Consider the following 115,343-nt stretch of genomic DNA (forward strand, 5'->3'; position numbering starts at 1 on the left):
GCTAAAAATTCACGAGCCAAAGCTTGTGCACCTTCTAGTGTATGGCTGGCAGCCCAGCCACATTGTGTTTCATTGCTTGCAGGTACTTCAGTAGCTTCAAGAACATCTTTCATTGTTGCTTCAAGAACATCTAAAATGTCTTCGTAGCTTTCATGATTCAATACAGTCAAGTAAAAGCCTGTTTGGCATCCCATTGGAGACCAGTCTACGATGTAATCTGCGTGATTGCGGATTAGTTCGGCAGTCAAGTGCTCAAGTGAATGTAGACTTGGCATGTCCATGTGTTCTTTATTTGGTTGTTTAAAGCGGACGTCGTATTTAATGATGACATCGCCATGCGCACCCGTTTTTCGATCAGCTACACGTACATAAGGTGCTTTGACTTTTGTATGGTCAAGATTAAAACTTTCGACATTCATTCTCATTTGTAAGACTCCTATCTGTTTGTTCATTCGTTTTGATGCTTTTCACTAAAGAATTATTTAGTGAAATTTACAAAAACGTCTTTCTACTTGATTCTAACACTTATCGTTTCCAAGGTGTAGCAATCTGAAATATTTTTTAGATTTTTCTGCTAAGTCGTTTATTGGGACTTCTAGTTCTTGATTCTGTCAAATGCCTGAGCTAAATCGTTTATGAGATCCTGACCATACTCAATTCCTACAGAAAGACGGATCAAGCCGTCCTTTATGCCAGCCTCTTCTCGTTTTTCTTTTGGAATAGACGCATGAGTCATGACAGAAGGAATTTCCACTAAACTTTCTACGCCACCTAAACTTTCTGCTAAAGTAAATAGTTGGAGTGATTCAACAAATGGAATAGCAGTTTCTTCATTTTTTAAAGTAAAAGAAATCATTCCGCTAAAGCCGCTCATCTGCTGCTTAGCAACTCCATGGAGTTCATGATGGGGTAATCCTGGATAGTAGACCTTTTCTACTGCTGGATGAGAAAATAGAAAATCAGCTACCACAAAAGCATTTTTTTGATGTTCCTCCATACGAACACTTAGTGTCTTGATTCCGCGCTGAAGTAACCAACTATCTTGGGGACCAAGTACGGCTCCGATAGCATTTTGGTAAAATCCGATCTGATCGGCTAGATCTTTATGGTTAGAAGTCACTAAACCAGCTACTACATCGCTGTGTCCGCCTAGATATTTGGTACCGCTATGGACAACGATATCAGAACCGAGATCTAAAGGTCTTTGAAAATAAGGAGTAGCAAATGTATTGTCAGCAATAACTATCAATCCATGTTGATGAGCCAGAGTGGCACTTTTTTCTAAATCAGTAATCTTTAGAAGCGGATTGCTAGGTGTTTCAAGATAAAGTGCTTTTGTATTGGGTTTGATGGATTGTTCTATTTTATCAAGATTACTCGTATCTATGATCGTGTACTCGAGACCATTTTTAGTAAGAACTTTGTCAAATAGACGGAATGTTCCTCCATAGACATCATCTCCTAATAAGATATGATCGCCAGCTTGAAAAAGAGAAAAAACGGCATGAATCCCAGAAAGACCAGAAGAAAAAGCGAATCCTCGAACACCGCCTTCCAAATCAGCAATCAGTTCTTCCAATGCAAAACGAGTAGGATTACCAGATCTCGAATATTCATATTGCTTAGGCTGGCCGACGCCATCTTGCCGATAAGTGGATGTTTGATAAATAGGTACACTGACAGCTCCTGTTGTGGGATCTTCACTGATGCCTCCGTGGATCAATTTTGTTTGAATGTGCATGTTTCTTTCCTCCTATAAGTAAATGTTTTTTGATAAATAGCGGTCTGCTGCGTCTGGAAAAATCGTAACGACACGATGACCAGGTGGTAAACGACGAATTTCTCTTAATGCTGCTGCAAAAGCCGCACCACTCGAACTTCCAACTAATAGTCCTTGTTCTCGTGCTAACTGCCTAGTATAGTTAAACCCTTCTACATCAGAGATTGTCTCGATCTGATTGATTGAAAGGGGAGAAAGAAACGGCGGAATGAATTCTACACCGATACCCTCAATTTCGTGAGGGGCTGGATCACCACCATTTAACACAGAGCCCTCTGGTTCTACACCGATTATTCGAATGTCGGGATATTTTTCTTTCAAAAAGGTAGAAGTTCCAGCAAAGGTTCCACCACTCCCAATTCCTGCTACAAAACTATGGATATTTTCTTTGATTTCATGAAAGATTTCTGGCCCTAACGTATGATAGTAAGCAGCAGGATTATCTTTATTTTCAAATTGAAGAGGCAGATAGCTGTTTGATATCTCCTCTGCAAGTTTTTTACTTTTGCTGATGGCACCGATGATTCCTTGCTCACTAGGAGAATGGATGATCTTTGCTCCCAATGCTTTCATCAATTGTTGTTTTTCTAAGCTAAACTTCTCTGGAACAACAAAAACCGTTCTTAATTTGTATGTGAGTGCGGCCAGAGCGATCCCAATTCCTGTATTTCCGGCAGTTGGTTCGATGATCGTCGTTTTTTCATTGATTTTTCCTTGGGCAAATCCTTCTTTGATCAAATAACTGCCCAATCTATCTTTGATACTTCCTCCAGGATTTAAATATTCTAGTTTTGCATAAATAGCAGAACCTTTAGGCATAGAATAGTGCTGATTGTCAAAGCGATAAAGCGGTGTGGAACCAATAGCTTCTGTAATTGTCGAGATAATCATATGGGCCTCCTAAAAAAAGATAATAAAAAAAGGAGCTGACTATTAAATCAGCTCCTTGAAAGACATAGAGAAAAATTGAGTAGATAAAAAGATAAGTTACCTGGTACTCATTCTATGAAGGGCAATTAATAGACATGACAAATAGTATGCTGCTTTTATGCACCATACAACAGCAACGATTCAATTGTTTTTGGTTGCTGACTGTCATGTGTATCCCTCCAAGTAAAATTTTTATTAACGATAGCATGAAAAAAAATAAAAGTCAAAGGATTGAAAGAAAAAAATATTTCGATAGCATCGTTTACCCGTGTTTATTTTTCTGACAAATAGGCATGAGACCTTAAAAGATAGAGAATACTCTAGTTTTCTGGCCGGTTGTCTGATACAATAAAGTTGATTATGATAAAGAAAAGAAGGAGCAAAAATAATGATCTCAGCAAGTGATTTAAGAGCCGGTATGACTTTCGTACAAGACGGCAAACTGATTAAAGTTCTGGATGCAAGCCACCATAAACCTGGTAAAGGAAATACAGTTATGCGTATGAAACTGAAAGATGTCCGTTCAGGTGCAACATACGACACAACGTTCAGACCAGAAGAAAAATTTGAAAAAGCACACATCGACACAAAACCTGTACAATATTTGTACACGATGGATGATACAGCTTTCTTCATGGATTTGGAAACATATGAGCAATATGAAATTCCTGTAGAAACAGTAGAAGAAGAAATGAAATATATCCTAGAAAACATGGAAGTAAAAATCCAATTCTTCGGTAGCGAAGTCATCGGCGTTCAATTACCAACAACTGTCGTATTACGTGTTGTGGAAACACAACCTTCCATCAAAGGTGCAACAGTCACTGGTTCAGGTAAACCAGCGACAATGGAAACTGGCTTAGTAGTCAATGTTCCTGACTTCATCGAAACAGATGAATTGTTGGAAATCAATACAGCAGAAGGTTCTTATGTAAAACGTGCGTCAAAATAATTCGCTAACGGATTGATAAGAATTTGAAAACAGAGCTTGACCTCTTGAAAGGCAGATCATCGGATCTGCCTTTCAAGAGGTTTTTTGTGGAATCAGCAAATTGAAAAATAAAAAAGTATTTGATTTTATTTATATTTTGAAAGATGAATGGCAAAAGCTAGAGAGAGAAGAAACTGCACTTATTTATGAAGAAATTGAAATGATTCATAAAATTGAAAATATCCGAACTATTCCGAACTATATTGAAGCGAAAATATTTTTTCATCACTAAATAGTGTTGAATTTATGTTTTTGTGTATAAATAGCTTCTAATAGTTCGGGTATTTTGTTTTTATAACCATTTTTATTCTTATTTTTAAAAAAATATTTCGAAATATACTAGACAATTCAGAAAATTTTGTTTAATATTATTCCAATAAAATTCAAATCTTTATCAAATGAAATTCCAATAAAAACGGAAAAAAAGTGAAAAGAGGAATGAAAAAATGACAGAATTGATAATTGGCGGAGTCACAGCAAGCACATTGGCAGAAAAGTATAAGACACCTCTGTATGTGTATGATGAAGAAAAGATGAGACAAACGATGCTGTCATTCAAGCGAGGCTTTGTATCGAAACGTTTTGATACAAAAGTACTTTACGCCTCTAAAGCATTCCAAACGATTGAGATGCTGCATTTAGTTCGTGAATATGGATTCGGGCTAGATGTTGTCAGTGGTGGGGAAATCTATACCGCTTTGCAAGCTGATTTCCCTAGAGATACTATCTACTTCCATGGTAACAACAAGACGCCAGAGGAACTGATCTATGCACTTGAAAATGATTTGTTGCATATTGTTGCCGATAATTTGATGGAAGTTGAATTATTAGCAGAATTAAGCCAACGCTATTTAAAAAAAATCTGTATCATGCTTCGGTTGAATGTCGGAGTAGAAGCACATACTCATGAATATATCGTCACTGCGCATATTGATTCAAAATTCGGCATGAGCTATGAAAGTAAAGAGTGCCAACAAGCCCTTCAGTTGATAAAAGAAAGAAGCTATCTAGAGTTAGAAGGATTTCATGCTCATATCGGGTCACAAATTTTTGATGTTACTGCTTGGTTAGCTGAAATCGACAAATTGACGAATTACTTAACCGATTTTGACCAACCTCTTTCCTTGAATCTTGGCGGAGGGTTTGGGATTCGTTATACACAAAATGATCAGCCAATCCCAGTCGAAGAGGCACTAAAAAAACTGATTGAATATACGGAAGAAGCTTTGGAAAAACGAAAACTGACCATTCGTCAATTACTGATTGAACCGGGTAGAAGTATTGTTGGAGAAGCTGGTACAACACTATACACGATTGGTTTCATCAAAAAGACACCACATAAAAAATATTACTTTGTAGATGGCGGGATGACAGATAATATCCGTCCAGCTCTGTATCAGGCAGAATACGATTGTGATTTAGCAGCAAAACTGTCGGAAGAAAAAACAGAGAAAGTGACGATTGCAGGAAAAATGTGTGAATCAGGCGATGTGGTAATTAAAGAAGCTTATTTGCCGAAAGCAGAATCGGGTGATCTTTTAGCTGTTTATTCCACGGGAGCTTATGGATACTCGATGAGCAGCAACTACAATCGAGCGACACGACCAGCAGTTGTTTTTGTCAATAATGGCCAATCAAGACTGATTGTTCGCAGACAAGCATTTTCTGATCTACTAAGGGGGGAAGTTTCCTATGATCCTTCATAAATATAATGGCTGCGGAAATGATTTTATCTTATTAGATTACGCAGAAGACACAGATTATAGTCAATTAGCCGCTTCTTTATGCACAAAAGAAAAATATGATACAGACGGATTGATCGCCGTAAAAATCGATCCGTTGGAAATGATCTATTACAACAAAGATGGCAGCCGCGCGCCGATGTGCGGAAATGGCATTCGCTGTTTTGCTCGATACGTAAATGATCAGAACATGATGAATGAACAGGAATTCAACGTAGAGACATTAGCAGGCACAAGAAAAATTACGGTGTTGGATCCCTCACCTTTTTATTGCAGCGTAGATATGGGAGTGCCAGATGATTCTCCGGAAAAAATCAAAGCTAATCAAACTTATCCAATAAAAAACCAGGAAATAGAGATCAATGGTGAAAAAGTAACGATCACTAGTTTATTTTTAGGAACGATTCATACCGTTGTTTTTGTTGAAAATGCGCGTGAGGAAGTCTGGAGAAAAAGAGGTGAACTGATCTGTCATCATCCTTTGTTCAAAGAAAAAACCAATGTCAACTTTGTAGAAGTAGTCAATGAACAAGAATTGATCGTCCGTACCTATGAAAGAGGAGTAGGTTGGACACTTGCTTGCGGTACAGGTTGCTGTGCCTCTTATGTGGTTGCTAAGGAAACTGGGAAAATTTCAGCAGATCAGGTAGTTGTTCACTTGGAACAAGGAGACTTGATGATCTCTGGTGAGGATGCGATACAAATGGCTGGCCCAGCAGTTCATGAATGGACAAGAATATTGGAGGAATGAAGATGATAAAAGGTTCGATCGTGGCGCTGATCACGCCGATGAATGAAGAGGGATCAGTAGATTATGCTGGTTTGGAAAAATTGATCCAATTCCATTTAGATGAACAAACAGACGGATTATTAGTTTTAGGTACAACAGGAGAATCTTCTACGCTCACACAATCTGAGGAGGAGCAGATCCTTCAACTGACAGTAAAGAAAGTGGCTGGCCGTGTGCCGGTGATTGCAGGAGCTGGAACGAATAATACGAAAGAAACGATTGAAAAAGCGAAGCATTTTGCTTCTTTGGGGGCAGACGCACTTTTGGTCATCACCCCTTACTACAACAAAACAAGTGATGCAGGACTAGCTGCTCATTTTACAGCAATTGCAGAAGCCTCACCGATTCCGCTTATTTTGTATAATGTTCCTTCTAGAACAGGCATGTCGATTCCAATCCATGTATTAGTAAATTTAGCAGAACATCCTAATATCATTGGTTTGAAAGAAGCCTCAGGAGATATGGCTTATGTGATGGATGCCGCTCGGTTGATTGGAGAAGAATTCTTCCTTTACAGTGGAAATGATGATTTGATCCTACCAGTAATGAGTGTAGGAGGAAGCGGTGTAATAAGTGTATGGGCGAATATCCAACCTAAAATAGTCCATGAATTAGTAAAAGATACGCAGGACGGAAGATGGCAGCAAGCAAAAGAAAAGCAATTAAATGCACTTGAACTGATCCATGCCTTGTTCAGTGAGACCAATCCTATTCCTGTCAAAGCAGCCATGTCATTATTAGACTTACCTTCCGGACCTCTACGCCTGCCTTTAGTTTCTCTTTCAAAAGAGAAAAAGAAACAATTAGCTCAGCTTTTGTTAAAAGAAAGGACGGTTGAAAAATGAAAATCGGACTGATTGGCAGTGGACAGATGGGAAATAGAGTCGAAGAAGTTGCACAAGAAAGAGGAGATACGGTCCTTCTTTTACGGACGGCACCTAAAGAAGCAACTACGCTTGCTTTTACGGAACTGCCAGAACTGCTTATTGATTTTTCTCATCCAGATAATTTAGAGAAAATCCTTTCGTATAGCTTGTCTTATCAACTTCCGTTAGTCATTGGCACGACAGGTTATACACAATCACAGTTCCAAGAAATAAAAGAACATGCCAAACATGTACCTGTGATGTATAGTGCTAATTTTTCGTTCGGCATCATGGTGATGAATCAACTAATCAAGCAAGCAGCTGCAATGTTGCAAGGCTGGCAGATCGAACTGATTGAAAAACATCATAGTCGTAAAAAAGATGCACCATCTGGTACTGCAAATATGCTGCTTCAAACAATCCAAGAAGTGCAAAAGCTGCAGCCCGTATACAACTGGCAAGGGAAAAAAAGAGAAGAAAACCAAATTGGTGTACACAGTATTCGTGCAGGTTCTTTACCTGGTGAACATGATGTATTGTTTGCTGCTACTGATGAAATATTTACGATCAAACATGAATCTTTTTCTAATCGAATCTTTGCTGCAGGCGCAGTAGAAGCAGCGGACTGGTTGAAAGATCAGTCACCAGGTTATTACAAATTAGAAGATTTATTAATGGACAAAGGGGTGTAAAAAACGTGGAAGCTCAAGAAATCATCCGCTACATTCAAACGGCATCTAAAAAGACGCCTGTGAAAGTCTATCTGAATGTAACCGAGCCAATCGAATTTAAAGAAAGTAAAGTTTTTGGTGAAGGAAGCAGCTTCGTTGTTTTTGGTGACTATGAGACGATTGCTCCGGTTTTAGAAGCTGAATCAGAAAAAATCATTGAAATCGAAATCGAAACTGCTGCAAGATACAGCGCAGTTCCTTTGCTAGATATTAAAAAAATTAATGCTCGTATCGAACCAGGTGCTATTATCAGAGATCAAGTGTCAATCGGCAACAATGCCGTGATCATGATGGGAGCGATTATCAATATTGGTGCAGTAATCGGTGAAAACACGATGATTGATATGGGTGCTGTCTTAGGTGGACGAGCGACAGTGGGCAAAAACTGCCATATTGGTGCAGGAGCTGTCTTAGCAGGTGTGATCGAACCAGCATCGGCCAAACCGGTTATCGTAGAAGACGGCGTACTGGTAGGTGCGAATGCAGTGATTGTTGAAGGTGTCCATATTGGAAAAGATGCAGTCGTGGCAGCAGGAGCAGTGGTTTTAGAAGATGTGGCAGCAGGAACTGTTGTCGGTGGAATACCTGCACGTGTATTAAAAATAAGTGATGATCAGACAAAAGAAAATACAGCATTGATTGCTGCGTTACGCGAATTATAGAGGAGATGGAGAAAAATGCGCGAAATAGATACCTGTATTGTGGGGGCAACCGGATTAGTCGGCCAAACGATGCTCAAAGTGTTAGAAGAATATGATTTTCCAGTAGGACGATTGAAATTATTAGCTTCAAAACGTTCAGCCGGTAAAGTTTGTGTATTCAAGAAAAAGAAACACACTGTACAGGAATTGACAGAAACTTCATTTGAAGGATATGATTTAGCGCTATTTTCTGCAGGTGCTTCTGTATCCAAAGAGTTTGCGCCAATCGCACGAAGTCAGGGACTATTTGTCATAGATAATTCCTCAGCATGGCGGGAAGATTCGGATATTCCATTAATCGTTCCAGAGGTCAATCTGGAAGACTATACATTGAATCGGCTGATTGCAAATCCAAATTGTTCAACCATTCAAGCGGTACTTCCGCTTAAAGCTTTACAAGAAGCCTTTGGTATCCAGCGAGTCAATTATTCGACCTATCAAGCAGTTTCTGGTTCCGGGCAAAAAGGCATTGAAGATCTTCATCGTACGCAAAATGACGAGGAACCAGTTTTGTATCCTTATAATATTAGCCAAACGGTGATTCCGGAAATCGATCAGCCTTTGGAAAATGGGTATACAAAAGAAGAACAGAAAATGATAAATGAGACCCGTAAGATTCTGCATCAGCCTGCTTTGCCAGTATCAGCAACCTGCGTACGTGTGCCAATCGAAAATGGACATGGAGTCTCTGTGGCAGTTCAACTGCAAAAAGAGTTTACGACGGAAGAAATTAGAGAGTGTCTCAGCCAGTTTCCAGGGATTCAATTAGAAGATGATCTAGCAGCACATAAATATCCGACGAGCATTCTTGCTAGAGGAACAGATATGGTTTATGTTGGGAGGATCAGAAAAGACACTTCTTTAGAGAACGGATTGTTGTTCTATACGACTGCCGATAACATACGCAAAGGAGCCGCTGCGAATGCCGTACAGATTGCTGCAGCTTTAATGCAGAAAATAGCGGAGGTGGCAAGATGAGTAATACGCTGAAAGTAGCGAAATTCGGCGGAACATCGATGTCTCATGAAGAGCAATTCAAAAAAGTCCGTACAATTGTTCTTTCAGATCCCAATCGCCAAGTGATCGTTGTTTCTGCTTTAGGCAAACGTACGTCAGATGATGACAAAGTAACAGACTTACTTTATTTGATTTATGCTTACCTTCAGCATCATGTTGATTGGACACCCCTTTGGAAAAGGATTTGTGATCGTTTCATTCAAGTAAGAGATGTTCTTGCCCTGCAGTTACCTATTGAAGATGAACTAGCACGCATACAGAAACAACTGGAAGACGAAAAGATAACTGAAGATTATTTAGTAAGTAGAGGTGAATATCTGACTGCTCAACTGATGGCTGAGTATCTTGGTTACCAGTTTATTGACGCAAAAGACCTGATTTTCTTTGACTATGATGGGAAAATCGATCAGGAAAAAACAGCACAGGAAATCACAAAAGCATTTAAAAGATATTCGAAAATGGTTGTTCCAGGGTTTTACGGGGCGAACCCTGCAGGAAAAGAAAAATTATTGGGCCGTGGGGGAAGCGACATTACCGGCGCGATACTGGCGAAGATGTTGCAAGCGGAAAGTTATGAGAATTGGACGGATGTTTCAGGAATCATGATGGCTGATCCGCGAATCATCGATCATCCTAAAATCATCGAGGAAATCTCTTTTAGAGAACTGAGAGAGATGGCTTATATGGGGGCTAACGTTCTTCATGAAGCAGCTGTTTTCCCAGTTCAAGAGGCTGATATCCCCATCCAAATAAAAAATACCAATGATCCTTTCGCTCAAGGGACAAAAATATCGAATCACGAAATAGAAAAGGAAAATGGACTGACAGGAATAGCTGGACGCAAGGATTTTCTTTCCATCACTTTATTTAAACGACATATGTCCGATGAAATCGGGTTTATCTGGAAAGCAATGAGCATTTTTGCTAAACATGAGATATCAATCGAACATATTCCTTCAGGGATCGACAATATCGGAGTGATCGTCTCAGCAGAAGCGATTGCCGATAAATTATTTCTCATCACGAAAGAATTAAAAGAAACACTTGGCGTGGAAGAAATCGTCGTGATTGAAGACTTAGCTTTGATCTCTGTCGTTGGCGGACCACATAAAGAATTGATCGGTTTATCTGGAAAAGTGTTATCGATATTGAACAAATTAGAAATTCGCACATCGATCTTATCACAAGGAGCACAGGAGTTGAATCTGATCATCGGTGTACCGAATAACCAATATGAAACAGTAGTGAAGGGTATCTATGAAGGGATGGTGAATACGGATGCTGAAAGAATATCGAATGGCACTCCATCAAATTCCTGAAATCGGATTTCATGAATTCAAGACAAAAAAATATTTATATGAACAAGTAAAAAACAGCGGGGCCGTTATCCATGAAATCGGCGAAACAGGACTACTCCTTTATTTTGATAATCAGCAAGAAGAAACGATTGCTTTTCGAACAGATATCGATGCACTGCCAGTCAAAGAAGAAACGAATCTCTCTTTTGCTTCTAAGCATGAAGGGTATATGCATGCATGTGGTCATGACGGACATATGGCGATGCTTTTAGGGTTGACTGACTTTATAACTAAACACATTGAGGATCTTATTTATAATGTAGTACTGATCTATCAGCCATCAGAAGAAATTTCCGGTGGCGCACAAAGCGTTATTCAGTCAGGATTGTTGGATAAATATGAAGTACAAGCAATATTTGGCTTTCATCTATGGCCTGGACTAGCTAAGGGAGAAGTTTTCTCTCGACCAGGACCTTTGATGGCACAAAGCAGTGAAACAGACATTATCATTAAAGGCCAGTCTGCACATATTGCTTCTAGTGAAAAAGGAATCGATAGTCTGGAGGCAGCTGTACGATTTTTGAAGAATGTTTATGATTTTGACCGGCAATTACCGGCAGAGTGGAATCATCTAATGAAATTTGGCCAAATCCAAGGTGGAACGATCCGAAATGTTTTAGCTGGAGAAGTTATTGTATCTGGAAGTATCCGTTCTTACAGTTCAGATATGCAAAATTATTTGAAGAGGGGATTAGACCATTTAGCAGAACAGTTTCACTCTACAGCTACTATTTCTTTTCACTATAATGACGGCTATCCAGCTGTAATCAACCATAGAGGCTTATATGCAGCACTGTTAGATTCAAACAAACTACATGAATTAGATGCTCCAGTTCTTCAAGCCGAAGATTTTGGCATATATACGCAACAATATCCATGTGTATTTTTCTTTTTAGGTGTCGGTGATACCCCTGCTTTACATGATCCGACGTTCGATTTTGATATGGATGTTTTAGAAAATGGTGTAGAATGGTACAAAACGATTCTTTTTACAGAAAATCTTCTTGTAAAAATCGATAGCAGATCAAAAGAGGAGCGAGTATATAATGATGAATTTATCCAATCGATTTAGTCCCAGGCTTTCTAGAATAGAAGTATCAAAAATACGACAATTCGATCAGCAAATATCGTCGATACCAGATGTGATCAAACTCACCCTGGGAGAACCGGATTTTCCAACTCCTAAACATGTCAAACAAGCCGGAATAGCAGCGATTGAAGAAGACTTTTCTCACTATACCGGAATGAGAGGATTAGAGGAACTGCGGGAAGCGGCTTGTATGTTTCAGCAACAGCGTTATGGATTAACTTATGATCCGCAAACGGAAGTTTTGACGACAGTTGGTGCAACGGAAGCGATTGCCTCTGCGTTGTTATCTGTTTTGGAAGAAGGAGACAAGGTTCTTATTCCAGCGCCTGCTTATTCAGGATATCAGCCATTAGTGGAACTAGCTGGTGCTGAATTGATCCCGATAGATACTTCTGATACAGGGTTTGTCTGTCAGCCGGAACAATTTGAACGAGCATTTGAACAATATGGATCAGCTGTCAAAGCAGTCATTTTAAACTATCCTAACAATCCTACTGGGACGACATTGTCTGCAAAACAATTGAAAGCAATCGCTGAGGTTTTAAAAAAATATCCGGTATTTGTTATAAGTGATGAAGTATATGCTGAATTGACTTATAGTGGAACGCATATGTCCATAGCTACTTATCTTCCAGAACAAACAATCGTGATAAGCGGGTTATCCAAGTCACATGCGATGACTGGTTGGCGAGTGGGCTTTATTTTTGCTCAAAAAGCCCTTATTGACGAACTAATTAAAGTCCATCAATATCTGGTGACTGCCGCTACAACGATGTCGCAAAAAGCTGCAGCTGAAGCGCTAATAAATGGGGTGAAAGATAGCGAGAATATGAAAGAGCAATATCAAACACGAAGAGACTATCTGGTCCAGCAATTGGCGCCTTTAGGATTTGAAGTGACCCAGCCAAACGGTGCATTTTACTTGTTTTGCAAACTCCCAGCTGCCATTCAAACTGACTCTTGGCAGTTTTGTGTAGAATTAGCGGAACAGGCAAAAGTTGCGTGTATCCCAGGAATTGCATTTGGCCCAGAAGGAGAAGGTTATATCCGGATTTCTTATGCTAGCAGCATGGAAAAATTACATGAGGCCTGCAAACGAATCAAAGACTTTTTAACAGAACAGTGATTCATAGATTTTATCAAAAAAACAATCGTTAATTTTGCGGTATATTCTGCAAAATTAACGATTGTTTTTTAAATTTAGTTCAAATGAACGCGTTTCTTTTGATTCATAACTAATGTAATGTTAAGTTTAAATTGTTTAGAATGATTTTAAAAGAATATTCAAGGAGGTTTCATCAATGGAAAAAATCAAAGTTGTCATTGTAGGTGCATCTCATGGAGGGCATCAATCAATCTTGGAACTATTGACACGATACGGTGAAAATGTAGATATCACGCTATTTGAAGCAGGAGACTATATTTCCTTCATGTCATGTGGTATGGAGCTGTATTTAGAAGACAAGGTAACAGATGTAAATGATGTACGTAATTTCAGACCAGAAAACTTTCCGCAATCCAATGTTCATATTTTAAATAATCACGAAGTAAAAACGATCGATGCCGATAAAAAAACAGTAACGGTTACTAGCGTATCAGATAACGAAACAAAAGAATATCCTTATGACAAATTGATTTTGAGTTCTGGTGTCAAACCAAACAATCTGCCAGTACCAGGAGCAGATCTAGAAAATGTCTACTTGATGCGTGGATACAATTGGGCAACCAAAATCAAAGAAAAATTAAATGATCCGGCTATTAAAAAAATCGCTGTCGTAGGTGCGGGTTACATTGGGATCGAAGCAGCAGAAGCAAGCCGAAAAGCTGGGAAAGAAGTCGTATTGCTTGATGTGATCGATAGACCTTTAGGCACTTATTTAGATGCTGAGATGACAGATATTTTAGAACAACACCTAAATGAAAACGGTATTGAAGTTTTGACAAATGCAAAAATCGAAGCTTTTACTGGTAACGGAAAAGTTGAGGCAATCAAAACAAGTGAAAAAGAAATCCCAGCAGATCTAGTCATTCAAGCTGCCGGTGTGAAGGCAAATACAGAATGGTTAAAAGGGATCGTCGACTTAGATGAACGTGGCTGGATCCAAACAAATGAATACTTGCAAACGAATCTTCCAGATGTGTATGCAGTAGGAGATGCTACACTTGCTTATTCTATCCCAGCACGCAAAAAAATGCCGATCGCTTTAGCGACTGTTGCACGTAGAGAAGCACGTTATGTAGTAAAACATCTTTTTGAAGAAGTACCAAACAAACCGTTCGGCGGAGTCGTAGGTTCCTCTGCATTAAGTGTCTTTGACTATCATTTTGCAGCAAGCGGATTGAATAGCTTTACAGCAGCAAAAGCAGGAGTAGATGTACGAGTGTCTTATTATGAAGATACGTTACGACCAAAATATGTACCAGAAGAACAAGGAAATCCAAAAGTGTCCATCCAATTATTCTCGGATCCAATGACCCATCAATTGCTAGGAGGAGCAGTATTATCTACCTATGATGTTACAGGTCAAGGAAATGTATTGGCACTAGCGATCCAAAACAAACTGACTTTAGAAGAACTAGCAGAAGCTGACTTCTTCTTCCAGCCAGGCTTTGACCGACAATGGAGCATGTTGAATCTAGCCGCTCAACAAGCGTTAGGAGAAGAACCATTTGTAGAATAAGAAAACGAAATATTTGAAAAGAGGTTGTGAAAAAGCTGCCTTGCATCAAGTAATAAGAACAGCCAAGTAAAAACAGCTTCTTATGTTTTTAACTTGGCTGGACTTATTACCGCAGATGCAAGCTTTTGAACACCGTTTATTTTCAAAAAAGGGACTGTGACACGATTTGTGTACCGACCCCCAAAAGTTAGACCAAAAAATCTAACTTTTGGAGGTCGGTATTTTTTATGGTTAAATATACTTTTGAACTTAAATTAAAGATCGTTCATGATTATTTGGATGGCAAAGGCGATTGGACCGTAAAAATCCAGATCAAGAGATTGAAGCGGAAATGCTTAAAATTCGGGAGAAGCACAAGGATTATGGCTGTTTACGGATGACCAATGAACTAAGAAACCGCGGTTTCTCTATCAATAAAAAGAAAGTTCAGCGCTTGATCAAGAAGCTAGGAATAAAAGTAACGGCATACACGCGTAAATCACGTCGCTACAATTCTTATCGAGGAAAAGTTGGAGCAGTAGCCAAAAATCGGATCCATCGTCGTTTCTACACCAGTATCTGCCATCAGAAAATCACGACGGATACAACTGAATTTAAATACCATGAAGTGGATGCCAAAGGCATTATCCGTCAAAAGAAATTGTATCTAGATCCTTTTATGGATATGTTCAATAGTGAGATTTTATCCTATCGTATCTCTGAAAAGCCCAATGCATTAGCGGTAATGGAAGGTTTGGAGGAAGCTATCCAGACCACTAACGATTGTCCCTATCGTCGTACGTTTCACTCAGATCAAGGTTGGGCGTATCAAATGAAAGCTTATAGAAACAAATTGAAGGAGTACAAAATCTTTCAAAGCATGTCTCGGAAAGGGAACTGCTTAGATAATTCACTTATGGAGAATTTTTTTGGCTTATTAAAACAAGAGATTTTTCACGGGAAAGTTTATAACTGTTTCGAGGAATTAAAATCAGCCATCGATAGCTATATCTATTACTACAATAATGAACGGATAAAACAGAAATTAAACTGGCAAAGTCTCGTCCAATTTCGTAAAACAACCGTAACGGTTGTGTAAAAATATCATTTTAGAGCATAAAAAAAAGGAGTGGATTTCTCCACTCCAAAAAAGTCTAACTTTTGGGGGTCACTACAGTGTCACAGTCCTTTTTTTAGTAAAAGGATACATTTCTTCCTTGTATATTCCATGCGTGTTCGTGAGAAAGCATATATAATTTAATTAACAGATAGTTAGGGGGAGAAAAAATGATTTTTTCAATTACAATGAAACTGGTGTTCGGGTTGATCGGTTTATTATTAGTGGTACGTTTGCTTGGGAAGAAATCCATGTCAGAAATCACACCGTTTGATTTAGTCTATACGCTTGTTTTAGGTGGGATCTTAGAAGAATCAACCTATGATGACAATGTCCATGTAGGGCATGTCCTATTTGCCATTGCGCTTTGGGCAGTAATGATTTATGGTATCGAACGTATCGTCCAAAAAAATGAAAAGGTCAATCGTTGGGTCAAAGGCGAGCCATCTGTTCTAATCAAAGACGGCGTCATCAACATGACAGAGTTGACAAATAACCATATCGAGATGGAGCAGTTGCGAGCAATCTTAAGACAGCAAGAATGCTTTTTTCTTGAAAATGCCAAACATGTTATCCTAGAGAATGCCGGTCAAATGAGTGTATTGAAAAAATCAGATGAAGACAAAGCTTTATCGATCCTGCTTGTAGATGAAGGGCAAATTCAGCATAAAGTGCTTCAGTCCAATCAATTGACTGAAGCATGGCTTATGGAGAACTTGAAGAAAGAAGGCTATGCAGATGTAAAACAGCTGATTTATGTTGAATGGTCAGAAGAAAAAGGGCTCTACATACTAAATAAAGAAGACGTCATGCATGAATCTTACCGAATAGATGGATAGATAGACAGAGGTTGTGAAATCAGCGCCTTGGCTTGTTACTCAAAACTAAGCGACTTTTTCACAACCTCTGATATCTAATATACGTTGTTCCAGAAGTTGCTTCTTCGAAAAATAAGCCAAAATTCCACAAAAATTTAAGAAGCAATTTTCGAAAAATCCTTTCTTATTTTTTGAAGTTGATCACTTCTGTCACAACCTCTCATGTCACAAACCATTTTTTTGTTTCCTTTAACTCAATATACCGTACGTCTTCCCACAATATCGGCTGATGGTCAATCATAAAGTAATCTTCATAGGCTTCACCAATGAAGTGCCCTTCGACCTCATCCAAGAGTCTTCCAAATTCATCTTTTAAATTGAGCTGAATGATTACTGCTTTACGAGATAAAAAGGCTTCTGTCAGTATACTATCGATTTCTTGCAATGTCATTTGTTGTTTAGGAAGAGGCTGTTTGCGTGCTTCTTCTTCATTTTTTTTGATACCGTTGACTAGTTCTTCCATCGCAAAAGCAGTCCCCCATTTTAATCCAAATGGCCGATCTCGATACTCGTTATAGTCAATGAATTTTTTTGCTGTCCGTCTCATCTTTTCCACCTTCTAATCCACTCATACCACCTGCATGCCCGCCAACGAGAGAACTACGTGCGATGGCGCGTCCTCCTTGCAAGAGACTATGCGCATGGATGATTGATTGAAAGCCGTATTTTTTTCTAATCGTATCGACAACAAAATCAACTTTCGCTTCATTTATCTGCTTTTCAGGATCTTCAAAAAGGTTAAGCTGTAAACCTGTCGCGTATACGAGGTCGGAACAGTTCACGCCTACACGCCGAATATCCTGGTAGTGGTAATGCTGGTGGAAAATGGTCAATAAAGCATCTGCTAGATCTCTGCTAGCATTTGTCGCTTCGATTTTCATTTGCTGGTGAAACCCGGTCTTGCCATTTGGATCAAGATAGCCTAAAGAGTATCCTACCCATAAGCTGACTACTTGTGTTTTTGCTGCAGATCGTCTCAAGCGAGTGCCGACTTGGTCGGCCATTTCTTTGATAACGATCTCGATTTCTTCTCGTCTTGTATAATCTCTATCTAGGATTTGACTATTTCCGATACTTTTTGATTTTGGTGTATATTCTTGTCCCAAAAAACTTCGATCGATGCCCCAAGCATGGGCATAAAGCTGAGTACCGATGACCCCTAGCTTGCTTTTCAAGTGATAATAATCCGCGTGAGCTAAATCATAAACAGAATGTATACCCATTTGTTTCAGACGTTTTGCTGTTCGTTTGCCGATTCCCCAAAAGTCAGTGATATCTGAGATTTTCCATAACTTTTCTGGTACATCTTCATAACGCCATTCAGCAAACATTTGCTTTCCGTCTTTTGAGCCATTGTCTAAGGCTAGTTTAGCAAGTAGCGGGTTATCGCCAATTCCTATAGTCGTGTAGATTCCGGTCTGCTCAAACACATCTTTATGGATCAGTTTAGCCATGTCGTACGCATTTGTTTTACCAAAGAGTGCCATGCTATTTGTTACATCAAGGAAGCTTTCATCGACGGAATAGACATGATGGTTCGCTTCGTCTGCATATTTTTTATAGATAGAATTGATTTCTCTGTTCTTTTCCATATAATAGGCCATCCTTGGGGCAACAATATATAAATCACTTGGATAGGGGAAGGGAAGATCTCTGGCACGGCTGATATTGGTGATGCCGTAAGCTTTTTTTGCTGCAGGACTGGAAGCCAAGATTAATCCGCTACCCCGTGTTTCTGTCGAATCGGACGGATAGGACATGACTACTAATTTAGTTGTAAGGGGATCAAGATCCTTTTCAACGCACTCTACGGAGGATAGCGATAGGTAATCCTTTGATGCAATCTCCAGATTTTCCCCCGCTCCACACCGTACGTGCGACTTTCACCGCATACGGCGTTCCATCAAAGTTTACTAACAGTATCATACAGTTATAGATTCAGCGACAATTCACGATTCTTAGCTTTTTTGCGAAACTGGTTGATTATCTCAAGTTGAGCACTTGTAACTCTCATGTTTTGTATGAGAAGTGATGCTCTTGTTTTATCCTCTTCATGAATAAGTGAGTGAATGTTCCGGTGGACAATGACCAGATTTTGATAATTGTCTTTCCCACCTAGATTTTTAGGGACAATACGGTGGCAGTATATGTCTGCTAGCTCTAAGACTTCTTTCGTTACTCGGCAACGGCCGACTTGGGAAGAGTACTTGGATACACGATTGTCTCTAAACTCAATGCTTTCATTAGGATTAGACATGTTCATGAGTTGGTTGATAATATCGATTGGGAAAGTAAGATACCTGTGTATCAGCACACGACCTTCGGGCGTGTATTTACAGGTTCCTATCTTGGGCAGGGAGGTGTGGCTATGTTTTATGAATCCAAAAGGAAGCATAGGAACACCATTAAGCCACCTCAACTGCTTTGACCGAGCGTAATTTTTTTTAATAAAATCACTCGGTGGAGGACCCTTTCTCTTAATATCTAGTCGATTTTTGATGATAATCATTAGGCGTTGATTTATTCTTGGGCAGTCCACACTGATGTGGGTTGCCTTTTTATAATATTGATGGATACCTACTACCATTGAGTTATAAATACTTAACTGTTTTTGAAGTTCAACTTGGGTAGGTGAATGTTGAATCACCTTAATTTGTTTTGCTAACTTATTAGATGCTGCACTCATGGCTTTGGCGCACATGTGCGTTTCAATCACAAAGCTTTTTCTTTTGCGTACCAGTTTCATTGTGAATCCGAGAAAATCAGATTTCTGTTTCTTTAGATTCACTACCTTTGATTTTTCAGCACTTATATCAAGTTTCAGTCGGTCTTTTAACCATAATTTAGTGGCTAGAAAGATTTTGTCTGCGTCACTTCGTTTTCTACAGAAGATTTTGAAGTCATCTGCGTATCTAACAATATAAATCTCTTTTAGTTTCGAAGCACGCAGTGCTCGATATTTGTTGCTCTTAATCCATTGCTTTCTTGTTTGATGATAACAATCGTAGTTTTTCCTAGTCGGGTGTGTTTCCCATTGAGAAGATATCCACCAGTCCAGTTCATTCAAAACAACATTGGCAAGAAGTGGAGAGAGAACACCGCCTTGCGGGGTTCCTTTCTTTGGATGTTCAATGCGTCCATCCCTATGAATAATAGGTGCTTTAAGCATTGCTCGGATAACACCTAGAAGCCATTTATCACGTACCCCTAATGTCCAAAACTGTTTAATAAGTTTTGAATGGTTTACGTTATCAAAGAATCCTTCTATGTCTATGTCTACTACAAAAGTTAGTTTTGAAAGTTGCGCCATTCGTACTGCTTGAGCGAATGCATGATGTGCCGACCGGTTAGGTCGGAAACCATAGTTCTTATCATGAAACTTTGCTTCCATGATCGGTTCTAAAACTTGTAGTAGACACTGTTGTATGATTCTATCCCATATTGTTGGTATACCTAGTGGTCTAGTTTTCCCATTTGGCTTAGGAATATCTACTCGTTTAACTGGTTGCGGTTTATATTCTGAAAATTTTGTTTGAACAGTTTTTATAAACTCGATATTCGGTATTGCTTTTAAATCATCAATATTCTTTTTGTCGACGCCTGGGGAAGTACTACCAGAATTTCCTTTAACATTCCGAAATGCCAATAGAATGTTATTAGGAGAAGTGACAATTTCCATAAGGTTACTGAAAATTTTGTTCTCGCTACTCTCTTTGTAAAGAGAATCAAAGCTATCAATAAGACCATAATATTCCATATGGCGAATTGAATGTGATGCTGATACGTTTTCCATAGCACCGCCTCCTTTCGGACGTCGGCGTTTATTTTGTCATACTCGATTCTATGGATTGTATCATAACTGTTAGTAAAGCAAATTGACTTGTGGCTATCCCTCCACAGCTTATTATCACTGCTTCATAGGTACTGTGCCACTACTCTCACTAGTGTAAATGAGCTTATTATTCTTCGTCTCAACCGTTTCAAAGGAAGTTAGTCCTCCACGACACTAGCTTTCAACGTTCCAATGATTTTATCCCTGCATTTACTTTTAGGCGCTCACTCTGAACCTGTAACTTTCCAATGCCTACTACATTGCACGGTTGTTCATATCTACGATTCTTACTTAACCGCAAGCTACACCCTTTGTCACAGTAATATTTGTGCGGGTAAGATACATTTCTGTACCCCAAGCTTATAGATTCGTACATTCGCGAGTTCGTCAGTGCAGCTGCACATTCTCACCATGAGTAATTTCTGGACTCCCGGCCTATAGGTTACACCATTCACCGCTGAACAGCTTTCGATTGCATAATGCAACTGCGGTAACTCTCAGCCGACTTTACCGAGCTTTTGACAATTCCTATTCTAACTTAAGGTATTGCCAATCGGAGTATCAGAGGGAGCGCTTCAGGTCGTTACACCGTCATTTCACTCCTCAAATCATTAGTTCTACACAAGAAAATCTTGTGTGCCTAACCTTTTCAGTTAGGAACGTTTCGCACCGTAAAAAGATTTGCAGTCAATACATAAAATATCTCTTGAAGGTTCTTTTTCATAAACAAATACCGGATTTTGATTCGCCCACATAACAATCACCTCTTCAACACAATTAGAACACACGTTCTCTTTCCGTGTCAATAAAAAACAGCAATTTTCAAATACGAGCAAAAGGCTCACATTTGGAAATTGCTGAGAGGTTATTTTTATCTATTTGTTTTTAGCTGAGATCGTTGATTTTTTTATCAAACATGAACAGCTTCTGGATCGATCTTTGTTGTCCCATTTCCAATGTGTGCAACATAAAATTCCGGAGCATAGCCGACAACTTTCATGTATTCATCATAGACATTGTTTTTGAAGGCAGGTATATTTTCTTCTTTGACAAGAGCAATCGCACAGCCACCAAATCCAGCTCCTGTCATTCGTGCACCTAAGACACCTTCTTGTTTTTGAGCAGCATCTACTAGTGTATCTAATTCGATCCCAGTTACTTCATAATCATAGCGAAGAGAGTGGTGAGAATCATTTAACAGTTGACCAAATGCTTCTAAGTTCCCAGCTTCTAATTCAGCTTTTGCCTTCAAAGTCCGCTGATTTTCAGAAACGGCATGGCGAGCTCTGCGTATCAATGTATCATCGCCGATTTGGTCAATAGTTGATTCAAATTCTTCTTCATCTAAGTCTCCTAAAGAAGAGATAGGCAAAGTTTTTTGCAAACGTGCCAAGGCTTCTTCGCATTCGCTACGGCGTTCATTGTATTTTGAATCTGCCAATTCCCGCCGCTTATTCGTATTCATGATGACGATTGCATAACCATCTAGTTTCACTGGAACCATTTCGTATTTCAGCGTATTTGTATCTAATAAGATTGCATGATCTAGCTCACCGAAGCCGATGGCAAACTGATCCATGATACCTGAATTGACACCGATGAATTCATTTTCTACTTTTTTACCTGTTTGGACTAGTTCCAAGCGATCTGTTTTTAAATCAAACAGATCTTCTAATACAACACCTACTAATAATTCTAATGAAGCGCTACTGGAAAGTCCTGCACCATTAGGGATTGTTCCTTCCACTAATAACTCAAACCCATGATCGATTGAGTGTCCAGCTTCTTTTAATTTAAGGACCATTCCTTTTACGTAATTTGCCCAGTTTGCTTTTTTATCATATTCTAGCTCATCTAAAGTAAAACTAATGACACCGATATCGTCAAAGTTTGTGGAATAAACTAATATTTTATTATCGTCTCGAGGTGCTGCTACACCTTGCGTTCCATAAGTGATGGAAGCGGGGAAGACATGGCCTCCATTGTAATCTGTGTGTTCACCAATCAAATTGATGCGTCCTGGTGAGAAGTATTGTGTAGTTTTTTTAGGTCCGAATGTTTCGGCAAATTTTGTGTTTAAGCTTCTTTTGATTTCCATGATGAGTTATTCCTTTCTTGTTTTGATTTTGAATTCTGTCACTGTTTCAAATACTGATCCGGCTTTTAAATGAATCGAACCAAATGCTGAGAAGCGCTCTGCACCTGGAGCTGTTTGAGTCTCAAATGTGATGCCACCGTGATGTGCCAGTTTTCGGTTGCGCATTTCTGGTGTTTCTGTGCCGAAATTTGCAGTGAAAATAACCACACTAGAAGCATCTGTAGCAATATCTACTTGGATTCTTTTATCGGGGCTAGTCAAGCGAGCGGCTTCTTTACCCAAGCCGGTTTCTTTTAAGAAAAATGGATGATCGATTCCGTCAACAAGATTTTTTTGATCCAAATCACTAGCAAAAACGGACGCTAATTTTTTAGGTATTTGAAAATCGAAAGCACTTCCTGCAGCATTTTCTTTTACCCCTATAGGAATACTATCTGTTCGCAAAGGAGCATAAGCTTCGCTATTGAGCCAAAGCTCATGTTGATCGATTGACTGAGAAGCATCTCCCGTCAAGTTGAAGTAAACATGATTTGTCGGATTGAATAAAGTATCTTGGTCACTGGTGCCGCGAGAGGTCACTCGCCAGATATTATCTTTTGTCAAAGTATAGCGGATTTCCACATCCATTGTACCTGGAAAACCATGTTCTCCGTCGGGACTTGTAGTAGTAAAAATGACAGAAGCTTCATTTTCGCCATTCAAAATGACATAAGACCATTTTTTTAATTCAAATCCAGGAGCACCACCATGCAGATTATGTCCAGTTTTTGGATCTGTGGCTAATTGGTAAGTTTTTCCATTGAGAGAAAAGCGGCCATTTTCGATTCTCCCTGCGGTGCGACCGATAGAAGCACCGATATACGGATCTTTTTCGATATATTCTTCAGCGGTGTCAAATCCCAAAACTAATTCTCGATCATTTGATTTTAAACTGACGATTCTAGCACCTAAATCAGAGATAGAAAGTGCTAGCTTGTTTTTGTTCTCCAAGGTTATCAAGTGATAACCTTGGCCAAAATCTTTTTCTGTAATCTTCATTTTCAAGATCCTTTCTTAATGGGAAGGAACTACTGCATCGTGAAGTTCATCTTCCATTGTATCAGCTGGAGCCAATTTGTTTTCCAATTTCTCAACGATTTGTGCATGTTTTTTCTCTGTCAATGTAATCTTCCAAGCAAAAATAATAGCGGAGAAAATCATCAAAGCAGCAGGAGCATAGAATGCATAAGCTTTGAAAGTCGTTACGCCATGAGCAGTGATATCAGCAGCAGTAGCATTACCAGTCATCCCAGAAGCGATAGCGACAAACCCTACGATCCCGTTAGACAAAGCACCAGCGATTTTATCTAGTAAAGGGCGAATTGATAGAGTAACAGCTTCGTTACGGATACCATTTTTCCATTGACCATATTCAACAGAGTCTGTGATCGTCATCAAAGCGGATAAGAAAATCAATTGTTGAGGGAAGTAGAACAATACTAGCCCGATGATAACGATTGGCAAACTTGAACCTGCGATCGTAAAGAAAAAGTAAGAAGAAATCATCATTGCGATCCCTCCAAGGTAAACGTAGCGACGAGAGATGACGCGTGTAAGCATTGGGAATAGTGGAACAGCTACTAAACCAAGTAAGGCAGCAACTAGACCAACGATCCAAAATTCAGTTGGTTGGCCAAGTACATATTTGAAGAAGTAGAATAATACGGCAGTTGTTGCTACATTGGCAATCGCATAAGCGATATAAGCAAGGGCAAGCCACATCAACTGATCATTTTGAGCAACTGCTTTGAACACATCTTTGATCCCAGCTTTTTCATTTTGCTGACGGATCGCAGTATCGACTTCTTTTGTGCCCAAGGCAGTGATAATCGCAGTACCGCCTGAAATAACAGCAGCAATCACACCGAACCAGAACCAGCCTGAAGCGCCTTCAATATGTTTATGAGTAACAAGATAGGTAAAGAAAGTAACGATAGGGACAACGACTAGAGTAGTACCATTTGCACCTAGAGAAGAGCCGAAACGAGCAAACGTAGCAAATTTTTCACGTTCCTTTGTTTCCGTACTCAAAGCTGGAATCATTGACCAAAAAGCGATATCCTTAAATGAATAAAAACTATCCAATAAGATGAAAACGATTGCAAATAATATGATAAATAAAGTCGTATTATGAGTAGCTAAGCCAAAGAAATTGGTAAAGATTGCTACCAAGAGTACGGAACTAACAACGCCGCCGATAACTAACCATGGTTTGAATTTACCGTATTTTGTACGAGTATTATCGATGATGCCACCAATCAAAGGATCAAAAATAATTTCAACTAAGCGGATACCTACAACTAAGCTTGTAACTGTAGCAATCATTTTTGCATTCGTTGCCTTATCTGTTCCTGCGAACATCTGGCTTGTCACGAATACCATAAAATAAGTGCTTAATGTAACATAGAATGTGTCGTGTCCAAAAGCGCCTAAAGCGTAGGACACACGTTGGATCATTTTGCTTTTCATAATCTGTATTCCTCTCCTGTTCAATATATAATACTAAGTAAACCGGTTACAACGAATAACAAAGATCTTTTAATGACTTAAACTTAACAAGAAATCGCTTCCTTTTTAATATATTTCTGTGACTTTTATTTAACTTTTTGTTGCATTATACTAAAGGAGTAAGGAGGGATAGACGTGGAGCAATCGATTTTTTTAAAAAAGGAACATCAACAAGTAGAAAAAGAATTGTATTTTGATTTTTGTGGTTTCTCTAAAACGATGCCGTTTCATTCTTTTGGTCCTGCTATTCGCAATGATTACATCCTGCATGTCGTGATGGAAGGCAAAGGATCTTATCATGTGAAAAATCAACAATTCCAATTGAAAAAAGGTGATCTGTTCTTGATTCGTCCAGGAGACTCGACGTTTTACTTATCAGATGGAGAAGATCCGTGGATGTATTGCTGGCTTTCATTTGGTGGGAGTGCTGCAGAAGAAATCATTCGGCAGTCGCTTTTCAGAGAAGACCAATACACGATGGTCTCTTCTGACATACAAAAATATATCGACATTATTTTAGAATGCATGAAAGATACGGAAGAAACCTTGGAAAATGAATTACAGTTAACAGCATTAACCTACCGTTTTTTATCAGTCCTTTTAAAAGATGGCGGAAAGGTCAGCGGAGGTGTACAAAAGGTTCATTCCTCTTTAGCTGTTGAAACAGTCAAATACATCGAGGCACATTATGCTGAAAAATTGTCTGTTGAGGAAATCGCCCAGCATTTAGCGGTCAATCGGAGCCATTTGTCGCGAGTATTCAAAAATCATATGGGCACCAGTATCAAGGAATATTTGATCGGGGTACGGATCAATCGAGGGGCGTTTCTTCTTTCTCTGACGGATGAATCCGTGGAAAGTATTGCCTATCAAGTAGGGTTCAATAGTCTAGTCGTATTTAGCCGAATGTTCAAAAAGAGTACCGGAGAAACGGCTACGAACTATCGTAAACGTATGAAAAACGAAAATTTTAAGAATATTGCTTTGGATACCTTGAAAAAACAGTTGGAAAAACAAACCGCAGTTTCTTGGACAACCTGATTAGTCTGGTTAAAATGACAAGCATCGGCAAAAGAAACTTGTGGCGGTTATGCTACACTGTAAAGCGAAGACTAAAAAGGAGGAAAAGGGATGCGTACACTTATCATCATTAGCCATCCAACGATCGAAGAATCTTTAAATCAGCAATTTTTCAAAGAAGCTTCTGCTGGTTTACCAGCTACTTGGCATCATTTGGAATCAAGTTATCCAGACGGAAAAATAGATATAGAGACTGAACTACAGCTCTTGGCCCAGCATGATCGGATCATTTTCCAGTTTCCGTTTTACTGGTATAGTTCTCCTGCTCATTTAAAAATTTGGCAAGATAATGTCTTGGAACGAGCAGCACATGTATTAAAAGGGAAAGAACTAGGAATCGTATTGACAACAGGTGTGGCGGAAAAAGAATACCAAGCTGGAGGAAAAGAAGAATATACGATTTCCGAATTTTTGAGGCCGTATCAGCGAATCGCAAATAAATTCCATATGACCTATCTTCCGCCATTCGTTTTAGCACAATTTATGTATTTATCCCAGGAAAAACGTTGGGAGAAGCTAATTGCTTATCAGCAGTATCTCTCATTGGAAGGCAAACCATCGCTGACTCAGCGGATTGACTGGTTTATTCAAAGAGTACAGGAAAATCAGAAAATGCAGGAAGAAGAATCTGAAAAACAAGCATATATCGTAGAAGCACTGACTGAGGCAAAAGAGCAGATCGAAGACTTGACCTTTACACTGCAAGAAATGAAAGGAACTTCATTATGACAAATGATTGGCTGATCCAACAATTAGATGAATTAAGCGAAAAATCAGAATATCAAGACCGTGCGCTCTTATATGAAATAAAGAAACTGATGGCTGAGATAGACGAACGAACAATGCAGCTGCAAGGAGAAATCGACGGACAATCTTGGAATCATCTCAACTGGTGAAATTTTCTTATAAATAACAAAGATAAAAATGTGCACAGCGACAATTATTTGCTACAATAAGAATATGAAGCGTTTGATAACGCTATTATACATAAAAATTGGTGGTGAAAAAAATGTATGATGAAAATGAGTGGGGAGAAAATGTTCGGATGACCCGAAGAAGACAGCAAAAACAGGCAGCTCGTAAGCGGATGATCATGATTGGGGCAGCAGTTGCCGTGTTTTTGATCATAGCAGGAGGAGTTGCGGGTCTATATTTTCATGGAAAAAATTCGTCAGAAGCGAAAAGTACGACCATAACGGAAACAACGACAAAGAAAACAGAGACGAAACAAACAAGTGAGTCATCAACTAAAACAAAAGAGACACAAACTTCTGAAGAAAAAACAGCAAATGGTTTGCCAGAGCAACTTCAAGCAATCGTAAATGATTATTCGAAAAAGATCGAAGAAAAGACGCCTGCATTGATTGAAGAATACCAGACAGAAATTCAGGGAAATCAAGAGGGAATAGCTGGTTTATCAGCAGTTGCTAACCAAAAAGCACGTGAGCTTCAAGCAATCTCCGACGAAGGGATCAGAAAATTACGTGCAGCGTATCAGGCAGCAGAAAATAAAGACGGTGTAGACTTAGATACTTTGATCAATCAATTATCGGCTAATTATACGAATCATGTCGCTAAGATTTCCGATATTTATTTGCAGACTAGCGCCTCTCTTCAAGCAGAGTCAACAAGCACACAAGACACAACATCTTCTGATTCTGAGACAGCAGAGTCGGTAGAAGCTTCTGAAATGCAAGCTCGAACAACACAAGACACAACAGATTCCTCTGAAACTAATACCAACAGCGCGACTTCACAGGCTGCGACAACCGTAGTTTTGGAAGGAGAAGGTCCAAATCAAATAGCCGAACGAACTGGCGTACCAGTAGAAACGATCTTGTCGCTGAATGGGATGAGCATGGAGAATTATTTCCTGACTCCCGGTGAGACGCTAAAATTGAATTGATAAAAGCAATAAAAAAGAACGAAGCTTCCACTAAGGTGAAGCTTCGTTCTTTTTTTATTTTCCGGTTCTTTTTTCGCGTACAAAGTAATGGATCGTCATGTAAAGCAAGAAAACGAGTCCAATAATCAATGAGATTCTCGTTTCAGGATTGATAAACATGAAAATCAATACGATAGCTAAAAAAGCAAGTGTCACATAATTCGTATAAGGAGATAGTGGCATTTTAAAAGGATGATCATGCATTTTATCTGCGTGCTTCTTTTTGAAGCGAATCTCGCTGATCAAAATCACTACCCAAGGAACCATACCAGGCAAAATACTTGAGCTGTATACGAAAACGAAAATATTTTCTGACTGGTTGATGAACATTGGTAGAAGATAATTTAAGATCAGACCAATTAAGATTCCACCTGAGATTGCTACGACAGGATAAAAAGGCGCACCGTGACGAGATAGTTTCAGAAATTTTTTAGACATCTTTCCATTTATGGCAAGTGTATAGACCATACGACTTGCGCTGAAAATCCCTGAATTGCAACCTGATAATGCCGCTGTAATCACGACAAAATTAATCAGTCCTGCAGCAAATGTAATGCCGACTTTAGAAAAAGTTTGTACAAAAGGTGAACCAATCTCACTCAATTGATTCCACGGATAGATACTCACAATGATAAAAATAGCACCAATATAAAAAATCAAGATTCGACCGATAGTGGACTGGACAGCTTCAATGATCGTCTTTTTAGGATTCTCTGCTTCACCAGCAGTCATTCCGATCAGTTCGATTCCTTGATAGGAAGCAACAACGATCGATAATGCAAAGAAAAATCCTTTGACGCCTCCAGTGAAGAATCCACCATTTTTCCAAAGATTTGAAATCCCTACTGCCTGACCATGATTACCAAATCCAAATAAGATTACCCCAAGACCTGCAATGATCATCAAAATGATCGTTATGACTTTGATGATCGAAAACCAAAATTCTAATTCGCCAAACGCCTTGACAGAAATAAGATTTGCCAGCATAAGAAACAAGACGACAATGATTCCGGGAATAATTGCCGGCAAATCAGGCCACCAATAATTCATATAAGATCCTACAGCAATCACTTCACTTATTCCTACGACAATATATTGAAAAATATTACTCCAAGCGGTCAAGTAGCCAGCCACAGGATGGATGTACTCGCTCGCGTAATTTGCAAAAGAACCAGTCGAAGGATCAACGTAAAGCATTTCGCCTAAAGCACGCATAATCAAATACAAAAAGAATCCTGCAATCGCATAGGCTCCCATCACTGAGGGCCCTGTCCAACGTATGGTTGAGGAGGCACCCATAAACAGACCGACACCGATCGTTCCACCTAGTGCGATCATTTGGATATGACGGGCACTAAGACTTCGAGTTAACTTTTCTTCTTCCATACAAAAACTCCTTTCGTTGTTGAGTCAACAAGAAAAAATAATCAAACGTTTCAACACATGTTTTTCATTATTAGGTTAGCCTTATTGAACTCTTGATGTGATTCTACAGAAAATTTTCATAAAATGCGAGGAAAATTCGAAAAAAACTTTTTCATCATTCTACTTGAAAATGCTTTCCATTTTAGTTAAACTATATTTAAATAAAAAGTTAGGTAAACCTAAAAAGGAGTGTAAGATTTGGAACGTACGGCCATTGTAATTCAAGACCTTTCAGCCGCTTATCAAGGGAAAACTGTTTTGAAAACTATCAACTTGACGATAAATCCACAAAAAATTACCGGTATTATCGGACCAAACGGTGCAGGAAAATCAACATTTATGAAATCTTTGCTAGAGTTGATACCAGCTACTACTGGTAAAGTCACCTTTTCTGGACAGCCGGTAAACTCAGTCCGTAAAAAAATAGCCTACGTGGAACAGCGAAGTGAATTGGATCTTTCCTTTCCAATTGATGTATTAGGCGTTGTACTTTTAGGAACATATCCATCTTTACGAATTGGACAAAGACCTGGGAAAAAAGAAAAAGAACGTGCAAGACAAGCTTTGAAAAAAGTAGGGATGGAAGAATATGCCAAAAGACAGATCAGCGAACTATCGGGTGGACAGCTTCAGAGAGTTTTTATTGCAAGAGCTCTAGCCCAAGGAGCAGAATGGATCTTTTTAGATGAACCATTCGTAGGGATTGATGCGTTAAGTGAACGAAAGATCTTTGACATCTTGCAGGAATTGAAGAATTCAGGAAAAACGATTTTGATCGTCCATCATGATCTTCATAAAGTAGAAGAATATTTCGATGAGGTTATTCTTTTAAATAAACAGCTGATCGCTTCCGGTCCAGTACAAGAAGTCTTTACATCGAAGAACCTTCAATTGGCCTATGGTGAGATCATCAGACATTTAGTAAAAGGAGGAGAGAAAAAATGATCCAATCCTTTATTGATGGATTAATGAATTATCAATTCCTGCAATACGCTTTGGTCACTTCCATGCTTGTAGGACTTGCTTCTGGAGTCATCGGTTCTTTTATTATTTTACGAGGGATGTCTTTGATGGGAGACGCTATCTCTCACGCAGTTCTTCCAGGTGTAGCCATTTCTTATATGTTTGGTTTTAGTTACATCTTTGGAGCCACTGCTTTTGGGATGCTAACAGCAGCAGTGATTGGTTTCGTGACTCAGCGGAGCCGATTGAAAAATGATACAGCGATTGGAATTGTCTTTAGCTCCTTTTTTGCATTAGGGATTATCTTGATTTCATATGCCCAGAGTGCGACAGATTTGTATCATATTTTATTTGGGAATGTCTTAGCTGTTAGGGAAAGCGATTTGTTGCTGACAGCACTCGTTAGTGGAATCGTCTTGATATTTGTCTTTTTCTTTTATAAAGAATTGAAGATCACATCATTCGATCCGACAATGGCAAAAGCTTATGGGCTGAACACATCGCTGATCCATTATCTTTTGATGTTCTTTTTGACATTAGTGGCTGTAGTCAGTTTACAGACAGTAGGAACAATCTTGGTGATTGCCATGTTGATCACACCAGCCGCCACGGCTTACTTGCTAACGAACCATTTACTGAAAATGATCATTACAGCTGCAGGAATCGGTATGCTAAGTGCAGTTGTCGGTGTGTTTTTCAGTTATAGTTACAATTGGCCATCAGGAGCTACGATCGTGTTAGCATGTACCGCATTTTTTATCCTTGCTTTTTTATTTTCTCCAACAAAAGGAATTTTATTTCAGAAAGGAAGCAGATAGATGAAAACAAAAAAATCACTCTTTTTAATCTTGGCAGTTAGTTTCTTGGTATTAGCCGGTTGCGGAAAGCAGGCTTCTGACCAAGCGGATGAAGGAAGTAAAGAAAAGTTGTCAGTCGTGGCTACCAATTCGATCTTGGCGGACATGGCAAAAGAGGTCGGAACAGATCAAATAGATATCCACAGTATCGTACCAGTCGGAACAGATCCGCATGAATATGAAGTACTACCAGAAGACATCAAAAAGGCAAGCGATGCAGATGTTATTTTATACAACGGTTTGAATCTTGAAACAGGTAACAGCTGGTTCGATAACTTGATGGAAACGGCTAAAAAAGAAGAAGGAAAAGATTATTTTGCAGTTAGCAAAAATGTAGAACCTCTTTATTTAACTAGCGGTGAAGAACATACAAAAGCAGATCCCCATGCTTGGCTAGACCTATCTAACGGAATAAAATATGTGGAGGAAATCGCACGTATATTCTCTGAAAAAGATGCAGAAAATGCGACACTCTATAAAAAAAATGCAGAAGCATATGTGGAAAAACTAAAAGAATTAGATACACAAGCGAAGGAAAGTTTTGCTTCTATCGAAGAGAACAAAAAATTATTAGTAACAAGTGAAGGGGCATTCAAGTATTTTTCACGAGCATATGATTTGCCAGCAGCTTATATATGGGAGATCAATACAGAAAGTCAAGGTACGCCTGATCAAATGAAAGCGATCATTGATCAGATAAGAGCAAAAGAAGTACCGGTTTTATTCGTGGAAACCAGTGTAGACTCAAGAAGCATGGAACGGGTAGCAAAAGAAACGGGTTTGAAAATCTATGATAAACTGTTCACTGATTCCATAGCAAAAGAAGGAGAACAAGGAGATTCTTACTATCAGATGATGAAATGGAATATTGAAACGATCCATGAAGGTTTGTCACAAACAAAAGAAAGCTGAAAAGTGCAAGGTCTAGCTTGAGGAGCAGACCTTGCATTTTTTATAAGAGATATGAAAAAAAATTATGCTGTTTTTCGTCGTACAGATACCTTTTTTGAAGAAATTCCGTTATAGTTAGAGTAAGGAAGGAAGGTGTGGCTATGAATTTTACACGTAAAGATAAATATACGATTAAAGAAGAAGTCTTTCGATTGATCAGCCAGCAGGAAAATACCGACAAGGATCAAGACCTTCAATTTCTTGAAGCAGAATTAGCTAAATTATTCATAGCAAATCAAAATGAGACAACAGAACCAGATGAAGAGCTGTACATAGGCAAATGGTTGTTTGATGAATTTCAGCCTTTAGATGAAAATACCGGTATCGGTTATTTTGTGTTCCTTTCTCCAGTCGGCTTCACACCTGGCGTATTAGTTAAACAAAACGACGAAATAACCGTCAAAGCATGGCCTGCATTATTTTCAGTCATCAAAGCAGAAGGAGTAATCAAAAAGATCCAGTCGGCCTATTATAAAAGTCAATTTATTGCCAACAGCAAATTAATGAATATGTTTTATAATCGTCTAGTAGAAATTGCTAGGCCTGGGAAAATCCCGCAAACATTCACGTACACACAGCAAAAAAATCTCTATGAAGAAGTATTGTATTCCCGCGATCTGTCTGAGTTTTCGCCATGGGAAGAGGTAAGGCTCCATGAACTGTTAAGTACAAAACCAGTTTCATTGAATTTTTTTAATGCATTAGATAACAAAAGAAAATTAATTTCAACAAATTATTGGGAAGTATTTGCTGCAAGAAAAAAATGGATGGAAGAAAAGAAGATTGCCGATCAGCAGATCCAGTTTGTCCAGCTGAAAAAAGAAAAACTATATTATGGGTTATACAGCCGTTAACAGCAAGCGAGGAAGACCATGACATTAAAAGAAGAAATCATACAAGAAAGCAAACGATTAGGAATTGACAAAATCGGGTTCACCACGGCGGAACCTTTTGATTCATTAAAAGAATCGTTGGAAGAACAAAAAGCAGCTGGCCATACTTCTGGCTTTGAACATCCAAATATCGATGAGCGTCTTTATCCAGAAATGACATTTGATCAGCCGAAATCGATCATTTCCATTGCACTTGCGTATCCTACTAGGATCCATGAAGAAGTGCCTAGGGATGAAAAACGCGGGCAGTTTGCTCGTGCTTCTTGGGGGATCGATTACCATGATATACTCAGAGACCGTTTGAACCGATTGATCGAATTCATCCAAACAAGAGCAGAAAAATGGCAAAAAGAAGAGGAATGGCGTCTAGCTCCGCAAGTAGATACTGGAGAACTGATCGATGTCGCTGTAGCACAGCGAGCTGGTTTAGGATTTATTGGACGAAACGGATTGTTGATCACTGAAGAGTTCGGTTCATTTGTCTATCTTGGTGAGATCGTTACTAATATTGTATTTGAGCCTGATAAACCAGGAGAATTTGGTTGCGGTGACTGTATGCGCTGCGTGACTGCTTGTCCGACAAAAGCATTGCTTGGTGACGGAAGAATGAATGCCCAGCGATGTTTGTCTTATCAAACTCAGACAAAAGGGATGATGCCGGAAGAATATCGTAAAAAAATGCGAAATGTCATTTATGGATGTGATATCTGCCAGTTAGTCTGCCCTTACAATCAAGGAAAAGATTTTCATTTTCATGAAGAGATGGAACCAAAAGTAGACGAAATATATCCAAAATTAAAGCCAATGCTTTCGATGTCTAATAAAGACTTCAAACAGCAATTTGGGCATTTAGCTGGTTCATGGCGTGGGAAGAAACCTTTGCAGAGAAACGCATTGATTGCTTTAGCTAATCTAGGTGATCGAACGGCATTGCCTGAGATTTCAGAATGTTTAACAGATGTCCGCCCTGTCATCAGAGGAACAGCAGCTTGGGCTATTGGACGTCTAGGAACAAAAGAACCGGAAAAATGGCTTGATGTATTAGATGAAATATTAGCTAAAGAAACAGAAGAAGTCGTTATAAACGAATTGGAACATGCCCAGAAATTATTGCGGAGAAAGTTAAAATAAAAAAATAGTTAACATTATTCAAAGTTTTTGTCCAGTAATTGTTGTAACAATTACTGGTTTTTTTGTATTTTTTACATTTTTTTAAGAGAATTTGATAAAAATCAAAAATTTTTTTGCTTTTTTTTATGGATTATTGCAGTGAATGTTACAGAATCTGCGTTTTTCATTCAAAAATAAAAAAACATAGAAAAACGATTACTTTGCTTATACAACAAGGCTTTTATGGTTTTGTATCAAAAAAATATTTGTTTAAATGTTACAAATATTAAATAATTCGTTATTTTGTCATTAAATGTCATGTTTCTTTTACCTATGAAATATTTCTAAATGATAAAGTTAATAGCGTCGAAAGAATAAAAAACGGAGAAAAAAAGGAGTTTAATATGAATTCATTTAAGAAAATTGTTTTAGGTACAACTTTTGCTGCTGGTGCTACTGCAATGTTTGTAGGAACTACAAATGCTCACGCTGATGAAGTTTATACAGTAAAATCAGGTGATTCATTATCTAAGATCTCACAAAAATTTGCAGGAGACAACTCAATGATCGATGCAATTGCTGAAAAAAATTCGATCGCAAACATCAACCGCATTTATGTTGGTGAACAATTAACAATCCCAACTTCAAATGATTCTTCAGCAACAACAGAAAACAAAACAACAGAAAATACAGCATCTACAACTGAAACAGCAACGCAAGAACATACATACGTTGCACCTGTTGAAACAGTTGAAGTAGCTCCTGCTGCCCCAGCTGCTGCAACAGCGCCAACTTCAAGCTCTGCAAAAGAATGGATCGCACAAAAAGAATCAGGCGGTTCATACACAGCTACTAACGGACGTTACATCGGCCGTTATCAATTAGATGCTTCATACTTAAACGGCGACTATTCAGCTGCCAATCAAGAACGTGTAGCAGAACAATATGTAACATCTCGTTATGGTTCATGGGATGCTGCTAAAACATTCTGGTTAGCAAACGGCTGGTACTAAGCCGATAAAAGGAAAATGATGAAACCGAGAAACTTGTTTATTCAAGTTCTCGGTTTTTTTGTGTGAAAAATAACTCGTTTGCTTCCCACAGCGCAGCAGTACAAATAAAAACTCGAATAATGTATAATAAAGAAAACGTTTTTTTGTTTAGGGAATGAGGAGGAGCCATGAGTACAAAAGAGAGTCTCGAATTAAACGAAATCACAAGTGGAAATCCACTGTTATCCAGTATTCGATCGATTGTAGAAACGACATTTTACGGTAATAATGTTCATGAAGTTTTTGATAGGAAGACAGCTTATCAACTAGCAAAAGGGAGTCCAGGAACGATCATCACAGATTTAACAATCTCACATGCTGAAGAACTAGATTTACCAGCTGATGTTAGGACACTAGTATTCAATGATGGAAGCATTGTGGGAAGAACAGCAAGTGCTCGGCGGATCTTTGAGGACTTAGACAAGGAACAAAGCAAATACGAGAAAATTTTAAGAGAAGCTGTGTATCAAAGTCGCAAGCGCCAGTTTTACCATACAAAAGTAATCGTTGGCCTATCTGAAGAATTTTCTGTGCAAAGTCATTTGCTGATTCCAGAAGGATTTGAGAACAATTTGTATTCTTATTTGCTGAATTTTCAGCCAGCGAATTCGAAGATCTTAGAGACTTATCAAAAGTCTGTTTCCTTTGATGAGGGAGATCTTTATATCTTTTGTGATCCCGAATGGACACATGAAACATTTCCAAATGGACTCATTTTGTTTGATGCTCTCCATAATACAGCGGCTGTGCTAGGATTACGTTACTTTGGAGAATTAAAAAAAGCGACTTTGACGCTTGCTTGGGCATTGGGAAATCGCAATGGCTTTATTGCCTGCCACGGTGGGATGAAACAATATGCTAGTAATGACCAGACCTATACGATGGCTGTATTTGGGTTGTCCGGTTCTGGAAAATCAACGATTACCTTAGCAAAACATACGGAAGGTCACTCTGTTTCGATCTTGCATGACGATGCTTTCGTTATTTCTCGAAAAAATGGTTTTGCTACTGCCTTGGAACCTTCTTACTTTGATAAAACACAAGACTATCCGTCTGATGATCCGGCCATTTCTTCTTTCCTTACTTGTCAGAATGTGGGCGTGACATGTACAAGTAAAGGAGAAAAAGTCCTAGTAACAGGAGATATACGAAACGGAAATGGGCGGACAGTCAAATCACGTTATGCGACACCCGACCGAGTCGATCATCTTAGCGAAAAGATCGATGCTGTTTTTTGGATCATGAAAGATGATTCGCTTCCGCCAATTATCAAGATCAATGACCCAGTTTTAGCAGCGTCTTTTGGTGCAACATTAGCAACAAAACGATCAGACGCGGAAAATATCACTACAAAAAGACAGCTAGATGAGCTAGTCATTGAACCATTTGCTAATCCTTTCCGTGTCTATCCTCTTAGGGAAGACTATCAAGCTTTTCGAGAGTTGTTTTTGAAACAGCAAACAGCCTGCTATGTCCTGAATACTGGATATTTCGATGATAAAAAAATCAAACCTGAAACGACATTGTCAATCGTTGAAAGAATCGTGCAACAAACGGCAGAATTCAAGTCGTTTGGTCCATTTGAAGACATCCACTATTTACCTATACCAGATTTTCCTGTTTCTTTTGAGGATACGTCCTATAAAAATCTGGTGAAACAACGACTTGATATTCGTTTACGATTCATTGAAGCTCAGATAGGAAAAGATCTCTTGCCAGATGAAGCAAAAGAAAGTTTGGAGAATTTGATTCAGAAATTGAACTAAAATAACAGCTTTTTCAAGAAGTAATCCATGCGCAATATCGCTCGGGATCCTTACTTGAAAAAGCTGTTTTTCTATGATGGATTTTTCGTAATATAGGTGGAGATGTCCTTTTGATAATCTTCCGTAGGCCAATGACCAGTATTTAAGAAGTTGGCTAATAGATAGCCGATATAAGGACCTGTGGTCAAGCCAGAAGAGCCTAGACCGCTAGCAGCCAGTAAGCTTGGATCATCTGGCAGTACGCCGAAAAATGGGGAAAAATCTGACGTATAAGCACGGGTACCTACACGGAACTCGTATGGCCAGTTTTTTATCTGATCTGGATCAGTCAAGAACTGTTCTGTACTCTTAGTCAATCCCTTATAAGCTTCGCTAGTAGGAGCCAAATCCCAGCCTTGATCGTTTTCATGGGTAGCACCTAAAAGGATCTTTCCATCCATGAAAGGAATGAAATCAGCTTCTCCGTCAAGCATAGCAACAGGCCAGTCTTGACTCATCTTATAAGATGTCTGAAATGCTAAGAGCTGCCCTTTTTGCGGACGTATATCTGCAGCATAGCCTAATTCTTGTAATAAAGGCTTAAGTGCCGGGCCAGGTGTCAAAATTACACGATCAGCTGTGTATTCTCCAAACGGTCCCTTGATGAGCCAAGAATCGCTCTTCTTATGCAAAGTGACTTTTGCCTGGATCTGCTCCATTTGTTTTTGTGCTAAACGCTGACCAAGATGTTCTAAATATGCTTTTCCATCCAGACGACCACCACCACTGATACGCAGTGAAACTGCTGGTTTCAATAACGGAAGTGCTTGAGATGTCTGTTCAGGTGAAAGCCATTCGATGTTTCCAATTTCTGGCGCTTCTTCTTTTCGTTTCTCGGCAAGAACAGCCAATTCAGCTAAATCTTTTTCAGGTCGAAGCAAAAGTGTCCCTGATTGTGCGTAAATCGTTTGATCAAGTTGGAAATCTTTTATAAGTTTAGGGAAAAAAGCAGCGCCGTCTTTAGCCAGACGATACCATTGTTTGTTTCTGCGTTTCGACAACCAAGGGGAGATAATCCCAGCGCTAGCTTTAGTTGCCTGTCCTGTCCCTTCATCAAATAAAGCAACATTGAATTTTGATGTATCTAAGTAACTGGCTAGGGTCATACCAATGATCCCGCCACCGATAATGGCAATTTTTTCCATAAAAAAGCCTCCTTTTACAAACAACCATTTTCACACAAAAAAACGGCAGATGCAACACCTGCCGTATATGGAATCTACGCTTTTTTAGCAAAGAACAGATAATAGGCGAATCGAGCAAAGCTTACGAGAAGCAACAGCAACAAGACGCCTAATGCTGCTTTTGATCCTAATGTAGTAGACACTTCATAGTTATGGGAAGTATGATGCTGGACGTAATTGATAATGACCGCTACTAATGAAGTAGCCACAGCGCCAGAAAACTGCTGCAAGGTATTGAACATTGCGTTCCCGTCTCCTTGTAGTTCTTCATTCAGTGCATTCATTCCGGTGGTCATCATATTGCTGTAAGATAATCCGATACCGATCATATAAAACACATGACAAGCAATCAATACACCCACTGAAGCGTGTCCTATGAGTAGGAATAATGCTAGCCAACCAATCAAAGAAAGAATCAGCCCAGCAAAAATTGGCTTCTTCGGACCATATTGATCCAGCATTTTCCCGGAAAAAGGAGAAAGCAAAGCACCAACCGCTGCGCCGGGAAGCATCGCTAATCCAGCGACAAAAGGACTACTTCCTTGAACGATCTGAAGGAAATTCGGCAAGACAAAAGATACACCAAGTAATAAAAACTGATAAACTAAGAAGCCAATCAAAAACAAGCGGAATGTTTTATTTGAAAGAATAGACAGTCGGATCAGTGGATGCTCCACTTTTTTACTTCGATAGTAAAAAAGGAACCAGCCAATACCGCCGATGATTAAAGCAATCCAGCTGGAAACTGTTCCCAACGTACTCAAAAATGTTAGACTTCCACTAAACAAAAGACAAATTCCTAAAACGCTTATCCAATCCAAATAACCACTTTTTTGTACTGCCATCTCGGGAATAGCAAACCAGCCGATAATCAAAGAAAGAATCAAAACGGGCACAAGAAACAGGAAGATATGATTCCATGTAAAATGTGAAGTCATAATGCCTCCATAAGTGGGGCCAATTGCTGGAGCAATGGCCGTTGTCAAAGTACCGACACCCATCATCGCGCCTCGTCGATTGAGGGGGGCAAATGTCAAGATAATATGGAACATCAACGGAAGAGCGATACCTGTCGCTGCACCTTGGAGCAATCGACCAAACAATAGGACCATGAAGGTAGGAGAGAAGAAATCGATCATTATACCTGCCAAGAAAAGCAGATTTGAAGCTAAAAAGAGTTTTTTGAGACTAAAATTGCGATTCAAATAAGTAGACAGCGGAACAATGATCGAAATCATCAAAAGATAAATCGTTGTTACCCATTGGACTTGTGCAGTCGTTAAATCAAACTGTCTGATAAGAGTTGGGAAAGTTACATTCATGGCCGTCTCGATCAATACGCCCGCAAAAGACATCATCCCTGTTGCAATTACTGCAGGTACTAAAAGCAGCTGTTTTTGTTTTGTCATTTACATCACCTCTAAAAAATTTCGTAAAAAAAGAGAGTGATTTCTATTATAAAAATAGAAACCGCCTCTCTCTCGACACGCCGAAACGTGTTATCTGTACGATTTATTTACTTCACTTATTCTAGCACAAACTGAAAAATAGTGTCAACACGATTAGCCAAGTCACTCAAAAAGAGGTATGATAATAAATAACTAAATGGAATTTCGCGGAGGAAGAAAAATGGAAAAAATTGAATGGCGTAAAGACAAGAGCTATAGTATGAAAAAAAGCCCGCAAATACTAGAGGTTCCTAAAAAATCATTCTTTAGCATCAGAGGGATCGGCGACCCGAATCAGGAAGACTTTAAACGAAGAGTAGCCTGTCTATATGCAGTCAGCTATGCAATACGCATGTCGCCTAAAAAAAATTGGCTGATTCCTGATTATCAGATGTATACTGTCTATCCACTGGAAGGACAATGGGGACTGCAAGAAAAGTATTTGCATGAACCAGTGATGAAAAAAGAACATTTTTCTTATCAATTGATGATCCGACAGCCTGACTTTGTTACAGAAGCGATAGCACAAGAAGCCATTCAGCGTTCTAGCAAACTTCCGGAAGACTTGAAAGAACAAGTAGTATTCAAAAAGATGGAAGAAGGTCTTTGTGCCCAAATCTTACACGTCGGGCCCTATGCCGAAGAACCAGCAACGTTTGAGAAATTAGAAGCATTCATCGCAAAAGAAGGCTATGAAAGAGCTTCTAAAGAACACAAAGAGATTTACATCAGCGATCCAAGAAAATCAGCACCTGAAAAAATGAAGACGATTTTGCGTGTTAAAATAGAAAAAGGTTAGCAACCTGAATGAAAACAAAAAATAAAAGTAAAAAATACCAAAATATGAAGAAATATTACTTATCTTTTGCTATAATCAACATTGAGAGGTGTCTAATATGAAAAAGAAACAGCGACAAGCACTGATCCGCCAGATCATTACAGAACAACCTATTGGGACACAGGAAGAGCTGCTTGCGCGGCTGCATGAAGCAGGCGCCGATGTGACTCAAGCAACGATTTCTCGAGACATTCGAGAAATGAAGTTAGTAAAAAGTCAAAATGAAAACAAAATAGTACGCTATACATTATTTAACCAGCCATCTGTTTCTTTAAATGAAGAACGTTTGCGTACAGCAATTAGACGCGAGGTTTTGCGTATCCAGTCTGTTCAGTTCATGGTTATCGTATTGACTGAACGAAATGGTGCCGATGTGGTAACGAATTGGCTAGATGAAGTGGCTTACCCTGAAGTTGTCGGAACGATGGCCGGTGTAGATACATTCATTATTATTTGCCGCTCAGAAGAAGAAGCACAGCGATTTGCAGAAAAGCTGGAAAAAATGAGGGAATAAATGAGGAGGACTTTTATATGAAAGATATGAAAGCGCTGCAAAATGGATCGGATATTCGAGGAATCGCATTACCAGTTGAAGGATATGAAGTAAACTTGACGACAGACATGGTAAAAAAGATCGGCTGGGGACTAGCAAACTGGATAAAGAAAAAGAAGAAATCAACCGATCCAAATAAAAAATGGACGATTGGGATTGGTCATGACAGTAGGATAAGCGGACCAGCACTGAAAGAGGCGTTGATCCAAAGTCTGAAAGAACAAGGGATACATGTCATCGATTTCGAATTAGCTACTACGCCTGCTATGTTTATGTCCACTCAATTTGAACAGTTCTCGTGCGATGCTGCGGTTATGCTGACTGCTAGCCATCTTCCCTATTATTATAATGGAATAAAATTCTTTACCTCAGAAGGAGGAGCAGAAAAAGAAGATATTGCTTTTATCCTATCACAGCAGCAAAAAATAAAAAGCGAACAAACTGGAAGCGTAGAAAAAGCAGACCTTTTGACACCTTATGCGCAAGATTTAGTCACAAAAATTAAAAAGGGGATTGGAACACTAGAAAGCAAACCACTAAATGGTTGGAAAATCATTGTTGATGCCGGAAATGGTGCTGGTGGATTCTTTGCTGAAAAAGTATTGAATAGCTTAGGTGCGGATTCAACAGGTTCCCAATTTTTGGAACCAGATGGCCGATTTCCTAATCATATCCCAAATCCTGATAATAAAGAAGCGATGGAAAGTATCAAGCAGGCTGTTTTAGCAAATGAAGCAGATCTTGGGATCATTTTCGATACAGATGTGGATCGTTCTGCAGTTGTCAGTGCTTCTGGAACAGTGATCAATCGAAATAATTTGATCGCAGTATTAAGTACAATCGTATTAAAAGAGCATCCAGGAACAAGAATCGTGACGAATTCCCCTACTTCTTCTCATCTACAAAGATTCATTGAAGAAAAAGGAGGCATCCAAGTTCGTTATATTTCCGGCTATCGAAATGTAATCAATAAAGCATTAGAACTTAACCGTCTTGGGAAAGATACACAGCTAGCCATCGAAACAAGCGGACACGCTGCATTCAAGGAAAACTATTTTCTGGATGATGGTGCATATGTCATCGCAAAGATCCTGATGCTTTTGCCAGAATTAAAAAGAAAAGGTATCACATTAGATGAACAAATCAAAGAGTTGAAACAGCCCGTAGAAGTACAAGAAATCCGATTAAAATTGTTCAGCGATGAACCACGCGAACAAGGAAACAAGATATTAGAAGAAATGAAGCGACTGTTGGAAGAAGAAAAAGGGATGAACTTCGACCCGGAAAATGAAGAAGGTATTCGATATGATCTAGAAGAGCCATACGGAAACGGCTGGTTTTTGATCCGTTTAAGCTTACATGAGCCGTTACTAGTATTACAGATAGAAAATGATGAATTCGGAAAGAACAAGTTGGCGTTAGTAAAATTAGCAAAATTATTCGGACATTTTTCTGATCTTGAATCATTAACAGCAGAATAAACCAGTCTTTTTGAAAGGCTAGTTGCTTGGACGGCAAAAAAAGTGGTATGGTTAAATCGAGTGCTGGTAGGGAGACCAGCAAAAGGAGGAAAAAATGGTAACGAATATGGTTATTTTTTTAACAGTATTGGTTTATGGGGTCAACTTTCTGGTATATATGTATCTTAAAATCAATCATATAAAAGATTATGTAGAAAAGATTGCTATTTATTTTGGAACAAATATGACGCTGTTGTTCACGAGTAGTATTTTTTTGTTTTTTGGAAAAATAGTAGAAGACGGCATTCTGGTATTCGAATAAGCAGAATTTTTGTAGAAAGCGCCTTACTTGTCATACACTATAATTATAGCCAAGTAGCAAATGGTCAATCGAAAGGAGCAGTACAATGAAAAAAGCATACGAAACAGCAATGATCAACCATGGCGGGCGCAATGGAGAAGTCGAGGCACCAAATGGCTCGATGCATATGAAAATCACTCCTCCAGGAATCCATGCAGAAGGAACAAATCCAGAACAATTATTTGCAGCAGGTTATGCTTCTTGTTTCAATGGGGCGGTACAACATATGATCAAAGAAGCAGGAATGACAGCAGAGTCCACAGTAAAAGCACGTGTCTCTCTTTATAATTTAGATGATGGCGGCTATCAGATCGGTGTAGTATTAGAAGTGCATATCGATGGCATCAGCGAAGAAGAAGCCCAAAAAATTGCAGAAGATGCGCATGAATTCTGCCCTTACTCCAAAGCAACTAGAGGAAATATCGATGTAGAAGTAACGATTGTTTAGAAGAATAAAGGAAATCGAACCAGACTAAAAACGTGAAAGGACCGCTTTTTGTCTGGTTTTTTTTGACAAATAAAGCAGATGATTTGGAGAATAGACAATTATCGGTTATCATATTTTTGTACCAATCGGTAGGTAAAAAAAGAAGCGAGGGAAAAAGGATGGAAAAATATCAAAATATTGTGATCGGTTTTGGAAAGGGCGGTAAGACTTTAGCGAAGGCGTTAGCTTCAAAAGGCGAATCGGTTTTAGTCGTTGAAAAGTCAACACGTATGTATGGCGGAACATGTATCAACATCGGCTGTATTCCTTCTAAATCATTGATTTTCAATGGAGAAAGAGGAATCGACTTTACAGAGGCTGTTGCTCGGAAAGAAAAATTGACGGGCATGCTTCGCGCCAAAAATTATCATATGATCAGCGATGAGGCAACTGGGACAGTGATGGACGGTACAGCACGTTTTCTTTCTAACCATCAAATCGAAGTGACGAATAATGGTGAAAAAGTGATTGTTGAAGGCGAACGGATTTTCATCAATACTGGTTCTGAACCAATCATTTTACCAATCAAAGGATTGAATACAAGTCGCTACTTGATTGATTCTACGCAAGCGATGGATCAGGAACAATTACCGGAAAAATTAGTGATCATCGGGGCTGGATATATTGGCTTGGAATTTGCATCAATGTTCAATGAATACGGATCTAAAGTTGTCGTTCTTGATGCCCATCCTGAATTTCTTCCTCGTGAAGATGAAGATATCGCGCAAATGATTTTAGAAGACATGACAAATGCGGGAATCGAATTCCATCTAGGTGTATCTGTAGATCAAGTAGCAGACCAAGAATCAACAGCTGCCGTCACCTTTACAGAAAATGGCCAAGAAGTAACAATCCAAGCGTCAAAAGTTTTGGCTGCAACTGGAAGAAAACCAAGTACAGCATCACTTGGATTAGAAAATACAGATGTTAAACTAACAGATCGCGGAGCAATCGCTGTGGATGAATACCTTCGTACAGATGCAGACAACATTTGGGCGATTGGAGACGTCAAAGGCGGATTGCAGTTCACTTATATCTCTCTAGATGATTATCGAATCATTATGGATCAGTTGAAGGGCGAGAATAAACGAACAACGAATAACCGGAAAGCTGTGCCTTACAGTGTATTTATCACTCCGACTTTATCCAATGTAGGTTTAACAGAAAAACAAGCCAAAGCACAAGGCGTCAATTACAAATTATTCAAGTATATGACAAGCGGTGTCCCTAAAGCACAAGTATTAGAAGATCCTAAAGGTGTATTCAAAGTTTTAGTCGACCCTGAAACTGACTTGATTCTAGGGGCAAGTATCTATGCGGAAGATTCTCATGAAGTCATCAACTTGATTTCGCTAGCTATGAATGGAAAACTTCCTTATACGTTATTGAGAGATCAAATCTATTCTCATCCAACAATGAGTGAAGCTTTAAATGATGTATTAAAATAAATAACGAATGGAGAATCCACCATGTTCAATAATAAAAATACAGCAGTAGTTCTCACTGACCCGCAAGTCGAGTTCTTGAAACCAGCAGGCGGTGGCTTTAGTTTGACAAAAGATATCTTAGAAAAATACAATACGATCGAAAACATGATCGAAATGGTGAAACAAGCAAAAGAAAAAGGATACAAACTCTTTATTTCTCCTCATTATTTTTACCCACATGACCATAAATGGCAATTTGGCGGTGCAGGAGAACATATGATGCTTGAGCAACAGATGTTTGCTAGGAAAAGTCAATATGAATCAGTTGAAGAAGGTTCAGGAGCTGATTTCATCGAAGAATTGAAACCATATTTGGATGAAAATACGATTATCAGCTCTCCTCATAAAATCTTTGGACCAGAAAGCAATGATTTGGCGCTCCAATTGAGAAAAAATGGAATCGACACAGTGATTCTTGGTGGAATGAACGGAAACTTGTGTAGCGATTCCCATATGCGTGAATTGGTAGAGAGTGGATTCAATGTTGTGGTAGCGACAGATGCAATTGGTGCTCCTGGTCAAGAAGCAATGGATGCAGCGTTGACGAACTTTGGCTTTATTGCAGATCAAGTGATGACAACAGAGGAAGTATTAGAGCAACTATCATAAGATAGGAATTGCTTTTGTCCTCGCAGTTCTTGAATCAATGAACATCTAGCTATATGAGAACAGTTTTATAGTGAGGGCTGTGTCAGATAATTTGGCACAGTCTTTTTTAAACGATTAAGAAGAAAAAATGATGAATTTATTGTATAATATAGGACTATGAGAAATGAAAAAGGAGAATATCATTGAAAACAAAGGAAAAGATCTTGGAAGCGACCAAAGATCTTATTTATAAAAAAGGCTATCATGAAACGTCAATCCGAGATATTCTAGCAGCTTCTGAGACGGGGAAAGGGCAATTTTATTATTACTTTTCTTCAAAAAAAGAAGTTTGTCTAGCGGTGATCCATGCGCATATGGTCGTGTGGCAGACAGAATTGTTCGAAGACATCTTAAATGCTGGAAAACAGCCAGAAGAAGCATTAGAAGAAATGTTGGACTGGATTTTTGCTGATCATGAGACACAGATCACTTATCATGGCTGTCCTGTAGGTAATTTGATTATTGAGTTGAGTACAGTGGATGAAGAATACCGTCTGTTGCTACTAGAATTAGTCAATCAATGGATCAAGTATACGAAACAAAATATCCTGGCACTTTCTGAAGAAAAACTGTCCGATGAAGAAGCAGACCGTCAAGCCAAAGCGTTGATTGCTGAAATCCAGGGAAGTATCTTATTGTTGAAAGTCACACAGGATCTATCACTACTTAGACAAAATTTTCAATTGATCAAAGAAAGATTGTTAACTTCGCAAAAGGTTCTTTAATAATTAGAGGTTGTGACAGAAGTGGTCAGCTTCAAGAAATAAGAAGGAATTTACGAAAATTGCTTCTCAAATTTTTGTGAAATTTCGGCTTATTTTTCGAAGAAGCTACTTCTGGAACACCGTTTACCTAGAGGTCGTAAGCCTGCCGTTTCACTCCGAGTCACAAGGAACAATTTCAAAAAGCAGCTTCTCATGTTTGTTGAATATTGTGACTTGTGACCGAGGAGTTGGCAGGAGAATACCATTCACTGGAGAGTTTGTCACTTGTCACAACTTTTTTAGTTCTACACAAATTGAAAGCGTTTTGTTGGTACGGACTTCTTGTTGCAGTGTATGATAGAAAAAAAGATTGGGAGGGATTAGGATGTGTGGTCGTTATTTTTTTGATCTAGAGTCAGAGCTCCTTCAGAATTATTATCGAGAAGCCCAGACGAAACAACCGGAGCAGGCAGCAGAATTAGCAGCTGGAGAAGTTTTTCCGTCAAATCTTGTTGTGACGTTAAGAAAAGAGGAAGAAAACATCCTCACTCCGGAAATCATGAAGTGGGGATTTACCGGATTTAAAAAAGGACAATTGATGATTAATGCCCGTGCAGAGACAGTAGAAGAAAAAAAGACCTTTCATCAACCATTTTTGCAAAATCGTTGTGTTTTCCCAATGAGTGGCTTTTATGAGTGGAATGAAGAAAAAGACAAATTTATGTTTTCAAATAAGGAAAAAATAGTGTATATTGGCGGTTTTTATCGTAGCCATCAGGATGAAAAAATGGCAGAATCAATCATAATGACTACTGAACCTAACCGCACAGTCGCACCAATCCATGACCGAATGCCGCTTGTCTTGACTGAAGAACAAATCGAACCTTGGGTAACAGATGTTTCTTTTGCGCGAAAAATCATTACTCAACAGATGCCTGAATTAGTAATGGAGAAGGTATAACATAATCGATTTTTCAAAGAAAGAGCGGCAAAAAACGAAAAAGACTTCAGCACAGATCCCAAAAACAAAGAGAACAGAAGAAATGCTCATAAGCTGCATATACTGCATCTATAGAGTCACAGTCGACCTTTCTAAGGTATAGCTTCTATTTGTTTTTTACTCGTTCTGCGAGTCTTTTTTATTTATACCTAATGATGTTTATCATTATGACTCTTTGAATTCTTGGAATCTAAAATTCAAACTTAACGACTGGTTGGCAGTTGTATATTCTCTGAGTTTATAGATAAGAGGTTGCCATTTATCCACATTGATATGAGTTGGATCATGTAAAATCCCTTCTTCTACAAAAATAGCTACGATCTCACATTCTACAATAGCAAAGTCTTCTCTAGTTGAAATTCGTTGAACCAACGTTTCTATTTGAATCGGGCATTCTTTAATCCGAACAGTTGAAACTTCTTCACCTGCTAGTTTCGTGAACTTTCCCAATTGAAATTTGTCAGAGCAAAAGGAATAGCCAGCTTTTTGTTTATAATCAGGCATGATAGGATGGCCTGTCGTCTTTGCGATTTTCTCGATTTTTTTCCAAAGCGTTTTATCTGCAAGATTGAAGGTAGCGGGGAGTTAGCTATAGTATTTGGGTAGCTTTTGGATCCATAGGTTCAATGTTTCTTGGATTATTTTTTTATTTAAAGAAAAAATGAACTGGCTACAATTTATTTCTATTTATATCCAATAAGATATACTTTAAACAAAACAATTTTCTAGATAGTTTACAAAGGGGAATTTTGCGTTACTTAGTGTTATATAGTATACTTTTATTAAGGGAGTGATGATAATGCTTGTTACAAAATCTAGATTACAAGGAAGTTCTGTAGTGGTAACTTTACCTTCTGATAACGGAAAGAAACCTTCAGAAAACCAAGAATATATCGTTGTGTATTCTGATGATGGAACAATTACGTTAGTTCCAAAAATTGAAGATCCATTTAGTGGTGGGGAAGAGGCCGAGTATTATGAGAAAGACGAATGGGAAGATTTAACTCCTGAAGGGAGAGAAATTTTATAGTGTCAGAAGAAAGAATTTATATTCCTAAAAAAGGTGATATTGTATGGATTGATTTTGATCCCTCCGTAGGAAAAGAAATTCAAAAAAGACGACCAGGACTAGTCGTCTCTCGTTATGAATTTAACCGTAAAACAATGTTTTCGGTCATACGTCCAATTACTTCCACTATAAAGAATTTACCGACACGTTACTCATTACCTGAAGAGCTAGATATAAAAGGACAAGTAATTATTACACAATTAAAATCTCTTGATTTTAAGGAACGAAAACTCAAAAAAATAGAAAACTTACCATTGCAAGACATGGCTAAAATTGATCAGATTATACAGTATATGTTTTAAGCATTGTAAGTAAACTCTATAATATTTTTATATGCTAAACATAACGAAATTAAAAAAAGGCCAAGTAAATGTCGTTCATTCTACTAGTGTGGTCGATGGCATTAATTTCCGTATCTTAAACTAAAGAATATATAGCATTTTAAACGAATGATTGAGGTGATTTCCTCAAGTCATTCGTTTTTTTGTGTCACAAAACTTGTTTTTTCACGACATATCTTAACGTATACGAAAAGTCGCGACAATACTTTAACAGAAAGAAGAAAAAGAACAACTGACAGTTTTAGTCCTAAAAAATCTAAACTCTTTAGATATGAGTAATGTCATTTTAAACTATATCGATGCTCAAAAACGTAAAATTTGGGATCAAGATCTGTCTAGGAAAGAATTTCTATAGTTTAACTGAATAACACAAAAAGGCATATCATGCGACAAGAAAAACAATGAAAAGAGAAATTTGCCATCACTGGAACATCCATACAGAAATTAGCATAGATTCTGAAAAATCTACCGCTAGTTTTTATTTAGTTGTTCTAACGACACCAATACTTGTAATGATCGAAAATGTGCAATTGGGTCAGATAGTGAACCAAAGTAGAATCTCAAAGCGACAATTATGAATGTAAAAGTACCTTTTATGATTAGTTTATTCTCTAATTGATTACATCCCGTATAATTAATAAAATTACTTTACCGATTACACGATCTTATGTCAGTAGAGCTTTTAGGTACACTATCAATACAGTTCATTCCAGTATAATGTAAGTTTTTTTTTATTTTGAGTCACTTTTTGTCAATATTATTATTTACAATACCTTCTATAATAAAAGTTATTTAAGGAAGTGTCTATGAATGAGTAAAAATTCTAAAGGATTCCTAACCATCTTATTAGCTTTTATAGGGTATATGTTGGTTGGGCTGCTAAAATCATACAGTAATGAGTTGCTGAATTTTTCAACATTTATTAATGATACATTAGTTCCAAGTTTGTTTTTCATTGTATTTTTTGCTGTTGGTTATTTTATAATAAAGATATGATGACTAATTTAGCTCAACTATTCCAGCGTCAGCTGAAGATATTGCAATTCCCGATTCCTTAATCATTTATCTGGATGAGACAGAAAGTGAAGTTGCAACAGATGTGCATGTAGTTGAGGATAAAAATGATAGTTTAAAAATTAATAGTTCAGATACTTTACTAAGAGTAAGTCCTATCTTTTCAGCTGTTATTTAGATGCAAGTAGCAACTAAGTTAGGTAGTACTCCTGCAATGGATAGGTATTTGTGTGTTCGATATATAAGTGGTCGAAGTATCAAGGTTATGTATACTGGATGGGAGATAGAAGAGTTAAAAATTGGAGGTCACCGCCACAAATGGAATTTAGATTTAGAGGTACCTTAGATTTGGTATAGTTATTAAACACAAGATGGCCTGGTTTGTAGGGAAAGTCGAAGAGTATTTTTCCACTTCTGCGCCCCTTTAATTTTTCTAGTAATGCCGTGAATTTGTGATTAATTGGAAATATGAAGAAAGGAGAGTCTATGAAAACAACACTAGTTCTATTCTATAAAAAGCATCCTTATTTTACACTTCTGATAAATATATTGTTGGCTAGTGTTATCGGGATTTCTGTTGAATATCTAATAAATAAAGATTTCATAGGTTCTTGTTTTTATACGGCTTTATTTCTTGGACTTCTTGAAGCATTTTCCATTTATAAAAAATCAAAAAAATAAAATAGATTGCCGTAAGAGATCTTTTTCATTTCATTTTTTTCTGAAAACCCGTTGTTTCTGTCAGTGAAGCAGCGGGTTTTTAGATTTATTGTCTTTAGACCTAATTGAGCGCGCCGAGCGATTGAAATACAAAACCACTTGCTATGCGGGTGGAGCAATAAAGGGAAATAGTTTAGCCCGTACAAAGTAGATGTGTAAATACCACATTGTATTCACACCAAAGTATAGAAGAAAAATAATTTATAATCAATATCGAGCCAATATTCAGGAGATCATCAAGAGATTGTGCAAATCTAAAATATAAATTTGGGTATCGACACTTTTGGGTGGAAGGATACTATGTGACAAAAGTAGGACAAAATGAAGCGACCATCAAAAAGTACATTCAAGAACAAGAAAAACATGATAGTGCGTTAGATAAGCTGAGTGTACGAGAGTAAGACGATCCTTTTAAGGGCTAAGGAGTAGTACATAAACCTTTTAAGAGGTGGGCAAAACTGGCAAAGGCAATATGGCTTGAACATAAAATATGAAAGCCAGCGTCTTTAGGCGCTGGCCGGTGATTTGAGCTTATAGCTCTAGAGAAAACCACCCTTTTGAAGGGTGGTTATGATTAATGACTTTAGTCAGTTTTGCTCACAAAGCGTGTGGAACAAAAAACGGGTGTTTCTACGGGTAGATATTTATTTCTTGAATGGAGGTGTCCCATACATTTTTGGTGTTACTGGTTCTAATTTTGGTGCAGCGCCTTCGATCTTAGGTTCTTTCAACCATTGATATTCGCCTTCGCCATCCAGTGCTTTGCCACTAGCCCAAGAACCTTCACTACTTTGGTCTCCCTCTGAGAAGTTATAGAAGTCATAAGCAATGTCTTTTCGTTCTTTGTCACGCGGGAAAGTACTTGGGACTAAGATTGAACCTTCTTTTTCTTCTAATTCTTTCACTGCACATTCCCATAGATTTTGATGATAGCTATCTCTTGCAAGGAGAACAGACAGCATATCTTTTACGCCACGATCATCGATCATTTCGTAAATACGTGCTACTTGAAGTCTTCCTTGTGATTCGGCATTTAAATTAGCTCTAAAGTCTGCTAACAAGTTGCCACTCGCAATGATATAGGCACCGCTCCATGGATTGCCCACGCTGTCAGCAGGACGAGGTCCTAAGCCAGCTACGATCGCGTGCTGTGGATTCATTCCAGAGATAATGGCACCGATTGTTGGATCTTTTTGCATCGCTGCTTCTTGATCTTCAACAGGCGCACCCTCTAATAAACGAGCAACCATTGTCGCCAACATTTCCACGTGGCCGATTTCTTCTGTTGCAATGTCCATCAGCATATCTTTATATTTTTCTTCTCCTCGGCAGCTCCAGCCTTGGAACAGGTACTGCATAGCTACACTCATCTCGCCATATTGGCCGCCGATCAGCTCCTGCAGATATTTCGCGATTAATGGATTCGGACGATCTGGTTTTGCTTCAAACTGCAATTCTTTCTGGTGTCTAAACATCAAAATTCCTCCTAATCTATTTTTAATACATTCTCATTCTGCTACGAAAGATTAAAAAATTCAAAGAAAGCGCTCGCGAATTATATAAAGTATTGGTATCATTAATAATTTTTTTAGAATCATACCTTATAAATTGTTATTTTCAGAACAAAATGATATCGTTATATTAAAACCGGCATCGGTTACATTAAAATTTGGAGGTAAAATATGAAAAAATTATTGTTTACAGGGTTGCTGGCAAGTTCAGCATTGTTTTTATTAGGAGGATGCGGATCAAGTAATGCAAGCGATGCCAGTTCAAGTGCAGCAAATTCTTCTGAAAAAACAAGTGATGGAAGAAAAAATATTGATTTCTGGTCCTTTTGGGGATCCGGTGCACGAAAAGAAGCTATCGAAGAAATCATTGAGGATTTCAATCAATCACAAAACGAGATCCATGTAAATTATAAGTATCAGCCATGGGGTGACATCTGGACTAAATCTTTATCTGCAATAACAGCTGGAAATGCACCCGATGTTATTGTACAGGACATAAATTCCGTTGCCCAAAGAGCAGAAGCACAGCAAGCAACTAATCTCTCCAAATATGTAGAAAAAGACACTTCTAAGGATTTTTATCCGCAGCTTTGGGATACAGTAGAATATGAAGGTGATCCTTATGCGATCCCATTCAATACAGATACACAAGTCATTTTTTATAATAAAAAGTTATTTAAAGAAGCTGGAATCAGTGAACAAGATCTACCGACAACTTGGGATGAATTAGAAGAAACAGCACGTAAACTAGATAAAAAAGAAGGAAAAGAATTTACACGCATCGGTTTTTATCCATTATGGAATTTAGGGGCTGATGTATGGGCGCTAAACGCAGATAACGGGACTAGTTGGTTTGACAAAGATGAAAAAGTCAAGATTGATACTAAAAATAAAGTGGAAGCCTTGGAGTGGATCCAAGACTGGCAAGATTATTATGGGAAAAATACGATCAATAAATTAGAAGCCGAATTTGGGTCTGGTGTATCTGATCCATTTATTTCCGGATTAGTAGCCATGCGTGCCCAAAATATCAATTATTACTCTAGTTTGATGGAAAATGCACCGGATGATTTTGATTTTGGCGTGATGCAGCTCCCAGAAAAAGAAGAAGGTTCAGGCCATTGGTCGTGGGGTGGCGGATTCGTCTTGGAAGTACCATACGGAGCAAAAGATCCTGAGGCCTCTTATGAATTCATCAAATATCTTTCTTCTCCAGAAGTACAAGAAAAATTCGGCGAAAAAAGTTTTGATATCATGGCGAGCAAGACAGCCAATGAGAATTTAGTGAATAATGACAACCTAACGGATAAAGGAAAAATGATCTATCAAATGGCGGACGAAAACTTTAAAAATACGGTGATCACACCAGTTCCTTTAGATGCTCCGGATTACACGACATTAGTGAATGAACAGATTGACCAGATTCTTTTAGGAACAAAATCACCAAAAGAAGGATTGGCAGATGCACAAAAAGCAGTAGAAAACTTAGTCAAGCAAAATCAATAATCCATTTTTGACTGTCTAGGTACAGAGGAGGCAAGAAAATTTGAAGCGTTTATCTATCCGAAAGAAAAAAGAAGCAAGATGGGCCTATTTATTTATCTCGCCTTTTATTATCGGGTTCTTGGTATTTATGCTAGGGCCTATGCTTTTTTCAGTTATTGGTAGTTTCACCGATTATAATTTGACATCCAAGATGAATTTCATTGGTCTAGCAAATTTCAAAAGAATGTTCGTTCACGATGATTTATTTTGGAAATCGTTATACAACACCGTTTATTTCGTCATCTTCAATGTACCGCTGACGACGATTTTCAGTGTGTTTTTAGCCACAGTACTCAATCAAAAAATCAAAGGAATCAGTGTATTCCGTACAGCTTTCTATTTACCGGCAGTCTTATCAGGAGTAGCAGTCTACATCTTATGGATGCAGCTGCTTTCTCCATCTGCAGGATTGATCAACACATTTCTGGGCTGGTTCCATATCCCTGGACCAGCTTGGCTGTTTGATCCACAATGGACGAAACCTGCGTTGATTTTGATGAAAATATGGAGTTCTGGAGGAGCAATGCTACTTTACTTAGCTACATTACAAAATGTTCCTAGATCTTTATATGAATCAGCAGAAATCGATGGAGCAGGCGTTTGGGGAAAGTTCAAAAGTATTACTTTGCCATTAATCACTCCTATTATTTTTTACGATGTGATCACCTCTACGATCGGTTCTTTCCAAATTTTTCAAGAAGCTTATGTCATGACGAAAAATGGAACAGGCGGACCTGCAAATTCTTTGCTTTTTTATAATCTGCATATGTGGAACAAGGCGTTCGTAGCTTTTGATATGGGTTATGCGATGGCTATGTCAATGATCCTGTTTCTGATCGTGTTGGTTCTGACGTTTGTCAATTTGAAGCTTGCACCTAAGTGGGTCTATTATTCTGGAGGTGACGGCAAATGATGGATTATTTCAAAAAGACCAGTGTGAATCGGCAAACAAAAAAAATACTAAGTTATGTCCTCATGACAGTAATAGGAATCATTTTGATCATTCCATTGCTTTGGATGGTGTTTACTTCATTGAAACCAATGGAAGAAATCGTTCGTTATCCTCCGACCTTTTTCCCAGAAAAAATCGTATGGGAAAACTATCTGGATACGATTGCCGCCTTTCCTTTTTGGCGCTATGCAAGAAATACATTATTCATCACTGTGCTAGTAGTGATCGGTAATGTCCTTTCAAATTCTTTTATTGCTTATGGATTTGCGAAGCTTGATTTTCCTGGGAAAAAGCTGATGTTTGCTTTGGTTCTTTCTACGATGATGATCCCGGGGTTTGTAACGATGATCCCTCAATATGTATTATTCTCCAAGATCGGCTGGGTAGGTACTTATTTGCCCCTGATCGTTCCATCGTTCTTCGGCAATGCGTTCAATATATTTCTGATGCGTCAATTTTACTTATCGATCAATAATGAATTGATCGAAGCTGCTGAAATCGACGGAGCGAATCATTTGTATATTTGGAGTCATTTGATGCTTCCATTGACGAAACCTGCCTTGATTACCATTGCGATCAATTCCTTCAACGCAGCTTGGAATGATTTCTTAGGTCCTCTGTTATATATCCAAGATCAAGAAAAATACACGTTACAGATTGGCTTGCAAGTTTTTCAGAACCAAGCAACGACACAATGGAATTATCTGATGGCAGGAGCAACACTTGTCTTGATCCCGACGATTTTGCTGTTCTTTTTTGCACAACGTTATTTCATTGAAGGGATGGATTTGACAGGAGGTTCAAAAGGATGATGAATCGATCGATTGGTAAAAAAGCCAATGATTATTTCTTAGAAATCATTGAATGGATTCCACGTCTTATCCATTTACAGCTACTATGGTTCCTGTGCGTCTTGCCTGTTTTCACATTAGGAACTGCAAGTCGAACAGTTCTGTATATGATTTATCATTACAAAAAAAATGAAGAGAAAAAGCTCGGTTCACTATTCTGGAAAAAGTTTCGTGAGAACTTCTCTCTTTATGGAAAGCAAGATAGTTTAGCAAGTGTTTATTTTCTTCTTCTATTGATCGATTATCAGATTTTCCGCTATTGGGGTGGGGGAATTGGCTATACATTGATGTATACTACGTTGTTTTTGCTTCTATTAAGCGCGCTTCTCTTTAGTTACAAAATCTTGCTTCAACTGGAACAAAAAGAAGCTTCTTGGATTACTGCATTTTTCTTGTTTTTTAATGATTTCAAAAGCGCGCTTTTCTATTTGGCAGGCACGTTGATCCTTCTTGTCGCATTCTGGTTTGCAGGACCAATCTATTTTGCTTTATTAGGTTTCAGTTTCTTGTTTTATTTTCAAGTCCTGCTTTTTATCCATCGTACGCAAGAAAAGGTTCTTAAAAAGGAGGAATAACATGTTGCGTTTGATTGCTAAAATCGATGATAGTATTATCAACAAGTTCGCCAAGCAACGGAAAACGGATAGTCGAAAAATCAATTTTTTGAAATTTATCAGTAATATCTCTAATGGTGGTTTTATTTGGTTGCTCCTTGCTGCTGTTTTAGTCTTGATACCTGATACTAGAGAATATGGTCTAGCCATTCTTATCGGCAGTTTGATCTATTTTTTTGTTGGTTTGCTTTTTATCAAAAAAACGACAAGACGGAAAAGACCTTATGAAAAAAATCGTCGGCTTGTCCTTTACACAAGTAAACCGAAGACTTCTTCTTTTCCTTCAGGACATACAGCGCTAGCCTTTTTATCAGTAGCTGCGTTGTTCGAATTAAGTCCAGTTGCAGGAATATTAGCCTTTTTATTTGCTTGTTTGATCGCTTATTCGAGGATTTTTTTACTTTTACATTATCCTACTGACATTTTAGGAGGAGCTATTTTAGGAAGTGTTATTGGCATCCTATGCGCTGCCGTTATCTGAATTAATTGTACGAATAAAGCATGAGTGCGTAAATGCGCATTTGTGCTTTATTTTTTTGTTTCGAGGAAAGCGTAGTTGTTTATTCATTTGTCTTAATAACTTAAGTTTTGTTAAATGAGAACGTTATAAAATTTTATAATTTAATTTTAATAATAAATGTTGTATAATTGGTGTTTTTAACTAAAAAGGATATCATTTGATTTAAAATTAAAATTAAATTAAATTATAATTAGATGGGCATTGTTTTGTTGATTGTTGTGAAAGAAGACAAATATTTTTGAAAGGAGTATAAGGATGTGAAAGGGTTAAAATTGAAGCTTTTGCAGTTAGTAACTGTCAGTTTGCTATTTGGACCATATTTCCAGTCAGTCTATCATATGACGACCCTGGATGTAGCTGCTGAGTCAACAGAAACAAAGGAGGATGAGGTATTCTTAGATGAGGACTATGCAAAAATTGAAGGGAAGTATATTGAAAAAGAAGAAACCCTTGAATGGCATCTGGCTTTTGAAAAAAAGGAAAGTGCCAATGAAGGTAGAATACGTTTAGCAATCGATGCGGCAGCCGCCGGGATTGGTACCGTAAAAAACGTTCGTGGAACAGGTCTATCCTCCTATGATGAAGATGGAGAAGACCTAAAAGTCGAGACGATCGATGGTCAAGAATGGTATGTCGGAAAAGTTTATTCAAAAGAAGCAGAAACCGGCACATTGATTTTTGAAACAGAAAAGATCCCCGATGTGAACGAAGGGTAACTACCTCTTCAAGTGGTGGTTGATGAAAGAATAGATGAAGTTTACAACGAATGACTATACAAAAGTGTTAGGAAATTGGACACAAAGCAATGAACGCTATCAAGGAGACAAAGGCTCGCCATATGACGGAGAGAACTTGATCGATGATAGTGATTATACAAACGGGGGAGCGAACTGGCGAAATTACGACTATGCTACTAATAATGGATCAACTGCAGGCGAAGAAGATAGAAACGTTCCAGCTCAAACCGTTCAGCTTTGGGGAAATGAACGGAATTTTGAAAACAGTTACTTGGATTATAACGGGGCGTACATCAAAAAATGGGTAGAACCTGTTCTGCCAAGCAGCACAGCATCTGATCTACATCCTGAAGATGCAACAACCCTTTACAATGTCTATCTAGATGTCATCGGGGGCGAGAAAAAGGAAATCAGTCCAATCGATATCGTTTTTGTTCTAGATAAGTCAGCGAGTATGAGTGAATTAACCGCTGGGACCAATAGTCAAACTAAAAATGCTGCGTTGATTGAGGCAGTAAACGAAATGAGTAAAGATCTGCTCTCTGACCCGAGTCTGGATATTCGAATCGGTATGGTGAATTTTTACCATAATAGTACAGCTATCAATAACCATGAGCAAATCAGTTCGGACATCTTTCCATTGACAAATGATATCAATCGTTTGACGGGAAGTGAGAATACAGCATTAAATCGTACACCAATCGGAGGAACTCCGCTTACACTAGGGCTTAAAAATGGCTATGAAACATTGTATAAAGACAATGGCGGAGAAAATAGAAATCCAGAAAAAATCCTAATCGTTGTGGGAGATGGGACACCGACCTTCAGTTATGCACCGATTCAGTCAAGTTATCGTACGAGCACTAATGGAGCTTGGAGCAACTGGACTGTGATGGAAGATAAGATTGCTGAAGATAATGACGTTTTGTTCAGAAATTTTGAGGAGTTTTCTGGGAATACTTCTAATGCAGGGTTTACTCATCCAGTTACCTATGCATCTGACTTTAACCGTCCAGAAGATGAAGTAAATGTACACTATCGTTATGGAGAGGTAAAAGAAGGAGATAATAAAGCGACTCACTGGGTTGGTGATGGTTCTTCTAATAACAATACGAATGGCAGTCCTACTTCGCAAGAAAAGTCATCTGCGATCAACACAGTTGCTTATCATCATTGGCTGAAAAACAAGTATCAAGAGAACCCGCCAAGTATCTTCTCCATTGGTTTAGGAATCGATGGAAACGTTAGCGGGAGACAACGACTAGATGCTATTGGACGAAATGTATTGAAAAATATTGCTGATTTAGAAGAAGATGGCGTAACACCGCGATATTACAATGCGAACAACAAGAATGACATTGTTACAGCCTTGGAGGATATCTCTTCTACCTTCAAGAGAACGATCCAGCAAGCCACACTTTATGATGAAACTGGTTTTAATGTCTCACCATTTGGAGCTGGCAGATCGGCAGATATTCAGTTTTACCATCTAGATCCAGGAGAAAACGGCATGAAGTACCAAGAGCCAGAAATATGGGATGAAGAACGTCATGGACAAGCCCCACCAGAAGTAGTGGCGACTCCGACAACGTATGTCGGACGGGAAAACCAAGCTTATAAATTTTCTCCGATTTCTTTAGGTGAAGGGGAAATGGTCAGGATCAAGTACCAAGTAAAACTTGATGCGGGAGCTCAAGACGGAAATTTTTGCACAGTGAACAATATGGCCTATATTCAGAACCTGGAGGATTATGAGAATGATATCACTACTGGACGGATGTATTTCCCATCTTCTTCCATTCGTTACGAACATAAAGGCCGTAATTTCCAAGTCAGCAAGAAGGGTCAAAATGGCGAGCCGTTGGCTGGAGTCGAATTTGCATTATATGACCAAAATCCAGAGAGTGGGGAAGCCGAACCAATCGAAACAAGTAAAACTACCACGGACGGAATAGCGATCTTTGAAACGAAGATGCCGATTTTAGGAGATGAAACTGGAGCAGTCAGCGACATATTTTGGATCAGAGAGATCGCTGGACCACCACGTTATCAGTTAGTAGATGAGACGTATCAATTCCAAATCAAAAAATATGCAGCCAACGAAGATGAGATGTTAGGTCACTACGAGCTTGTAGATGAATATACATCTGGTTCGAGAGTCGGCGGACCGGAAGGTAAAGATCCGAATTCCTATTATGAAGGAGAATATCACAAGCTTTCTGTTGTACAAGAGCCTAACATAGAAGGCACAGAGTATGATGAGTTGTATGTCAAACTGGAAATGCGAAATGAATTCAAGCCAATCCACATGAATATCAATAAACTAATTGAAGGCAGTAATATGCCAATCAATGGCGCAGAGTTTGAACTTTATGAAACAGATGGTAACGGACTGGAAATCGGATATCCAGTAGCGAAAGGGCTTTCTGGTGTGAACGAAGTAGAGGAAGAGAAAGGGAGACTCACGTTCTATTCAGTAGATGAAGACGGGAAATATGTAATCGTGGATGGTGAGAAAGTTATTCATCCAATCGGAGAGCCAGATTCATTTGTTTATAAGGATAGTGAAGAAACTACCAACTATGCAGAATACAAAATCATTGAGAGCCAGAACCCAGAAGGTTTCAAAGAACCTGATGAAAATGACACATGGATCTTGCGACTTTACGATAATGCTATAGGGACTATCCAACTCAAGCAAACAGGTGAAGAAAATTGGCAATATCTCACGTATACAACAGATGAAGAGGATCGTTTATGGGTAGCATTCACTGCTTACAATACGTTTGATTATCGGGAGATCCGAGTTAGAAAATTAGACCATGAAGGCCATACATTAGATGGTGCAGGTTTCGATATCAGGAAAGTGGGGGATTCTTCCTTCCCGCTGTATCGAGCATACACTGGTAATCCGTTAGAACCAGAAGAATCGAAACGTTTGCCTGGGATCGGATACTTCTATTCTCGTGCCGTAGGAGTAGAAAAGTATGTCGATTTAAATTACGACCAACCTCTGCATCTGTCTATTGGTGAATATGAGGTCTCGGAATCTGTCGCACCAAATGGGTATCGGCTATCTGATCAAGTGTTCCAGTTTGCACTGAATGAAGAAGGTAAGTTTATCATTGAAGATACGGTCATCGAAGACGAAACTGCTCCCTTGCCGGAAGGCTATGAAATCATCGATGGTGTACTACAAGTAACCTTAGAAGATGAACTAGCGCCAATCGATTTGGAACTTTTGAAAATTGACAGTATGAATAGCCGACGTCTTGAAGGCGCAGAATTTTCAATTGAGAAACAAAATAGTGCAGGAGAGTATGAAATCATCGAGGGAGGCTTGGCACCAGATCCAAACGATTCTTCCCTATTCAATGCTTCAGACTTGTTGGAAGGGGTCTATCGGATCAAGGAAGTGAAGTCACCTGACAGCTATAGAAAACTTCCAGGTTACTTTATTTTAGAAATTAGTTATCGAGAAGAACCTGACATAGAAAATGATCGGGTAGTTCCAGGAAAAGAAGCGGGTACACTAAAAGTTGAGATTTCGTATTATCCAAACGAAGAAGCAGAGACGCCTGATCTACAGCAAGAGTTAGAATATGAACTTTTGGAGACAAATCGAATCAGATTACAGCTTAGTGTCGGGAACGATCCTGAAAATCCGTTGCCTGCTACAGGAGGATCCGGACGATTATTCTATATCCTGCTTGCTGCATTCTTCATGGCGCTTGCAGGAGCAGCCTATGGTTTGTTTGTCAGACAATCTAAAAAGGAGGGAGCAAGGTAATGAAAAAGCTGTTGTGTTTGATGCTTCAATTACTTGTTTTACTACCGCTTGCAGCAGTCCTTCTTCCACATGCGATGTCGGCAGAAGAATCAGGGGAAGATGTCGTGGAATTCGTGTTGCATAAACGGATGATTCGAGATATCGATTATAACGATCAATTTGAATACCATGAAAATGATGGCTTGGCTATCTCTGAGGAAGCAGGGGAAACAGCAGATATCATTTCACAGACGGTGCCACTAAATGGAGCGACATTTGCCATTTACGACATGACCGATTATTATCATGAAAAAAAAGCTGCTGAAAACATGACTCCTAAAGAATTCGTCCAGCAAATCGCTGAAACGAACAGAAACAATATCCGTCAGCTAATCACAGAAGAAAGGCTTGTCCAAATAGGGACTTCGGTAACAACTGGGAAAGATACGGTTGGCGGATTAGGAGACGGGATTGCACGTATCAAAGCACCTAAGAAAAACCAAGATCGGGATGCAGTTTATTTGATTTTCGAAGAATCGATTGATCCAGAAGTTGGATTGGATGTTGATATCGATCAGACAGCTATCCCAATTGCTGCTATTTTGCCAATTTATCACCCGACAGAATCAACCGAGGAACTGCAAGAGATTCATATCTATCCTAAAAATGTCGGTTATCTAAGAGATCCATACTTCTTCAAGTATGGACGTCAAAGAGGAACAACTGAAAAAGGAAAACCATTAGAAGGTGCTGTTTTTGCTCTATATCAGATGATAGAAGGGGGGAAATATTATTTAGATATGGCTCCTGCTAATGACTTGAAAAATCAATGGATCAAACCAGCAGACAATGATCCTTTGAATGACAAAAATGTAAGCAAATTCATTTCGGATAAAGAGGGCCTTGTTACGACAGGACAACGTTTCTTGCCTTCTGGCACCTATTATTTTGAAGAATTAAAAGGTGTGGAAGGTTACGAGATGGATGAAGCAAGTAAGAGAATCGAGGTCATCATCCCTGAATTTTGGGTGGATGCAAAAGGCCAACCACAATATGTAGTAGTTAACGGACAGGAGATGGCTGAATTAGAATCCGGGAAAGTTCCAGTCTCTGCCTATGAATCCGCAACACCACGTGTTTATAACGAGACCGTAAAAGAAACAACGGACAAACCGAAAGAGCCGAGTGGTCCAAGCAATCCAGGTCAATCAGGAAAATGGTCCGTATTCCCGCAAACGAATGAAGCAAGAACGTTGATTTCTTTACTAGGAATTCTTTTATTGTTAGGTGCTGTTTTATTAATAAAAAAAGAACGGGGAGAAAAAAATGAATAAAAAAATGATTGTCACGGGAATGAGTGTACTGTTACTCGTTACTGCGGGAATAGGGATTTTCGGGAACGGAAAACTAGTCAAAGCCGAAGAAGTCGCACAAAAACCAAGTGAAGTGACGATTACATTACACAAAAAAGGTTTCTCATCTGTTCCGGAAGAACGACCGAATAGCGGATTGGTTTCTACGGATTTTGGTGAAGAAAATATTCCAGGAGTCGATTTTGATTTGTTTGACGTAACGGAAGTATATTACGATTTGATTCGAGATAATCCTTTAACACCGGAACGAGAAGACGGTCTTAATTCTGCCGAAGCGATTGAATGGATTCAAAAACGGCACACAGAAAGTTGGTTTTTAAAATATCGACTGACAAGTATTGACAAACAAACAACGAATGAAGCTGGAGAAGCGGTATTCTCTACCGTCCAAGTGACGGAAGAAGCACCTTCTTCTAGAGATAAAGTCTATCTTTTCTTAGAAACTTATTCGCCAGCTCATATTTCCAGAATCGCGTCTCCAATGGTTGTTATGATGCCAGTGATGATGCCTGATATGGTGGATGGCGTGTGGGATGGTTCTACATGGAAAGACACATACAATACAGATGTGCATTTGTATCCGAAAAACGAAATCAGAGAAGCAGATAAACAGATGAATGTAGAGGAAAGCGACCTTAGACAAGTAACGATTATTAATGAAGCTGGAGAACAAGAAACGATTTCTTATATTGATCTAGAAAGAGGAAAAACGGCTTCTTACACGATCACAGCACCTATTCCTTATTTCATCGATTCTGTCCTTGAAAACGGAAGCGCTGTTATCAAAAATTACAAAATCACAGATACGCCTACAGTTGGTCTAACTTATTATGATCAGGAAATAGAAGTGCGAGCCGGCGAGACGATTTTAACAAAAGGACAAGATTATATAGTAGAAGTAGTAAGCAACGGGTTTGTCGTGACGATTTTGACAGAAGAAAATGGAGTAGCCAAAGTAGATACTTTAGGTAGATTAGCAGATGCACGTGGAGGAGATTTAACGATCACGTATAATTTGAAGGTTTCCACAGAACTAGAAGCGGATGATTTCCATAACAACACAGCGGTTATTGAAATCGGACGAAATGATGAATTTGATTATGAAGAAGGAGTAGAGCCGCCAGAGAAAGTCACAACAGGTGGAAGAAAGTTTGAAAAATATGATGCATCAAGCAGTGAATTGCTTAAAGATGCAAGATTCGAATTGTGGAATGAAGACCGTTCTGAATACGCAATATTTTATAAAGGGGAGTCGCCTTTAGCTGTTTATGAATCAGGAGCAGATAGAATTGAGTGGGCAACAAGCGGACAAGCAACAGAATTTGTCGCAGATGGAAATGGATACTTTGAGGTTCAAGGGTTAGATTATGGAACCTATCAAATGAAAGAGACCATGGCGCCAGAAGGTTATGTACTTCCAACAGGTGAGGCAGCCTTTACTGAATTTATCATCTCTTATGGAAGCTATAATGAAGAAATTCAGATCGTAGGAGTAGAAAATCCAGGGCCAGAAAGAGTACCGAATATGAAACGCGGGTCACTTCCTGCTACTGGTGGGAACGGGCTCTTGGCATTCTTACTAATCGGAATAAGTTTGATGATTGGAGCGTACAGCTGGTACCGTAAATCTAAAATGAAGTCTGAAGTATAAGCAACAAAAATAAGCTGCAGCAATCGGTTTTATAAAGGTTGCTGCAGTTTTTTTAAATAAGAAGGTGAAGAAAATGAAAAAGAAAATAGGTAATAGACCTCAAACCCAAATCAGTCTTTTATTACAATTATTTATGGCAGTGATGTTTCTTGCCGGAGCTGCAGTTTTTACATATCCATTTTTAGCAGATGCTCTCAGCAATTATTTGGATCAAAGAAGGATCGAGAATTATCAAAAGCAGCTTGAACGCGATAAAGAAGAAAAACATGAGCAACAATTAGCAGTGCATGAAAAGAAAAATCAGACGCTTGCTCATACATCAGTAATCCCAGGAATGGGACAAGTCAAAGATCCTTTTGAGCAAGCGGTTAGAAATGTCCAAAATCCAGGAAAAGAATATTACGAACAACATATGATCGGAGCCATCTATATTCCGAAAATCAATGTTAGCTTGCCTTTATTTGATGAAACGAATGATCTTTTGTTAGATAGAGGAGCGACAGTCCTGCAAGGCACCTCTTTTCCAACTGGAGGAGAGAGTACACATTCCGTGATTACCGCCCATAGCGGTATTGCTGAGAAAAAACTCTTTACGGATCTTGAAGAAATGGAGCAAGATGACCGATTCTATCTTGAAGTGTATGGTCGGATGCTCGCTTATGAAGTCGTTGAGAAAATTGTTGTCCTTCCAACAAAAACAAATACATTAGCAATTAGAGAAAAGCAGGATCTAGTCACACTTATCACTTGTACACCTTACACCGTGAACACTCACCGATTACTAGTGACAGGAAGACGAGTTCCCTTTACAGAAGAAGTCTCTTCAAAGATAGAACAGACAAAAAAATACCATCTTTATCGATTACTTATACTCCTTCTAGGTATATTGCTAGTGCTAACGCTTTTCGGTTATTGGTGTTATCGAAAATTTAAAAGACAAAAACAACGAAAGAAAAATAACAGATAATAGACCAATTATTAAGAATAACATAATAAATTTAAGCTGCTTGGAAGAGACAAACGCGATTAAATCGCATATTTCCAGTTTTTTTTAACGTTTGCTAAAATGACATTTTCCAGGTAAGCCAACTTGTTTCACAAGGGCTTCTTTGATATTGTAGTAGCAAGAAGAAAGATGGAGGGATTTTTTATGGCAAAAATCATGGTAGTCGAAGACGAAGAGATCATTCGACAATTGATCATGGAGGAACTTGAGAAATGGCAATTTGAAACCTTTGGAACGACCGATTTCAATCAAGTGTTCTCAGACTTTGAAAGAGAAGAACCACAGCTTGTATTACTAGATATTAATCTTCCCGTTTTGGATGGCTATTATTGGTGTCAAAAAATACGTGAAGTATCGAAAGTACCGATCATTTTTATCTCCAGCAGGAATACGAATATGGATATGATCATGGCTATGAACATGGGGGCAGATGATTTTGTGACAAAACATTTCCAAATCGATGTACTGATTGCAAAAATCAATGCATTACTTCGCCGTTCTTACAACTACACAGAATTATCTAGTGAAATGATGAGCCACAATGGCATTACGTTGAATGTTGACAACGGAAGTATGGAAATCAACGGAGAGATCATTGATTTGAGCAAAAATGAATATCGTCTATTATTTATTTTGATGAAGCACAATGGAAAGATCTTAAGTCGGGAAAAATTGCTGCGAGCACTGTGGGATGACGAACGATTTGTAGATGACAATACATTGACAGTCAACATCAATCGGTTACGCCGAAAAATCGAACAGGCAGGTATCCAAGGATATATCGAAACAAAAGTAGGACAGGGATATATCGTTCCCTGAAAGGATGAGCGGTTAAGATGAATTTTTTTAAATATTTGAAAGATCAGTGGACATTGATCTTGGGATGGCTGTTTTTTATTGCATTGACGATCTTTGTGATGTGGCTGGCGCCAAACATCAAAGTTGATTTGAGCACAATTGCTTATTTAGCTTTGATTGAGGGCGTCTTTCTGATTTTTTATCTGCTGGGTGGTTACTTGAGCAAGAGAAGATGGTGGGGAAAATTAGCCGACATACAAAAAACTTCCCCTTTGCAAAATTATTTGAGTGGTGGGAGGACAGAAGAAGAAAAACTGGTAGAAGAATATATCAATCAGCTGATCCGTGAACACCAAGAAGTAATGCAATCAGCAATCAGTAATCAACAAGACCAAAAAGATTATATTGACTCATGGGTCCATGAAATCAAAGTGCCACTTTCCGCTTCTAAATTGCTAGTTCGTTCGATCGAGTTCGATATTGACGATCAAAAGTATACATTACTAGAAAATGAATTATCAAAAATCGATGAATACGTAGAACAAGTTTTGTATTATGCAAGACTCGACAGTTTCTCGCGGGACTACCTCATCCAAGAATATGGACTAAAAGGAATCATTCAGCCTGTGATACGCAGTCAGGCAAATTATTTTATCCAAAAAAATATTCGCTACGAGATCGTTGGTGAGGATCATACTGTTTTGACCGATGCTAAATGGATCGCTTTTATCTTCAACCAATTGCTTAGTAATGCCATCAAATATACGCCGGATCACGGAAACATCATTGTGAGCATAGAAAAGGAAGCGCAAGGAGTCAGCCTTTCAGTTAAAGATTCAGGGATCGGTATCCCAGCGGAAGACTTGAAACGGATCTTTGATAAGGGATTTACTGGGAGAAATGGTCGACTTAGCAAAACACATTCAACAGGATTAGGACTTTATTTAGCAAAAAATCTGGCCGAAAAATTAGGTATCCATTTGACGGCTGAATCAACTGAAGGAAAAGGGACAACAATGACTTTATTTTTCCCAATCTTAAATTTTTATAATGAAAAACGTTAGAAAATCGTTAGAAACGAAAAAAAGTGCTTGTGTTGTTAACGTTTTCGCTGATAAGTTTCTTATCATGTGAAATAAAAGGAGATTGGTTATGGAAATTTTAATAGCATTAGTCCCTATGTTGGCATGGGGTAGTATTGGTTTAGTAAGTGGTAAAATTGGTGGCGATGCCAATCAACAAACACTAGGAATGACGATCGGTGCATTTCTGTTTTCTTTAGTTGTCTTTTTCGTTGTTAGTCCTGTAATCACCCCTTGGATTTTCTTGATCGGATTTTTATCCGGCTTAGCTTGGAGTGTTGGACAAAATGGACAGTTCCATGGAATGAAGTACATGGGTGTTTCTGTAGGGCTACCATTGTCTACTGGTTTTCAATTAATTTTGAATACGATTGCGGGAGCCGTTTTCTTCCATGAATGGACACAAACGAAAGATTATGTATACGGTATTATTGCTTTAGCTCTTCTTGTAAGCGGTGCGTATTTGACTGCCCGACAAGATGACGAAGGAAAAATAGATACAGATAATAAAATGCTTGATTTTGGTAAGGGTTTTAGAGCATTGATCTTCTCTACGATTGGTTATGGTGTATATACCATCATCGTCAACTGGGCGAATTTGGATGCGATGTCAATTATCTTACCTCAAAGTATCGGAATGATCTTAGGCGCAAGCTTCTTTGCTTTCCGTAAAGTTAAAGTCGATCAGTTTGTGTGGAAAAACATGATCTGTGGATTATTATGGGGCTTAGGAAACATCTGCATGCTTCTAACAGTCAAATCACTTGGTTTAGCTGTTGGCTTCTCACTTTCACAAATGGGGATCATTATCTCTACTTTAGGTGGGATTTTCATCCTTGGCGAAAGAAAAACGAAAAAAGAGCTCATTTATGTTATTGTTGGTTGCCTTTTAGTCATTTTAGGTGGTATCCTTTTAGGGTATATGAAAACAGTTTAATCGCTGTTTTCCAACCTAAAATGGGGAGGAACTTCAATGGATTTGTTTCGTAAGAAAGAGATCAATCTCAATCATACGAGTGAGATGAAAAAAGAACTAAAAACGTCTGATTTGATCATGCTTGGAATTGGTGCGATCATCGGTACGGGAATATTTGTGGTGACAGGGGTTGCGGCCAATCAAAATGCTGGTCCAGCACTGTCACTTTCATTTGTCTTAGCTGCAATCGTTGTCATTTTGTCTGGACTAAGTTTCGCAGAATTTGCTTCGCGAGTGCCAGTGATTGGTGGGCCATATGCCTATCTGTATGTTGTATTTGGTGAATTTGCTGCCTGGCTGACAGGGTGGTTGTTGATCGGGGAATTTTTACTAGCGGTTTCCTCTGTTGCTTCCGGATGGTCTGGCTATATGCAAGGTTTTTTGAAAAGTTTAGGGGCCGAACTTCCACAAGCATTAACTGGCGGGTACAATCCGGAAAATGGTACATACATTGACTTGATTGCGGTGCTCGTAGTGATATTCGTCACTTACATCGTGTCGCTTGAAGCCAAGAAAGCATTACGTTTGAATAATGCCATGGTATATGTCAAATTTGGTATCATCGCGTTGTTTATCATTGTAGGAATATTTTTCGTTAAACCTGATAACTGGCAGCCATTCATGCCTTTTGGTTTTTCCGGTGTGCTAGATGGTGCAGCTCTTGTGTTTTTTGCTTTCTTGGGATTTGATGCCGTTGCAATGGCAGCCGAGGAAGTCAAAAACCCGCAAAAAGATGTGCCAAGAGGAATCATTGGTTCGATACTGATTGCTACTGTCCTTTACATCATCGTGACGCTGATCTTGACAGGAATCGTTCCGTATACTGAACTAGGAGTCAATGACCCAGTGGCTTTTGCAATGAGGTATGTAGGACATGGAACAGTGGGCGCGGTGATCGCTGTAGGGGCAATTTTAACGCTACTGACGGTAACGATCTCGATGATGTATTCACTTGCTCGTTTACTGTTTGCTGTCAGCAAGGATGGCTTACTTCCTAAGTTTATGACAGAAATCGATCAAAAGCATCGTACACCGAAAAAAGCGACTTATGCCGCTGGTGTGGCAGCTGTATTCTTTGCCGGATTTTTCCCATTGAATGTATTAGCGGAACTAACGAATATCATGGCGCTCGCCTATTTGATGCTTGTTAGTCTAGGCTTACTGAAGTTGAGAAAAATGTTTGGCAAACCAAAAGCTGGAGAATTCAAAGTGCCATTCGTTCCGCTATTGCCAATCGTCTCCATCTTGACTTGTATTGTATTGATGCTTCGTCTGCAAACTGTGACATGGATCGTGTTCGGTATCGTAATGGTTATTGGACTGATCATTTATTTTGGCTATGGCTATGGACACAGCAAGATGAATGAGAAATAGACTCCAATGGAGAAGTTAGAAGAAAGATAAGAAAAACGCCCATCAACAGTTGTAATAAACTGTTGTTGGGCGTTTGTTTTAGTAACAAGCGAAAGGTGATCTATTGGGTTAAATCCAACAGTTTTTGTTTCAGATCTTCTTCCATGTGTCCAAGCTCTACTTCTGCATGACGACGTTTTTCTTTTCCTTCTTTTTGGATACGCAATGTCTCTTGGATTGTTTCGATCAAATCATTTTGAGTGGTTTGAAGGGTCTCGATATCCACGATTCCACGTTCATTTTCTTTCGCTGTTTCGATGGCTGAGATTTTCAGCATTTCTGAATTTTTCTTCAATAAGTCGTTTGTTGTTTCAGAGACTTGGCGTTGAGCAGTTACTGCATCTTTTTGACGAAGCAAGGTCAATGCGATCACGACTTGGTTTTTCCACAGCGGAATGGCTGTAGCGATAGATGCTTGGATCTTTTCAGCCAAGGCCTGATTTGTGTTTTGGATCAAACGGATTTGTGGTGCTTGCTGGATCGTGATCTGTCTAGCTAAGCGAAGATCATGCGTACGTTTATCCAGACGATCTAGGAATTGCGTGTAATCATTGGCAATCTGAACATCCATCTGATCGCCAGTTTCTTCTGCTCTTTTCATCGCTTCTGGAATGATCGTTGTTTGAAGTTCTTCCATTTTCAATTCTCCAGCAGCGATATAAATATTCAGTGCATCAAAGTAGTCTTTGTTTTTCTGGTAAAGCTGTTCTAACATCAGATTATCTTTTAGCAGACCGTCTTTTTCTTTATCTAATTTCACTGAAATCTTGTCAATTTGTGCACCAATCTTTTGATATTTTGCTGTCACTTCATAGATCGATTGTTTGACCTTCCCGAAGACACGCTGGAAGATGTTCCCTTCTCCGGCACGCAGTTCGTCAGGATTGGCTTCTTGGAGACGATACATCAGTTCAGTTAAGGAATCTCCTACAGGACCAATATCTTGTGCTTGCACATGATTCAACATCGATTGTGAGAATTCACTTAATTTTGCTTGGGCAGCCGATCCGTAGCTGATGACAGACTGTGCATCATTAGCATCGATTTTTGCTGCTAGCTGTTTAGCTTGTTCTTGGCGTTCCGCCGGTAGTTTGTCAATTAAACGAGCAGCTGTCTGTTGCTCTTGGAGCTGATCAATCTCCGCTTGTTGTGAAGTGGTCAGCGTATCTGTTGGAGTTGAAAACGGGTTGTTCAATAAATCTTCAAGTGTATCGTTAACTGGTGTAACATCTTTTGTTTCAGTCGGTTTATGATCCATAAAAAATTCCTCCTTGTTGAATCTGTTCTCGATTCTTACATGAATGTCTCTACTTTAGAAAAAGTACTCGAAACAGCCAGACATCATCTGAATGTTCCGAGTCTTCTTTTATGAACAAAAGAGTTAATCCTTTTGTTCTGGTTCATATTTATTATCACGCTTTAAGCTCTGTTTCGCAACAGATATCTCTACGTCGATATCATCTAGATCCTCAGCAACGAATTTTTGATAATCTTGTGCGATTAAAGCTGACAGCTGGTCGATGATCTGCGCGCTTTCTTCTAGTTTTTCATAGGTCTGTTTGTTTTTGATCTCATGGTCATTGATCTCATTATACTTATTTGTCAAATCAACTAGATTCGGCAGATGCGTATAAAGAAACTGACTTGCTTCATGCAGTCGGTTTGGTTCTTTCACCAATTCTTTGAATAAAGCTTTCGCTGCTTTGACTGGATCATGGCGGAGATCGATTGCTTTAAGTTTGGCTGTCTGCTGCATATTCATTTGCAATTGATTGATCTCATTTTTTGTTTGATTCATTGTTTGTCGAAAAAATGAAATTTCATTCGCTGTCATACCGCTTTTTTCATAGTGAGTTTCAAGTTCGTCAGTCAGTGCAGGAATTTCTTCTTGTTTTCCCTTTTTCCTGCGCGAACCAAAGAGTCCCCACAAAACTAAAACTACACCTATCAATAAAAGTCCTAGAACAAAAGAAAAACTATTGTTTCGGACAAAGAGAAATAGCAAGACCAATGCTAGAAGCCACGGCCAATTTCGTTTTATCATAATAAACCCTCCATGTCATTTATCGTTGAGTATTGAATTCTTTTCGTTATTCGATTACATACTTATTTTAGCATACGGACTACTATAAAGAGTATCGGACTAAAGAAGGATTTTCTATATTTAGAGAAAATCTAAGGTTTATCTATGGTAAACTAATAAGGAGTTTTTGAGAAAAATTGAAAAATGAAAAAAAAGCAGTTATGATTACAAAGAAAGCAGGAGAAGATATGCTGAACAATGAGCAATTTGAAGAAAAAACAATCAGTCGCAAAGAAATCTATAGCGGAAAAATTATTGATGTTGCTGTAGACGAAGTTCGTTTGCCAGATGGAGGAACTTCGAAGAGAGAACTGGTATTTCATCCTGGCGGTGTCGGGATCATTGCTTTTGACGAACAAGATCGTCTGCTTCTTGTCAAACAATTTCGAAAACCTTTAGAAAAAGTGATTTTGGAGATTCCAGCTGGAAAAATCGATCCAGGAGAAGGACAAAATCCCGAAATGACAGCAGCTAGAGAATTAGAAGAAGAAACTGGCTATCGTGCGAAGTCGCTGAGCCATCTTACTTCGATGTATCTTTCACCAGGTTTTGCAAATGAAGTCCTTCATATTTATCATGCACAAGGGGTAGAGAAGGTCGAGAATCCTTTAGCACAAGATGAAGACGAAGTACTGGAGTTGTATCATCTAACTCTTGAAGAGGCGCAACAAGCGATGAAAGATCAGTTGATTTGTGATGCAAAGACGATTTATGCGATTCAATACTGGGAACTATTGACCAAAGGAAAGTAGAGGGATCGGCTTATGGCCAAAGGACCGCTTATTACGCGAAGCGAACTTCGCAAGCGACAACAAGCACAAGCAAGCGAGTCATTAAAAAAACAGCGAAAAGCAGAAACAGCTTATCAGCAAGAAGAAAAAAAGATTGCCAGCTTTTATCGTAAAGAAAGCAAAAAGAATAAACCAATCACGAAAACAAGGATCAGCGAACGGGAAAAGACGACCAAATGGAACTCTTTTTTGATGAAATCTCTTATTATTGTTATCCTAATGTTATGTGTGGTTTTTTTAGCAATCGCATTTATATAGAAAGAAGGAATTAAAAAGATGAAAATCGGTATTATCGGCGCAATGGAAGAAGAAGTAAAAATTTTGAGAGAGAACCTAAGCGAACCATTATCATGGGAACGCGCAGGCGCTTTATTTATTTCAGGTTCATTAGGTAACCACGAAGTGATCGTCGTACGTTCCGGTATAGGAAAAGTCTTAGCATCTATTACCACAAGTCTGTTGATCCAACAATACGGCGTGAACATGGTGATCAATACAGGTTCAGCTGGCGGAATCGGTGAAGGCTTACAAGTAGGTGACATCGTTATATCAGACAAAGTAGCTTATTTTGATGCAGATGCAACAGGATTTGGCTACAACCCAGGACAATTACCAGGAATGCCTCTATATTATGAAGCAAGCACATATTTGCGCAGTGAAATGGTTAAAGCAGCAAAAGCAACGAATTTGAACGCAAAAGAAGGATTGATCGTTACAGGTGATACATTTGTCGACTCGCCAGATAAAATCAAAGAAATCTTAACGAATTTCCCTGAAGCATTAGCTTGCGAAATGGAAGGAGCCGCTGTTGGACAAACAGCTCGTCAGTTCAATATCCCATTTTTGATCGTACGTGCAATGAGCGACACAGCAGATCACTCGGCGACACAAAGCTTTGACGAATTTATCGAAGACGCAGGCAAACGATCAGCAGAAATGGTGATCGAATTTGTCAAACATCTCGTATAAGGAGGACTAAGATGAACGCATTGATCTCGATTGACTACACATATGATTTTGTTGCAGAGGATGGAAAGCTGACTACTGGGACAGCAGGACAAGTAATTGAAAAAAAGCTGACTGCTCATACAAAGAAGTTTATTGATCAAAAGGATTTTGTCGTTTTTGCCATTGATGCGCATGATCCAAAAGATTCCTTTCATCCGGAGAACCGCTTATTTCCTCCGCATAATGTGATAGGAACGGGTGGACGGGAATTGTACGGCTCTTTAAAAAGTTTATACCAAGACTATGAGCAAGAGGAAAATGTTTATTGGATAGACAAACGGCATTATTCCGCTTTTAGTGGAACAGATCTAGACATCCGTTTGCGAGAACGCCAGATCACAGATATTTATTTGACCGGCGTATGTACAGATATCTGTGTGTTGCATACAGCAGTCGATGCGTATAATCTAGGATACAAACTCCATATTTTCAAAGATGCCGTGGCAAGTTTCGATCCCGTTGGACATGAATGGGCATTGAGACATTTTGAGTCCACACTAGGCGCAGAAATTTTATAAAAAAACAAAGTGATTTGATAAAATAAAAAGCACAAAATAATAAAAGAAGAGCATAAAACAAACGACTTTGTTTTATGCTCTTTTTTATACGTTATTTTAAAAAAACTTATTCTTTTTACGTTAATAAATCTCTTTATTATCAACAACTTAAGTTATATTTTTTCTTTTTATAAAATACACTTATTATAATTTTGTTTTTTATTGACAGTAAAAATAAATTAGGTAATACTTTAAGTAAACGCTTTCTAATTTGTTACGGGAGGAATACACTTGTTAAAAAAACGTATAAAATACAGTGCGCTAATGATGAATCTCCTTATGCTCAGTACCCCGGTTTTAATTTCTGTCGTTGAAGTTGCTGCTAACGAACAACAGTCTGTGAACGAAGAAAATGCACACGTGAACATTGAAGGGATGTCAACAATGGAGGAAATACCAAGAACTAGTGAAGATATGGATACGGAAGAAGGAAATGATCCTATGATGAAAGAATCAGAAAATGAAAAGACAAAAAAGCAATCTGAAGAAGCAAATGAAGAGTGGAAAGGGGTTGTTTTCGGAGAAAGCACAAGTGCTAGTAGGTATGCCATTGAACCATTAGAAGACGGCGTGCGGCTCTCTTCCACGAATAACGGCGGAAAATTCCAGTCAAGCGGATCAGATGGAATGACCTATTATTATCAAGCAATCCCCAAAGACATCAACTTTAGGATGCGGGCGACGATCGAAATAGAATCTTGGACCTATACGAATGCCCAAGAAGGATTTGCTTTAATGGTAAGAGACGCAGTACCAAAAAATCATTTGTTTGGGCAGGCATTTTATTCAAATTCATTTGCCATACTAGGCAGTCGGATCGAATATGTCTGGGACTCGGATAGACAAGAAGTGGTCAACACGAGCGGCAGCAAATATACGATGCGACTTGGATTGGGGACACGGGCAATCACAGGAATATCATCTGAAGATCCGCAAGCTGCGCCAGCTCCTGGGAGTGTCTCAGTGGAAACAACACCTTTAGAGACTTCAGCAGGGTTCTTGGAAAAAGAAACAGGTTCTTATAATATATTCGGAAACGGTCATGGGAATCTGTTTCCGGCCACGAACTCGATTACTAAACTGGACGTAGAGATGAAAAAAACGAATACTGGTTTAGAGGCATATTATTACGATCCTGAAACAGGAGAAGAAATGGCTTCTGACATCATGTATGACTGGGAAAAATTATACGCTTCAGATGAATCGGTTATTTATGCAGGATTTGCTGCAGCAAGGAATATGACGATCAAGGTAGAAGGAATCGAAGTTGCTTACTCAGATCCTGCGACAGATCCTCCTGGGCAAGAAAGACCTACTCGCTTGATTGATCCGATTTACACTGTGACCTCTAGTAATCATTCAGGAAACCAAGATCATACTATGTCCTTTAGAGCAAATGCTGACGGATTATTGACAATTAAAAATAAAGCAACAGGAGAGGTGCTTAAGAACGCAAAAAACTTGGCTATCACTGCGAATCGGGAATTTGATTATCAGACAAAACTGATGGAAGGAACGAACGAATTTACTTTCAGTTTTACGCCAGATAAAAACTATCCGCCAGAAGAATACGTAGAGATGACTAGTTATGAAACAAAAGAGATTCTTCATACAGTGGACTACCGTAAACCTAAATATTCGACAGTTTATGTAACACCAGAAGGGTCAGATGCAGGAAACGGAAGCAGACAAAATCCATTATCTCTGACACAAGCATTGAGATACGCATATGCTGGGCAGACAATCGTCATGGCGCCTGGAACTTATTCCTTCGAAAGAGGATTGACGATTCCAAAAGGCGTTAACGGGACAAGAGAAAACCCGATTCAGTTGATTGCAGAGAAAAATCCAGAAAACAAGCGTCCTGTACTTGATTTTAAAGGAACTGGAAATGGGATGACACTGTTCAGTCACTACTGGGGTTTACGAGGGTTTGACATTACAAATAGTGCAGCTATGCAAAAAGGATTACAGATTTCTGGAAATCATAATTTGATCGAAGAGATTCATGCTTATCGGAATGGAAATACAGGAATCCAAATCAGCGGTAGCTCAAATGATCCTTTCGAAGCATGGCCCGCGCATAACTTAGTCAAGAACTGTACATCTTTTGAAAATGCCGATCCAGGATTTGAAGATGCCGATGGATTTGCGGCCAAACTGACAATAGGAGAAGGAAATGTATTTGACGGTTGTATCGCGTATCATAATGCAGATGACGGTTGGGACCTTTTTGCTAAAAATGAAACAGGTTCGATCGGAAAAGTAATCATCAAAAACTCAGTTGCTTATCGAAACGGCTGGGTACCAGGAATTGAGGGAGAAGGTAACGGTAATGGATTCAAAATGGGCGGTTCTTCTTTAACGGGCCCTCATGAATTGATCAATAGTTTGTCTTTCGAAAATCTTGCGAAAGGAATCGATTCCAATAGCGGAACAGATATTATCGTCAATAGCAGTACAAGTTTTAATAACGGTTCATATAATGTGGCTCTTTATACCTCTTCAGCAGGAAACACAGACTACCATGCTTCTGGTATCTTATCTTTCCGAACAGAGAATCTTGAGATGAGAGAGCAGATCCGCCCATTGAATCAAAACGAAGATCAAATCTACCACTCGTTGAACTACTATTGGAATGAACGAGAGAAACAATCAGAAAATACTCTTGGACATACCATATCAAAAGATTGGATCGAGTCTCTAAATACATGTTCGAAAGAAGGTCAGCAGCCTGTTACGCGCTATGAAAATGGAAGTATCCATGTTCATGGACTGATGCAGATTAAACCGGGGAATCGTCAAACAGAAAAGGAAAGAGTGGATGGTCTTCCATTATCTGTAGGTGCTATTTTTGACGGAGAAACCTCACCGTCTTCGGAATATCCAGAGTATGCAATCGTACAAGAACCAAATCAGACAAAACCAAATGAACAAAATAATCCGATTATTATACAAGAAGCAAATGGTGTGGCGGAGAATGCAGAAGGAAATATCATTGAACTGAAGCCTTTTACAGTTTTTGTGTCAACTTTCACACCAAATCAAGGAACGCCTGTCTTTGAAGATATGCGTTATTTCCCAGAAAAGATCCAAATCGTTGAAACACAGTCAAGTGCTCAATTTTCTAATCATACCGCTATTTTTTCAGCACCTTCAAAAGGAGAATATACGCTAGAAGTCACTTATCGTTCGGAAATATTTGATGGGGAAAAATGGTCTGCTCATACAGAATCTGTTACCCAGCAAAAAGCGATCACTGTGCGAGAAACTGCCGATGTGCCCCCGGGAAATGACAAACCAGAAAGAGAAAATCCAGGAAATGAATCACCAAATGGAAAACCAAATGGAAAACCTTCTCATCCGGATAGGACAGCAAAAGAAAGTGAAAAAAATGGCACTCAAGGACTCCCAAAAACGGGAGAATTTAATAACCCGTTGCTAGCATTAGCTGGAGGAATTTTGTTAATCGGTGTAGTTGTTTATGTCATGAAACAGCGAAAAAAATAAGTGGAATTTCTCCTTTTATGATGTAAAACAATTGACTGAGGAAAGTAAAAATAGAAGGAAATGAGACCAATAGATGTCTCACTTCCTTCTATCTTTTTATAGATGAGGTTCTCCTTGCTGCTTTTGATTGGCTGTTCTTATTACTTGATGCAGGACAGCTTTTTCACAATCTCTCCACTAAACGGTGTTCAATCAGCTGACCCTCGGTATTAGCTCAACAAACGGCAAAATATGAGGAACTATTTTTCCGTTTTTTTCTCTAATACTCAGGTCAGGACGCTGATTTCACAACCTCTCGATAAACGGTGTTCAAAAGCCAGTTTCTCGGTAGTAAGTCAAATTTATGCAAAAATGTGGAAAGCCATTTTCACAAAATTTTTCTTACTACTTGAAACTAAGCAGCTTTTTCACAACCTCTAATACATGGTATTCCAGAAGTAACTTCTTCGAAAAATAAGCCGAAATGTCACAAAAATTTGAGAAGCGATTTTCCCAAATTCCTTCTTATTTCTTGAAGCTGACCACTTCTGGCACAACCTCTTACCAGATTCGCACTCTTTTTTCTGGCGCTAGATACATAGCGTCTTGTTCCGTGATACCAAATGTTTCATAGAATTCGTCAAGGTTTTTTGGTTGCACGTTTGCTCGGAGTTTAGCAGGGGCATGGACATCGATTTGCAGTAAAAGTTGTTGGTATTCTTTTTTTGCTTTTGTACGCCAAATCGTTGCCCAATTGACAAAGAATTCCTCGATAGAAAGATCTGATTCCGTTTTTGCTGCTTCCAATGCACAGCTTAGACCGCCTGCATCAGCAATATTTTCCGAAACGGTTAATTTTCCGTTTACTTTTCCGTCAGCAAAAGGCAGACCATCGAATTCTTCGATCATTGCTTGTGCTTTGTTTTGAAATTGTGTAAGATCTTCTTCTGTCCACCAGTTGTTCAAGTTGCCATATTCGTCAAATAAAGCGCCGTTATTATCAAATGCATGGGAAATCTCATGAGCGATAACAGCTCCGATTCCACCATAATTAGCAGAGCTTGATTGTTCTAGACTGTAAAATGGTGCTTGAAGGATCGCTGCCGGAAAGACGATCACATTCCGAAATGGATGATAATAAGCATTGACCGTGTCAGCACTCATTTCCCATTCTGAACGATCCACTGGTTTGTTCCATTTGCTGAAACGATCTTTTAATGTGAGTTTGCTGAAAACAAGAGTATTTGAAAGCAAAGTACCACCCTGATCTGCAGGTACTGTTTTGAACTGGTCGAATAATGCTGGGATCTTATCGGGGTAGCCTACTTGGATACCTAAGTTATTTAATTTTATGACGGCTTTTTCTTTTGTTGCATCCCCAAGCCAGTCATTTTCTTCTAGACGTTTTTTATAAACGGCGATCATTTTTTTCACCATTTGTTCTACGTCTTTTTTAGCAGCTTCGCCAAAATATTTTTTTCCGTAGTAATCGCCAACTACTTGATCGAATTGTCCAGAGGCAAGGTAATACGCTGCTTTTTTCTGAGGCATTGCTTCGTCTGTTCCAGACAATACGCGAGAATAGATTCCGCTGACTTGGCGGAATTCTTCTGATAGATAACCACTAAGAGAACGTACTGTTTTAATGATCATCCAGCTTTTGAATAACGGAAAATGAGCTTCTGTCAGGATGTCATTCAAATGATCGAAGTACACTGGATCAGTTACGATCACTTTATCTGGAGTTGTCCCAATCAAACCCGTGACAAGTTTTTTCAAGTCCAGTTTATCTGTGTATTTAATAAATGTATCAAAAGATTGCGGATTATACATTTTGCTGTAATCTGCGTTTTCTTCTGCACTTTTTACATGAGGAGCAATCAATTTATCAAATTGCACTGCTTGTTCCGTGATTGCTTCTGCCTGACTTTTTTCTTTGCCGGCAAGCTCTAATAACTGAACAGCCATATCAAAGAAAACGCCTATTAGTTGTGCACCGTTGGGATGGTCTGATGCATAATACGTCTTATCTGGAAGGAATAAAGAAGGCGGATAAGCAAAGAAGGCGTTCGTTTGCGCATTCTTCATATCTGCATCTACATCCAGATTAAATGGCAATGGTAATGTATCCAACAGCCATTCTGGAAATTGCTTATTCAATTCGTCGAAAGACTGCAATGATTCAACTTTTTCGATTATAGGTTGAAGCGGTTGAGCATGCAACTCATTTCTTCGGTCATAATCGTTTGCCAGTTGATAATATGCAAGGAAATGTTTCATTTTTTCTGAAGACACTTTTTCTGGATGGGCAAGCAGATCGTCTGTTTCTCCCATCAAAAGTTGGTCGATCCCGTCAACTAAATCTTGGAAACCGCCTGTAGCTGGTTTATCTGCAGGGATTTTTGCTGTTTTTTGCCATTCTTCATTGACTGCTTCATAGAAATCTTGTTTCAATCGTTCTTTGTTCATTCATCGATCGCTCCTTTTTTGTTTCGTGTGCCCATTATCTTACAAAATGAAGGAATTAACAAATAGAACATAAAAAATTGAAAATTCGAACAATCAAACTGATTTGTTTTTTTCAATCCTTCACTTATAATGAAAAAAAGGAGGCGATCCCAACTGAATCAAGTAGTGGATAAACCTTTATATTTCAAAGTAGATAAAAAAATTAAAAAATTAGCCAGCACTCAGCAGCTGCAGTCAAGAAAAAGTAAATTGCTTTTTTTAGCTCTGGTTTTTGAAGATCAAAGTTATGTGATTATCGATCAATCAGGACATCCGGTAGAATATTCTCCAGCAAAATATACTTATCAAGAGGGTCTTTCTTGTAAAAAATGGAAGCTGATCAATGAAGAGCCAATCGAGTTATCTAGATGGATCAACAGAAAAGAAGATATTCCCGTTTTGATCGAAGAAAAAAGGTCAGGAAAGGAACTCGCAAATTGCTGGGTGGGATTGCCAGAAGAACGTTTTTTGAGGTATAAGAAATGGGCTACCCCCTCAGGCTATCTTTGTGGTACTTACGCGGCAGCAGTTCTCCTTGCCTATTATCAAGACTATCGTAAGGGGTGGATGCTTCCAAATGAGATTCGCAAGAAAAATACGGCTGATTCGTTGGTTTTGACGAAGGCATTGCGTAGCCAGATCCAACCACTAGGACTTCCTACGATTCCTTTTCAGGTTAGTACAGGGATTTCTAGTTTTTTAAAGAAGAATGGCAATCATGAGCGTGCACGAGCAACTCTTCTAGGTTCATGGCAGCGAGCTACAAAACGTATACGTGAAGGCAAACCTGTGATGATTGGTATTTTGAAAGTACTTGGCAGTACATATGGCAATCATTGGGTGACAGCGTACGCTTATTTTGAAACTGAAACAGGAGAACGTTATTACAAAGTACACGACAACTGGGGCGATTATCATAAAGTCATTCCTGCCAGTTGGAGTAACGGAACAGTTTCACTTCCTTAAGAATTTGCTGAAATTAACAGAAAATCTTGGAAAAATATGTTAAACTATCGAAGAATAGAGAAGTTTTGGGGAGGACTACATGAGTAATAAGTATCAGGATGACACGTTGAAGATTTTTAGTTTGAATGGCAACCGTCCATTAGCTGAAAAAATCGCGAAAGTGTTCGGAACAGAATTAGGTAAAAGCGTCGTGAAGCAATTTAGTGATGGCGAGATTTCCATCAATATCGAAGAAAGTATTCGAGGGGATCATGTGTATATCGTTCAATCAACGAATGCACCTGTCAATGATTACTATATGGAACTACTGATCATGATCGATGCAATGAAGCGAGCAAGTGCGAAAACGATCAATGTCGTATTGCCTTACTATGGGTATGCTAGGCAAGACCGCACGGCGAAACCTCATGAACCGATCACTGCGAAATTGATCGCTAACTTGATCGAAGAAGCAGGGGCAACTCGAGTACTGACTTTAGATCTGCACACGGTTCAAGTACAAGGATTCTTTGATATTCCTGTAGATAATTTATTTACGATGCCGTTGTTTGCTCATTATTACCGTCAATTAGGTCTGACGGGAGATGACATCGTAGTTGTTTCGCCAAAAAACAGCGGTGTTCAGCGTGCACGTAGTCTTTCAGAATATTTGAACAGCACATTAGCCATCGTAGATCATGCAGATGATGCTTCAACTGAGGGTGGTTATGTGATCGGTGATGTTCAAGGAAAGACATGTATCATGGTAGATGATATCTTGAACACAGGAGCAACGCTTGCACGAGCAGCAAATGTATTAAAAGAAAACGGCGCAAAAGAAGTATATGCCTGTGCGTCACATGGATTATTGTCCGATCATGCGAAAAGTATTTTAGACAATGCACCAATCAAAGATATTTGTATCACTGATTCTGTTTTCACAGAAGAAAATCGTCATCCAGAAAACTTAACAATCGTTACATGTTCAGAATTAATGGGTGAAGCGGTCAAACGCATCCATGAAAATACACCGATGAGTCCGTTATTCCGTCTGGAAGAAAAAGAATTCGAATAAACAAAAAAAAGAGGGAAAGAAGTTGTGACAGAAGTGAGCAGCTTCAAGGAGCTGCGACAAGACTTTTGTCACAGCTCCTTTTTTCTATGCCCATGAAACGTCCTCTAGACAAAAATGAGCTCTTCTTTGGTTTGTTCGCTATTTTATGCTAGAATGTGCCTAGCAATAATTTGGAAGGGATGAATGAAGTGAAAACTATTTATCTGGATCATGCGGCAACTACCCCCATGCATCCACAAGTAATTGAAGCGATGACGGCAATCATGCAAGACACGTTTGGAAATCCTTCAAGCATACATGGATTTGGTCGCCACGCGCATGAAAAATTGGAAACAGCAAGACAAATCATTGCAGACAGTCTGCAAGCAAAACCTCACGAGATCATCTTTAACAGTGGGGGAACAGAAGGGGATAATACAGCTATCTTAGAAACAGCGTTCTCGCGTCAAAAAGAAGGCAGACATCTAATCACTACAGCTATCGAACATCCTGCTGTTCTTAATACCATGAAATATTTAGAGACAAAGGGGTTTGACGTTACATATCTGCCTGTAGATGAAAAAGGGAATCTGTCGATCGAAGAGGTCAAAAAAGCGTTACGAGAAGATACGATCTTGGTCTCTGTGATGTACGGGAACAATGAAATCGGAAATTTGATGCCAATCAAAGAAATCGGTGAACTTTTAGCGGATCATCCAGCTTATTTCCATACAGATGCGGTACAAGCGTACGGAAACCAAACGATCCATCCAGAAGAATTAGGAATCGATTTATTAAGTATCTCTGCTCATAAAATCAATGGGCCAAAAGGCGTCGGTTTCTTATATAAACGAGACGGAGTAAATATCCCTGCATTGCTTTTAGGCGGGGAGCAGGAAGAAAAGCGGCGTGCAGGTACAGAAAATTTAGCAGGGATCTGGGGTATGGCAAAAGCAGTTGAACTGCTGTCACCTGAAGAACGTGAAGCACGTAACAACAAATATAAAGGATTCCAGCAATTGATTCTTGATACATTAGAAGCAAACGAAATCCCTTATCAAGTAAATGGTGATTTAACGAATAAACTCCCTCATGTGTTGAATCTTCGCTTAATTGGCGAAGCAAATGATTTGCTACTGATGAAGCTTGATCTTAATGGGGTCGCTATTTCTACTGGTTCAGCTTGTACAGCAGGAAATATCGAGCCTTCACACGTATTAGAAGCAATGTATGGAGAAGATACACCGATACTAAAAGAATCCATCCGTATCAGCTTTGGTTTGGGAAATACCGAAGACGACATCCAGTATTTCCTTGATCAATTAGTTCGTGCTGTCAAAAAATAACTAGTGAAGTCATTCTTATATGAACAGATGTCTGAGAGAACGCCTTCATTTTTTAGGGAACTTAACTGAAAAACCTAGTAAAAATCAGGATAAACTTTTATAATAAAGAGAAACTAATTTTATCGAGGTGAAAATCATGGCATTTGAAACAACAGCAACGGTACTGGGCGCACCAATTAGCTATCGTTTGCATCCTGATGCAAAAAGATATACATTGCGCGATAATGGATTTACAGAAACAAACGGAGGCAATTATCAATTGATCCGACCATTAGATGCCACGCCGCAAAGCAAAGAAGGATTCAAATTAAAAATCACTGTATCAAAAGATATTCAAACATTGAAAATGTCGATCACTACAGCAAATGGATTGAAAGCAGTCAATATTTTCAAAGATCCAAAACAGAAAATGAGCCAAGATAAATTTTATTTTCTGATGGATGGGATGATTAGCCGTGGGTTATTCGAAAAAGTCGAATGATCTGTGGATATAAAAAGACAACTAGTTTTGAAACGGCCTATTGTTAGATGACTAACTTTGTAAGGACGACGCAAATTAGTTGTCTTTTTTATTTTTAAATTTAACACATGTTGTTATTTTTAATATTTTGCTGATTTATTGTTTCTAAGTAAAGAAATTTAAATTGAAACGATTGTTATTTAGGGAAAAAGGTATTTTTTGAAAAAAGAATCCCGTATAATGATTGTTGTGCAAACGCTATACAAAATGAAAAAGAAAAGAGGGATGTTTATGGAAAATGAACAGTCGGTCGTTTTAACGAATTGGAAGAGAAATTATTTGTTCTTTTTATCGGGACAGTTTTTGTCAGGAATCACTAGTATGGTCGTCCAATATGCGATCATCTGGTATTTGACAAGAGAAACCGGTTCGGCGACAATTTTGAGTTTTGCTACTTTACTAGGAATGATTCCCATGGTTTTACTAAGCCCATTTGTAGGACCGCTAGTGGATCGCTGGGATAAAAAAGCTCTTTTGATTGTCACGGATATTATTGTAGCGATTTTCGCGCTTATTTTAGCAGTAGTCGGAACGATTTCAGAATCCTTCCCGATTTGGCTAGTTTTTGTGTCTTTGTTTATGCGTTCGGTCGCACAAACATTCCAAATGCCAACGATCCAGTCGATTATGCCGACAATCGTTCCATCTTCTCACATAACAAGGACGAATGGACAGTTAGGAATGGTCCAATCAGCGAATTTCATCATTGCGCCAGCTCTAGGTGCGGCTTTGTTTTCAGTCGTTCCTGTCAATTACCTTATTTTATTAGATGTATTGGGGGCAGTTTTTGGTGTCGGCTTATTGATTTTTGTGAAGATCCCAAAAGTTTCTCCTGAAATATTGGAAGTTCCGCTTACTATTTTTAAAGATGCAAAATTTGGGCTGCAGCAATTGATGGATAATAAAGGGTTATGGTACATAACGATCAATGGTGCATTTGTGATGCTGTTGTTCATGCCAGCAATCAGTCTGTATCCATTGATGACGCTAGATTACTTTGGTGGTTCCGTTGGACAGGCGGGAGCAGTGGAAGTAGTCTACGCAGTCGGAATGCTCTTAGGCGGTGCACTGATCAGTTTTATAGGAACATGGAAAGACCGAATGAAACCTATTATTATAGCCTACATCATTATGGGCCTGACGATCGGTGCAAGCGGATTGGTTCCAAACGATAGTCAAGGGTTCTTGTACTTTCTTATCTTGAATGCAGGAGCAGGTTGTGCAACGCCATATTTCAATACACTGCTGATGGCAATGATCCAGCAGAGTTATGAATCGAATGTTTTAGGTCGTGTCTTAGGGAACTTCAACTCTTTGATGAACCTGGCAGGTCCAATTGGATTATTATTTGCAGGACCATTAGCTGATCGTTTAGGGGTAGAAAAAATGTTCTTGTTTTCCGGAATCGGGATTTTATTATGCGGAATCGTTTTATTTTTAACGTCAGCTGCCCGAAATTATGATAAAGAATTACAGAAAAAACTGGTAAAAGAACACCATGAGCAAAAAGACGAATAGTATGGAATGGAGTTGTGACAGAAGTCTTGTTACAACTCCATTTCTGATCCTAATGTTCCTGTGGCAATAAGCCTACTCAAATGAAAAATATGAGTAATTATCTTTATTTGTTTAATACTTGATATAGGGCAGTTTTTTCACGACCTATCGTACTTCCTCTTTGCTTCATAGATTTCTTTGATTTGTTGCTCAGATAACGGAGTGCCAAATGGTAGTTTTTCCTTTAAGAGTTCTCTTTCCGGTGCGTCTACGCCTACATTGACATCGTTCTCGATAGGTACGCTGTAATGATGGATATGTCCATGAAGATTGCGGATAGTGTCGTTAGGCCCGAGCAACATCGGATAATGAGTCAAGTAATATTGTTGATGGTCGAATTTAACGATGGCACCTACATCATAAAAATAAAATTTGGGACTTCCGTCAGTAAGCCTAGGATCATTTTTTTCTAAATAACGGAAAAAAGCGCGACTGTCATGGTTCCCTTTGATCAAGTGGATTGTTCCTTGCAGTTGAGTGACCAGTTCCAAAATTTCTGCATTTGCTTTTTCATATTGCGGATGCATAGCAAGGTCGCCTAGATGATAAACATGGTCGGTTTCTTTTATTACTGCATTCCAGCTAGTGATCAACTGTTGGTTCATTTCATCCACATTTGCAAAGAGCCGCGGAGCAAAGTCGTTTTTTCCTAATAAGCGTTCATGGAAAAAGTGCATATCACTGATAAAGTAATTCATGTATCTTTTGCCTCCCTTTTTTCTTAGAGTAAACAAAATCACTTATCTGAGCAACTCATAACATCTAAAAAGAAAAGGTTGTAAATGAGACGTGCAGCTTTAAGCGATAAGAAGCAATTTTGAAAAATAGTTTTTCACAATTTATAAAATTATTCCTTATTGCCGAAAGGCTGGCCCTTTTTATGAGTATGCCAATTTTTTATATCGAATGCTCAAAAGATGAGTGATTTTTTGGTTGACTATCATGTTTGTGTACTGAATAGGTCCAGTAGAACAGTATTTTTACGACTTGATAATTAAGGGATGAAATTTTCAGAAATATGACGTATAATGTAAAATACTGAAAAGTTGCGACCTTCAACTCGTAGATGTTTCAGAATCTAATTGAAATGATGGTGATATCATGACAGACAACAGCAAAACACGCGTTGTCGTAGGGATGAGCGGCGGTGTCGACTCATCTGTAACAGCACTTTTGTTAAAGGAACAAGGATACGACGTGATCGGAATATTCATGAAAAATTGGGATGACACGGACGAAAACGGTGTATGCACGGCCACGGAAGATTATAAGGATGTAGCGAAAGTAGCTGCTCAAATCGGGATTCCTTATTACTCTGTGAATTTTGAAAAAGAATATTGGGATCGTGTATTTGAATATTTCCTAGCCGAATACCGCGCAGGACGTACACCTAACCCAGACGTGATGTGCAACAAAGAAATCAAATTCAAAGCATTCTTGGATTATGCAATGGATCTTGGCGCCGATTATGTAGCTACTGGACATTATGCGCAAGTCACTCGCGATGAAAACGGCGTGGTCCACATGCTTCGTGGAGTAGACAATAATAAAGATCAAACTTACTTCCTTAGCCAATTATCACAAGAACAGCTTTCAAAAACGATGTTCCCTCTAGGCGGCATGGAAAAATCAGAAGTACGGGCAATTGCTGAACGCGCAGGCCTTGCGACTGCTAAGAAAAAAGATTCAACGGGAATCTGCTTTATTGGTGAAAAGAACTTCAAACAATTTTTGAGCAACTATCTGCCAGCAAAAAAAGGAAATATGGTCACTCTTGATGGTGAAGTCAAAGGACAACATGCTGGCTTGATATATTATACGATTGGTCAACGTCAAGGACTAGGGATCGGTGGCGGAGGAGATTCGCAAGAACCCTGGTTTGTTGTAGGAAAAGATCTAGCGACAAACACATTATATGTGGGGCAAGGGTTCCATCATCCTGCATTGTATGCCACAAGCTTGGATGCAAGTGAAATCCACTTTACGACGAATGAACCAATGCCAAAAGAATTCAAGTGTACAGCGAAATTCCGTTATCGTCAGCAAGACGTTCCTGTGACAGTTCGCTTATTGGATGATAATCGTGCAGAAGTCGTATTCGACGAACCTGTACGTGCAATCACTCCTGGACAAGCAGTTGTATTTTATGATGGAATGGAATGTCTGGGTGGTGGTTTGATCGACCACGCATATCAAGAAACAAAAGTTTTACAATACGTTTAAGCGATATTAAATGAATCAAAACAGCTATGGCTAACAAAAGAAACACCTTTTCTTTTGGATAGCATAGCTGTTTTTTTGCAATAAAATTAATTTTTATTCATTTTATACTTGAAATACTTGTGTAAAAAGTTCATAATATCCAATAATATGAATAAAGTTGCTTTTTGTTAAGCAAGAGCAGTTGCAAAATAGAAGGGAATCTTTTGCAAGTGATTTGTTCAATTTTATAAGTGAGGGTGATGGAAATGGAAAAGAAATCGACGGGTATTAGCAAATGGGGACTGGTTGCTCTGGTTGTCAGTTCGTCAATCGGAAGCGGTGTGTTTGGGATCACAAGTGATCTGGCTAGTTCTGCAGCTCCAGGGCCAGCGATCCTTTCATGGATAATCGTTGGGATTGGTATTTTAGCTTTGGTATTATCGCTGAATCATTTAGGAGAAAAGCGTCCAGATCTAGATGGTGGTATTTTCGGTTACGCGGAAGCTTCATTTGGTAAATTAGGTGGCTTCATCAGTGGTTGGGGTTACTGGTTGTCTGCGTGGCTGGGAAATGTTGCTTTTGCAACGATGCTGATGAGCGCCATGGGAGAATTTTTCCCGATATTCAAAGGTGGACAAAATGTTCCTTCTATTTTATTTGCAAGTATTTTTATTTGGGGTCTGACTTTATTAGTAAACAATGGAGTTGAAGGAGCGAGCGTCATCAATACAATCGTGACGATCTGTAAATTAGTGCCATTATTCCTATTTTTAATATTTGTATTTATCGCATTTAAAGTGAATATATTCACTGCTGATTTTTGGGGTAACGTATCTGATAATCTAGTGAATGGAACAGGGCAGCAAGGAACGATCTGGTTGCAGATTAAAGGTTGTTTGATGGTTATGATGTGGGTCTTTGTAGGGATCGAAGGCGCAAGTGTTTTAGCCAACCGCGCGAAGAAACGTTCAGAAGCCCAGCAAGCATCGATCATTGGTCTGCTTTGTTTATTGTTTATCTATATCCTTGCTTCGATCTTGCCATACGGCGTCTTATCTCAAGAAGAGTTAGCAACTATTTCACAACCTGCTATGGCAAATATTTTAAAAGGAATCGTGGGAAATTGGGGAGCAGCGCTGATCAATATCGGCTTGATTATTTCGATCATTGGTTCTTGGTTGTCTTGGACGATGCTCCCAGCAGAAACAACGATGTTGATGGCTCGAGACGGTCTGTTGCCGAAAGGTTGGGGAAAAACGAATAAAAAAAATGCCCCAACTTATTCGTTAGTTGTTACTGCAATCTTGACTAATCTATTCTTATTGACTTTCTTAGTTACTGATTATGCCTATCAATTTGCCTATTCTTTATGTACAGCGGCAATTTTGATTTGTTATCTACTTGTCGGGATCTATCAAGTCCAGTTTTCTTTAAAAGAAGGAATCAAAAAACAAGTAGTGATCGGTGGGATTGCTGTAGTTTTTGAATTGATGGGCATCATTTTAGCAGGATTTTCTTATGTCCTTTTATGTAGTATTGCCTATCTTCCTGGTTTTTGCTTCTACTGGATCGCTTGTCGTGAAACCAAACATCAAATTACGGGAAAAGAAAAAGTAATGATTGGGCTGATTTGTGTGGCCGCACTGCTTTCAATCGGGTTGCTTGCTGTAGGCTGGATCAAGATATAAGGGGGAAAGAAACATGAAAATCGCAAATTTCGGTGTAGAAGAATGGCTAAATAAATGGGAAAAGAAAGCGGTATATGATATTGCACAAAGCTCGATCGAAGCATTGACATTAGACGAACTCGTTGGCTTAGATGGGACTAGCGTAAGTAAATTTTTCGAAAAACGCAAAAACGAACCATTGGACTATGGCTGGATCGAAGGATCAGATGTTTTCAAACAAGAAGTCGCTTCTCTTTATCAAACCGTCGATCCGGAAAACATCTTACAAACGAATGGAGCGACTGGTGCTAATCTTTTAGCTCTATACGCGTTAGTGGAAGCAGGAGACCATGTTGTTTCGATGCTTCCTACTTATCAGCAATTATATGACATCCCCAAATCTTTAGGTGCCGCTGTTGACTTTGTTCATTTGAAGGAAGAAGAAGATTGGCAGTTTGATTTAGAACAGCTAGAAGCCTTAGTCAAACCTGAAACAAAAATCATCTGTTTGAATAGTGCAAACAATCCTACAGGCACATTGCTAGATCGGAAAACTTTAGAAAAAATCGCAGAAATTGCTCGTACAGTAGATGCATATGTATTGATAGATGAAGTATATGCGCCTTTAACGGATAAAGGTGAATTCTTGTCGATCGTAGATGTCTATGAAAAAGGTATAGCAACCAATTCCCTATCCAAAACCTACTCCATTCCAGGTATTCGTATTGGCTGGACAGCTACTGGACCTGAGTTGGCAGAAGTTTTTCGAAAGTATCGAGACTACACGATGATTTGCGGCGGAGTCCTGTCAGATGATCTTGCTGTACATGCATTGAAGAATAAAGAAAAAATATTGGCGCGAAACAAAAAGATCATTACAGAGAACCTTGTGATTTTAAAACAATGGGTAGCCAATGAACCGAAAGTTGAACTTGTCGCTCCCAATTACGTCTCTACTTCTTTCATTAAATTAGCCATCGAAGAAGATGACCAGACATTTTGTATCAATTTATTAGAAGAAACAGGAGTACTATTAGTACCAGGAAGTGCCTTTGATTTACCGAAGCATGCCCGACTAGGTTACTGTTGTAAAAAAGAAACCTTGGAAAAGGGATTATTCCTCTTATCTGAGTTCTTGAAAAAACAGGCCTAAACAAAAACACTGCAAGGACAGTCTGTGACAACTGTTCAAGCAGTGTTTTTCATTTACGCTTATTGTCTATGAGAAGGAGAGTGCCCTGAAGCTATGGAGACTCCTGAAGCTTTTTCTTCTGCAGTTTCTTGCTGATGGATCTCTTGTGTATTGTGTCGTACAAGCAAGAAGTTGACCAAAACAAGAAGAGAAGTCGAAAGAAAGACGCCACGATAACCAAATGCACTGGAAACACTGGAGCCGATCATAGGCCCTACTACGTTACCAGTTGCTTGGAAAGATTGGTTATAACTGAAGATCCGTCCAGCAGCTTGATGAGGCGAATATTTTGTGATCAATGCTTGGACAGCAGGGAGCAGACAAGCATCAGAGATACCAATCAAAAAACGTAAGGCAGCTAATTGCCAAACATTCGTGACGAATGCCATTGGGATATAAACCAGAATCGCAAAACCCAAACCAATCGCAAGTATTCTTTCACTCCCAATCTTGTCACCTAAGCGACCAAATCTTGGAGCGGCTATCAAAGTGGCAATCCCAGGTATCGAAGCAATGATTCCGCTGATCAACGTAACATTCCCATGTCCATGCAGCAATTGGCGAATGTACAGACTGATGATTGGACTAATGGAATTGTTGGATGCTTGGATGATCATCGTTGTGACGAACATACCGATGACGACGTGTGGATATTTCAAGTCTTTGAAAATCTGTTTGGCAGAAACCATGTTTTCTTTTTTCACTGGGACAAATTTTTCATGGACGAAAAACAGACTCAACAAGAAGACGAAAAATAAGATGATCCCTGTAATGAAAAAGGTAGGGCGATAGCCAAACGCTGAAGCAGAGATCCCGCCAAGAAGCGGTCCAAGTAATGTTCCTGTAACAGAACCAGTTGCTAAGGTTCCAAGAACTTGACCACTTTTTTCTTTTGGCGTCCCAGTTGCGACAAGGGCAGTGGCATTACTGATATAACCAGAAAAAATCCCTTGAAGCAGACGCAATGCGACTAATTGATACACACTAGTCACGCAACCCATCAAAGAAATGACGATTGCCATTCCTAATGAAGCACGCAACAGCATCAATTTTCTTCCTTTTTGGTCGGCTAATTTTCCCCACCAAGGAGAGATAAGCGTAGTCACCAAGAAAGTAGATGAAAAAGTCAATCCGCTCCAAAAGTTCAATTGTGACGTACTATAATTACCTAACGTATCTATGTAAAGTGACATAAAAGGCATGACTAAACTAAATCCGATACCAGCCATAAATGTTCCAAACCATAAGACAAACAAGTTTTGTTCCCAAGTTTCTCTTTTCCTAAATAATTTTTCCTTTATTCTTGCAGCCAATTAGACTCCTTCTTTCTGAAAATTTTCATCTACAGCTCTTTATTATAAACTACAATATGTAGTTTATCAATGAAAGTCTCTTTTTTCTCTTTCTTTTTCGTGGTAAACTGAAAGAGTGAAGGATTTATTTTATGAGAGGAAACATGGAAATGAAAAAAAGAAATCTGTCTCAAGAGAAAATCATCGACTGCTTTCGAGAACTAGCAGAAGAGATGGATGTTCAGCAAATAACCTTTCAGCATTTAGCCAAACGCTTGGATATCAAGGCTCCCTCGCTGTATAACCATTTCAAAAATATTCGTGATGTCAAAACAGCGCTAACAGCGAAACTTCTGCAGGAACTTAATGACCAGCTGCGACGGGCTCTTGTGGGAAAAAGTGGTCAGGAAGCACTGCAGATCTATGCAGAAACTTATCGATCCTTTGCTTTTTCAAATCAAGCAGTGTATGAGTTACTGATCAGTGTACCGCATACCAATGAAGCTGTTTTATTAGATGGAATCCATGAAACGAATCAGATCATTTTGCAGATATTTGAGGCTTTTCAATTAACGAAAGAAGAAAAAGTTCATCGAAGCAGGGAACTTCGTAGTATGATCCACGGTTATCTTTCCTTACGTTTTTTAGGATACTTTACAAAAGAACCAACAATCGATCCAGAAGACAGCTATTTTTGGATGATCAATAACTTTATCGCTACTTTGCCTTAAACAATCAGATTCATTTGTAACAATTTTAAGATGTTCATTAAATGACCCTTTTATAAGAGAAAATTCTTGCAACTTTCTTGAAAAGTGACTAAGATGAGTCTAGAAAAGCTGAAAGAAGGAGCACGAGTATGTATCAAGTAATTACCATGTTCGGGGACAATGAGCCTTGGTGGTTTTTTGAAGACTGGGAAGAAGATATTGAAGAAGAAGAAACATTCGAGTCTTTCGAAGAAGCACGACAAGCGTACGAAAAACAATGGAACGAAATCCATCAAAATTATGAATATATCAATGCAAAAAGTAACTTTCTCAGCGCCTTTTGGAATGACGGAGATGAGCGCTGGTGTGAAGAGTGTGACGATGATTTACAGCAATACAAGGGACTTGCGTTGTTGAAAAATCATCAGCCCATCACAGTAGAAAGCAGAAAGGAATTTTATGAAACAACTAATTCTAGCGGAAAAACCAAGCGTTGCGAAAGACCTAAGCAAGGTGCTTGGTGCTAATCAAAAGCACAAAAATTATTATGAAGGACCCAAGGTGATCGTTACTTGGGCCCTTGGTCATTTATTAGGATTGAAAATGCCGGAAGATCTGAATAAGGAATGGCAGAGCTGGCAAATGGACACGTTGCCAATGATCCCTAAAAAACTAGGAATCAAACCACTTCCTAAAACAGGACATCAATTAAAAGCAATCAAGCAGCTGGCTCAGCGAAAAGATGTCTCAGAAGCAGTCATTGCGACAGATGCCGGAAGAGAAGGGGAACTTGTTGCTCGCTGGATCTTAGAGTATGTGCATTTCAATAAACCAGTGAAGCGGTTATGGATCTCTTCTCAAACAGATAAAGCAATCAAAACTGGATTCAAGCAACTAAGACCTGCGAAAGAATATGATGCATTGTATGAATCTGCTCTTGCCCGGGCAAAAGCGGACTGGCTGGTAGGATTGAATGTGACCAGAGCCTTAACTGTGAAGTACGCGGATAATTTATCAGCAGGCCGTGTGCAGACACCGACACTAGCATTAGTGAGAGACCAAGAAAAGAAAATCGAGCAGTTCCGTCCACAAACGTATTTCACGATCACGTTGCAAGCTGGAAAAGAACAAGCCAAAATGCTTCAAAAAAATCAATTTGCTTTAAAAACACAAGAAGAAGCACAAAAACTTGTTCAATTGATCAGTACAAGCAAAGGAACTGTCACAGAAGTCCAAGAAAAATTAAAAACGGAATCTGCGCCATTGCCTTATGATTTAACAGAGATCCAAAGAGAAGCCAATCAACGCTATGGCTATTCTGCAAAGAAAACATTAAGTCTTGTACAAAGTTTGTATGAGACCCATAAGATCGTTACTTATCCGCGTACAGACAGCAAATATCTGACAAATGACATGAAAAGTACGATGAAAGAACGATTGCAAGCAGTCAGCGACTTTGCTCCTGAGGTCAAGCAGTATTTGAAAAACGGAGCCATCGTCCAACAGACAAAAGTATTCCAAGACAGTAAAGTGACCGATCACCATGCACTTTTGCCAACTGAAAACAGAGCACGTTATGAAAAATTAAGTAATGAAGAGCGAAAAATCTATCAAATGATTGTCTCTCGTTTTTTAGGACTGTTTGCTCAACCCCATAAAGTCAGCCAAACAAAAGTTACGGTTGAATTTGGTAAAGAACGATTCATTTTTCGGCAAAATCGTGTCGTCCAAGCAGGATGGAAAGGCGAAACTGAAACTGAGACGGAAACAGTCAAATGGGAAAAAGGAATGAGAATCAATCCCGATTTCGCCATCAAAAAAGAACTATCTGCACCGCCTAAACCATTGTCAGAAGCAAGCTTGCTTGGTCAAATGGAAAAATACAGTCTGGGAACCCCAGCTACGCGTGCAGAGATTATCGAGAAACTAATCAAATCTGAACTGATGGAACGTACCCCTCAAGGACTGCAAGTATCTCCTAAAGGTAAGCAATTATTAGTATTGGTAAATCCCTCTTTAGTAACACCAGATTTGACAGAAAGCTGGGAAAAAGACCTTGAAGCTATTGCTGCAGGAAAGAAACAAGCAGGAACCTTCTTGAATGGAATCGAAAAAGAAACAAAACGCTTGGTGAATGAGATCAAATCAAGCAAACAAGAATATCAAGATTTCTCGATTACCCAAAAGAAATGCCCAGAATGTGGGGCCAATCTGCGCGAGAAAAACACACGTGACGGCAAAATCTATGTCTGCACCAATTCAGATTGCAACTACCGCAGAAGAAAAGATCCAAAAGTCTCTAATCATCGATGCCCGCAATGTCACCGGAAAATGGAAATCATCGAAGGTAAAAACGGTGCTTATTTCCGTTGTAAATACGATGGAACGACAGAAAAATTGCTTGATAAAAAAGAGCAGAAGAAGAAAATGACCAAACATGAAGAACGACGCTTGCTGAAAAAATATGCACAAGCAGAAGAACCAGAAGAAAGCCCATTAGCAGCAGCACTAAAAGCAGCAATGAAGAAGTAATAAGATATGAAAGAGGTTGTGATAGAAGTGGTCAGCTTCAAGAAATAAGAAGGAATTTACGAAAATTGCTTCTCAAATTTTTGTGAAATTTCGGCTTATTTCCGAAGAAGCTACTTCTGGAACACCATTTATTCGGAAAAAAGGACTGTGACAAGACTTTTGTCACAGTCCTTTTTCATTTAAAAAAATGTTTACTTCATTTGACGTATATTATTGGTGAGGCTTCAATTCATTTGGCTTCACTTTTTCTGTTTCTCTTATGATATAAACAGGACGCTGTTTCGTTTCTAAGAAGATTTTCCCAATATATTTCCCGATGATTCCAAGACATAACAATTGGATTCCACCAATGAACAGGAAGATCGAGACCATGGAAGGCCATCCTGATGTAGGATCACCAAACAACAATGCCCGCAAAATAATGAACAAAATTGCAATACCAGAACCGACACAAGACAAAGCGCCGATAAATGAAGCAATCGTTAACGGTGCATCCGAGAAGTTCACGATACCATCAATCGAGTAGTTGAATAATTTCCAGAAGGACCAAGATGTTTCGCCAGCCACACGTTCGCGGTTTTCATAAGAAATATATTCTGTTTTAAATCCGACCCAGCTAAATAATCCTTTTGAAAATCGGTTGTATTCTGTTAATTCTAGGACGGCATCCACCATTTGACGAGTCATCAAGCGGAAATCACGAGCGCCATCGACCATTTCTGTATCGCTGATTTTATTGATCAACTGGTAGAATTTTTTCGCAAAGAAACTGCGTATCGCAGGCTCGCCTTCACGAGTCGAACGCCGGGTGCCGACACAATCGATATCAGAAGTAGTGATCCGGTTGATCATCTCAGGAAGCAGTTCGGGCGGATCTTGCAGATCAACATCCATCACGGTCACTAAATCTCCTGTAGAAGCTTGCAATCCAGCGTACAGAGCCGCTTCTTTCCCAAAATTTCTGGAAAATGAGACAAAGCGGACATAAGGATAAGCTGAGGCTAGCTTCTTGATTGCTGCTAACGTACCGTCTTTTGATCCGTCGTCAATAAACAAATATTCGAACTCATGGGCACCTTTGAATTTTTCAACCTCATCAAAAAAAAGAGGAACAGTTTTTTCTTCATTAAAACATGGGACAACAATTGATACTTTCATCGTTTCTATCCTTTCAATCGTATGTTTATATATGGTTTACATTCAAAATTTAATAAACCTTAAATAACACCTTTAAAATTTGATTTTACGTAAAAGAACAGGTATTCTTTTTGTAAACTAACGTATTTAGTTTACCATGTTTCCTCGGTTTATCAAACTTTTAAGAACAATTTTTATTAGTTGGCAAGTAGTTTTGGATAGAGAAAAAGGAGGAAGTTCCAGTCTATTGACTAGGAGCAAACAAAATGAAAATACACACACCTATCGGCTTTTTATGGTTAGATGCAGATGAATCCGGATTGACTGCTGTATCTTTTCAGCCAATTTCAGAAAGCGAATCAGCGAATCAGCGAATTTTAACGCGCACACAAGAACAGTTTGAAGAATATTTTGCGGGAAAAAGAAAAGAATTTGATGTTCCTTTATCTATAAAGAGAGGTACGCCTTTTCAGCAAAATGTCTGGAAAGCTTTGTCGACCATTCCTTATGGAGAAATCCGAACGTATAAAGAAGTAGCCGTTGCTGTTGATAGTCCGAAAGCTGTGCGAGCGATTGGGCAGGCAAATCGAACCAATCCATTGCCAATCGTTATTCCTTGTCATCGAGTGATCGGGCAAAATGGAAAACTGACAGGATATATGGGAAACGCAATAGATGGGGTTGAAATCAAACGCCAATTGTTGTTGTTAGAAGGATATCTGCAAAATTAAAAACAGTTGTGATTCGGACATTGTTCCATGCGAGAATCACAACTGTTTTTTCATGTTCATTCTAAACTTTGATCAGCCAAATAAATAGTAAAGCCATCACTGTTTGGAGAAGCCCGACAGCTAATCCATAAGATAAGAAGCGTGTACCTTCTTTCATGAATTTTGCAAAGTCTAAACGCAGACCAATTGCCGCTAAAGCAGTGATCTCAAACCAGCTGCTGATAAAATGTGCCGATTGGTCAATAACTACAGGTAAAGAAAACAAGCTGTTGACCAAACAAAAGATCACAAACCCTAATACATACCAAGGAAGCGGTAATTTTCGTTTTTTCTGCGTATCAGTTGGCGTTTCAAACAGAGCTGGTTGTTTCTTGTGCATGAATTTTTCAAACAGATAGACAACAACAACGAGCATCATAATACGTAGAATCTTAAATAGCATGGCGAATTCGACAACAGAATTGTCAAGTAAGCTTGCCCCAGCGACTACTTGACCAACAGATTGGAGTGTACCACCCAAAAGTGCACTTTTTTCAATGAGATTTCCACCAAACAACTGTAATCCAAGAAAAGGGAGAGTCAACATCATCACAGTACCCAGTAGATTGACTAGTGTGATGATCTGTCCTTTTTCTTCCTCTTTCGCATGGATGGAAGGGGCGATTGAAGCAATAGCAGAAGAACCACAAACAGCGTTTCCTCCAGCCATCATCAAAGAAGAAGTATCGCTGAATTGCAGTTTTTTACCAATCAAGTAAGCACCGATGATAGTGACTGACATTTGCAGTAACACAAAAACAATTCCTTTTACACCAATTTGAGCAATCGTTTGAGCTGTGACAGTTGCACCTAGTAAAAAAACAGAGAATTCTAATAGTTTGCTTTCAGCAAATTTTGTGCCGATTGCTAGAACAGGCTGTTTAAAAAAAGTATTTCCTAATAAAATACCCAATAAAATAGCAATAGTCGCTCCACCTAACTGTGGCAGATAAATAGCAAGAAGCCTGCTGAAGGCAGCGATGGCAAAAGAAAGCAGTAAACCGGGTAAGATTTCGCGGACCGCTGAATCCTTTACAGATTTTATTGGATGTGACAATGATTTCATTTGATCGGTTCCTTTCGTCAATAAATACTAAAAGCATACTCGAACATAGTAGCACTAAACCAGTATTTTGACAAAAGAACAAGAGGTCGTGACAAAAGTCTTGTACGACCTCTTGTTTCGAATAAACGGTGTTCCAGAAGTAGCTTCTACGGAAATAAGCCGAAATTTCACAAAAATTTGAGAAGCAATTTTCGTAAATTCCTTCTTATTTCTTGAAGCTGACCACTTCTTTTACGACCTCTTGGTAAACGGTGTTCAAAAGCTTGCATCTGCGGTAATAAGCCCAACCAGTACAAAAACATGAACAGCTGTTTTTGTTTGGCCGTTCTTATTACTTGATGCAGAACAGCTTTTTCACAACCTATTGAATCGATTATTAAGCGATTTTTTTAGAAACAAATTTTCCATGTTTGCTATGTTCTTTAATTAAGAAACGTACGTAATGAGCAAGAACGTAGAAGACAACTACACTTGCAAACAGACATTCCGCAACTTTTAAGAAATCCAATACGCTACTATAGATACCTAAACTGTTGAAGTAATGAACAGTAGTAAATATAGCTGTTGCAGAGATAACAAGCGGGAATGTAAAGGCTGCATAGCTTGGATAAAAACGAAGCTTGAACAAACGTGGAAGCATAGACAGCACAACGAAATACAATACTTGAGATAAAGCGAACAATGCTACGACAAGATAAAAATTAGGTTCAGCAAAGTTTTTAAGATAACCTGTTAGGCAAAGAGAACCAGGTGCTGCAACGATCGTAATCAGCGGACGTGTCGGATGAGCCATATTTCTTACGAAAAAGACACGTTTGATGATGATCGGCAATAAGAACGCATAGCAGATCAATGAAATCCAAAAGAAAATTTTTCCAATAAGTGGGAAGAAGTTCCCGGCAGTTACAGTGATGACCCCAAATCCAACGTAAATGATAAACCAGCTTGGATAAATTGCTTCAATTGAAAGATCAGCTTTGATAACATGGTGATAATTGAAATAAAAGACAAGGATCACTTGGAAGATAACAGCGCACAGCCAAATGAATTTGACAATTGGTGCAATACTTTCATATGAAACAAAATAAGTACAAATAACCATGAGTGACATCGTAAAAGTTGGTGAAACGGAGGCGATGATTGGATCATGCAACGTTTGTTTCGTGTGTTCGAATAAGATAAACAATTTAACAAAAATGAATATCATAAGAATCATAGAGATACCGCCAGTTAGATTGCCTAAAGCAACATGGTGATAGTCTTTAAACAGATTTCCAAGGGAAGCTAACCCAAGGATCAACCCGCAGATCGGGATCGGAATAATTTTCAAAAAGTTCTTCATATATAATATTCTCCTTTTTATTTAATAGATTTTAGTACCAAGATGAACGAATACATTGTAAAATGAATAGGAATGTATGATTACGAGCAAGCAGACAGCTGATTGTCTTCATCTAAGTTACTAGTTGGATCAGCAACTGTTTTGTTGTACATTTCTATTATAGATGGTTTTTTGTATATTTAAATCAAATAGTTTTTATAGTAATTATCATAAAAAGTTATGGAAGTGGTGCCATGTTTAAGTTATTAACGACTTTTCGAGCAGTATATGAAACAAGAAATTTTTCCAGAGCAGCAGAAGTACTGTTTTTATCTCAACCAGCAGTCTCGAATCAAATCAAACAGTTGGAGCGGGAATTGAATATCGATCTTTTTCAACGTAACGGAAGAAAAGAGATGCTTCCAACTAAGCAAGCCGACTTATTATATGAACGGACACTGGTTTTGTTAGAAGAATGGGAAGAAACTCAGCAAAAATTGCTCAATGAACAAAATGAAGAAGAAGTATGTCGGATCGTTGCTTCCCACACCTTTGCTGTCTATCTTTTGCCTCAGTTGATGAAACATCTGATCAAAAGGTTTCCTAAAGTGCATTTTGAGATCGAAATCACGAATTCTCATGAATCATTAGAACAAGTAGCGAAACATGAATCCGATTTTGGTTTTATCGAAAAGCCATTAGAGACTTCCGGCGTACAAAGATACTCTTTGATGGAAGACCAGCTAGTCATCGCTGGGGACCCAAAAAGCAAATTGTGGCTTGTAAGAGAAGCAAACTCTGGTGTTTTTCATTACACGCAGCGTTATTTTGAAGAGATGAATATCCAAGATAAGAAGATGATCGTGAAAAGTAACGATGTAATTGTTGCGTTGCTGAAGGAAGGAATCGGTCGCTCGATTTTGTCTAAGCGCTCTGTTCCAGAAAATGTGCCAATGACTCCGTTGAATTTCCATCGATATTTTTATTTCATCCAACGAACCAATCTGGTTTCTGATCAGCTGCTAGAGATTGCCGAAGAGATCCTTCGATACAATGAAAGCACAGAAACTTCTCACAGCGAGGAGAATCTCAGCTGGTAGATAATTGCATGTATCAAAAAAAGTTCTATGATACACTAAAGATAAGCAGTAGGCTTTTGTACTGCATTTGCTCAAGCAACTGCACAAACGGAAAGTTAATTTTTCCCAAATGTCTATGGAAAGACTTTCCATTATCTAACTGGACCGCTATAATAATCAGCAGTATGGTTTTTAAGAAAAGGGATGAAACATGGAAAAAAAATTAAAAGCTTCGAACGATAATCGTATTGATTATGGCGTGATTTTACCAGTCTTTCTGTTATGTTTGATTGGTCTGCTCTCATTATATGTAGCACTTAGCCATGATCCGAACAATCCAGCAGTCTTGAAAGGCGTAGGGATGCAAGTTGTCTGGTATTTAGTTGGAGCGGCAGCAATCGTTGTCATCATGCATTTGAATTCCAAATGGATCTGGAAACTGACTCCTTACCTTTATGGTTTGGGGTTAGTGGTAATGGGACTCTTGCTCAAATTCTATGATCAGAATTTAGCTGCTTCAACAGGGTCTAAAAACTGGTTTCGATTCGGTGCGTTTACTTTCCAGCCAGCAGAGTTGATGAAGATTGCGTACATCTTGATGATGGCACTGATCGTAACTAAACATAATACGCAAGTAAAAGAACGGACGATGAAATCGGACTTTTGGCTGATTGGGAAGCTCTTGATCGTGACAATACCGGTTTTAGCATTGATCATGGCCCAAGATGACTTTGGAACGATGCTTGTCTTTCTTGCGATCTTTGGCGGGATTTTCCTGATGTCTGGAATCTCTTGGCGCATCATCGCACCTGTAGTAATCTTGGCAGTAGTCGTTGGAGCAGGAACGATCTTCTTGGTTACGACTGAAGGCGGAAGAGACTTGCTTTATAAAGTTGGATTCAAATCTTATCAGTTTGCACGTATTGATTCATGGCTGGACCCTTTCCATGATACGTCAGGAATGAGTTATCAGCCGGCCCAAGGACTTTTGGCAATTGGTACCGGTGGCTTGTTTGGTAAAGGATTCAACGTAAGCAATATCTATGTGCCTGTTCGTGAGTCCGATATGATTTTTACCGTTATCGGTGAAAACTTCGGCTTTATCGGTGGTGCATTCGTCATTTTCTTGTATTTTATTTTAATCTATCGTATGATTCGGGTGTGTTTCGATACGAATAATGAATTTTACGCCTATATCGCAAGCGGTTTGATCATGATGCTGCTGTTCCATGTCTTTGAGAATATTGGAGCAAATATCGGATTACTTCCTTTAACAGGGATCCCATTGCCTTTCATTAGTCAGGGAGGATCCTCGATTTTAGGGAACATGATCGGTATCGGGTTGATATTATCGATGAGATACCAAAATGAAGCACCTGCAAGATCTTCAAGGAGGTAAGAAAATTGTACACCTTTTACTGGTACCCGAAATGTTCAACATGCAAAAAAGCCAAAGCGTGGTTAGACCAGCATGGCGTTAGTTATCAAACCGTTGATATGATCAAAGAAGTACCGAAGGCCTCAACGATTGAGACTTGGCTAGAAACGAGTCAAGTACCAATCCGTCGCCTATTCAACACAAGCGGGATGAAATATCGGGAACTTGGACTGAAAGATCAAGTAGGCGAGTTTACGGCTTCAAAAGCGAGCCAAGTCTTATCGACAGATGGTATGCTGATCAAGCGACCACTGATCTTACGAGAGGACCAGCTTGTTGCAATTGGATTCAATGAAAAAATTTATGAAGGAGAACTGATATAAAATGGCAGGCAAGCATTTGAAGAAAAAGGACAACCTTTGGATCTTATTTAATGGAAAAGAATACTGTGTTGGTTTGACAAATGAAGCGCAAGAAGAACTTGGAGACATCACGTTTGCCAATCTGCCAAAAGCAGGACAATCGCTAAAAAAAGATGAACCTCTGATCGAAGTTGAAGCGGAAAAAGCGGTCAATGAATTTGCCAGCCCGCTAACGGGTACAGTTTCTTCTGTTAATGATAAAATCGGTGAAGATATCAATATCTTGAATGATTCAGATGAAATGAATGCGTGGATCTTAAGTTTCAAAGATGTTGATCCAAAAGAATTTGACGAATTATAAAATCAGAAAATCACTTGAAAAAAGTTGACACTGATTCTTCCAGTTGCTATAATCATAAGCAATCCTATATGAAACGAGAAAGCTTTGAAAAGAAGAGTACATGTCACGGACGTTTGAAGAGAGCCCTGTTTGCTGAAAATGGGTAACGAAAATGAGATGGAAGATGGTCTTAGAGCAGAGTAAGCGAGCGTAAGCAAACTTACTACGGGAGTGCCCGTTACAGCGCGACAGTATACGGAAAGAAGCTAAGTCCAAGTACTGGAAGAGGCTGTTATTGCGAAGTAACGGTAAATCAAGGTGGTAACACGGAAGTTCAAGCTTTCGTCCTTTTGCTTAAGGCAAGAGGGCGAAGGCTTTTTTGTTTGAAAAATCATAAGAGAAAGATGTGAATGGCATGTCATTAATCCAACTAACGAATGTCAAAAAGACATTCAATGGGAAAAACGGAAACATCCAAGCCGTCAATGACGTTTCACTAAACGTTGAAAAAGGGGATATTTATGGAATCGTCGGCTATTCTGGCGCAGGAAAAAGTACATTAGTCCGTCTCCTGAATGGACTTGAGCTTCCCACGAGCGGCGAAGTGATCGTAAACGATCAAGATATTACAAAATTAAAAAACAAAGAATTACGTACATTCCGAAAGAAAATCGGTATGATCTTCCAGCATTTCAACCTGTTATGGTCAAGAACTGTACTTGAAAATATCCAGCTGCCGCTGGAATTAGCTGGCGTACCAAAGAGCAAACGTAAAGAACGGGCAGAAGAACTGTTGCGTTTAGTCGGGTTAGAAGGACGCGGACAAGCATATCCTTCACAACTTTCCGGCGGACAGAAACAACGCGTCGGTATCGCACGAGCATTGGCAAATGATCCTGAGATCCTGCTTTGTGATGAGGCTACTAGCGCATTGGACCCGCAAACAACAGAAGAAGTATTAGACTTATTGTTAGCGATCAATAAGAAATTGAATTTGACCATCGTCTTGATCACACATGAAATGAATGTGATCCGCAAAATCTGCAACAAAGTCGCTGTGATGGAGTTGGGGAAAGTCGTAGAAGAAGGAGACGTATTGACTGTCTTCAGACAACCGAAAAAAGAAGTAACCAAACGCTTTGTACAACAAGACATCGAACCAGAAGCTGATTCGACAGAACTATTAGCTGAACTCATCAAAGAAAATCCAAGCGGCCGTTTGGCAACTTTGACCTTTAGCGAAAGAAATGCCAACGAGCCAGTCATTTCCCAAGCGATTCGACGCTATAACATCGATGTCAACGTTGTGTATGGAAAGATCAAACAAGTGAAAGAAGGTTCCTTTGGTTCATTGACTGTCTTGATGACTGGTGAAACCAAAGAATTAGATCAAGCAGAAGTGTTCATCAAAGAACAAGGAGTAGGAATTGAGGTGATCCATCGTGGATAAAAGCTTTTCAGAAACATATCTAGATTTTAAACAAATCAACCCGGAAACGATGAATCAGGCTATCCTTGATACACTATATATGACATTAATCTCAATGGTCTTAGTGACGATCATCGGATTAGTTTTGGGATTGATCCTTTACTCTATTGGACGCAAAAACAAACCGTATGCTCGAATCATTTATGGAATCGTATCGATCATCAGTAATATTTTCCGGTCAACGCCATTTATGATCCTGATGGTTTTGATCATTCCATTTACTAAAGCAATCGTAGGCACTATGCTAGGTGCGCAAGCAGCCATTCCAGCTCTTGTTTTATCCGCAGCACCATTTTATGCCCGTCTAGTAGAGATTGCTTTTCGTGAAGTCAGCCCTGGTGTACTGGAAGCAGCAGATGCAATGGGAGCAAGTTACTGGGAAATCATCTGGAAGGTCTTGATACCTGAAAGTATTCCCGCATTGATTTCTGGATTAACAGTTACAACGATCTCGATGATCGGATTTACTGCGATGGCCGGCGCGATCGGCGCAGGTGGACTTGGAGGTCTTGCTTGGCAGGAAGGCTACCAGCGTGGTAATCTAACAGTGACATTCGTTGCGACTTTAATTATTTTACTAATCGTATTTATCGTTCAAGGAATCGGTGATTTCTTAACTAAGAAAACAGACAAAAGATAATAGGATATAGGGGGATGTAGGATATGAAAAAGAAAATTTTTGGATTTGCAGCAGCGCTTTTGCTGACTGTAGGATTAGCAGCATGCGGTAACAACAGCGACAGCAAAGATTCAGCAAATAAAGCAGACGACACGACATTGAAAGTCGGCGCTTCACCGACACCGCACGCAGAGATTTTGGAACATGTGAAACCATTATTGAAAGATGAAGGAATCGATCTTGAAATCGTCAAATTCGATGACTATGTATTACCGAACCAATCTTTGGAAGAAGGCGACATTGATGCCAATTACTTCCAGCATATTCCTTATTTGAACAAAGAAATCAAAGAAAAAGGATATGACTTTGTCAATGCCGGTGCTGTCCACATCGAACCAATGGGCTTGTACTCTAAAAAAGTCAAAGATGTTTCCGAATTAAAAGATGGTGCAACAATCATTACTTCAAATTCTGAATCAGACTGGGGACGCATCATCACAATTCTACAAGATGCTGGCTTAGTCAAAGTCAAAGATGGAGTAGATCTGGAAACAGCAACATTCGATGATATTGAAGAAAACCCTAAGAACTTGAAGTTCAACCATACGATCGACCCATCACTTTTAGCTTCTACGTACCAAAATGATGAAGGTGACCTAGTTGCAATCAACGCAAACTTCGCTTACGGCGCAGGGTTGAATCCATTAGAAGATGCCGTATTGCTTGAAAAGGACAACTCTCCTTACGTGAATATTATTGCGACTCGTAAAGGTGATGAAGACAGTGACAAAATCAAAAAACTGATTGAAGTGCTTCACCGCAAAGAAGTCCAAGAATGGATCACAGACAAATGGGGCGGCTCTGTTAAACCAGTAAAGGCTGATGCAAAATAAGGTATGGAACAAAAAAGATGAGAAATAAGTCTGTAATGGCTTATTTCTCATCTTTTTTATACCTATTCTAATTTAGAAATCAAAATTGTTTAATAATAAATAAAAGATATTTGATTTTAGTAAGGAAGGTCATTGCGCTTCATTCTCAATTAGTCTAAAATGAGTGAGAACGAAAGAGAATTTGGGGGTATAATGCATGTCTGTCTTAGAAATAAAAAATCTACATGTGTCGATCGAGGAAAAAGAAATCCTTAAAGGCGTAAACCTAACAATGAAAACCGGAGAAATCCATGCCATCATGGGACCTAACGGCACAGGAAAATCTACCTTATCTGCCGCTATCATGGGCAATCCAAACTATGAAGTAACAGAAGGCGAAATTTTGTTTGACGGGAAAAATGTTTTAGACTTGGAAGTAGATGAACGTGCGCGACTTGGCTTATTTTTAGCTATGCAATATCCAAGTGAGATACCAGGTATCACGAATGCGGAATTCATGCGTGCAGCGATCAATGCGAAACGTGATGAAAACGACAAAATTTCTGTTATGGCATTTTTGAAAAAGTTAGATGAAAAAATGGCTTTACTAAATATGCCAGAAGAAATGGCTGAACGTTATCTGAACGAAGGTTTTTCTGGCGGAGAAAAGAAACGGAATGAGATCCTGCAATTGTTGATGTTAGAACCTACATTTGCAATTTTAGACGAAATCGATTCAGGTCTGGATATCGATGCTTTGAAAGTCGTTGCTAAAGGAGTAAATGAAATGCGCGGAGACAATTTCGGTGCATTGATCATCACCCACTATCAACGATTATTGAACTATATCACACCTGATGTCGTTCACATCATGATGGAAGGCCGAGTAGTCATGACAGGGAATGCTGACCTAGCTAAACGTCTGGAAGCAGAAGGCTACGCTGGTATCAGTAAAGAATTAGGAATCGACTATAAAGAAGAAGAAGCGTAAGGGGGAGCAAGAATGAAAGAAAAAAACTGGCTCGATTATCTTGACGCGGTAAATGATTTTTCTTTAAGTAAAGGCGAACCTGATTGGATGAGAACCTTCCGTCAAGACGCACTAGCGAAAGCAGATGAACTGCCATTGCCGCATATCGATCGGGTGAAATTCCATCGCTGGTCGTTATTTGATGTGAAAGAAACACAAACCATCAGTGAAACAGGCACGATTCCGGCATTTGATGCAATGAAAGACAATCCTGTGCTTGTCCAACAAGGTTCATGGACGATTTTTGAACAACTGCCTGTGGAATTAGCAGAAAAAGGAGTCATTTTTACCGACTTGTTCACTGCAATGATCGAATATCCAGAACTAGTCCAAGAATATTATATGAAAAAAGCAGTAAACATGAACGAAGACCAATTGACTGCACTCCATGTAGCTTTTATGAACAGCGGTATTTTCCTGTATGTGCCTAAAAATGTCGTGATCGATGAACCACTCGAGTCCTTATTCATTCAAGATGGCGCATCCGATGAGCACTTCTTCAAGCATGTGTTGATCGTGGCAGATGAACATAGTGAATTTTCTTATCTGGAACGTTTCCAGACAACCAAAGAACAAGTAGCAAAATCATCAGGTAATATCATCGTGGAAGTCATCGCTAAAGCTGGTTCAAAAATCAAATATTCAGCCGTAGATCAATTAGGAGAAAATATTACTTCTTATATGAATCGCCGTGGGCACATTTTACGAGATGCTTCTGTCGACTGGGCAATTGGTGTCATGAATGACGGTCATGTGATCGCTGACTTTGACTCAGATTTAGCAGGAGAAGGTGCACACGCAGAAGTCAAAATCGTGGCAATCAGCTCGGGCAGACAAATCCAAGGAATCGATACACGAGTAACCAATAAAGCCCCTCATACGATCGGGCATATTTTGCAACACGGAGTGATCCGAGAAAAAGGAACATTGACCTTTAATGGTATCGGCCACATCTTGAAAGGGGCAAAAGGTGCAGATGCCCAACAAGAAAGTCGTGTCTTGATGCTTTCTGATAAAGCACGTGGTGATGCGAATCCTATTCTTTTGATCGATGAAAACGAAGTAACTGCTGGACATGCTGCCAGTGTAGGACGAGTTGATCCAGAAGAAATGTACTATCTGATGAGTAGAGGATTGCATAAAGAAGAAGCAGAGCGCTTAGTGATTCGAGGATTCCTCGGTTCTGTCTTAACAGCAATCCCTGTAGAACAAGTTCGGAAAGAATTAGTCGAAGTAATCGAAGGGAAGTTGAATGGATGATCGATGCTAAAAAGCTACGCAATGATTTTCCTATCTTATTTCAAGACGTCAATGATGAACCTTTAGTTTATCTGGATAATGCAGCGACGACCCAAAAGCCAAAACAAGTACTCCAGGCATTAGCGTACTATTACGAACACGATAACGCCAATGTTCATCGCGGTGTCCATACGTTAGCAGAACGCGCGACCCATGATTATGAACAAGCAAGAGAAAAAGTACGGGCGTTCATCCATGCAAAAGAAACAGCAGAAGTGCTGTTTACTCGTGGTACGACGACAAGCTTGAATTGGGTAGCCAGAACCTTCGGCGACCGCTATATCAAAGCAGGAGACGAGATAGTGCTCTCTTACATGGAACATCATTCTAATGTTATCCCGTGGCAGCAGTTGGCAAAACGAACAGGTGCTGTCTTGAAATATATCGAACTAACAGAAGAAGGCTTCCTGGATATGGAGGATGCAGCGAAAAAGATTACGGACAAAACCAAAATCGTCTCCATTGCTCATGTATCCAATGTCTTAGGTGTCTTCAATCCTGTTCAAGAATTAGCTGAACTTGTCCATGAAAACGGCGGGGTCATCGTAGTAGATGGTGCTCAATCTGCCCCGCACATGGCCATTGATGTCCAAGCACTAGACTGTGATTTCTTTGCTTTCAGCGGACACAAAATGTGCGGACCAACAGGTATTGGTGTTTTATATGGTAAACGAAAATGGTTAGAAGAAATGGAACCTGTTGAATTTGGTGGCGAAATGATCGATTTTGTCGAATTATACGACAGTACATGGAAAGAACTACCTTGGAAATTCGAAGCAGGGACACCAAATATCGCCGGCGCTATCGCATTAGGCCATGCAATCGATTATTTGCAAAAACTCGGTATGGACAATATCCATCGATATGAAGAAGAACTAGCCGCTTATGTGTTGCCAAAATTACAAGCAATTGATGGATTGACTGTTTATGGTCCACAAGACCCGAATTTTCGGACAGGAGTCGTTGCATTCAATTTGGATGGGTTACATCCCCATGATGTCGCGACAGCTTTAGACATGGAAGGGGTAGCCGTCAGAGCAGGTCATCATTGTGCGCAACCGCTATTGAAGTACCTTGAAGTATCAGCGACTGCTCGCGCGAGCTTTTATTTCTACAACACAACGCAAGACGCCGACCGTTTAGTTGAAGCAATCATGGCAACAAAGGAGTTTTTCCAACATGGGACTATCTAAATTAGACAATTTATACCGTCAAGTGATCTTGGATCATTCTTCCCATCCGCATCATCGTGGAAGCTTGACTGACTCGACAAGCAAGATCGAATTGAACAACCCCACATGTGGAGATGTGATCGAATTGCAAGTCGATGTAAAAGACGGAATCATCAAAAATATCGCCTTTGACGGCAGTGGCTGCTCCATCAGTACGGCAAGTGCCTCGATGATGACAGACGCCGTCATCGGAAAATCAATAGAAGAAGCAGAACATTTAACTGTAGACTTTCTACAGCTTGTCCAAGGAAAAGAAGTCAAAGATCCCGACCAATTAGGCGATGCTGCTATGCTTGGTGGTGTAGCTAAATTTCCCGCTCGGATCAAATGTGCGACACTTGCCTGGAAAGCACTAGGAAAAGCAATGGAAAACGATGGTACCGCAGCTTTCCATCATTACCACAAGGAAGAGGAGTGAGAACATGGGCGTACCAGAATTAGAAGAATATAAATTCGGGTTTCACGATGATGTCGAACCGGTTTTCAGTACAGGAGAAGGCTTGACAGAAGAAGTGATCCGTGAGATGTCAAGAATCAAAGGCGAACCAGAATGGATGCTTGAATTCCGTCTGAAATCTCTAGAAACATTTAACAAAATGCCAATGCAAACATGGGGCCCCGACCTTTCAGACATCGATTTCGATGCCATCAAATATTACCAAAAACCAAGTGACAAACCCGCTCGTGACTGGGAAGACGTACCAGAAAAAATCAAAGATACATTTGAAAAGATTGGTATACCAGAAGCTGAACGAGCTTATCTAGCCGGTGCTTCCGCACAATATGAATCAGAAGTCGTGTACCATAATATGAAAGATGAATTCGAAAAGTTAGGAATCGTCTTTACTGACACTGACTCTGCTTTGAAAGAATACCCTGAATTATTCAAAGAGTACTTTTCAAAACTTGTACCGCCAACCGACAACAAATTAGCAGCGCTGAATTCAGCCGTATGGTCAGGTGGGACCTTTATTTACGTGCCAAAAGCCGTCAAAGTCGATGTTCCATTACAAACGTACTTCCGGATCAATGCGGAAAACACGGGGCAATTCGAACGTACGCTGATCATTGTTGACGAAGGAGCAAGCATCCACTATGTCGAAGGTTGTACGGCACCTACTTATTCAAGTAACAGCCTGCATGCCGCCATCGTAGAAATCTTTACAAGAAAAGATGCGTATTGCCGTTACACAACGATCCAAAACTGGTCAGACAATGTGTACAACTTAGTAACCAAACGAGCAAAAGCATACGAAGGCGCAACCGTTGAATGGATCGACGGAAACCTAGGTGCAAAAACAACGATGAAATACCCAAGTGTTTACTTAGATGGAAAAGGTGCACGAGGCACCATGCTCTCCATCGCCTTTGCAGGAGCAAACCAAATCCAAGATACGGGTGCAAAAATGATCCACAATGCACCAAATACATCTAGCTCTATCGTCTCTAAATCAATTTCAAAAGACGGCGGAGAAGTAAACTATCGAGGACAAGTAACCTTTGCCAAAAACAGTGCGGGTTCGATCTCTCATATCGAATGTGACACGATCATCATGGACGAATGGTCGAAATCCGATACGATCCCATTCAATGAGATCCACAACAGCCAAGTCTCTTTAGAACACGAAGCCAAAGTCTCAAAAATCTCAGAAGAACAACTCTACTATCTGATGAGCCGAGGCCTGACCGAATCTGAAGCAACTGAAATGATCGTCATGGGCTTTGTTGAACCATTCACCAAAGAACTTCCAATGGAATATGCAGTCGAACTCAATCGATTGATCAGTTATGAGATGGAAGGCAGTGTAGGATAAACTTGTTATAGGAGCTAGAATCCTTGGTATATAAGGGTTCTAGCTTTTTTATTTTGTCTATATACTAGAAATGACCAGCTTTTGACCAGCTCTTTTACTGATGAGCCATCATATCAGCAAAGTCTTGACCTGTTTTCTTAGGTGCATTATTTGTAATATGTGCATAGATGTCTAATGTCACTTTACTATTTTCATGCCCTAATCGTTGTTGAACTACCTTGACAGATTCTCCTGCTTCTAATAATAAACTAGCATGTGTATGTCTAAACCCATGAGGTGTAATACGAGGCAAGTTATATTTTTTCAAAATATATCTTAACCAATCATTAACAGTGTTTGGAATGTATAGAGTGTTTTTAACTGTTGTAAAAACATGTTGCTCTTTAGAGCTAGTATTGTATCCAAGTTTTAAATACTCTTCTTTTTGCTGTAATTTCCAGTTGTTGAGGATAGAAAGAGTCTCAGTATCTAAAGAGATAACTCGTCTAGAAGCTCTTGTTTTCGGAGATTGAATTATAACTTTACCAAATTCATCTACAGCAAGAGTTTTATTGACATGTAGTTCTTTATTAAACGTGTCTATGTCTTTCCACTGTAAAGCGAGTACTTCACTCTTTCTCATACCTGTGTATGCCAATAATCTGAAGAAGGCGTATTGTTTCATGTTACCAAAATCTTTAAAAGCATCCAGTAAATTATTAAGCTCCTCTTTTGAGTAAAATTTACGATTTTTCTCATACTCTTTTTTTCGTGGAAGAAGTGTTTTTTCCATAGGATTATTGTCAATATATTGCATTGCAACCCCGTAGCGTAAAATTTGTGCAGTCTGTTTTCTCATATAATCGTAACTTTCATATTTACTGTGCCATTCATCTACCACTTTTTGACAATATGGGACAGAGATATTCGATAGTTTAAGCTTACCAAATGCTGGAAGTATTTGATTATTTGCGTATCTTACTGAGATTGCGATTGTTGAAGCTTTAACACTGGTACGCTGATGAGTTATCCATTCATTATACAGGTCTTCAAATGTCATATCAGGTGCTTTCTTTTTAACACCGTATAATATTTGATGTCTGTACTCGTCATAATCTTTTTGAGCTTCTTGTTTGCTACTAAAACCTCTTCTCGTAGTATTTATTTTTTCACCAGTTCGTGGATCGGTGGCAATGTGTCCTTTATACATCCACGCCACTTGACCGTTTTTCTTTTTGTACTTTGATATTTTTGCCATGAAATCATCTCCTCTTAGTTTACAAGGAGTACTTACCACTAGATGGTATCACCTCCCTTCATTTTTTTCTTAGTGTATTTTTTCCCAATTGATGAAATCGTTTGTTTTAGCTTGTTTATATTATCAATAATTTCGTTTACAGCTTCTTCGGGATAATTCATGTCTTCCACTTGACTATGTATCCCTTCATCTATCATTTCTTCTAGTTGTTCCTCTATACTGCTAGTGAGCAGAAGAATGTTATTGTCAAATTCTTCTATAATAGCATTGATGAATAATTCTTCTATTTTTAAGATATTGAAAAGACTAATTTTTTCATTTTTAACTTTATTACAAGTCTTGTTAGCAATAAATTCTTGCATCTCTGGTTCTAATTTGGAATATCTATCCAGCCATGTATCTAAATTAGAGTGTACTGGTGGGAACTGTTGACGAAGATGCTGGAACAGGTTTTTATCTGGAAATGTTATACCATCTAGTACAATGCTATCTCTATAAAGAATAATTCCCAAAATATATTCTTCTACATTGCCACAAACTAACTCCTCTATACTCATATTTCCCAAATCAGCAATTCGGGATAATCGCTCTGGTATTGGTAAATAGGTTCCCTTTTCCCATTCGTAGATAGTTTTTTTGTCAATCAATTGACCATTGTTAATCATAAGACCAAATGCTGGTTGTGTTAATTTTTTACTCTTTCTTATAGCTTTTATTTTTGTTCCGAGTATCTTTTTTCGTTCTAAATAATTTATTGGTGGACGCTTTATCATATTGACCACACCTCCTAAAATTAGTATACCTCAAAAAGGGGGTGTTGTAAATAAATTCACACAACATATTGACACCCCTTTTGTATCGAGGTATTATGTGTATGTCGATGAACTGATAATCATTTTTTATTTGATTAATCGGTTAATAACAACAAAATACTTTTATTTTGATCAAATAATACGAAGATGATTCTTAGAAAATTTGTTCAAGTAATCACGAAAGGAGGGGGAAATATGTCTCTACAAATCATTGATAGCATTGTTTCTATACAAGTTGAACAACAAGTGAAAGAGATAATTACAGTGCTAAAGCCTATGCTAGAAGACATTATTTCTGGTGTTACTCTAGAGTATATGGACTATCAGCAGGCAAGTGAATATCTAGGTGTATCAGTAGGAACGATTAGAAAATATGTTTCTCAATACGGGTTACCTGTTATAAAAATTGATACGGTCATTAGATTCAAAAAATCTGATATTGATAGTTTCATGGAACAGTATAAAGGTTGAGTAAACAAATAAGACTAAAACATATAGTAATAAAGAGTTTGTGTTTATTATCTGTATGTTTTAGTCTTTAACAGAATTTTATAAGGAGGAAACACAAATGGAAACACCAATGATTAATATTCCAATTAATGTAGATAAAGAAAGACTATTAGAGAAACCAGTTATAGAGGATGAAAAAAAGAGAATACGAAAAAGATGTTTAGATAACTACAGAGAAGTTACAAGAGATGAGTTTGTAGAGATACTAAATTCATCACAATCATTTATTCCAAGTAAGACAAAGAATAAAGGCAACAAAAGTGAAGAGTTTTTAGAAACTAGAGTAATTATTCTGGATGTCGATAACACTGTTAAAGATGAGAAGGGGAAGGTAGTAGATTTAAGTAAAGATGATAGTAGATACTTAAGCATAGAAAAGGCTTTATCTATCAATTTAGTTCATAATTCTGCGTTTGCGATACAAAAAAGTATTCGGTACTCTGAAAATCTAGAAAAATTCAAGATTGTCTTTCTATTAAAAGAAGCAATTACTGACTATAGTAAAATGATTGCTGTTTACGAATACTTGAAAAAAATCATACCCGGGTGTGATGACAATGTAAATGCTTCGAATAGAATGTTTTTTGGAGGATATAAGTCAGATGCAGTGATAATAATTAATGAAGACAACATGTTAGATATTACTGAGCTTCCGATTGATTTTACCATGACATGTTCTAAAAATTGTCAAAGTGATTCAGGGAGAGAGTATGAACTAGTCAATGAAACTGATTTTGTTAAGTTGATAAAAAATGACGACAAAGAAGAAATGAAACAGTGGTTTAAAGACTGCCTGTTTGATTCCTCCGACATGTCTTTTAATGAGATTTATGAAAGATTGTTAACCATTGATATGAATAAATTACTTAAGTCAAGTAAAAACTTAAGATGTCTGTTTCACGACGACCATAATCCATCTGCTAGTATTTTTACCAGTAAAACTGGGCATTCCATTTTTTATTGTCATTCCAGTAATTGTGGTATCAGTGAAAATTTTATTGGGGTTGTGATGTTAATTCTAGAGAAAGATAGTCGGGTAGAAACATTTAATTGGCTATTAGAGAATCTAGACCTGTATCCTACACATTTTCGAAAATTGAAAGAGGAATCAAAAGTACTTTTTGACACTCTTGAATCTATGGAAGACAAGCTTTTCAGGACAATAAATAATTATCTAGAGGAAATGCGACGTGTCTATGATGCCTTGCTTTCTGATGTTAATTTTTTTGATGATAGTAAGGAAAGTGTGACTTGTATTTTATCAGGAGAACAACTAGCTAAAAAAATGAGTTCTTACTATGGTAAAACTTATGACATAGATAAATGGAATAAGTTACTATCATTTATGACATTTATAGGATTGATAAAAAAATTAGATGATGAAGATGTTCCTTTGAAGATGCTCGAATACCTAAATAGGTTAAAGGAAGAGAAAGCGTTAGGAAACTTTAATCATAAGAGAAGCAATGTCTATCGATTAGACGTTTTTAATGCAACTTCTGTGATTCAAAAATTGAATGAAGATATCCTTCCACTTCTGAAAAAAGTTCATTTTACATATCAATATTTTTCTTATGAATGGGTTAAGATATGTTTTAACGAAAAAGAGGCTAAAAGAGTATTTCCTCAAAATTTTCGGTCAGAACTCAGCAAGGAAAAACAATTGATTTTAGATGAGGCACATGAAGTTTTACAGGACTTATCGTGGCAAGGGACATATCTAATGACAGAGAAAGAACTTATTAACACTGTTTGTGAACGTCTACGTAATGTTGGGAATAACAGCGTGGAAAATGCTTTAAAAGAAAACAGAGGCTACTTTGTTAAACAAGGATTCACTCTTGAACGAGCTTCTAAGGATATTAAGAAACTATACAATGTGAAAGCAAGCAGTAGTTTTTTAGTCTACCTAGCAAAAGGAGCAGGGATAGATGAAGTAATAAAAGAATTGATAGCATCTGGTGTTGAATTAGTTCCTCTTTATCAATTTACAAGTGTAACAAGAGATGATGGACGGAGAGTAAGGAAGAGAAAAGACCCAATTGTATTAAACTAGACAGGTTATCCATAGCTCTTAATCTTATTTCATCTCAATACACCCACCGTTAAAGTTCGGTGGGTTATTTATTTTTCAATCTTTCAATAGCTGATTGCGTTCATTTTCTTGCCTTTTTAATAGCTTCATATAGTCAATTGTTCGAA

The 115,343-nt window shown here is 38.8% G+C and carries 106 protein-coding genes, 3 pseudogenes and 1 other annotated feature (2 of these 110 running past the window's edge); of the genes and pseudogenes, 84 read left to right on the forward strand and 25 right to left on the reverse strand.

All coding sequences use genetic code 11. The features are described from left to right. The 3 genes from ACIFUW_RS01990 to ACIFUW_RS02000 all read right to left on the reverse strand — a co-directional run. Positions 1-425, reverse strand: the 5' portion of a protein-coding gene (locus ACIFUW_RS01990; RefSeq protein ID WP_002289439.1) for an S-ribosylhomocysteine lyase. Its footprint begins 34 nt before the window's first position; 425 of the gene's 459 nt are visible here — the first part of the coding sequence; its start codon is at positions 423-425; the stop codon falls past the left edge of the window. Positions 426-595: 170 nt separating this feature from the next. After that, positions 596-1,741 carry a cystathionine gamma-synthase gene (locus tag ACIFUW_RS01995; protein ID WP_002301236.1) on the reverse strand — a complete coding sequence of 382 codons (1,146 nt, stop codon included), beginning with the start codon at positions 1,739-1,741 and terminating at the stop codon, positions 596-598. A 12-nt stretch (positions 1,742-1,753) separates the two neighbouring features. After that, positions 1,754-2,671: a PLP-dependent cysteine synthase family protein gene (locus ACIFUW_RS02000; protein WP_002289436.1), complete on the reverse strand. Its 918-nt coding sequence runs from the start codon at positions 2,669-2,671 to the stop codon at positions 1,754-1,756. Between the two features lie 427 nt (positions 2,672-3,098). On the opposite strand from ACIFUW_RS02000, the gene efp reads away from it, so the two are divergent. The 14 genes and pseudogenes from efp (at position 3,099) to ACIFUW_RS02070 (ending at position 16,612) form a co-directional block, all read left to right on the forward strand. Beyond that, entirely contained in the window at positions 3,099-3,662 is a 564-nt protein-coding gene (gene efp / locus ACIFUW_RS02005; RefSeq protein ID WP_002289434.1) for an elongation factor P, read from the forward strand. Positions 3,663-3,762: 100 nt separating this feature from the next. After that, the gene (locus tag ACIFUW_RS02010) at positions 3,763-3,933 is read left to right on the forward strand and encodes a hypothetical protein (protein ID WP_002301233.1); all 171 of its coding nucleotides are present in this window, start codon (positions 3,763-3,765) and stop codon (positions 3,931-3,933) included. A gap of 214 nt (positions 3,934-4,147) precedes the next feature. Further along, the gene (gene lysA / locus ACIFUW_RS02015) at positions 4,148-5,407 is read left to right on the forward strand and encodes a diaminopimelate decarboxylase (protein ID WP_002301232.1); all 1,260 of its coding nucleotides are present in this window, start codon (positions 4,148-4,150) and stop codon (positions 5,405-5,407) included. Further along, entirely contained in the window at positions 5,394-6,194 is an 801-nt protein-coding gene (gene dapF, locus ACIFUW_RS02020) for a diaminopimelate epimerase (RefSeq protein WP_002294349.1), read from the forward strand. The genes lysA and dapF overlap by 14 nt, the downstream gene beginning before the upstream one ends. Before the next feature lie 2 nt (positions 6,195-6,196). Then, positions 6,197-7,078 carry a 4-hydroxy-tetrahydrodipicolinate synthase gene (gene dapA, locus ACIFUW_RS02025; protein ID WP_002286879.1) on the forward strand — a complete coding sequence of 294 codons (882 nt, stop codon included), beginning with the start codon at positions 6,197-6,199 and terminating at the stop codon, positions 7,076-7,078. Further along, positions 7,075-7,791 (forward strand): 4-hydroxy-tetrahydrodipicolinate reductase, encoded by a 717-nt coding sequence (gene dapB, locus ACIFUW_RS02030; RefSeq protein ID WP_002286877.1) that lies wholly within the window; start codon positions 7,075-7,077, stop codon positions 7,789-7,791. The genes dapA and dapB overlap by 4 nt, the downstream gene beginning before the upstream one ends. A gap of 5 nt (positions 7,792-7,796) precedes the next feature. Next, positions 7,797-8,492 carry a 2,3,4,5-tetrahydropyridine-2,6-dicarboxylate N-acetyltransferase gene (dapD, locus tag ACIFUW_RS02035; protein ID WP_002301230.1) on the forward strand — a complete coding sequence of 232 codons (696 nt, stop codon included), beginning with the start codon at positions 7,797-7,799 and terminating at the stop codon, positions 8,490-8,492. A 15-nt stretch (positions 8,493-8,507) separates the two neighbouring features. Then, positions 8,508-9,509 carry an aspartate-semialdehyde dehydrogenase gene (locus ACIFUW_RS02040; protein WP_002286873.1) on the forward strand — a complete coding sequence of 334 codons (1,002 nt, stop codon included), beginning with the start codon at positions 8,508-8,510 and terminating at the stop codon, positions 9,507-9,509. An 8-nt stretch (positions 9,510-9,517) separates the two neighbouring features. Next, complete coding sequence (locus tag ACIFUW_RS02045) at positions 9,518-10,867, forward strand: aspartate kinase (RefSeq protein ID WP_396000703.1); 1,350 nt, start codon at positions 9,518-9,520, stop codon at positions 10,865-10,867. After that, on the forward strand, positions 10,827-11,978 hold the full coding sequence (locus ACIFUW_RS02050) for a M20 family metallopeptidase (RefSeq protein WP_002301227.1): 1,152 nt from the start codon (positions 10,827-10,829) through the stop codon (positions 11,976-11,978). The genes ACIFUW_RS02045 and ACIFUW_RS02050 overlap by 41 nt, the downstream gene beginning before the upstream one ends. Beyond that, positions 11,953-13,122 carry a pyridoxal phosphate-dependent aminotransferase gene (locus ACIFUW_RS02055; protein ID WP_002321347.1) on the forward strand — a complete coding sequence of 390 codons (1,170 nt, stop codon included), beginning with the start codon at positions 11,953-11,955 and terminating at the stop codon, positions 13,120-13,122. Before ACIFUW_RS02050 ends, ACIFUW_RS02055 begins: the two co-directional genes overlap by 26 nt. 175 nt (positions 13,123-13,297) lie before the next feature. After that, entirely contained in the window at positions 13,298-14,677 is a 1,380-nt protein-coding gene (locus tag ACIFUW_RS02060) for an FAD-dependent oxidoreductase (RefSeq protein WP_002301224.1), read from the forward strand. A 280-nt stretch (positions 14,678-14,957) separates the two neighbouring features. Beyond that, positions 14,958-15,755 (forward strand): annotated as a pseudogene (locus ACIFUW_RS02065) (IS3 family transposase); the annotation flags it as partial. A gap of 188 nt (positions 15,756-15,943) precedes the next feature. Continuing rightward, positions 15,944-16,612, forward strand: a complete 669-nt coding sequence (locus tag ACIFUW_RS02070) for a DUF421 domain-containing protein (RefSeq protein WP_002286865.1) — start codon at positions 15,944-15,946, stop codon at positions 16,610-16,612. Between the two features lie 199 nt (positions 16,613-16,811). On the opposite strand, the gene ACIFUW_RS02075 is transcribed toward ACIFUW_RS02070, so the two are convergent. The 6 genes and pseudogenes from ACIFUW_RS02075 to ACIFUW_RS02100 all read right to left on the reverse strand — a co-directional run bounded on the left by ACIFUW_RS02075 (position 16,812) and on the right by ACIFUW_RS02100 (position 25,089). Then, complete coding sequence (locus ACIFUW_RS02075) at positions 16,812-17,198, reverse strand: hypothetical protein (RefSeq protein ID WP_002293692.1); 387 nt, start codon at positions 17,196-17,198, stop codon at positions 16,812-16,814. Then, a pseudogene (locus ACIFUW_RS02080) lies at positions 17,170-18,468 on the reverse strand (Y-family DNA polymerase); the annotation flags it as partial. The pseudogene ACIFUW_RS02080 and the gene ACIFUW_RS02075, both read right to left, overlap by 29 nt. Positions 18,469-18,581: 113 nt before the next feature. After that, positions 18,582-20,444, reverse strand: a complete 1,863-nt coding sequence (gene ltrA / locus ACIFUW_RS02085; RefSeq protein ID WP_002337637.1) for a group II intron reverse transcriptase/maturase — start codon at positions 20,442-20,444, stop codon at positions 18,582-18,584. Positions 20,445-21,393: 949 nt separating this feature from the next. Beyond that, complete coding sequence (locus tag ACIFUW_RS02090) at positions 21,394-22,581, reverse strand: galactokinase (protein ID WP_002286858.1); 1,188 nt, start codon at positions 22,579-22,581, stop codon at positions 21,394-21,396. Between the two features lie 6 nt (positions 22,582-22,587). Then, entirely contained in the window at positions 22,588-23,619 is a 1,032-nt protein-coding gene (locus ACIFUW_RS02095; protein ID WP_002286855.1) for an aldose epimerase family protein, read from the reverse strand. 15 nt (positions 23,620-23,634) lie between these two features. Beyond that, positions 23,635-25,089: a glycoside-pentoside-hexuronide (GPH):cation symporter gene (locus ACIFUW_RS02100; protein WP_002286854.1), complete on the reverse strand. Its 1,455-nt coding sequence runs from the start codon at positions 25,087-25,089 to the stop codon at positions 23,635-23,637. A gap of 174 nt (positions 25,090-25,263) precedes the next feature. Here ACIFUW_RS02100 and ACIFUW_RS02105 point away from each other — a divergent pair, with 174 nt between their 5' ends. From ACIFUW_RS02105 to ACIFUW_RS02120, 4 genes are all read left to right on the forward strand, one after another. Further along, positions 25,264-26,169 carry an AraC family transcriptional regulator gene (locus ACIFUW_RS02105; RefSeq protein ID WP_002286852.1) on the forward strand — a complete coding sequence of 302 codons (906 nt, stop codon included), beginning with the start codon at positions 25,264-25,266 and terminating at the stop codon, positions 26,167-26,169. Between the two features lie 90 nt (positions 26,170-26,259). Further along, positions 26,260-26,937, forward strand: coding sequence for an NAD(P)H-dependent oxidoreductase (locus tag ACIFUW_RS02110; protein WP_002286851.1), 678 nt, complete (start codon positions 26,260-26,262; stop codon positions 26,935-26,937). Then, complete coding sequence (locus tag ACIFUW_RS02115; RefSeq protein ID WP_002286849.1) at positions 26,934-27,104, forward strand: hypothetical protein; 171 nt, start codon at positions 26,934-26,936, stop codon at positions 27,102-27,104. The genes ACIFUW_RS02110 and ACIFUW_RS02115 overlap by 4 nt, the downstream gene beginning before the upstream one ends. A 113-nt stretch (positions 27,105-27,217) precedes the next feature. Next, positions 27,218-28,114: a LysM peptidoglycan-binding domain-containing protein gene (locus ACIFUW_RS02120; protein WP_002286848.1), complete on the forward strand. Its 897-nt coding sequence runs from the start codon at positions 27,218-27,220 to the stop codon at positions 28,112-28,114. A gap of 54 nt (positions 28,115-28,168) precedes the next feature. On the opposite strand, the gene ACIFUW_RS02125 is transcribed toward ACIFUW_RS02120, so the two are convergent. Then, positions 28,169-29,539: an amino acid permease gene (locus ACIFUW_RS02125; protein ID WP_002286847.1), complete on the reverse strand. Its 1,371-nt coding sequence runs from the start codon at positions 29,537-29,539 to the stop codon at positions 28,169-28,171. Positions 29,540-29,776: 237 nt separating this feature from the next. Here ACIFUW_RS02125 and ACIFUW_RS02130 point away from each other — a divergent pair, with 237 nt between their 5' ends. From ACIFUW_RS02130 to ACIFUW_RS02160, 7 genes are all read left to right on the forward strand, one after another. Then, positions 29,777-30,523 (forward strand): metal ABC transporter ATP-binding protein, encoded by a 747-nt coding sequence (locus tag ACIFUW_RS02130; protein ID WP_002293686.1) that lies wholly within the window; start codon positions 29,777-29,779, stop codon positions 30,521-30,523. After that, the gene (locus ACIFUW_RS02135; protein ID WP_002286845.1) at positions 30,520-31,359 is read left to right on the forward strand and encodes a metal ABC transporter permease; all 840 of its coding nucleotides are present in this window, start codon (positions 30,520-30,522) and stop codon (positions 31,357-31,359) included. Before ACIFUW_RS02130 ends, ACIFUW_RS02135 begins: the two co-directional genes overlap by 4 nt. Continuing rightward, the gene (locus ACIFUW_RS02140) at positions 31,360-32,310 is read left to right on the forward strand and encodes a metal ABC transporter substrate-binding protein (RefSeq protein ID WP_002286843.1); all 951 of its coding nucleotides are present in this window, start codon (positions 31,360-31,362) and stop codon (positions 32,308-32,310) included. A 140-nt stretch (positions 32,311-32,450) separates the two neighbouring features. After that, on the forward strand, positions 32,451-33,203 hold the full coding sequence (locus ACIFUW_RS02145; protein WP_002286840.1) for a hypothetical protein: 753 nt from the start codon (positions 32,451-32,453) through the stop codon (positions 33,201-33,203). A gap of 18 nt (positions 33,204-33,221) precedes the next feature. Then, on the forward strand, positions 33,222-34,373 hold the full coding sequence (gene queG / locus ACIFUW_RS02150; protein WP_002286837.1) for a tRNA epoxyqueuosine(34) reductase QueG: 1,152 nt from the start codon (positions 33,222-33,224) through the stop codon (positions 34,371-34,373). 383 nt (positions 34,374-34,756) lie between these two features. Then, positions 34,757-35,365: an aggregation-promoting factor gene (gene apf, locus ACIFUW_RS02155; protein WP_002286836.1), complete on the forward strand. Its 609-nt coding sequence runs from the start codon at positions 34,757-34,759 to the stop codon at positions 35,363-35,365. Between the two features lie 167 nt (positions 35,366-35,532). After that, entirely contained in the window at positions 35,533-37,170 is a 1,638-nt protein-coding gene (locus ACIFUW_RS02160; RefSeq protein ID WP_002286835.1) for a phosphoenolpyruvate carboxykinase (ATP), read from the forward strand. Positions 37,171-37,241: 71 nt separating this feature from the next. Here ACIFUW_RS02160 and ACIFUW_RS02165 read toward each other — a convergent pair whose 3' ends face one another. Together ACIFUW_RS02165 and ACIFUW_RS02170 are read right to left on the reverse strand one after the other, a co-directional pair. Further along, a complete protein-coding gene (locus ACIFUW_RS02165; protein ID WP_002286834.1) occupies positions 37,242-38,354 on the reverse strand; it encodes an NAD(P)/FAD-dependent oxidoreductase in 1,113 nt (370 codons plus the stop codon). Between the two features lie 74 nt (positions 38,355-38,428). Continuing rightward, positions 38,429-39,802, reverse strand: a complete 1,374-nt coding sequence (locus ACIFUW_RS02170; protein ID WP_002293681.1) for an MFS transporter — start codon at positions 39,800-39,802, stop codon at positions 38,429-38,431. A gap of 220 nt (positions 39,803-40,022) precedes the next feature. Between ACIFUW_RS02170 and ACIFUW_RS02175 the strand changes: the two genes are divergently transcribed. The 9 genes from ACIFUW_RS02175 (at position 40,023) to ACIFUW_RS02215 (ending at position 47,340) form a co-directional block, all read left to right on the forward strand. Continuing rightward, the gene (locus ACIFUW_RS02175) at positions 40,023-40,640 is read left to right on the forward strand and encodes a GyrI-like domain-containing protein (RefSeq protein WP_002286831.1); all 618 of its coding nucleotides are present in this window, start codon (positions 40,023-40,025) and stop codon (positions 40,638-40,640) included. Positions 40,641-40,737: 97 nt separating this feature from the next. Then, on the forward strand, positions 40,738-41,193 hold the full coding sequence (gene argR / locus ACIFUW_RS02180; RefSeq protein ID WP_002286829.1) for an arginine repressor: 456 nt from the start codon (positions 40,738-40,740) through the stop codon (positions 41,191-41,193). A gap of 17 nt (positions 41,194-41,210) precedes the next feature. Then, a complete protein-coding gene (locus tag ACIFUW_RS02185) occupies positions 41,211-42,713 on the forward strand; it encodes a phosphomannomutase/phosphoglucomutase (RefSeq protein ID WP_002286827.1) in 1,503 nt (500 codons plus the stop codon). 94 nt (positions 42,714-42,807) lie between these two features. After that, positions 42,808-43,014, forward strand: coding sequence for a hypothetical protein (locus tag ACIFUW_RS02190; RefSeq protein WP_002293677.1), 207 nt, complete (start codon positions 42,808-42,810; stop codon positions 43,012-43,014). Between the two features lie 85 nt (positions 43,015-43,099). Continuing rightward, positions 43,100-43,501: an organic hydroperoxide resistance protein gene (locus ACIFUW_RS02195; protein ID WP_002286825.1), complete on the forward strand. Its 402-nt coding sequence runs from the start codon at positions 43,100-43,102 to the stop codon at positions 43,499-43,501. Between the two features lie 158 nt (positions 43,502-43,659). Continuing rightward, positions 43,660-44,988, forward strand: coding sequence for an FAD-containing oxidoreductase (locus ACIFUW_RS02200; protein WP_002327434.1), 1,329 nt, complete (start codon positions 43,660-43,662; stop codon positions 44,986-44,988). 21 nt (positions 44,989-45,009) lie between these two features. Continuing rightward, positions 45,010-45,636 carry a cysteine hydrolase gene (locus tag ACIFUW_RS02205; RefSeq protein ID WP_002352507.1) on the forward strand — a complete coding sequence of 209 codons (627 nt, stop codon included), beginning with the start codon at positions 45,010-45,012 and terminating at the stop codon, positions 45,634-45,636. Between the two features lie 182 nt (positions 45,637-45,818). After that, positions 45,819-46,400: a TetR/AcrR family transcriptional regulator gene (locus ACIFUW_RS02210; protein WP_002327433.1), complete on the forward strand. Its 582-nt coding sequence runs from the start codon at positions 45,819-45,821 to the stop codon at positions 46,398-46,400. A 364-nt stretch (positions 46,401-46,764) separates the two neighbouring features. Then, positions 46,765-47,340 carry an SOS response-associated peptidase gene (locus ACIFUW_RS02215; protein ID WP_002352505.1) on the forward strand — a complete coding sequence of 192 codons (576 nt, stop codon included), beginning with the start codon at positions 46,765-46,767 and terminating at the stop codon, positions 47,338-47,340. Positions 47,341-47,544: 204 nt separating this feature from the next. Here ACIFUW_RS02215 and ACIFUW_RS02220 read toward each other — a convergent pair whose 3' ends face one another. Beyond that, on the reverse strand, positions 47,545-47,883 hold the full coding sequence (locus ACIFUW_RS02220) for a hypothetical protein (RefSeq protein ID WP_002306002.1): 339 nt from the start codon (positions 47,881-47,883) through the stop codon (positions 47,545-47,547). Positions 47,884-48,178: 295 nt separating this feature from the next. Here ACIFUW_RS02220 and mazE point away from each other — a divergent pair, with 295 nt between their 5' ends. The 5 genes and pseudogenes from mazE (at position 48,179) to ACIFUW_RS02245 (ending at position 50,924) form a co-directional block, all read left to right on the forward strand. Next, positions 48,179-48,409, forward strand: a complete 231-nt coding sequence (gene mazE / locus ACIFUW_RS02225) for a type II toxin-antitoxin system PemI/MazE family antitoxin (RefSeq protein ID WP_002323011.1) — start codon at positions 48,179-48,181, stop codon at positions 48,407-48,409. Further along, entirely contained in the window at positions 48,409-48,750 is a 342-nt protein-coding gene (locus ACIFUW_RS02230) for a type II toxin-antitoxin system PemK/MazF family toxin (RefSeq protein WP_105468411.1), read from the forward strand. The genes mazE and ACIFUW_RS02230 overlap by 1 nt, the downstream gene beginning before the upstream one ends. 849 nt (positions 48,751-49,599) lie before the next feature. Continuing rightward, positions 49,600-49,785 (forward strand): hypothetical protein, encoded by a 186-nt coding sequence (locus ACIFUW_RS02235; protein ID WP_002304207.1) that lies wholly within the window; start codon positions 49,600-49,602, stop codon positions 49,783-49,785. 504 nt (positions 49,786-50,289) lie between these two features. After that, positions 50,290-50,484: a hypothetical protein gene (locus ACIFUW_RS02240; RefSeq protein ID WP_002297028.1), complete on the forward strand. Its 195-nt coding sequence runs from the start codon at positions 50,290-50,292 to the stop codon at positions 50,482-50,484. 190 nt (positions 50,485-50,674) lie between these two features. After that, positions 50,675-50,924: pseudogene (locus ACIFUW_RS02245) on the forward strand (transposase). A gap of 243 nt (positions 50,925-51,167) precedes the next feature. Here ACIFUW_RS02245 and ACIFUW_RS02250 read toward each other — a convergent pair. Continuing rightward, entirely contained in the window at positions 51,168-51,998 is an 831-nt protein-coding gene (locus ACIFUW_RS02250) for a manganese catalase family protein (RefSeq protein WP_002286789.1), read from the reverse strand. Positions 51,999-52,205: 207 nt separating this feature from the next. Between ACIFUW_RS02250 and ACIFUW_RS02255 the strand changes: the two genes are divergently transcribed. The 14 genes from ACIFUW_RS02255 (at position 52,206) to ACIFUW_RS02320 (ending at position 69,282) form a co-directional block, all read left to right on the forward strand. Further along, positions 52,206-53,540, forward strand: a complete 1,335-nt coding sequence (locus ACIFUW_RS02255; protein WP_002286788.1) for an ABC transporter substrate-binding protein — start codon at positions 52,206-52,208, stop codon at positions 53,538-53,540. A gap of 40 nt (positions 53,541-53,580) precedes the next feature. Next, on the forward strand, positions 53,581-54,492 hold the full coding sequence (locus tag ACIFUW_RS02260) for a carbohydrate ABC transporter permease (protein WP_002286787.1): 912 nt from the start codon (positions 53,581-53,583) through the stop codon (positions 54,490-54,492). After that, complete coding sequence (locus tag ACIFUW_RS02265) at positions 54,489-55,343, forward strand: carbohydrate ABC transporter permease (protein ID WP_002286786.1); 855 nt, start codon at positions 54,489-54,491, stop codon at positions 55,341-55,343. The genes ACIFUW_RS02260 and ACIFUW_RS02265 overlap by 4 nt, the downstream gene beginning before the upstream one ends. Next, positions 55,340-55,957 (forward strand): YesL family protein, encoded by a 618-nt coding sequence (locus ACIFUW_RS02270; protein ID WP_002286784.1) that lies wholly within the window; start codon positions 55,340-55,342, stop codon positions 55,955-55,957. Before ACIFUW_RS02265 ends, ACIFUW_RS02270 begins: the two co-directional genes overlap by 4 nt. Position 55,958: 1 nt before the next feature. Continuing rightward, positions 55,959-56,477 carry a phosphatase PAP2 family protein gene (locus tag ACIFUW_RS02275; RefSeq protein ID WP_002286782.1) on the forward strand — a complete coding sequence of 173 codons (519 nt, stop codon included), beginning with the start codon at positions 55,959-55,961 and terminating at the stop codon, positions 56,475-56,477. Positions 56,478-56,773: 296 nt separating this feature from the next. Continuing rightward, on the forward strand, positions 56,774-57,232 hold the full coding sequence (locus ACIFUW_RS02280; protein ID WP_002286780.1) for a peptidyl-prolyl cis-trans isomerase: 459 nt from the start codon (positions 56,774-56,776) through the stop codon (positions 57,230-57,232). 34 nt (positions 57,233-57,266) lie between these two features. Beyond that, entirely contained in the window at positions 57,267-61,043 is a 3,777-nt protein-coding gene (locus tag ACIFUW_RS02285) for a VWA domain-containing protein (RefSeq protein ID WP_002304215.1), read from the forward strand. Beyond that, positions 61,043-62,356 (forward strand): pilin N-terminal domain-containing protein, encoded by a 1,314-nt coding sequence (locus ACIFUW_RS02290; protein ID WP_002286776.1) that lies wholly within the window; start codon positions 61,043-61,045, stop codon positions 62,354-62,356. Before ACIFUW_RS02285 ends, ACIFUW_RS02290 begins: the two co-directional genes overlap by 1 nt. Continuing rightward, entirely contained in the window at positions 62,349-64,046 is a 1,698-nt protein-coding gene (locus tag ACIFUW_RS02295; RefSeq protein ID WP_002286774.1) for a SpaH/EbpB family LPXTG-anchored major pilin, read from the forward strand. Before ACIFUW_RS02290 ends, ACIFUW_RS02295 begins: the two co-directional genes overlap by 8 nt. Before the next feature lie 73 nt (positions 64,047-64,119). Beyond that, complete coding sequence (locus ACIFUW_RS02300) at positions 64,120-65,013, forward strand: class C sortase (RefSeq protein WP_002286772.1); 894 nt, start codon at positions 64,120-64,122, stop codon at positions 65,011-65,013. 183 nt (positions 65,014-65,196) lie between these two features. Beyond that, positions 65,197-65,871, forward strand: coding sequence for a two-component system response regulator SapR (gene sapR, locus ACIFUW_RS02305; RefSeq protein ID WP_002286771.1), 675 nt, complete (start codon positions 65,197-65,199; stop codon positions 65,869-65,871). 17 nt (positions 65,872-65,888) lie between these two features. Next, the gene (sapS, locus tag ACIFUW_RS02310) at positions 65,889-66,914 is read left to right on the forward strand and encodes a two-component system sensor histidine kinase SapS (protein WP_002286770.1); all 1,026 of its coding nucleotides are present in this window, start codon (positions 65,889-65,891) and stop codon (positions 66,912-66,914) included. Between the two features lie 88 nt (positions 66,915-67,002). Then, complete coding sequence (locus ACIFUW_RS02315) at positions 67,003-67,869, forward strand: GRP family sugar transporter (RefSeq protein WP_002286769.1); 867 nt, start codon at positions 67,003-67,005, stop codon at positions 67,867-67,869. A 36-nt stretch (positions 67,870-67,905) separates the two neighbouring features. Next, the gene (locus tag ACIFUW_RS02320) at positions 67,906-69,282 is read left to right on the forward strand and encodes an amino acid permease (protein ID WP_002286768.1); all 1,377 of its coding nucleotides are present in this window, start codon (positions 67,906-67,908) and stop codon (positions 69,280-69,282) included. A 100-nt stretch (positions 69,283-69,382) separates the two neighbouring features. On the opposite strand, the gene ACIFUW_RS02325 is transcribed toward ACIFUW_RS02320, so the two are convergent. Both ACIFUW_RS02325 and ACIFUW_RS02330 read right to left on the reverse strand, forming a co-directional pair. Next, complete coding sequence (locus ACIFUW_RS02325) at positions 69,383-70,579, reverse strand: toxic anion resistance protein (protein WP_002286766.1); 1,197 nt, start codon at positions 70,577-70,579, stop codon at positions 69,383-69,385. A 123-nt stretch (positions 70,580-70,702) separates the two neighbouring features. Next, entirely contained in the window at positions 70,703-71,365 is a 663-nt protein-coding gene (locus tag ACIFUW_RS02330) for a 5-bromo-4-chloroindolyl phosphate hydrolysis family protein (protein WP_002286764.1), read from the reverse strand. 227 nt (positions 71,366-71,592) lie between these two features. Between ACIFUW_RS02330 and ACIFUW_RS02335 the strand changes: the two genes are divergently transcribed. From ACIFUW_RS02335 to ACIFUW_RS02355, 5 genes are all read left to right on the forward strand, one after another. Further along, complete coding sequence (locus ACIFUW_RS02335) at positions 71,593-72,156, forward strand: NUDIX hydrolase (RefSeq protein WP_002325125.1); 564 nt, start codon at positions 71,593-71,595, stop codon at positions 72,154-72,156. Between the two features lie 12 nt (positions 72,157-72,168). Next, a complete protein-coding gene (gene macP, locus ACIFUW_RS02340; protein WP_002286760.1) occupies positions 72,169-72,453 on the forward strand; it encodes a cell wall synthase accessory phosphoprotein MacP in 285 nt (94 codons plus the stop codon). Between the two features lie 18 nt (positions 72,454-72,471). Next, a complete protein-coding gene (locus ACIFUW_RS02345; protein ID WP_002286756.1) occupies positions 72,472-73,164 on the forward strand; it encodes a 5'-methylthioadenosine/adenosylhomocysteine nucleosidase in 693 nt (230 codons plus the stop codon). Positions 73,165-73,175: 11 nt separating this feature from the next. Further along, on the forward strand, positions 73,176-73,721 hold the full coding sequence (locus ACIFUW_RS02350) for a cysteine hydrolase family protein (RefSeq protein WP_002291217.1): 546 nt from the start codon (positions 73,176-73,178) through the stop codon (positions 73,719-73,721). Between the two features lie 270 nt (positions 73,722-73,991). Next, positions 73,992-77,270 (forward strand): right-handed parallel beta-helix repeat-containing protein, encoded by a 3,279-nt coding sequence (locus ACIFUW_RS02355; RefSeq protein ID WP_002286749.1) that lies wholly within the window; start codon positions 73,992-73,994, stop codon positions 77,268-77,270. 540 nt (positions 77,271-77,810) lie between these two features. Here ACIFUW_RS02355 and ACIFUW_RS02360 read toward each other — a convergent pair. Then, positions 77,811-79,718, reverse strand: a complete 1,908-nt coding sequence (locus ACIFUW_RS02360; RefSeq protein ID WP_002286747.1) for a M13 family metallopeptidase — start codon at positions 79,716-79,718, stop codon at positions 77,811-77,813. A 129-nt stretch (positions 79,719-79,847) separates the two neighbouring features. Here ACIFUW_RS02360 and ACIFUW_RS02365 point away from each other — a divergent pair, with 129 nt between their 5' ends. The 5 genes from ACIFUW_RS02365 to efmA all read left to right on the forward strand — a co-directional run bounded on the left by ACIFUW_RS02365 (position 79,848) and on the right by efmA (position 85,140). Then, positions 79,848-80,723: a dihydrolipoamide dehydrogenase gene (locus tag ACIFUW_RS02365; RefSeq protein WP_002286745.1), complete on the forward strand. Its 876-nt coding sequence runs from the start codon at positions 79,848-79,850 to the stop codon at positions 80,721-80,723. Between the two features lie 79 nt (positions 80,724-80,802). Beyond that, positions 80,803-81,777 (forward strand): ribose-phosphate diphosphokinase, encoded by a 975-nt coding sequence (locus ACIFUW_RS02370; RefSeq protein ID WP_002286741.1) that lies wholly within the window; start codon positions 80,803-80,805, stop codon positions 81,775-81,777. Positions 81,778-81,956: 179 nt separating this feature from the next. Continuing rightward, positions 81,957-83,102, forward strand: coding sequence for a cysteine desulfurase family protein (locus tag ACIFUW_RS02375; RefSeq protein ID WP_002295158.1), 1,146 nt, complete (start codon positions 81,957-81,959; stop codon positions 83,100-83,102). A 136-nt stretch (positions 83,103-83,238) separates the two neighbouring features. Continuing rightward, on the forward strand, positions 83,239-83,583 hold the full coding sequence (locus tag ACIFUW_RS02380; protein ID WP_002286736.1) for a DUF1831 domain-containing protein: 345 nt from the start codon (positions 83,239-83,241) through the stop codon (positions 83,581-83,583). Positions 83,584-83,853: 270 nt separating this feature from the next. Further along, a complete protein-coding gene (efmA, locus tag ACIFUW_RS02385; protein ID WP_002291207.1) occupies positions 83,854-85,140 on the forward strand; it encodes a multidrug efflux MFS transporter EfmA in 1,287 nt (428 codons plus the stop codon). Between the two features lie 137 nt (positions 85,141-85,277). On the opposite strand, the gene ACIFUW_RS02390 is transcribed toward efmA, so the two are convergent. Beyond that, on the reverse strand, positions 85,278-85,877 hold the full coding sequence (locus ACIFUW_RS02390) for a metallophosphoesterase (RefSeq protein WP_002286728.1): 600 nt from the start codon (positions 85,875-85,877) through the stop codon (positions 85,278-85,280). A gap of 403 nt (positions 85,878-86,280) precedes the next feature. On the opposite strand from ACIFUW_RS02390, the gene mnmA reads away from it, so the two are divergent. From mnmA to ACIFUW_RS02405, 3 genes are all read left to right on the forward strand, one after another. After that, entirely contained in the window at positions 86,281-87,402 is a 1,122-nt protein-coding gene (mnmA, locus tag ACIFUW_RS02395; RefSeq protein WP_060804990.1) for a tRNA 2-thiouridine(34) synthase MnmA, read from the forward strand. Positions 87,403-87,647: 245 nt separating this feature from the next. Beyond that, positions 87,648-89,069 (forward strand): arginine-ornithine antiporter, encoded by a 1,422-nt coding sequence (arcD, locus tag ACIFUW_RS02400; protein ID WP_002286721.1) that lies wholly within the window; start codon positions 87,648-87,650, stop codon positions 89,067-89,069. A gap of 13 nt (positions 89,070-89,082) precedes the next feature. After that, the gene (locus tag ACIFUW_RS02405) at positions 89,083-90,201 is read left to right on the forward strand and encodes an aminotransferase (protein WP_002286711.1); all 1,119 of its coding nucleotides are present in this window, start codon (positions 89,083-89,085) and stop codon (positions 90,199-90,201) included. Between the two features lie 59 nt (positions 90,202-90,260). Here ACIFUW_RS02405 and ACIFUW_RS02410 read toward each other — a convergent pair whose 3' ends face one another. Continuing rightward, entirely contained in the window at positions 90,261-91,553 is a 1,293-nt protein-coding gene (locus ACIFUW_RS02410) for a multidrug efflux MFS transporter (RefSeq protein ID WP_002286708.1), read from the reverse strand. Between the two features lie 149 nt (positions 91,554-91,702). Between ACIFUW_RS02410 and ACIFUW_RS02415 the strand changes: the two genes are divergently transcribed. The 3 genes from ACIFUW_RS02415 to ACIFUW_RS02425 all read left to right on the forward strand — a co-directional run bounded on the left by ACIFUW_RS02415 (position 91,703) and on the right by ACIFUW_RS02425 (position 94,774). After that, positions 91,703-92,263 (forward strand): TetR/AcrR family transcriptional regulator, encoded by a 561-nt coding sequence (locus ACIFUW_RS02415; protein WP_002326790.1) that lies wholly within the window; start codon positions 91,703-91,705, stop codon positions 92,261-92,263. 128 nt (positions 92,264-92,391) lie between these two features. Then, positions 92,392-92,769 (forward strand): DUF1033 family protein, encoded by a 378-nt coding sequence (locus ACIFUW_RS02420; RefSeq protein WP_002286704.1) that lies wholly within the window; start codon positions 92,392-92,394, stop codon positions 92,767-92,769. Beyond that, positions 92,702-94,774: a DNA topoisomerase III gene (locus ACIFUW_RS02425; protein ID WP_002304230.1), complete on the forward strand. Its 2,073-nt coding sequence runs from the start codon at positions 92,702-92,704 to the stop codon at positions 94,772-94,774. The genes ACIFUW_RS02420 and ACIFUW_RS02425 overlap by 68 nt, the downstream gene beginning before the upstream one ends. Positions 94,775-94,984: 210 nt before the next feature. Here ACIFUW_RS02425 and ACIFUW_RS02430 read toward each other — a convergent pair whose 3' ends face one another. Then, complete coding sequence (locus ACIFUW_RS02430; protein WP_002289773.1) at positions 94,985-95,932, reverse strand: glycosyltransferase family 2 protein; 948 nt, start codon at positions 95,930-95,932, stop codon at positions 94,985-94,987. Positions 95,933-96,177: 245 nt separating this feature from the next. Between ACIFUW_RS02430 and ACIFUW_RS02435 the strand changes: the two genes are divergently transcribed. Then, a complete protein-coding gene (locus tag ACIFUW_RS02435; protein WP_002289775.1) occupies positions 96,178-96,642 on the forward strand; it encodes a methylated-DNA--[protein]-cysteine S-methyltransferase in 465 nt (154 codons plus the stop codon). 61 nt (positions 96,643-96,703) lie between these two features. On the opposite strand, the gene ACIFUW_RS02440 is transcribed toward ACIFUW_RS02435, so the two are convergent. Both ACIFUW_RS02440 and ACIFUW_RS02445 read right to left on the reverse strand, forming a co-directional pair. Next, positions 96,704-97,747: a YeiH family protein gene (locus ACIFUW_RS02440; protein WP_002289776.1), complete on the reverse strand. Its 1,044-nt coding sequence runs from the start codon at positions 97,745-97,747 to the stop codon at positions 96,704-96,706. Positions 97,748-98,123: 376 nt separating this feature from the next. Continuing rightward, positions 98,124-99,089, reverse strand: coding sequence for a TDT family transporter (locus ACIFUW_RS02445; RefSeq protein WP_002291188.1), 966 nt, complete (start codon positions 99,087-99,089; stop codon positions 98,124-98,126). Positions 99,090-99,322: 233 nt separating this feature from the next. Here ACIFUW_RS02445 and ACIFUW_RS02450 point away from each other — a divergent pair, with 233 nt between their 5' ends. The 12 genes from ACIFUW_RS02450 (at position 99,323) to sufB (ending at position 110,582) form a co-directional block, all read left to right on the forward strand. Continuing rightward, on the forward strand, positions 99,323-100,168 hold the full coding sequence (locus ACIFUW_RS02450; protein ID WP_002297022.1) for a LysR family transcriptional regulator: 846 nt from the start codon (positions 99,323-99,325) through the stop codon (positions 100,166-100,168). Between the two features lie 190 nt (positions 100,169-100,358). Continuing rightward, positions 100,359-101,546, forward strand: a complete 1,188-nt coding sequence (locus ACIFUW_RS02455; RefSeq protein ID WP_002291183.1) for an FtsW/RodA/SpoVE family cell cycle protein — start codon at positions 100,359-100,361, stop codon at positions 101,544-101,546. 5 nt (positions 101,547-101,551) lie between these two features. Further along, positions 101,552-101,908 carry an arsenate reductase family protein gene (locus tag ACIFUW_RS02460; RefSeq protein ID WP_002295166.1) on the forward strand — a complete coding sequence of 119 codons (357 nt, stop codon included), beginning with the start codon at positions 101,552-101,554 and terminating at the stop codon, positions 101,906-101,908. 1 nt (position 101,909) lies between these two features. Then, complete coding sequence (locus ACIFUW_RS02465) at positions 101,910-102,248, forward strand: glycine cleavage system protein H (RefSeq protein ID WP_002291179.1); 339 nt, start codon at positions 101,910-101,912, stop codon at positions 102,246-102,248. A 75-nt stretch (positions 102,249-102,323) separates the two neighbouring features. Beyond that, positions 102,324-102,580 (forward strand) — a binding site (T-box leader). 62 nt (positions 102,581-102,642) lie between these two features. Continuing rightward, the gene (locus ACIFUW_RS02470; RefSeq protein WP_002304234.1) at positions 102,643-103,677 is read left to right on the forward strand and encodes a methionine ABC transporter ATP-binding protein; all 1,035 of its coding nucleotides are present in this window, start codon (positions 102,643-102,645) and stop codon (positions 103,675-103,677) included. After that, positions 103,670-104,356 carry a methionine ABC transporter permease gene (locus ACIFUW_RS02475; protein WP_002287674.1) on the forward strand — a complete coding sequence of 229 codons (687 nt, stop codon included), beginning with the start codon at positions 103,670-103,672 and terminating at the stop codon, positions 104,354-104,356. The genes ACIFUW_RS02470 and ACIFUW_RS02475 overlap by 8 nt, the downstream gene beginning before the upstream one ends. Positions 104,357-104,379: 23 nt before the next feature. Then, the gene (locus ACIFUW_RS02480) at positions 104,380-105,228 is read left to right on the forward strand and encodes a MetQ/NlpA family ABC transporter substrate-binding protein (protein WP_002287678.1); all 849 of its coding nucleotides are present in this window, start codon (positions 104,380-104,382) and stop codon (positions 105,226-105,228) included. 196 nt (positions 105,229-105,424) lie between these two features. After that, positions 105,425-106,198, forward strand: a complete 774-nt coding sequence (gene sufC / locus ACIFUW_RS02485) for a Fe-S cluster assembly ATPase SufC (protein ID WP_002287679.1) — start codon at positions 105,425-105,427, stop codon at positions 106,196-106,198. A 12-nt stretch (positions 106,199-106,210) separates the two neighbouring features. After that, positions 106,211-107,497: a Fe-S cluster assembly protein SufD gene (gene sufD / locus ACIFUW_RS02490; RefSeq protein ID WP_002287681.1), complete on the forward strand. Its 1,287-nt coding sequence runs from the start codon at positions 106,211-106,213 to the stop codon at positions 107,495-107,497. Then, positions 107,494-108,729: a cysteine desulfurase gene (locus ACIFUW_RS02495; protein WP_002287683.1), complete on the forward strand. Its 1,236-nt coding sequence runs from the start codon at positions 107,494-107,496 to the stop codon at positions 108,727-108,729. Before sufD ends, ACIFUW_RS02495 begins: the two co-directional genes overlap by 4 nt. Next, a complete protein-coding gene (gene sufU / locus ACIFUW_RS02500) occupies positions 108,716-109,186 on the forward strand; it encodes a Fe-S cluster assembly sulfur transfer protein SufU (protein WP_002287684.1) in 471 nt (156 codons plus the stop codon). Before ACIFUW_RS02495 ends, sufU begins: the two co-directional genes overlap by 14 nt. Before the next feature lie 4 nt (positions 109,187-109,190). Next, complete coding sequence (gene sufB / locus ACIFUW_RS02505) at positions 109,191-110,582, forward strand: Fe-S cluster assembly protein SufB (RefSeq protein WP_060804988.1); 1,392 nt, start codon at positions 109,191-109,193, stop codon at positions 110,580-110,582. Between the two features lie 94 nt (positions 110,583-110,676). Here sufB and ACIFUW_RS02510 read toward each other — a convergent pair whose 3' ends face one another. Then, entirely contained in the window at positions 110,677-111,819 is a 1,143-nt protein-coding gene (locus ACIFUW_RS02510; protein ID WP_002287705.1) for a tyrosine-type recombinase/integrase, read from the reverse strand. 38 nt (positions 111,820-111,857) lie between these two features. Next, positions 111,858-112,592, reverse strand: a complete 735-nt coding sequence (locus tag ACIFUW_RS02515; protein ID WP_064375956.1) for a helix-turn-helix transcriptional regulator — start codon at positions 112,590-112,592, stop codon at positions 111,858-111,860. Between the two features lie 234 nt (positions 112,593-112,826). Between ACIFUW_RS02515 and ACIFUW_RS02520 the strand changes: the two genes are divergently transcribed. Both ACIFUW_RS02520 and ACIFUW_RS02525 read left to right on the forward strand, forming a co-directional pair. Continuing rightward, entirely contained in the window at positions 112,827-113,102 is a 276-nt protein-coding gene (locus tag ACIFUW_RS02520; RefSeq protein ID WP_002301916.1) for a helix-turn-helix domain-containing protein, read from the forward strand. Positions 113,103-113,199: 97 nt separating this feature from the next. After that, positions 113,200-115,197, forward strand: coding sequence for a hypothetical protein (locus ACIFUW_RS02525; RefSeq protein ID WP_064375955.1), 1,998 nt, complete (start codon positions 113,200-113,202; stop codon positions 115,195-115,197). Positions 115,198-115,272: 75 nt separating this feature from the next. Here the strand turns inward: ACIFUW_RS02525 and ACIFUW_RS02530 are convergent, their stop codons facing one another. Beyond that, positions 115,273-115,343, reverse strand: the 3' portion of a protein-coding gene (locus ACIFUW_RS02530; protein WP_002301912.1) for a helix-turn-helix domain-containing protein. It continues 265 nt past the right edge of the window; only the last 71 of its 336 coding nucleotides appear in the window; its start codon lies beyond the right edge, outside the window; it ends in the stop codon at positions 115,273-115,275.

This window comes from Enterococcus sp. PLH-Efm8, assembly GCF_053011625.1.

Bases quoted from the DNA above. Each gene is read 5' to 3' on its own strand.
- ACIFUW_RS01995 (WP_002301236.1), bottom strand. From the start codon at position 1,741: ATGCACATTCAAACAAAATTGATCCACGGAGGCATCAGTGAAGATCCC.
- ACIFUW_RS02000 (WP_002289436.1), bottom strand. From the start codon at position 2,671: ATGATTATCTCGACAATTACAGAAGCTATTGGTTCCACACCGCTTTAT.
- efp (WP_002289434.1), top strand. From the start codon at position 3,099: ATGATCTCAGCAAGTGATTTAAGAGCCGGTATGACTTTCGTACAAGAC.
- lysA (WP_002301232.1), top strand. From the start codon at position 4,148: ATGACAGAATTGATAATTGGCGGAGTCACAGCAAGCACATTGGCAGAA.
- dapF (WP_002294349.1), top strand. From the start codon at position 5,394: ATGATCCTTCATAAATATAATGGCTGCGGAAATGATTTTATCTTATTA.
- dapA (WP_002286879.1), top strand. From the start codon at position 6,197: ATGATAAAAGGTTCGATCGTGGCGCTGATCACGCCGATGAATGAAGAG.
- dapB (WP_002286877.1), top strand. From the start codon at position 7,075: ATGAAAATCGGACTGATTGGCAGTGGACAGATGGGAAATAGAGTCGAA.
- ACIFUW_RS02040 (WP_002286873.1), top strand. From the start codon at position 8,508: ATGCGCGAAATAGATACCTGTATTGTGGGGGCAACCGGATTAGTCGGC.
- ACIFUW_RS02050 (WP_002301227.1), top strand. From the start codon at position 10,827: ATGCTGAAAGAATATCGAATGGCACTCCATCAAATTCCTGAAATCGGA.
- ACIFUW_RS02055 (WP_002321347.1), top strand. From the start codon at position 11,953: ATGATGAATTTATCCAATCGATTTAGTCCCAGGCTTTCTAGAATAGAA.
- ACIFUW_RS02060 (WP_002301224.1), top strand. From the start codon at position 13,298: ATGGAAAAAATCAAAGTTGTCATTGTAGGTGCATCTCATGGAGGGCAT.
- ACIFUW_RS02070 (WP_002286865.1), top strand. From the start codon at position 15,944: ATGATTTTTTCAATTACAATGAAACTGGTGTTCGGGTTGATCGGTTTA.
- ACIFUW_RS02075 (WP_002293692.1), bottom strand. From the start codon at position 17,198: ATGAGACGGACAGCAAAAAAATTCATTGACTATAACGAGTATCGAGAT.
- ltrA (WP_002337637.1), bottom strand. From the start codon at position 20,444: ATGGAAAACGTATCAGCATCACATTCAATTCGCCATATGGAATATTAT.
- ACIFUW_RS02090 (WP_002286858.1), bottom strand. From the start codon at position 22,581: ATGGAAATCAAAAGAAGCTTAAACACAAAATTTGCCGAAACATTCGGA.
- ACIFUW_RS02095 (WP_002286855.1), bottom strand. From the start codon at position 23,619: ATGAAGATTACAGAAAAAGATTTTGGCCAAGGTTATCACTTGATAACC.
- ACIFUW_RS02100 (WP_002286854.1), bottom strand. From the start codon at position 25,089: ATGAAAAGCAAAATGATCCAACGTGTGTCCTACGCTTTAGGCGCTTTT.
- ACIFUW_RS02110 (WP_002286851.1), top strand. From the start codon at position 26,260: ATGCGTACACTTATCATCATTAGCCATCCAACGATCGAAGAATCTTTA.
- ACIFUW_RS02115 (WP_002286849.1), top strand. From the start codon at position 26,934: ATGACAAATGATTGGCTGATCCAACAATTAGATGAATTAAGCGAAAAA.
- ACIFUW_RS02120 (WP_002286848.1), top strand. From the start codon at position 27,218: ATGTATGATGAAAATGAGTGGGGAGAAAATGTTCGGATGACCCGAAGA.
- ACIFUW_RS02125 (WP_002286847.1), bottom strand. From the start codon at position 29,539: ATGGAAGAAGAAAAGTTAACTCGAAGTCTTAGTGCCCGTCATATCCAA.
- ACIFUW_RS02135 (WP_002286845.1), top strand. From the start codon at position 30,520: ATGATCCAATCCTTTATTGATGGATTAATGAATTATCAATTCCTGCAA.
- ACIFUW_RS02140 (WP_002286843.1), top strand. From the start codon at position 31,360: ATGAAAACAAAAAAATCACTCTTTTTAATCTTGGCAGTTAGTTTCTTG.
- ACIFUW_RS02145 (WP_002286840.1), top strand. From the start codon at position 32,451: ATGAATTTTACACGTAAAGATAAATATACGATTAAAGAAGAAGTCTTT.
- queG (WP_002286837.1), top strand. From the start codon at position 33,222: ATGACATTAAAAGAAGAAATCATACAAGAAAGCAAACGATTAGGAATT.
- apf (WP_002286836.1), top strand. From the start codon at position 34,757: ATGAATTCATTTAAGAAAATTGTTTTAGGTACAACTTTTGCTGCTGGT.
- ACIFUW_RS02160 (WP_002286835.1), top strand. From the start codon at position 35,533: ATGAGTACAAAAGAGAGTCTCGAATTAAACGAAATCACAAGTGGAAAT.
- ACIFUW_RS02165 (WP_002286834.1), bottom strand. From the start codon at position 38,354: ATGGAAAAAATTGCCATTATCGGTGGCGGGATCATTGGTATGACCCTA.
- ACIFUW_RS02170 (WP_002293681.1), bottom strand. From the start codon at position 39,802: ATGACAAAACAAAAACAGCTGCTTTTAGTACCTGCAGTAATTGCAACA.
- ACIFUW_RS02175 (WP_002286831.1), top strand. From the start codon at position 40,023: ATGGAAAAAATTGAATGGCGTAAAGACAAGAGCTATAGTATGAAAAAA.
- argR (WP_002286829.1), top strand. From the start codon at position 40,738: ATGAAAAAGAAACAGCGACAAGCACTGATCCGCCAGATCATTACAGAA.
- ACIFUW_RS02185 (WP_002286827.1), top strand. From the start codon at position 41,211: ATGAAAGATATGAAAGCGCTGCAAAATGGATCGGATATTCGAGGAATC.
- ACIFUW_RS02190 (WP_002293677.1), top strand. From the start codon at position 42,808: ATGGTAACGAATATGGTTATTTTTTTAACAGTATTGGTTTATGGGGTC.
- ACIFUW_RS02195 (WP_002286825.1), top strand. From the start codon at position 43,100: ATGAAAAAAGCATACGAAACAGCAATGATCAACCATGGCGGGCGCAAT.
- ACIFUW_RS02200 (WP_002327434.1), top strand. From the start codon at position 43,660: ATGGAAAAATATCAAAATATTGTGATCGGTTTTGGAAAGGGCGGTAAG.
- ACIFUW_RS02205 (WP_002352507.1), top strand. From the start codon at position 45,010: ATGTTCAATAATAAAAATACAGCAGTAGTTCTCACTGACCCGCAAGTC.
- ACIFUW_RS02215 (WP_002352505.1), top strand. From the start codon at position 46,765: ATGTGTGGTCGTTATTTTTTTGATCTAGAGTCAGAGCTCCTTCAGAAT.
- ACIFUW_RS02220 (WP_002306002.1), bottom strand. From the start codon at position 47,883: ATGCCTGATTATAAACAAAAAGCTGGCTATTCCTTTTGCTCTGACAAA.
- mazE (WP_002323011.1), top strand. From the start codon at position 48,179: ATGCTTGTTACAAAATCTAGATTACAAGGAAGTTCTGTAGTGGTAACT.
- ACIFUW_RS02235 (WP_002304207.1), top strand. From the start codon at position 49,600: ATGAGTAAAAATTCTAAAGGATTCCTAACCATCTTATTAGCTTTTATA.
- ACIFUW_RS02240 (WP_002297028.1), top strand. From the start codon at position 50,290: ATGAAAACAACACTAGTTCTATTCTATAAAAAGCATCCTTATTTTACA.
- ACIFUW_RS02250 (WP_002286789.1), bottom strand. From the start codon at position 51,998: ATGTTTAGACACCAGAAAGAATTGCAGTTTGAAGCAAAACCAGATCGT.
- ACIFUW_RS02255 (WP_002286788.1), top strand. From the start codon at position 52,206: ATGAAAAAATTATTGTTTACAGGGTTGCTGGCAAGTTCAGCATTGTTT.
- ACIFUW_RS02265 (WP_002286786.1), top strand. From the start codon at position 54,489: ATGATGGATTATTTCAAAAAGACCAGTGTGAATCGGCAAACAAAAAAA.
- ACIFUW_RS02270 (WP_002286784.1), top strand. From the start codon at position 55,340: ATGATGAATCGATCGATTGGTAAAAAAGCCAATGATTATTTCTTAGAA.
- ACIFUW_RS02275 (WP_002286782.1), top strand. From the start codon at position 55,959: ATGTTGCGTTTGATTGCTAAAATCGATGATAGTATTATCAACAAGTTC.
- ACIFUW_RS02285 (WP_002304215.1), top strand. From the start codon at position 57,267: ATGAAGTTTACAACGAATGACTATACAAAAGTGTTAGGAAATTGGACA.
- ACIFUW_RS02290 (WP_002286776.1), top strand. From the start codon at position 61,043: ATGAAAAAGCTGTTGTGTTTGATGCTTCAATTACTTGTTTTACTACCG.
- ACIFUW_RS02295 (WP_002286774.1), top strand. From the start codon at position 62,349: ATGAATAAAAAAATGATTGTCACGGGAATGAGTGTACTGTTACTCGTT.
- ACIFUW_RS02300 (WP_002286772.1), top strand. From the start codon at position 64,120: ATGAAAAAGAAAATAGGTAATAGACCTCAAACCCAAATCAGTCTTTTA.
- sapR (WP_002286771.1), top strand. From the start codon at position 65,197: ATGGCAAAAATCATGGTAGTCGAAGACGAAGAGATCATTCGACAATTG.
- sapS (WP_002286770.1), top strand. From the start codon at position 65,889: ATGAATTTTTTTAAATATTTGAAAGATCAGTGGACATTGATCTTGGGA.
- ACIFUW_RS02315 (WP_002286769.1), top strand. From the start codon at position 67,003: ATGGAAATTTTAATAGCATTAGTCCCTATGTTGGCATGGGGTAGTATT.
- ACIFUW_RS02320 (WP_002286768.1), top strand. From the start codon at position 67,906: ATGGATTTGTTTCGTAAGAAAGAGATCAATCTCAATCATACGAGTGAG.
- ACIFUW_RS02325 (WP_002286766.1), bottom strand. From the start codon at position 70,579: ATGGATCATAAACCGACTGAAACAAAAGATGTTACACCAGTTAACGAT.
- ACIFUW_RS02330 (WP_002286764.1), bottom strand. From the start codon at position 71,365: ATGATAAAACGAAATTGGCCGTGGCTTCTAGCATTGGTCTTGCTATTT.
- ACIFUW_RS02335 (WP_002325125.1), top strand. From the start codon at position 71,593: ATGCTGAACAATGAGCAATTTGAAGAAAAAACAATCAGTCGCAAAGAA.
- macP (WP_002286760.1), top strand. From the start codon at position 72,169: ATGGCCAAAGGACCGCTTATTACGCGAAGCGAACTTCGCAAGCGACAA.
- ACIFUW_RS02345 (WP_002286756.1), top strand. From the start codon at position 72,472: ATGAAAATCGGTATTATCGGCGCAATGGAAGAAGAAGTAAAAATTTTG.
- ACIFUW_RS02350 (WP_002291217.1), top strand. From the start codon at position 73,176: ATGAACGCATTGATCTCGATTGACTACACATATGATTTTGTTGCAGAG.
- ACIFUW_RS02360 (WP_002286747.1), bottom strand. From the start codon at position 79,718: ATGAACAAAGAACGATTGAAACAAGATTTCTATGAAGCAGTCAATGAA.
- ACIFUW_RS02365 (WP_002286745.1), top strand. From the start codon at position 79,848: ATGAAAAAAAGGAGGCGATCCCAACTGAATCAAGTAGTGGATAAACCT.
- ACIFUW_RS02370 (WP_002286741.1), top strand. From the start codon at position 80,803: ATGAGTAATAAGTATCAGGATGACACGTTGAAGATTTTTAGTTTGAAT.
- ACIFUW_RS02375 (WP_002295158.1), top strand. From the start codon at position 81,957: ATGAATGAAGTGAAAACTATTTATCTGGATCATGCGGCAACTACCCCC.
- ACIFUW_RS02380 (WP_002286736.1), top strand. From the start codon at position 83,239: ATGGCATTTGAAACAACAGCAACGGTACTGGGCGCACCAATTAGCTAT.
- efmA (WP_002291207.1), top strand. From the start codon at position 83,854: ATGGAAAATGAACAGTCGGTCGTTTTAACGAATTGGAAGAGAAATTAT.
- ACIFUW_RS02390 (WP_002286728.1), bottom strand. From the start codon at position 85,877: ATGAATTACTTTATCAGTGATATGCACTTTTTCCATGAACGCTTATTA.
- mnmA (WP_060804990.1), top strand. From the start codon at position 86,281: ATGACAGACAACAGCAAAACACGCGTTGTCGTAGGGATGAGCGGCGGT.
- arcD (WP_002286721.1), top strand. From the start codon at position 87,648: ATGGAAAAGAAATCGACGGGTATTAGCAAATGGGGACTGGTTGCTCTG.
- ACIFUW_RS02405 (WP_002286711.1), top strand. From the start codon at position 89,083: ATGAAAATCGCAAATTTCGGTGTAGAAGAATGGCTAAATAAATGGGAA.
- ACIFUW_RS02415 (WP_002326790.1), top strand. From the start codon at position 91,703: ATGAAAAAAAGAAATCTGTCTCAAGAGAAAATCATCGACTGCTTTCGA.
- ACIFUW_RS02420 (WP_002286704.1), top strand. From the start codon at position 92,392: ATGTATCAAGTAATTACCATGTTCGGGGACAATGAGCCTTGGTGGTTT.
- ACIFUW_RS02425 (WP_002304230.1), top strand. From the start codon at position 92,702: ATGAAACAACTAATTCTAGCGGAAAAACCAAGCGTTGCGAAAGACCTA.
- ACIFUW_RS02430 (WP_002289773.1), bottom strand. From the start codon at position 95,932: ATGAAAGTATCAATTGTTGTCCCATGTTTTAATGAAGAAAAAACTGTT.
- ACIFUW_RS02435 (WP_002289775.1), top strand. From the start codon at position 96,178: ATGAAAATACACACACCTATCGGCTTTTTATGGTTAGATGCAGATGAA.
- ACIFUW_RS02440 (WP_002289776.1), bottom strand. From the start codon at position 97,747: ATGAAATCATTGTCACATCCAATAAAATCTGTAAAGGATTCAGCGGTC.
- ACIFUW_RS02445 (WP_002291188.1), bottom strand. From the start codon at position 99,089: ATGAAGAACTTTTTGAAAATTATTCCGATCCCGATCTGCGGGTTGATC.
- ACIFUW_RS02450 (WP_002297022.1), top strand. From the start codon at position 99,323: ATGTTTAAGTTATTAACGACTTTTCGAGCAGTATATGAAACAAGAAAT.
- ACIFUW_RS02455 (WP_002291183.1), top strand. From the start codon at position 100,359: ATGGAAAAAAAATTAAAAGCTTCGAACGATAATCGTATTGATTATGGC.
- ACIFUW_RS02465 (WP_002291179.1), top strand. From the start codon at position 101,910: ATGGCAGGCAAGCATTTGAAGAAAAAGGACAACCTTTGGATCTTATTT.
- ACIFUW_RS02470 (WP_002304234.1), top strand. From the start codon at position 102,643: ATGTCATTAATCCAACTAACGAATGTCAAAAAGACATTCAATGGGAAA.
- ACIFUW_RS02480 (WP_002287678.1), top strand. From the start codon at position 104,380: ATGAAAAAGAAAATTTTTGGATTTGCAGCAGCGCTTTTGCTGACTGTA.
- sufC (WP_002287679.1), top strand. From the start codon at position 105,425: ATGTCTGTCTTAGAAATAAAAAATCTACATGTGTCGATCGAGGAAAAA.
- sufD (WP_002287681.1), top strand. From the start codon at position 106,211: ATGAAAGAAAAAAACTGGCTCGATTATCTTGACGCGGTAAATGATTTT.
- ACIFUW_RS02495 (WP_002287683.1), top strand. From the start codon at position 107,494: ATGATCGATGCTAAAAAGCTACGCAATGATTTTCCTATCTTATTTCAA.
- sufU (WP_002287684.1), top strand. From the start codon at position 108,716: ATGGGACTATCTAAATTAGACAATTTATACCGTCAAGTGATCTTGGAT.
- sufB (WP_060804988.1), top strand. From the start codon at position 109,191: ATGGGCGTACCAGAATTAGAAGAATATAAATTCGGGTTTCACGATGAT.
- ACIFUW_RS02510 (WP_002287705.1), bottom strand. From the start codon at position 111,819: ATGGCAAAAATATCAAAGTACAAAAAGAAAAACGGTCAAGTGGCGTGG.
- ACIFUW_RS02515 (WP_064375956.1), bottom strand. From the start codon at position 112,592: ATGATAAAGCGTCCACCAATAAATTATTTAGAACGAAAAAAGATACTC.
- ACIFUW_RS02520 (WP_002301916.1), top strand. From the start codon at position 112,827: ATGTCTCTACAAATCATTGATAGCATTGTTTCTATACAAGTTGAACAA.
- ACIFUW_RS02525 (WP_064375955.1), top strand. From the start codon at position 113,200: ATGGAAACACCAATGATTAATATTCCAATTAATGTAGATAAAGAAAGA.